Genomic DNA, 112,418 nt, shown 5'->3' on the forward strand with positions numbered 1-112,418 from the left:
GTGCGTCGCCTTGGACAGGACGATGTCGACCTCGCGGTCGTGCGGCAGGTAGTTCAGGGTCGTGACGATCGACCAGCGGTCCATCTGGCCCTGGTTGATCTGCTGGGTGCCGTGATAGAGGCCCGACGTATCGCCGAGGCCCACCGTGTTGGCGGTGGCGAACAGCCGGAAGGCCGGGTGCGGGCGGATCACGCGCTTCTGATCGAGCAGCGTCAGCCGGCCCGAGAGCTCCAGCACGCGCTGGATCACGAACATCACATCCGGGCGGCCGGCATCGTACTCGTCGAACACCAGGGCGACGTTGTTCTGCAGCGCCCAGGGCAGGATGCCGTCCTGAAAGGCGGTGACCTGCTTGCCGTCCTGCAGGACGATCGCGTCCTTGCCGACGAGGTCGATGCGCGAGACGTGGCTGTCGAGGTTGATGCGGATGCACGGCCAGTTCAGCCGGGCCGCCACCTGCTCGATATGGGTCGACTTGCCGGTGCCGTGATAGCCGGTGACCATCACGCGACGGTTGCGCGCGAAGCCGGCGAGGATCGCAAGCGTCGTCTCCCGGTCGAAGATGTAGTCGGGGTCGAGATCGGGGACGTGCTCCTCGGACTCGGCATAGGCCGGGACCTTGAGGTCGAGGTCGATGCCGAAGACCTCGCGGACGGAGACGGTGCGGTCGGGGAGCCGGGCGGGCGTATCGTCAGAGCGCATTCGGAACCTCGTAAGGCGCGGACGCTCCACTCCCAATCAGTGAAGCATCCGCGCGGAAGAACGTCGAGCCGGGCCTCCGCGGCGGGGCGGAGCCATTCTTAGACGGCGGCGCGTTCCCGCGCCACCGACCAGCCTGGACACCATATAGGGCTGCGCGGCGCGGTTTTCCCTATTGGGAGATAGAACCGACGTGCATGCATCGTGCCGGTCAGCAGAGGCCGGCGGCCCGGAGCACATCGTGGGCGCGGATGATGTCGCGCAGTCGCTCCTCGAAGGAGCGGTCGCCGCCATTGGCGTCGGGGTGGAAGCGCTTCACCAGCACCTTGTACTGCGCCTTGATGGCGGCCGTGTCGGCGCCCTCCTCAAGCCCCATCACGTCCAGCGCCCGGCGCACCGTCGCCGAGTGGCGTGGCTTCTCCGGTTCGGGCTGGCGGGCGCGGCGGCGCGTGTCGTTGACGCCCTCGCCGCGCAGGATGCCGAGCGGATCGACATAGGCCCAGTCGCGCGCCGGCTCGTTCGCCGGTTTGGCCTGGCCGCTCTTGTTCACGCCCATCGCCCAGGTCGGGCGATGGCCGATGATCGCGTCCTTCTGGTAGGCCTGCACGGCGGCGTCGTTCATGCCGTCGAAGTAATTGTAGGTCGCGTTGTAGGCGCGCACGTGGTCGATGCAGAAGCGCCAGTACTGGCCCTCCGCCTTTCGGCCCTTCGGCGCCCGATAAAGGCCTGGCTGCGTGCAGCCCGGATTCTCGCAGCCGCCTTCGACCGCGGCCTTCGGCTCGTCGCAGGACGGTTTAATCCGGATGCTGTCGAACAGGCGCGAGTTGAGATCCATGACGGGCCGATTATGAGGGGGCGGACCAGAGACACAAGGGCGTCGGGCCTGATGACGCATGCGCGGGATCGGGCTTGACGGATGAGAGGGACACGACGCGATGGCGGACGGGGCGAATGGGGGCGGCACGCTCCGCGACTGGATGGAGGCGCGGCTGCGCGAGCAGCTGGCGCCGGAGCGGCTCGACGTGATCGACGAGTCGCACCTGCATGCCGGCCACTCCGGGGCACGCCCGGGGGGCGAGACGCATTACCGGCTCGACATTGTCGCCTCCGCCTTCGCGGGCAAGAGCCGCGTCGAGCGGCACCGCTTGGTGAACGCGCTGATGGAGGAGGCGTTCAAGCGCGGCCTCCACGCCCTCGCCCTGCGGGCACGCACACCGGAGGAGGCGGCCTGAACCCTGGGGGCACCGACACCGTTGGGGATTGCCGTTCGGGGATCACGAGAGACGATATGGCGATCCGGGTCCGTGTTCGCATCCCCGCCTGCGCCGGTGACGGCCCCGTTCGGAGGCCGCCATGTCGTTGCGGGTGACGCCGCGCATCGCCATTGCGGACGATGAGATCGAGATGTCGTTCCTGCGCGCCTCCGGGGCGGGCGGCCAGAACGTCAACAAGGTCGAGACGGCGGTGCAGCTCCGCTGGCCGGTCCTTGCCTCGCCGTCCATCGACGACCGGGTGAAGGCGAACCTCGTGCGGCTGGCCGGGCGGCGGATGACCAAGGATGGCGTCCTCGTGCTCACCGGGCAGCGGCATCGGACGCAGGAGCGCAACCGGGCGGAGATCCTGCAACGCCTCGTCGACCTCGTGGCCGAGGCCGCCAAGCCGCCGCCCCCGATCCGCCGCGCGACGAAGCCCACCCGGGGCTCGCAGGAGCGACGCATCGGGGCGAAGAAGAACCGCGCCACGATCAAGCAGGGGCGGGGCAACGTCCGGGATTCGGAGGGCTAACGGAGGTTTCGGCCGTCTTTGATCGGATTGCGGCAGGTATGACGACCGCAAACTGCGCCGTGGTTATCGCCGATCCTCACTCCCTGTCTGACTCACGGATCTGCAGTCCTCCATCCGAGTCTGAACCCTCTGGAAAAGGGCGCTTTCCCCTCCCCGCAAGGAGGAGGAGAGCGCTACGCCATTGACCTGGAGCGCGCTCCAGCACGTACACCGCTCCGGCGCCAACGAATCGTGCCGATGAAGATCAGCGACTTCTCCCGACGCAGCGGCCTCAGCATCGATACCCTTCGCTATTACGAGCGGATCGGCTTGCTGCCGCGCACCGCCCGCGATGGCGGCGGACGGCGCAGCTACGGGGCGGACGACCTCGCCTGGGCGTGCTTCCTCGGCAAGCTCCAGGCCATGGACATGCCGATCCGCGAGCGGCTCGCCTACAGCCGCCTGCGGTCGGAGGGCGACGCCACCCTGGCCGCGCGGCGCGCCATGCTCGAAGCGCACCGGGCGGCCCTCATCGCACGCCAGGAGGAGCTTCGCGGCCTGGTCGCGGCGCTCGACGCGAAGATTGCGCATTACCGCGATCGCGAAACCCAGAGTGGAGACAGCCAATGATGGTCGATCAATGCACCGTGATGGCCGGCGCGGCGGCGCTTCCGCCGGCCGAGGGATCCGCAAGTCCGGATCGCTACCAGCGCGGCCTCGACCAGCTCCGGGCCATCAGCGGTCCGCAGGGTGCCGCGGTGGTCGAGAGCCTGAACGACATCGCCCCCGATCTCGGCCGCTATATCGTCGAGTTCGCCTATGGCGATGTGTTCGCGCGTCCGGGCCTCGACGTGAAGACGCGGGAACTCGCCACGGTCGCGGCCCTGACCGCCATGGGTACGGCCGCCCCGCAGCTGAAAGTCCATATGCAGGCGGCCCTGCGTGTCGGGGCCTCCCGCCAGGAGATCGTCGAGACGGTGATGCAGATGATCCCCTATGCCGGCTTCCCGGCCGCGCTCAACGCCATCAGCACCGCGCGGGATGCCTTCGCAGCCGCGTGAGCCCCAGCAGGGCGAAGGTCGCGGAACGCCAGCGCGCCGCGACCTTCGCCCGGATGCCTCAATGGATCGCGTCGATCACCGCGGCCTTCGGGTTCGCGTCGGGGGCAGGCGACGAGCCCGCCACCAGGGTGCTACCCGGCCTGGCGATGGTCAGCGCGATCGCGATCAGCGCCAGGATGGCCGCCAGGGCCGCCGGAAACAGGAAAGCCGATTCGCCGTAGCGGAGGTCGAGCAGCCCGCCGAGCACGGCGCCGGTGCTGAGCCCGGCCCAGAGCGGCGCCTGGATCCAGAATGACGGCGCGACCGTCCCAAGCAGGAGGTTGGCGCAGCCGGTGCCGAAGCGCACCACCGCGCCGGTGACGTAGGTCAGCGCGATGGAGCGGCCGCCCTCATCCTGAAGCGTCGCGTTCTGGAGCCCCAGGGCCAGCACGATCGGGTAGGCGTGGAGTGGATACGCGAAGGTGCCCCACGGCATCAGCAGCCCGCCGGCCAGCAGCAGCGCCTGGAGGGTGAGCAGCACGGCGAGCCGCCAGCGCCCGACCCAGGCGGCGATCAGCGTCCCCAGGAAGGCGCCGAAGCAGAAGATGCAGATCGTGCTGGCGACCCGGGTGACGTTCTCCCAATCGGCATTGGCCACCGCCACGCCGAAGCGCGTGGTGTTGCCCGACATGAACGACATGAAGAGCTGCGAGAATTCGAGGAAGCCGATGGAATCGGCGCAGCCCGCCAGCATGGCCAGGGCGATGGCGAAGGGGATGCGGGTCCGCGGATCGGCCGGGAAGGACTTGTCGGCTGGCGGTTCGGGCTTGCGTTCCGGCACGCCAAGACCCGTCCGATTGCCATAATCCGCCATGCTGTTCCCCGATACAGCGGCCGCACCCATCGCGACCGACTGACAATGGACGAATAGCGAGACCGTTTCATGCCGCAGTGCGGCGTAACACAACGACGCGGCCCGGCACCGGCATGCCGGCCTCCCGTCGGACTCCGGCCGAATGCAGGGTGAGGATTTCGAGGCCGGCAGCGGTCACAGTCTCCGCGATGTGGCCATCGGCATGGGCGTAGCGCCCATCGGCGCCCAGGATCGCACCGGACCCGTCATGGGACTGCACCGTGAAGGCCGCGAGCCCGCCCGGACGCAGGGCGCGGCCGATCCCCGCCAGGACCGGGCCGAGATCCGCCACGTAGATCAGCACGTCGGCAGCGAGGCACAGGTCGGCGGAGTTTGCCGCTCCTCCCGCCAGGAACGCACCGAGTTCGCCCTCGACGAGGCGGTCGTAGAGCGGGCGGCCCTGCCATGTCTTGGCGCGGGCCAGGGCCAGCATGGCCGGCGAGAGGTCGACGCCCGTCAGGTGATCGACCCGCCCGCGGATCGCCGCGCCCATCAGGCCGGTGCCGCAGCCGAGATCGAGGGCCGTGCCGAAGCGCTCGGGCAGGCGGGGGAGGGCGTCGCGGACCAGGTCCGGGCCAATATAGGCGAGGCCCCCGACCAGATGGCGCTCGAAGCGCGGTGCGTAGCCGTCGAACAGGGCCTTCACGTAGGCGGGGGAGAGGGCCGGAAGGCCATCGCCCGCGCCCAGGCGGACGAGCTGGGCCCGGACGCCCAACGTATCGTCCGGGTCGATGTCCAGGGCGCAGGCATAGGCCCGGGCCGCGGCGTCGCGCAGCGCCGGGTCGCCGCGCGACGCAGAAAGCCCCTCCCGCGCCCGGCCGAGCAGCAGCCAGGCCGGCGCGTAGCGCGGGGCGATCTCCAGAACCTGCTCGGCGAGGTCTGCGGCGGCGTCATAGTCGCCGTCGTCCAGGCAGGCCTCCGCGTAGCGATAGCGGCGGTCGGCGAGGAGGTCGCCGGAACTGTGCTGCGGGGCCATGCGTCTGCCGGTTCGGGGGCGCCACTATATCGGGGCCACCGGCGGACTCCACCGGCAGCACGGACCCGATGCCGATACGCGCCAGCGATCTCCTCACCCTGACCCGCGAGGGTCTCTACTGCCCCCTCGGGCGCTTCCATGTCGATCCGACCTGGCCGGTGGAGCGCGCGCTGATCACCCACGGCCACGCCGACCACGCCCGCTCGGGCCACCGCCACGTGCTGGCGACGCCCGAGACCCTGCGGATCATGGCGGTGCGCTACGGCGCGGACTTTTGCCAACATCGGCAGGAGGCGCGTCTGAGCGAAGAGATCCGCGTCGGCGACGTCACCGTGCGCTTCGCCCCCGCGGGCCATGTCCTCGGATCGGCCCAGATTGCGATCGAGCGGGAGGGCGCCCGGGTGGTGGTCTCGGGCGACTACAAGCGGGCGCCGGACCCGACCTGCCTGCCCTTTGAGGTGGTGCCCTGCGACGTGTTCATCACCGAGGCGACCTTCGGCCTGCCTGTCTTCACGCATCCCGACACAAGAGGCGAGGTGCGCAAGCTCCTCGACTCCGTCAGGCTGTTCCCGGAGCGCGCCCACATCGTCGGCGCCTACGCACTCGGCAAGGCGCAGCGGGTGATGGCGCTGCTGCGCGAGGAGGGCTGGGACCGGCCGATCCATCTGCACGGCGCGATGGAGAAGCTCACCGCCCTCTACAAGGAGGAGGGCATACCGCTGGGCGATACCCCGAAGGTGGTGGCGGCCGATCGGAAGGATCTGCACGGGGCGATCGTGATCTGCCCGCCCTCGTCGATCCAGGATCTGTGGTCGCGAAAATTTCCCGACCCGGTGACCTGCTTTGCCTCCGGCTGGATGCGGGTGCGCGCCCGCGCCCGCCAGAAGGGCGTCGAGCTGCCGATGGTGATCTCGGACCATTCCGACTGGCCGGACCTGTGCCGCACCATCCGCGACACCGGCGCGGGCGAGGTCTGGGTGACGCACGGGCAGGAGGACGCGCTGGTTCACTGGTGCGGGACGCAGGGCATCCGGGCGAAGCCGTTGCATCTCTTGGGGTATGGCGACGACGGCGAGGCTGAGCCTTCGCCCGCGGAGCCCGGTACGGGGACGACGGAGGCGGCCGCGTGAACGAGTTCGCCCACCTCCTCGACCGCCTCGCCTACGAGCCCCGCCGCAACGCCAAGCTGCGGATGCTCCAGGATTATTTCGCCCGCACGCCCGACCCGGAGCGTGGCTACGCGCTCGGCGCCATGACCGGCACGCTGAGTTTTCGCGAAGCCAAGCCGGCGCTGATCCGGGGGCTGGTGGAGGAGCGGATTGATCCGGTCCTGTTCCGGCTGTCGCACAATTACGTGGGCGACCTCGCGGAGACCACGGCGCTGATCTGGCCCACCACGCCCCTCCCTCCCCCCTCTGCGGGGGAGGGTGGCCCCCGAAGGGGGTCGGGAGAGGGGAGCGACGGGGCAGAATACGACTCGGCCTTCACGTCGGGCGAGCCCAAGCCTGCGACGTCGCTCCCCTCTCCCCCCCTGCTGCGCAGGGTACCCTCCCCCGCAGGGGGGGGAGGGGATCCGCCTGCCGGGATCGGCCACAACAACCCACCACCCCACGTCCCGACCCTGGCCGAAGTCGTGGAAACCCTCGCCACCATCCCCAAGCGCGACCTCCCCCAGCACCTCGCCAACTGGCTCGATGCTCTCGATGAAACCGGGCGCTGGGCGTTGCTGAAGCTCGTCACCGGCAATCTCCGCGTCGGCGTCTCAGCGCGGCTTGCCAAGACGGCGGTCGGTGCCCTCGGGGGCCACGATGCGGACGCCGTCGAAGAGGTCTGGCACGGGCTGACGCCCCCCTTCGAGACCCTGTTCGCCTGGGTCGAGGGACGGGCCGAGCGGCCCGAGACCCTGAACCCGGCCCCGTTCCGGCCGCCGATGCTGTCCCACCCGATCGAGGAGGAGGCCGATCTCGACAAGCTGGAGCCGGAGGCGTTCTCGGCCGAGTGGAAATGGGACGGCATCCGCGTCCAGCTCGTCGGCGGCCGCGACCGGGCGGGGGTGCAGGTCGGAAAGATCTATTCCCGCACCGGCGAGGACATCACCGGCGCCTTCCCCGATCTCGCCGAGGCGATCACCTTCACGGGCACGCTGGACGGCGAGTTGCTGATCCTGCGCGAGCGCCGGGTCCAGAGCTTCAACGTGCTCCAGCAGCGCCTCAACCGGAAGGCGGTGACGGGCAAGCTCCTCGAGGAATTCCCCGCCCACGTGCGGGCCTACGACCTTCTGACCCTCGACGGCGACGACCTTCGGGCCGACCCGTTCGTGGAGCGTCGGGAGAAGCTGGAGGCCCTGGTCACGCGCCTCGATCACGCCCGCATCGACATCTCGCCGCTCGTACCCTTCGCCGATTGGGAGGCACTCGCCGCCGCGCGGGCCGATCCGGCCTCAGTGGGGGCGGGCGAGGATGCCGAGGCGATCGAGGGCATCATGCTCAAGCGCCGCAACAGCCCCTACCTGCCGGGCCGCCCGAAGGGGCCGTGGTGGAAGTGGAAGCGCGAGCCGCACATCGTCGATGCCGTGATGATGTACGCCCAGCGCGGCCACGGAAAGCGCTCGTCCTTCTATTCGGACTACACGTTCGGGGTCTGGCGCGAGGCCCCCGAGGGTGGCGACGAACTGGTGCCGGTGGGCAAGGCCTATCACGGCTTCACCGATGCCGAGCTCGCCAAGCTGGACCGCTACGTCCGCAACAACACCACCAAGCGGTTCGGCCCGGTGCGCGAGGTCGCCCATGGGCTTGAGGCGGGGCTCGTACTGGAGATCGCCTTCGAGGGCGTGCAGCGCTCGACCCGGCACAAATCCGGGGTGGCGATGCGTTTTCCTCGGGTCAGCCGCATCCGCTGGGACAAGCCCCCTGCGGAGGCCGACCGGATCGACGTGCTGGAACGCATCCTCGCCCGGGGCGAGCGCGAGGTCGCGCCGGGGTCGACATTGCTGGAGACGGACGCATGAGGCAGGGCAGAGGGCAGGGCAGGATCGGTGCGGTGGAGATGCTGGCCTCCGGCGCGGTGGAGCGCCACGCCAGCGGGCGGCTCACCATCGCGACGGCGGGGCAGGGGTTTACGGATTTCACCGACGCGGTGGCGGCGTTCGTTCGCGACAGCGGCCTCCGGGATGGGCTGGTGACGGTGTTTTGCCGGCACACCTCCGCCTCGCTCACCATCCAGGAGAACGCCGACCCCGACGTTCAGACCGACCTGATGACCGCCCTCGACGGATTCGCGCCGCGCCATGCCGGCTATGTCCACGGAGCTGAGGGGCCGGACGACATGCCGGCCCATATCCGCACGCTGGTGACCGATTCGGCCCTGACTATCCCCCTGGTCGATGGCCGGCTGGCACTCGGCACGTGGCAGGGAATCTACCTGATCGAGCACCGCGACCGGCCGCATCGAAGGGAGATCGTGCTGAGCGCGATCGGAGCGTAAGGCCAGTTCGGCCTCTCCTCGCGCCGTCATCGCGAGCGCAGCGAAGCGACCCAGGGTCGCGCGATCGCGATCGATGAAGCACGGACTGGATTGCTCCGAGCGCGCTCGCACAGACGGCCGCAACACCAGCAACACACCGCCGGTTAACCATAGTGCGCGCCTATGATGTCCCGTCGGACGATTTCCCGCCGCTCCGACATACGGAGACCCCGATGAGCCTCTTCGCCGCGCTCTCGAACTCGATTTCCGGCGCGTCGGCGCAGTCCTTCGCGCTCAACAACATCTCGGGCAACATCGCCAATACGCAGACGGCGGGGTTCAAGACCACCGAGACCCATTTCGCCGACATGCTCGCACAGACCGAGGCCGGGACGCAGCCGGCGGGCGGCGTGGCGAGCAACACGCGCGACACGCTCGGCCTCCAGGGCACGCTGCAATCCACCGGGGTCTCGACCAACCTCGGCATCTCCGGCAACGGCTACTTCATCGTGCGGGAGAATACCGGGACCGACCAGAGCCCCGCCTTCAGCACCACCACAGCCTACACGCGGCGCGGCGACTTCTCGGCCGACGCCAACGGCTACCTCGTCAACGGCGCGGGCTATTATCTCTTCGCCGGTCCCTCGGCGTCGGCGCCGGTCACGGTACCCACGGGGGCCAACACCCTGTCGAGCCTCGCTGTCTCCCCCGCCGGGGCCCTCAGCGGGACCGCCGCGGATGGCAGCACCGTGCCGCTGGGCACGCTGACGCTGGCGCAGTTCGGCACGCAGCCGAACCTGACCGCCTACGAGAGCGGCACCTACGTGGCCAACGGCCAGTCCGAGACGCCGAGCTACGGCCTCAACGGTGCGACCGTGACGGCCGGCTCCGTCGAGCAGTCGAATGCCAGCATCTCGGACCAGTTCTCGAAGATGATCGAGACGCAGCAGGCCTACACGGCCAACACCAAGGTCATGAGCACCGCCGACCAGATGCTGCAGGACGCCATTGCGATGTACGCGTGAGGGCCTGACCTCCTCAGGATCCTGGTTTCCGAGAGGCCGTGCCCTCAAGCGGGTGCTCAGGGCAGAGCCCTGAGACGTTCACCAGGGCGCTGCCCTGGACCCGCGAAAGGTCTCGACCTTTCGAAACCGCGACTTGATTCGTCCGCGCGATGCGGAACACGCGGTACTTGGGTCGACCAAACTCCCAGACGATCACGTCACAGGATCTTCAGCGGATCCTTCTCGGGCGGGGGCGGCGCCACGTCGGTGCGGTTCCACCAGCCGCCGCCGAGGGCGATGAACAAAGCCGCCGTGTCGGCGTATTGCGTCGCCCGGGCGCCCGCCGAGGTGATCAGCGCCGATAGGTAGCCCTGCTGGGCGATCAGCACCTGCGAGGAGGTGACGGCGCCCGCGGTGTACTGCTTGCGGATCAGCCCCAGGCTCTGGTTGGTAGCGCTCACCGCGGCATCGGCAGCCGCCACCGCCTTGGCGTCGGCCTGGAGCGCCCGCAGGGCATCGGCAACGTTCTGGAAGGCGGTGATCACCGTCGCCTTATACTGCGCCTGCGCCTCCGTCAGCGATTCCTCGGCCGCCCGCTGGCGCCGGAACAGCGTGCCGGCGTCGAAGATCGGGGCTGTGGCCTGCCCGATGATCGTGAAGAACGCGGCGCTCGGGCTCGTCACCTGCGCGATCCGCGTGGCGCTGGAGCCGCCCGTCGCCGTGAGGTTGAACTGCGGCAGGCGGTTGGCCAGGGCGACGCCGACATTGGCGCTCGCCTGCTGGACCAGCGCCTCGGCGGCCTTCACGTCCGGCCGCTGCTGCACCAGCCGCGAGGGCAGGCTCACCGGGAGCTTGGTCGGCAGGCGCAGGGCCGAGAGTTCGAAGGTCTCGCTGACCTCGTCCGAGGGCAGCCGTCCGGCCAGCGCTGTCAGCAGGTTGCGCTGCTGGGCCAGCGCCTTCTCCAGCGGCGGCAGGAGTTGCTGGGACAGGGCGAGGGCCGCCTGCTGCTGCACCACGTCGGCGCCCGCGATCTGACCGAGGGAGAGCTGCTTGTTGTAGAGCTGCAGGATCTCGGTCTGTGCCTGGATCACCCGGCGGGTCGCCTCGATTTGCGCCCGGAGCGCCGCCTCCTGGATCGCGGCCGCCACCACGTTGCCGGTGAGGCTGAGATAGGCCGCCTCGAGCTGGAAGCGCTGGTTCTCGGTCGTGGCTTCCAGCGATTCGATCTGGCGGCGGTTCCCGCCGAACACGTCCGGGTTATAGGCGACCACCGCCTGTGGGGTGGAGAGGCTGTAGAGGTACTGGAACTGGTTCTGCAGGGGCGATTGCAGGTCGAGGCCCGGGGCCAGGACGCCCTGCACCTGCGGGTTCGCCGTCAGGGTCGGATAGAGCGTGCCCTTCTGGGCCAGCACGTTCTGCTGGGCCACCCGGAGGGCGGCCTGCGCGGCCTCCAGCGTCGGGTTGTTGGCGAGCGCCTGCTCGACGAGGCGGTTCAGTGCCTTCGAATGGAACAGGGTCCACCATTCGCCCGGGATGTCGGCACCCGAGACGAAGTTCTGGTCGGCGGATCCACCCTGCCGGGTGCGGATCGTGTCGGCGGCCGAGGGATTCTTCAGCGGCTCCTTGGTGTAGCGGCTGACCGGCGGAGCCTCGGGCGGCACGTAGTTCGGGCCGACCGCGCAGGCCGACAGGGACAGGGACGCGGCCAGCACGGCCACCGCCCGTCCGCACCGTTTCGGCGCACGCATCACCATTCCGCCCCCGGAAGCCTCGCTCCGGTAGAGCGACGCGGAGCCCATCCAAGTCAATGCAGCGGTCCCCAGATGGTGCGCGCGGGTGGTTCGTTGTGGCGTACCTGCAACGAGCCGCTGGCCGGCCCGCAGGGCGGTCGTGAAACGGCTCACGCGGCGGCCCGATGCTCGGTCCGCGCCTGCGCGTCCGGGTTCGGCTTGCGCCGGGAGAACAGGGAGATCAGCACCGGCACGACCACGAGGATCAGGTTCGGCGCCAGGATGATGCCACCGACGACCACCAGCGCCAGCGGCTTCTGCACCTGCGAACCGATGCCGGTTGAGACGGCGGCCGGCAGGAGGCCGACACAGGCCGCCACGCAGGTCATCATCACCGGGCGCATGCGCACCACGGCGGCGTGCCAGACCGCCTCCTGCTTCCTCCAGCCCTCGTCGAGGAGCTGGTTGTAGTAGGCCAGCAGGATCACGCCCTCCATGGTCGAGATGCCGAACAGGGCGATGAAGCCGATCGCCGCCGAAATCGAGAACGGCGTGCCGGTCAGCGACAGGGCGAAGATGCCGCCGATCATCGCCATCGGGATCACCGACAGGGTCAGCAGCATGTCGGCCAACGAGGAGAAGTTGATGTAGAGGAGCAGCGCGATCAGCAGCAGCGTCACCGGCACGACGAGGCTCAGCCGGTGTGCCGCCTCCTGCAGGTTGGTGAACTGCCCGACCCATTCCAGCCGGTAGCCCGGCGGCAGGTCCACCGCCTCGGCGACCTTGCGCTGCGCCTCGATCACCGCGCTGCCGAGGTCGCGCCCGCGCACCGAGAACTTCACCGGGATGTAGCGCTCCTGATCCTCGCGATAGATGAACGAGGCGCCCGAGACGAGGTCGACATCGGCGATCTCGGAGAGCGGCACCTGGATCACGCCGCCGTTCGGGTTCTGGGCGCCGACCGCGATGTTGCGGATGCCGGCGAGCGACGAGCGGTACTCCTTGGCCAGCCGCACCCGCATCGGGAAGTGGCGGTCCGAGCCGTACTCGTAGAGGTCGCCGGCGGTCTGGCCGCCGATCGCCGCCTGAATCGTGGTGTTCACGTCGCCGATCGACAGGCCGTAGCGGGCGGCCTTGTGGCGGTCGACGTCGATCCGCACCGTCGGCTGGCCGAGTGATTCGAACACCGACAGGTCGGTGATGCCCTGGACCGTGGCGAGCGCCGCCTTCACGGCGTTGGCGGTCTTGGTGAGCTGCGCGAGGTCGTTGCCGTAGATCTTGACCGAGTTCTCGCCCTTCACGCCCGAGGCCGCCTCCTGGACGTTGTCCTCGATATACTGCGAGAAGTTGAACTCGATGCCGGGAAATTCCGATTCCAGCTGCTTGTTCAGGTTGGCGATCAGCGTTTCCTTGTCGAGCCCCTTGCGCCACTGGTCGATCGGCTTCAGGGGCGCCAGGATCTCGACGTTGAAAAAGCCGGTCGCGTCGGTGCCGTCGTTCGGCCGGCCCTGGTGCGAGAGCACGGTGACGACCTCCGGGACCTCCTGGAAGATCTTGCGCATCCGCTGGACGTAGGCGTTGCCGGCCTCCAGCGAGATCGAGGACGGCATGGTGCCGCGCACGTAGAGGTTGCCCTCCTCAAGGCGCGGCAGGAATTCCAGGCCGAGGTTGCGCGCCGCGAGACCCGAGACGAGCAGCACCGCCAGCATTACACCGATCGCCAGGACCCGGTTGCGCAGGCCGAAGCGCAGGGCCGCCTCGTGGCCGACGCGCAGCACCCGCACGATCAGCGTGTCGCGTTCCTCCAGGTTCTTGGGCAGCATCAGCGCGGAGAGCGCGGGCGAGACCGTGAAGGTCGCGAGCAAGCCGCCGATCAGCGCGTACGCGTAGGTCTTGGCCATCGGCCCGAAGATGTGGCCCTCGACGCCGGTCATCGTGAACAGCGGCAGAAAGCCGACGATGATGATGGTGGCCGAGAAGAAGATCGCCCGGTTCACCTCGCGTCCGGCGATCGCGATGGTGCCGAGCCGCCCAGTCAAGCCGGCCGGTGGGGCCTCGCCCTTCACGTGCTCGGGCTCGGCGATGTGGCGAAAGACGTTCTCGACCATGATGACGGTCGCGTCGACAATCAGGCCGAAATCGATCGCGCCGAGCGACAGCAGGTTCGCCGAATCGCCGCGCACCACGAGGATCAGGATCGCGAAGCCGAGCGCGAAGGGGATCGTCGCTGCCACGATGATCGCGCTGGTGAGCGAGCCGAGGAACAGCCACTGCACCACGAAGACCAGCACCACGCCGAAGACGAGGTTGTGCATCACCGTGTGGGTGGTGGTGTGGATCAGCCCCGAGCGGTCGTAGATCCGCTCGATCTTCACGTCGGGCGGCAGGATCGTGGAGCTGTTGATCTTGTCGATCTCGGCCTCGACCCGCTCCAGGGTCGGCAGGCTCTTGCCGCCGCGGGTCATGAGCACGATGCCCTCGACGATGTCGGGCTGGTCGTCGTGGCCGACGATGCCGAGCCGCGGGGCGTTCGACACGCGCACCTCCGCCACGTCCCGCACCAGCACCGGCGTGCCGTTGACGAGGCTGATCATCGTGTCCTTGATGTCGTCCATGTCGCGGATCAGGCCGATGCCGCGCACCACCGCCGATTGCTGGCCGACGTTGAGCGTCTGGCCGCCGACATTGATCGAGGCGTTGTTGAGCGCCGTGGTCAGCTGCACGAGGGTCAGGCCCTGCGCCTGGAGGCGGTTCAGGTCGACCGCGATCTCGTATTCCTTGGCCTTGCCGCCGAAGGCCGTAACGTCCACGACGCCGGGGATCGCTTTGAACCGGCGCTGCAGCACCCAGTCCTGCAGGGTCTTCATGTCCATCGGCGAATAGCCCGCCGGGCCGACGAGCTTGTAGCGCATGATCTCGCCCACCGGGCTCGTCGGCGAGATCTGCGGCGTGGCGCCGTTCGGCAGGGTCGGGGCCTGCGACAGGCGGTTGAGCACCCGCTGCAGCGCCTCCTCGTACGTGTACTCGTAGTTGAACTGCACCTTCACGTCGGACAGGCCGAACAGCGAGATGGTGCGCACCACCTGGGCGTTCGGGATGCCGGCGAGCGCCACCTCGAGCGGAATCGTGATGTAGCGCTCGATCTCGTCGGCGGATTGCCCCGGATTCTGGGTGATCACGTCGACCAGCGGCGGCACCGGGTCGGGATAGGCCTCGATGTTGAGCTGCGTGTAGGCGCCGTAGCCGATGCCCAGCATCACCACGAACAGCAGCACCACCAGCACGCGCTGGCGCAGCGAGAAGGCGATCAGCGCGTTCATCGGACCGGATCCTCGCTCAGGACGCCTTGTCGCCGCTGGCGGCCCGGTCGATGAACAGGGCGCCGCGGGTCACGACCTGCTCGCCCGCCTTCAACCCATCGACCACCTGGGCGCTGTCGCCGTTGATCAGCCCGAGCTTGATGTCGCGCGCCTCCACGGCCCCGTCGGGCCGCGCCACCCAGACGTGGGTGCGGTCGCCCTCGTACACGATCGCGGCCACCGGGATGCTCGGGCTCGGCTCGCCCTTGCCGGTGATGATCGTGAAGGTGGCGAACATTTCGGGTCGCAGCACCCGGTCCGGGTTGTCGACCTCGCTGCGCACGGCGAGCCGGCGCGTCGCCGGATCGAGGCTGGAGGCCATGTAGTTCACCCGGGCCTTGAACACCCGCGTGCCGAAGCCCGCGACCTTCGCCTCGACCTCCTGGCCGATGCGGATCCGCGGGATCTCGCTCTCGCGCACGTTGGCCACGAGCCAGACCGTGGACAGGTCGCCGATCACGAAGACCGGATCGCTGGAGGCCGAGAGATATTGCCCGATGCCGACCTTGCGCTGGACGATCGTGCCGGCGATCGGCGCCCGGATCTGGGTCTCCGGGCTCAGCGTGCCGTTCTTCTCGTAGGCGGCGATCTCGGAATCGGTCTTGCCGAGCAGCCGCAGGCGGTTCTTCACCGCGTCGAGCGCCGCCTCGGCGGTCTTCAGGTCGCTCTGGGCGGCGATCACGTCGTTCTGGGCCGATTGATAGTCCTTCAGCGCCGTGGCGTGGGCCTGAAACAGCTCCTGCTGGCGCTGGGCGATGGTCTGGTCGAGCTTGAGCAGCGCCTGCTGCTTCTGGAGGTTGTTCAGCGCCGCCTGATAGTCGTTCTGCGCCTGGACCATGTCGGTGGCCTCCAGCGTCAGCAGCACGTCGCCGGCCTTCACGTCGTCGCCCGCCCGGACCAGCACCTTGGTGACGCGGCCCGCATAGGGCGAGACCACCGGCACGTTGTCGTCATCGTTCAGCGCGATGCGCCCCTCGGCGGCCCCCTCCGGCCGGAACACCTGCGTGGCCACCGGCAGGATCTCGAAGGCGGCGCGCTGCTCCTTGGAGGGCCGGAACACCCGCTCCACCGGGCCGGCCTTCACCGCATCGATGCCCGGATCGGGGTTGCTCGAACCGCCGAACAGGCTCGCCACCGAGCCGGTGACGCCCGCGGCGGTCTCGCGGGCGCGATCCGGGAAGGCGAGGGCGAGGGCGCCCAGGGCCGCCAGCAGCGCGATGACGACGAGGGGGCCGGTCCGTCGGCGGCCGCGCGGCGGCGCCAGGGCAGTCTCGTCCTGTTCCAGCGGGTTTCGGGCGTCCATGAGCGTGTTCTTCTGCGTCCGGACGAAGAGACCGGGCTGACTGCGGCGGGTCCGATTCGCGCGGAACGCCGCCGTATCAATGCGATCGCTGGTGCTTTTCTATGGCGGACCGCGCGGGTGTTCCGCGGCGGCGCACAATGCCTAGTGCAAAGCTTGCCCGACGTGCAATCGATTGGCGGCCCCGGTCGCGAAACCGTGTGGCTCCGTCTTCCTTTGCCGGGATTTGTTACAATATGACAACGGTCGCAGGCGCCCCGTCGCGTCCGACCCCTCGAATCATAGCGAAGAACCGGCCATGACCGATACGAGCCCCGCTTCCCTCCAGGCTGGATCGACCGCCGGCAAGATCCCGGTGACCGTGCTCACCGGCTATCTCGGCGCGGGCAAGACCACGCTCCTCAACCGCATCCTCACCGAGAATCACGGCAAGCGCTACGCCGTGATCGTCAACGAGTTCGGCGAGATCGGCATCGACAACGACCTCGTGGTCGGCGCCGACGAGGAAGTGTTCGAGATGAACAACGGCTGCGTCTGCTGCACGGTGCGCGGCGACCTGATCCGGATCATGGACGGGCTGGTGAAGCGCCGGGGCAAGTTCGACGCGATCATCGTCGAGACCACGGGGCTGGCCGACCCGGCCCCGGTGGCCCAGACCTTCTTCGTCGATCAGGATGTCGGCGAGGCCGCCCGGCTCGACGCCGTGGTGACGGTGGCGGACGCCAAGTGGCTCACCGACCGCCTGAAGGACGCCCCCGAGGCGAAGAACCAGATCGCCTTCGCGGACGTGATCCTGCTCAACAAGAGCGACCTCGTGGCGCCCGCCGAGCTCGACCGGGTCGAGGCCGAGATCCGCGCCATCAACCCGCTGGCCAAGCTCCACCGCACGCAGAACTGCGCCGTGCCCCTCGACGCCGTGCTGGAGCGCAACGCCTTCGAACTCGACCGTATCCTCGAGGTGGAGCCCGACTTCCTGGAGGAGGGGCACCACCATCACCACGATTCCGACATCCGCTCGATCTCGGCGAAGATCGAGGGGGAGGTGGACCCGGAAAAATTCATGCCCTGGATCTCGAACCTGACTCAGAGCCAGGGGCCCGACATCCTGCGCTGCAAGGGGATCGTGGCCTTCCCGAACGAGCCGAAGCGCTTCGTCTTCCAGGGCGTCCACATGATCCTCGACGGGGACGTGCAGGGCGATTGGGGCCCGAACGAGCCGCGCGTGTCGCGCGTGGTGTTCATCGGGCGCAATCTCGATGCGGCAGCGATCAAGCAGGGGTTCGAAGACTGCCGGGCGTAAGCGGCTGAGCGGCCTTCGGGCCGTCCGTCTCTGCCCCCGCCCTCCATTGGGACCTGTCTGGTCCGCGCCAGGGGAGGGCGGGGGAGGCGCCCCTCACACCGCGATACTCGCCCCCCGCCGCAGGTGCTCGTCGAGCCGCGGCATGATCTCCACGAAATTGCAGGGTCGGTGACGATAGTCGAGTTGCTGGGCCAGGATCCCGTCCCAGGCGTCCCGGCAGGCGCCCGGCGAGCCCGGCAGCACGAACACGTAGGTTGCCCGCGCCACCCCCGCGGTGGCGCGGGATTGCAGGGTCGAGGTGCCGATCTTGTCGTAAGAGATGCGGTGGAAGACGGCGGAGAAGCCGTCCATGCGCTTCTCGAACAGCGGCTCCAGCGCCTCCGGGGTCACGTCGCGCCCGGTGAAGCCGGTGCCGCCCGTGGTCAGCACCACGTCGACGCCCGGATCGCGCAGCCACGCCTCCACCTGCCCCCGGATCGCCGGGATCTCGTCCGGCACGATGGCCCGGGCTGCGAGCCTATGGCCTGCATCCGTGAGGCGCTGGACCAGGGTGTCGCCGGAGCGGTCGTCCTCCGGCCGGCGGGTGTCCGATACGGTGAGCACCGCGATCGAGAGCGAGATGAAGGCGCGGGGTGCGGGCTGGTCGGCCATAGCGTGAAGTCTCCGGAACACACCTCCGATATGGGCCGGCCGCATCGGGATGTCGCCCCTTGCGGCCGGGCGCAAACTCGGCTGTGCTCCGGCAACCGCGTTGGAGATCCTCATCCATGCTCATGTACGGCAACTGGCGCTCGGCCGCCGCCTTCCGGGTGCGGATCGCCCTCAAGCTGAAGGGCATTCCCTACGAGGAGACGTTCATCGACCTCGATGCGGGGGACCAGCACAAGCCGGATTTCCGGGCGATCAACCCGCAGGGTGCGGTGCCGGCCCTGTTCGACGGCGACGGCCCGCCGCTCACCCAGTCGCTGGCCATCCTCGACTATCTGGAGGAAACGAAGGGCGGCGTGCGCCTCCTGCCGGAGGAGCCCCGGGCCCGGGCGCGGGCGCGCTCCCTGGCGCAGGTGGTCGCCTGTGACACGCACCCCCTTTACGTGCCGCGGGTGCGCAATTTCCTGATGGAGGAGTACGACCTGCCCCGGGAGCGGATGCTCGCGTTCCTGCGCAACGCCTTCGAGACCGGCCTGCGGACGCTCGAGGCGCGACTCAGCCGGGAGCCCGGGACCGGACGCTTCTGTCAGGGCGATGCGGTCAGCCATGCCGATCTGTGCCTCGTCAGCCTGTGGGTTGGCACCGGCATCTTCGGTGTGGAGACCGCCGCCTATCCGACGGTCGCGCGAATCGCCGCGGAATGCCTCGCCCTGCCCGCCGTGGCGGAGGCCCATCCCCTGCGCCAGCCCGGCGCGCCGAGCGCGTGAGTGAATTCCCGGTCGCGCGTGCTCAGGTCACACGTGTGCCAGGCGGGCAGATGTGGCAATCGGACACCCGGGACGTGTAAGCAGGCCGGCGTTTAATCCCGGTGCGGGAGCGGAAAGAGTGTCGATGGCATCCGTCGAGAACGAGTCAGGTCTGCATCGCGTCGTTGTCGTGGGTGGCGGCGCCGCCGGGCTTCAGCTGGTGACGAAGCTCGGCGAGAAGCTCGGGCGGGGCAAGCGCGCCCACGTCACCCTCGTGGACCGCGCGCGCACCCATATCTGGAAGCCCCTGTTGCATGAGGTCGCCGCCGGCAGCCTCGACGTGGGCCACCACGCGGTGGATTACCTGCACCACGCCCACATCCACGGCTTCCGCTACCGAATCGGGCAGATGACCGGGCTCGACCGGGAGGCGCGCACGATCCAGCTCGCCGCGAGCTACGATTCCGAGGGCCGCGAGGTCACGCCGCAGCGCGCGGTCCCCTACGACACGCTGGTGATGGCCGTGGGCTCCACCACCAACGATTTCGGCACGCCGGGCGTGGCCCAGCACGCCATCGCGCTCGATACCCAGGATCAGGCGGTGCGCTTCCACCAGCGCCTCGTGAACGCCTCCCTGCGGGCGCACACGCAGGTCGGCCCAGTGCGGCCGGGCCAGCTCCACGTGACGGTGATCGGTGCCGGCGCCACCGGGACGGAACTCGCCGCCGAGCTGCACCGGACCCTCCGCCACGTGGTCTCGACCGGCCTCGACAAGATCGACCCGGGCAAGGACATCCGCATCACCCTTGTGGAGGCGGCCGACCGTATCCTCCCGGCGGTGCCGCAGCGCCTCTCGGCCGAGGTGATGCAGCTCCTCAACAAGATCGGTGTCGACGTGCGCGTGAGAGCGCGGGTGACCGAGGTGCGGGCCGACGGCGTGCAGCTCGCCGACGGCACCTTCATCCCCTCGGAACTCGTGGTCTGGGCGGCGGGCGTGAAGGCACCGCCCTTCCTGCAGGGCATCGGCGGGCTGGAGACCACGCGGACCAACCAGCTCGTGGTCACCCCGACCCTGCAGACCACCCGCGACCCCGATATTTTCGCGCTGGGCGATTGCGCCTACCTGGTCGAGGTCGGCTCGGACACGCCGGTGCCGCCCCGGGCCCAGGCGGCGCACCAGCAGGCGAGCCACCTCGTCGGCCAGATCCAGGCCAAGATCGCCGGCAAGCCCCTGAAGCCGTTCAAGTACAAGGATTTCGGCTCGCTGGTGTCGCTCGGTGAATACTCGACCGTCGGCAGCCTGATGGGGTTCGTGCGCGGCAAGAACATGCTGATCGCGGGCCTGTTCGCCCGGATGATGTACCGCTCGCTCTACAAGATGCACGAGCGGGCCCTCCACGGCACCCCCAAAACGGCCCTCGATACCCTGGCGCGCGCGCTCACGCGTCGGACCGAGCCGCGGGTGAAGCTGCACTGAGACCATTTCGGTATCCGTGCGTTCCCAGAGATCCGATAGGGAGGATGACCGACGATGATCCTGGTGAGCGTGATGTATACCACCGGCCCGCGCTTCGACATGGGCTATTACCTCAGCCACCACATGCCCCTGGTGCGCGAGCGCTGGTCGGCGCTCGGCCTGCATGACGCCAAGGTGGTCAAGGGCGCCGGCACGCCGGATGGCGGCGCGGCGCCTTTCCAGGTGATGGCGCTCCTGACCTTCGAGTCGGTCGAGGCCTTCCAGAAGGCCGTGGCGGCCCACGGTGAGGAGATCTTCGCCGACATCCCGAACTTCACCGAGGCTCCGGCCCAGGTGCAGATCAACGACTTCGCGGAGAGCCCGTGATCGACATCGTCAAGGCGGTGCAGGAGGCCGATCCGAGCCTCGGCACCTACGTCATCGTGCTGCGGGGTGATTCCCGTGCGCTCGACGGCCCGGAGCGCCTGAACCCGGAGGCGCAGGGCTGGCTCGCCGTGAACACCCCCGGCGGCCGCCTAGCCCGGGTGAAGATCCGGCTCGCCCCCTATCCGGGGGCGGCGCCGGCCGAGCGGGACGTGACCGTCATGGCCTTCGCAGAGGCACGGGAACTAGCCGCCTTCGCGACCGCGTGGACGGGTGATGTGCTGCCGGATGAGCCCGAGGAGTCGGTTTCCGGCTGATCACTGCGGTTTCACCGCTCCTGTGCGCGCAGCAATCCCGTCTGTGCCACACGTCCTGAAGTCGCGCCCCTTGCTCGGGTCGCTCTGCTGGCGAGGGCGCCGATCAAAAGCGGCAGTTCACGCCGCGCGCAGCTGCCGGATCGCCCGCAGGGTCGTCGCCCGCTGCACCTCCAGGCGCCGGATCAGTGGGATCAGGTCGGCGCCCGCATGGGCGGCGGCCTCGACCTCCCGGCACAGGCTCGACAGGCCGACGAAGCCCAGAAGCCCGGCCGCCGCCACCAGGGCATGCGCGTCGTGGGCGATCTGGAGCCGGTCGGTCTCGCTCGGCCGGAACCGCTCGGACAGTTCGTTGGCCAGGAGGTCCAGCAGGGCGCCGACACGGTCGGTCCCGAAGTTCGCCTCCATCTCGGTGAGCACCGCGGCATCGAGGATCGCAGCATCGACCCGGCCGGCGAGACGCGATTCCTCCGGCCGGCTCGGGCGGCGCGCGCCCGGCGCCGTCCAGCGGCTGATCGTGGCGAACAGGTCGGCCCGGCGGAACGGCTTGCCGACGTAATCGTCCATGCCGGCCTCACGCAACTCCTCGACTTGGGTCGGCAGCACGTTGGCGGTCATGGCCACGATCGGGATGTCGCAGGCGGGGCGGGCGAGGGCCCGGATCCGCCGGGTGGCCGTAAGGCCGTCGACCCGGGGCATCTGCACGTCCATCAGCACGAGGTCGTAGGGGTGCCCGGCCGCCACCGCGGCGGCGACCGCCGTGATCGCCTCGGCTCCGTCGCCGGCCACCTCCACCGCATAGCCCTGCGATTCGAGCACCGCGCAGGCCAATTCCTGGTTGAGCGGAACGTCCTCCACCAAGAGGAGGCGCAGCGGCGTCGCGAGGGCCTCCGGCGCCGGAGGCGAGGGCCGGATGCCAGCTCCCGCCGGGACGACGCGGCTCTGGGCGACCTCGGCACCCCGCGGCAGCGTCAGGCGGAACCAGAAGGTCGAACCCGCGCCCTCCCGGCTCTCGACGCCGATCTCGCCGCCCATGAGGGTCACGAGGTGTCGGGAGATGGCGAGCCCAAGGCCGGTCCCGCCGAAGCGCCGGCTGATCGAGCCGTCCACCTGGCTGAAGCGCTTGAATAGGCGGTCCTGCTGGGCGGGCGCGATGCCGATACCCGTATCGGTCACCGCGAAGCGGATGATGTCGCCGGGAGCGCCATCGGGGGCCCGGCCCGCGCCCTCCCGCTGCACGGTCACGGACACGGAGCCTGCCGGCGTGAACTTCACGGCGTTGTTCATCAGGTTGAGGAGCACCTGCCGCAGGCGGCCGGCATCGCCCACTACGGTCTTGGGCAGCTCCGGATCGATTCGGGCCTCGATCGCGAGACCGCTGCGGATCGCGCTGCCGCGCACGATCGAGACCGCGGCATCGACGGTGGAGACCAGCGGGAACGCCACCGGATCGAGGCTCAGCTCGCCGGCCTCGATCTTGGAGAAATCGAGGATGTCGTTGACCACCGTGAGCAGGGCCGCGCCGGAACTCTGGATCAACTCCAGGCGGCGGCGATCCTCGTTCCGGAGGGTGCCCTCATCGAGGAGCAGGTCGGCATAGCCGAGGATGCCGTTGAGCGGTGTGCGGATCTCATGGCTCATGGCGGCCAGGAACTCGCTCTTGGCCTCGCTCGCCCGCTCGGCCTCGGCACGGGCCGCCTCGGCGTCCCGGGTGGCCGCCCGCAGGGCCGCCTCGGCCGCCTTGCGCTCGGTGACGTCGAGATAGAGGCCCACCATGCGCCGCGGCTGCCCCTTGGCCCCGAACACCGTCCGCCCGCGGGCATAGAGCCAGCGCCCGCCCACCCGGAACTCGGCCGCGTAGGGTGTCGAGGTCTCCACCGCCCGCCGGATCTCGTTCCAGACGTCGCCGACATCCTCGGGATGCAGCAGGGCCGTCCACTCGGCGGCCGGCAGGGTGTGCGGCGCACCCGTATCCGGCAGCCCGTGCATGCGCGCGCTCTCGGGGCTCAGGGTAGCGAGCCCGGTGCGCATGTCCCAATCCCAGGTCCCGGCCTCCGCGGCATCGAGGGCGATGCCGAGCAGGCCACGGGCCTCCTCGACGGCCAGCCGCGCGGTGACGATGTCGTCTACGTCGAGGGCGGTGCCGAGCCACTCTGCCACGGCGTGGTCCGTGGGATCGAGGCGAATCGGGATCAGCGACAGCTTGTGCCAGCGGTAGACGCCGTCGTGGCGGCGGATCCGCCACTGCCCGCTGAACCCCTCGCCGGTGGCGAGCGCCCGGTCCCAGGCCGCTTCCATGGCGGCGGCATCATCGGGGTGGTTGCGGGCGAGCCGCTCGGCCCGGTCCGGCCCGATGGGCCCGTAATAGGTTTGGAACTGCGCGTTGACGTAGGTCGCGCGTCCGTCGCCGACCCGCATGGTCCAGACCAGGAGCGGCAGGGCCTCGGCCAGGCCGCGGTAGCGCAGTTCGCTGCGGCGCACCTCGTCCTCGGCCCGGCGCCGCTCGCTCATGTCGATCAGCACGCCGATGAGGCCGACGCTGCCTCCATCCGCGCGGCAGACGCCGCGCACGACGACGTCGCGGATCTCGCCATCGGGCCGCAGCAGCCGGGCCTCGAAGTCGAAGCTTGTCCGGCGCGCGATGGCGTCGGCGACGATCGCCTCCAGCCGGGCCCGGTCGTCGGGATGATAGAGCTGCGCGAAGGCATCGAGGCGCGGCGGAGGCGCCCCGGGATCGCGGCCGGCGATAGTGTAGAGGCTTGCCGACCAGACCGGCTGGCCGTCGGCAAGGTCCACCCGCCAGTTGCCGACGCTGGCGAGCTGCTCGGCCATGGTGAGCTGCTGGTTGGCTGCCTCCTGGGCCCTGGCGCGGGCGTTGATCTCGCGGTGCTGCTCGCGGATCAGGGCTTCGCGGATCGCCGCCTGCTCGATCGCGCGGCCCCGGCGGGCATTGGCCTCGGTCAGCCGCAGATGGGCGAGGACGATCTCGGCGAGATCGCGGAAGGCGGCCTCCTCGCTCTCCGAGAACCCGTCCCGGGGTTCCGGATCGATCAGGCAGAAGGTGCCGACCCGCAAGCCCGGCCGCAGACTGAGGGGCAGGCCCGCATAGAAGCGGAAGCCTCCTTCGGCGGCGACGCCCGGCATGTCGCGGAACCGCGGATCGACCCGGGCATCGGGGACGACCAGCAGGTCGTCACTGCGGATCGTGTGATCGCAGAGGCCGTGCTCGCGCGGGATCGCCCCCGGCACCTCGATGCAGGGTGTCTTCGGCCACAGCTCCGTCGCGTCGATGAAGTTCACGAGGGCGTTGCGCACCCCGAACAGGCGGCGGGCTGTGCGGCAGACGGCGTCGAAATGCGGCTCCGGCGCCGTGCCCAGGATCCCGAGGGCGTTCAGGGCCGCGAGCCGCTCCCCCTCGCTGGCCGTCTGTCTGTTCACGTGACCGCCTCCGGGCGCGGATTGCGCGGCGCTCCGCTCGTCCCGGGGAAGCGATGGCCCGCCGCGGGGGGCGTTTCAAGCGCGCCGGGGCGCGGCCTGCCCGCGCGCAGCCGCACGGCTTCGAGCGCCCAGACCATGCCGAGCATCATGTAGACGTGGCGCCACTTCTCGATATCGATCTGGAAGGCCTGCAGGAAGAACATCAGCAAGGCCGGCCAGACGATCTGCGCGTAGGCCCGGACCGGCGACGGCCGCGCCAGGAGCCGGAACCCGACGAAACTCGTCGTCAGCACCAGGCCGATGAACACGGCCCCTCCGAGCCATCCGCCATTGGCGAAGGAGCCGATATAGGAGTTGTGCGGTTCCAGCCCAAAGACCAGCCGCCAATGCATCGGCCCCATCCCGAACGGGCGCTCGATCAGCATGGCGAAGCCCCGGATCTGGTTGCCGAAGCGGCCGGTCTCGCCCTGATCGTAATCCTGGGTCAGCGCGGCGCGGGTCTCGAACATCTTGTGGACGTGATCGACCGAGAGCAGGCCGATCACCGCGATTGTGCCGAGCACCAGGGTCGCGAGGGTGAGGAGTACGATGCGGCGGCGCAGGCGGACCGAGGTGCTGCCCGCGTAGACCGAGCCGACCATAAGGATCACCGCGACGGCGCTTCCGCCCCAGGAGCCGCGGGAGAACGACAGGAAGATGCCGGCCACGATGATCAGCAGGCCGGCGAGCGAGGCCAGGGGCCGGCGGGCCGTCCCGGTGAGCAGGCCGTGCATCAGGTAGAGGGCGCCGAGCGTCAGGAACGAGCCGAACACGTTCGGGTCCTGGAAGGTGCCGGACGCCCGGTCGTACTTGTAGAACAGGTCCTCGATGCCGAGCCACTGGAGGTACCCAACGATCCCGAGGGCCGCTGAGAACACGCAGCTCGCTGTGTAGGCCTTGAGCGCCAGATCCATCCGGGCCCGGGTGTCGTCCGCGAAGAACATGGCGAAGAAGATGCAGGTGATCGTGAGATAGATCAGCTGGATTGTCCAAGTGACCGGAAACTCCTCGTTGAGATACGGCAGCAGTGCGCTGACGATCGCCGCGAGGTAGAGGAGCAGCAGGGCGAGCAGCGGCACCATCCCCCGGTGCAGGCGCACGCCGAGGCAGAGCCACAGCAGGATCGTGGGGATCGCCACTGCGTCGTAGGGCGACGTGTCCGAGAAGGCGAAGCAGGCGAAGAAGATGAAGGCCGCAAACAGCGCCTTCGCCAACGCCTCGACGGCAACGCGGAGCGGGATACCGGAGGCGTCGCCGGACGGGGCGCCGGCGGCTACGCTGTGGGCCATGATACGCGGGCTCCACGGGCCGGATACGCAGGCCCGCAGCCGCCAGGATGCCAATCAATGGTTGAGAATCGACTTAGCGGTGCGATCACGGGATCGGGCTGGTCTTGGCGGAGGTTTGTGGGGATCGGGTATCTTGCCCGGGTGGAATAACCCGCGTCCCGCCAGCCCTATCGTGAAGGGTGCTACGCCGCGTTGCTCTCCTTACGGCGCAGGACCGAGTGCTTCCGCCCGTAGAAGAAATACACGACCAGCCCGATCGCCATCCAGATCACCAGCCGCAGCCACGTGTCGAGCGGCAGGCCGACCATCAGCAGCAGGCAGGACAGGATGCCGAGGATCGGCACCACCGGAACCGCGGGGGCGCGGAACGGGCGTTTCATGTGGCGGTCGGTCCGGCGCAGGTAGATCACCGCGCCGCAGACCAGGATGAAGGCCGCGAGCGTCCCGATGCTCACCATCTCGCCCAGGATGTTGATCGGCACCAAAGCTGCCACCAGCGCCACCGCGATCCCGATCAGCGCCTGGCTGCGGTAGGGCGTCTGGTAGGTCGGGTGGACGTGGGAGAACGTCTTCGGCAGCAGGCCGTCCTGCGCCATGGTGAAGAAGATCCGGCTCTGGCCGTAGAGCAGCACGAGGATCACCGTGGTCAGCCCGGTCAGCGCGCCGAGCTTGATCAGCAGGGAGAACCAGCCGATGCCGATCACGTCGACACCCTTGGCGATCGGGTCGGGGACGTTCAACTCCTTGTAGGGGACCAGGCCGGTGAGCACCGCCGCCACCAGCACGTACAGGATCGTGCAGACGGCGAGCGAGCCCAGGATGCCGATCGGCATGTCCTTCTGCGGCCGGCGCGCTTCCTGGGCCGCGGTCGAGACCGCGTCGAAGCCGATGAAGGCGAAGAACACTACGCCGGCCCCGCGCAGGATGCCGCTATAGCCGTAATGCCCGAAGGTGCCGTCGTTGTCGGGGATCAGCGGGTGCCAGTTCGCCGTGTTCACGTGCCCCCAGCCGAGCGCGATGAAGGCCACCACCACGGTGAGCTTCACCGCCACCATGATGTTGTTGAAGCGGGCGGATTCCTTCGTGCCACGCATCAGCAGGAGCGTGATCAGCGCCACGATCAGCACGGCCGGCAGGTTGAACAGGGCGGTGCCGCCGCCGTCGATCGGCGTGCCTGGCGCGTGGGCGAACTGCGCGGGAATTACGATCCCGACATCCTTCAGGATGCTGGTGACGTAGCCCGACCAGCCCACCGCCACGGTGGCGGCCCCCATGGCGTATTCGAGGATCAGGTCCCAGCCGATCAGCCACGCGAAGAACTCGCCGAGCGTCGCGTAGGTGTAGGTGTAGCTCGATCCCGCCACCGGGATCAGCGCCGCCATCTCCGAGTAGCACAGGCCGACGAACGCGCAGGCGATGCCGCCGAGCACGAAGGACAGCATGATTCCCGGCCCGGCATATTGCGCTGCGGCCGTGCCGGTCAGCACGAAGATGCCGGCACCGATGATCGCGCCGATGCCCATCGCGGTGATCGACAGGGCACCGAGCGTTTTCGAGAGCTGCTGCTCACCCTCGCCACTTTCGAGGATGGAATCGACGGATTTCCGCCCCATCAGGCCCGACGCATCCATCGCAACATCCTCCCGGGGCAGGTCAGCGTGCCCCCGCGCAGGGTGGGACCGCAAATCCTTTGCCATAGGCTCAGAGTTGTAGAGGCGACGGGACCGACAACAACGTAGCGAATCGCAATATTCTTCGGATCAGGCCCGGTCGATACGGGCGATCAACGGACGGACCTTGAGGCGCGCTGCGAAGGTCGGCCCGCGCCGCAGAGCCTCGCGCCGGACCACGTCGCCCGCCCTGGCCCGGGGGGCGCCGGTCAGGGTCTCGATCCGGCCGACGAGGCGGGCCGGCCAGCCGGCGGCCGGACGGCGCAGGCGGCCGAGGCCGGTCTCCGGCCGGGCGGTGCCGACAAAGCGGTCGAGGGTGCGAATCCAGCCCTCGGCCGGAACATCCCCGGCCTCCAGGCACAGAATCCAATCCCGTCGCGCTACCGCAGCGCCCGCCGTGTAGGGGCTGCCGCCGCCGTGGACCACGAGAGTCGCGCCGGTCGCCTCGGCAACGGCCGCGACCGCTTCGCTCGCGTGGCCCGACACGATCACGGCGTCGCCGATCAGCCCACCGGCGACACCGGAGACGAGCACACCGAGGGTATCGGCTAAGCGATCGATCGCGTCCGGCTGAGCCGGGTCGGCCAGATAGGTCACCGCAGAGAGCATGAGCGCGCGCATAGACGATTTTGCGCTGCCGTAAACCATTCCCGTGTCTCTGAAAGGTACGGACGTCGCTGAGAAACGCGTACACGTGGGATTTGCCCGAAAAACAGGCGCTCTCCAAGAGAATGTTCGCTATATGTTTCACGTGAAACTGAGGGGATTCCTCATGGCGGGCGATGCGGCTGGTTCGCAGGACGGGTCGAGACCAGGGTCTGCACGGCGGTTCGCCGCCAGCACGACGCCCGAGGCGGGGCGCCGCGGGCGTGGGGCGACCGCCAATCCCACCGGCCGTTTCGAGACGGCGCGGCGGGAAACCTTCCACGATCCGGAATGGGCGGACGACGCTCCCGTTCCGCTGCGCACGCAGGTGACGCCGGAGCGGTCGGCGCGGATCATCGCCCGCAACACGTCGCCCGACATCCCGTTCGACCGCTCGATCAACCCGTATCGCGGCTGCGAGCACGGCTGCATCTATTGCTACGCGCGGCCGACCCATGCCTGGCTCGGCCTATCGCCGGGGCTCGACTTCGAATCACGCATCTTCACCAAGCCGGACGCGGCCCAGCTGCTCCTGCGAGAACTCGCGGCGCCGGGCTACAGCCCGGACACGATCGCGCTGGGCACCGCCACCGATCCCTATCAGCCGATTGAGCGCACCCACCGCATCACCCGCGCGGTGCTGGAGGTGCTGCGGGACGCGCGGCACCCCGTCGCCATCACCACGAAATCCGACCTCGTGCTGCGCGATCTCGACATCCTGACCGAGATGGCCGCCGATGACCTTGTCCTCGTCGCGATCTCGCTGCCGACCCTGGATCCGGATCTCGCCCGGAGGCTCGATCCCCGCGCGCCGCGCCCGGACAAGCGCCTCGCCGCGATGGCGCGCCTGAGCGCGGCGGGGGTGCCCGTGATGGTCAACGTCTCGCCGATCATCCCGGGTCTGACCGACCACGAGATCGAGGCAATCCTCGCCCGGGCCCGGGAGCACGGTGCGAGCCGCATCGGTCATGCCCTGCTGCGGCTGCCCGGCGAAGTCGCCGACCTGATGGCCGACTGGTTCGCCGAGCACTATCCGGAGCGGAAGGACCGCGCCTTCGCGCTGCTGCGGCAGGCCCGCGGCGGCCGCGAGAACGACCCCCGGTTCGGCCACCGCTTCCGCGGCGAGGGCGCCTACGCGGCGATGATCAGCCAGCGCATCCGTATCGCCGGGACCCGGCTCGGGTACGGCTTCGGCCGGATGGCGCTGAACCGGGAGGCGTTCCGCCGGCCTGGGGCGCAACTGGCGCTGTTCTGAGGAAGCGCCCTGGTCAAGATCTCAGGGCTCCGCCCTGAGATCCCGCCCAAGGGCTCGCCCTTGGGGAACCCCATCGAACCCGCGGGTGAAGCTGAGGCGATGGTGCGGGCTCCGGCCGAGGCGGGTCAGGCCGGCCCGGTGAACGGCCGTGCCGTAGCCGACGTTGCGCTCCCAGCCGTAGCCCGGGTGGCGCAGGGCGAGGCGCCGCATCAGCGTGTCGCGAAATATCTTGGCGACGATCGAGGCCGCAGCGATCTGCGGAACCAGACGGTCGCCGCCGACCACCGCCCGGCCGGGCAATCCAGGCAGCGCGTCGCGCCCGTCGACCAGGACGGGTGCCGCGATCCCCAGCCGGGCGACCGCGCGCGCCATGGCGTCGAGGGTGGCGGCGCGGATGTTGATGCGGTCGATCAGCCCCCGGGAGCCGGCCGAGACGGCGACGCGGGCCGCCGCGCGGATCAGGGGCGCGAGCCGGTCCCGCTCGGGCTCGGGGAGGCGCTTGCTGTCGTCGAGGGCGGCGAGCAGGTCGGGCGGGATCGCCGCGGGATCGAACCAGACCGCCGCCACCACGACCGGGCCGCACAGAGCCCCGCGCCCGACCTCGTCGCAGCCGATCGCCGGGGGATAGGCGGCGGCACGGGACGGATCGAACGGACGCGCCGACACGCGGGCGGACGTTCTGGCGGCGGACGAGCGGGCAGGCGGCATGGCATGCTCCTGCCATCCCGGCCTCGGGCCGTCACCTGTCAGGCGGCGTCCCGGACACGGCGCTCGCCGCCATGCGCCTCGATGATGTTGCCGAAGAACTGGCGTGCGCTCACATCCCAGCCCCGGCGCAGGGCCTCGCCCCGGCACTCGGCCCGGGACAGGTCGAGGGCGGTGAGCGCCGCGGCCCGCAGGTCATGGTCGAGGACCCCGACCCGCGTGCCTCCGATCACGTCGTTCGGGCCGGGCACCGGGAAGGCCGCCACCGGCAGGCCGCAGGCCATGGCCTCCAGCAGTACGATCCCGAACGTGTCGGTCAGGCTCGGGAACACGAACACGTCGCAGGCCGCGTAGATCGCCGCGAGCGCCGCCCCCGTCCGGGTACCGAGGAACCGCGCCCTCGGCGCCAGCCCCTGAAGCCGCCCCCGGTCCGGTCCGTCGCCGACCACGACCTTGGTGCCGGGCAGGTCGAGCTTCAGGAAGGCAGCGATGTTCTTCTCCACCGCCAGCCGGCCGACATAGAGGAACAGCGGCCGCGGCAGGTCGGCGAGCTCCGCAGGCGGCGGCGTGCCGGGGGCGGCCGGGCGGAACCGCTCGGTATCGACCCCGCGGGTCCAGCGCATCAGGTGGGTGAAGCCGCGGGCCTCCAGCTCGCCCTGGAGGGACGCGGTGCTCACCATCGTGCCGCGGGCAGCCCCGTGGAACCGGCGCAGATAGGCATAGGACCACGCCTCCGGCACCGGCAGGCGGGCGGCGAGGTATTCGGGAAACCGCGTGTGGTAGCTCGTCGTGAAGGGCAGACCGTGCGACAGGCAGTGCCGCCGCGCCGCATACCCGACCGGACCCTCGGTGGCGATGTGGACATGGGTCGGCTGCTCCACCCGCCAGCGTTCCGCAACCCGCGCCCGCGCGGCGTAGGCCAAGCGGATCTCCGGGTATCCCGGCATCGGCAGGGACGGGAAATCCGCCGCCGACAGCAGGGTCGTCTCGAAGCCGTGCTCGGGGGCGCGGCGGACCATCTGCTCCAGGGAGCGCACCACGCCGTTGACCTGCGGGTGCCACGCGTCGCTGGCGATCAGGAGCTTCACGACCGGGACCTCACGCCACCGCGCGCCGGTCCGGGACCGCCTGCGGCACGGTTTCCGCCGCGCGGGCGCGCAGGATGCTCGGGTAGTGCAGAACCTCGATGCGGCCGTCGTAATGCTCCACCATCCCGGTGCAGGATTCCACCCAGTCACCGGTGTTGAGGTAGCGCAGATCGCCGATCGGCCGGTCGGCCGCGTGGTGGATGTGGCCGCAGATCACGCCGTTGGCGCCCTGCCGCCGGGCCTCCTCGGCCAGGATCGTCTCGAACCGGCCGATGAAGCTGACGGCGTTCTTCACCCGCAGCTTCGCCCAGGCCGACAGCGACCAATAGGAAAGGCCGACCCGCCGCCGCACTTTGTTGAGCAACGTGTTGAGGGTCAGCGCCAGCGTGTAGGCGCCGTCGCCGAGATGGGCGAGCCACGGCGAGTGGCGGACCACCATGTCGAACTGGTCGCCGTGGATCACGAGGTAACGCTTCCCGTCGGCCGCCTCGTGGATCGCGGTCTCGGCCACTTCGATGCCGCCAAAATTCATGCCGACATAGTCGCGCAGGAACTCGTCGTGGTTGCCCGGCAGGTAGACGATCTTGGCGCCCTTGCGGACCTTGCGCAGGAGCTTCTGGACGACGTCGTTGTGTTCCTGCGGCCAGTACCAGCCGGAACGCAGCTGCCAGCCGTCCACGATATCCCCGACGAGGTAGATCGTGTCGGCGTCGTAGTCCCGCAGGAACGACAGCAGCAGCCCGGCCTGACAGCCGCGCGTACCGAGATGCAGGTCGGACAGGAACAGCGTCCGGACCCGGACCGGCATCTCCTCAACCTCGGCCACGGCTTCCTCTCCCGGCGGCGAACGGTGCCGGGATCCAGAGCGCGATCCCATCTCAGTTTGATGACGCGATCCCGCGACATCTGCCGCAGGTTGCGTGCGCCGCGGCGAGGTTTCTCAACCGAAGATCGGCTTCGCTGCGGCGCACAAAAAATTTTTTTGGCAAGTTCCGGAAGTTTTTCCGGTTTTCCTTTCGAGCTTCACCGCCTCATAATACCAGGAACTGGCGGCCTATAAGGGTCCGGCCGGGCGTAGACAGGAAGGCGGCGAGGACGGCCCAGGGGCCGTTGGACGGGACGGCCATTCGGAGGCGACCGGCGCGCGGGGGCGCGCCGCGACGCGAGCGGCATGAGGCCGCCTGCCGCTCCGCAGCGCCCCCCACTTCACGGCCCTGGCAGGCGTTTGACGGTGCGCGGAACGCGCCGCGACCGCTGCTGGACCGACTCCCGAAGACATTTTGGACAACCGGCGTGGGCGCGAGCCCGCCCGCAACGGATTATTCGGAGGAAACATCATGGCCGCAACCCGGCGCCCCGGTCGCAACCACCTCTTCATCCCGGGCCCCACCAACATCCCCGATCGCGTCCTGCGCGCCATGCATGTGCCGTCGGAGGATCACCGCTCGCCGAGCTTCCCGGAGCTGGTGAAGCCGCTGCTGCAGGATTCCAAGATGGTGTTCGGCTCGACCGCCGGGACCGTGATCCTGTTCCCGTCCTCGGGCACCGGCATCTGGGAATCGGCCCTGTCCAACACCCTCTGCCGCGGCGACACGGTGCTGACCTCGCGCTACGGCCAGTTCAGCCACCTGTGGGTCGACATGGCCCAACGCCTCGGCCTCGATGTGGTCGTCCAGGAGGAGGAGTGGGGCACCGGCGCCGATCCGCAGAAGATCGAAGAGGCCCTGCGGGCCGACAAGGACCATAAGATCAAGGCCGTGATGGTCGTCCACAACGAGACCGCCACAGGCGTCACCAGCGACATCGGCGCGGTGCGCAAGGCGATCGACGCCGCCGGCCATCCGGCGCTGCTGTTCGTGGACGGCATCTCGTCGATCGGCTCGCTGCCGTTCTACATGGACGACTGGAAGGTCGATTGCGCCATCGCGGGCTCGCAGAAGGGCTTCATGCTGCCGGCCGGCCTCGGCCTGATCTGCATCAGCCAGAAGGCGCTCAAGATCGCCGAGGGCGGCACCGGCCGTAACGACCGGCTCGGCCACGCCTACTTCGCCTGGAAGGATCAGCTCGCCGCCAACGCCACCGGCTACTTCCCCTACACCCCCGTCCTGCCGCTGCTCTACGGCCTGCGCGAATCCCTGGCGATCGTGAAGGAGGAGGGGCTGGAGAACGTCTACCACCGCCATCACGTGCTCGCCGAGGCGACCCGTCAGGCCGTGGCGGCTTGGGGCCTCAAGCCCTGCGCCAAGGAGCCCAAGTGGAACTCCGACACAGTCACGGCGATCGTGGTGCCGGAGGGCGCCGACGCCGCCAAGGTGATCACCCACGCCTACGAGCGCTACAACCTCTCGCTGGGTGCCGGCCTGTCGAAAGTCGCCGGCAAGGTGTTCCGCATCGGCCACCTCGGCGACCTGAACGAGCTGTCGCTACTGGGCGCCATCGCGGGCGCCGAGATGGCCATGATCGATTGCGGCATCAAGGTCACGCCGGGCTCGGGCGTCGCCGCCGCCTCCAGCTATCTGCGCGAGAATCCGCTGCATAAGGCGTGAGCCGCGCACGCGATCGGGGCGGGGCCGGGTTGCCGGGCCCGCCCCGACGCGCAAGAAGAACAAGACTATCGAGGAAACCGCCCGTCGTCCGAGAGGGGTCCTATGACCAAGAAGATCGTGTTCCTGGACCGTGAGTCCCTCGACGCGAAGGTTCGGCCATTCAACTTCCCGCACGAATACGTCGAGCATGACTCGACCTGGACGCCGGAAGAGATCGTCTCCCGCCTCCAGGGGGCGGAGATCGCGCTGATCAACAAGGTCCCGATGCGGGCCGAGACGCTGAAGCAGCTCCCTGACCTGAAGCTGATCGCGGTCGCCGCCACCGGCACCGACGTGGTCGACAAGGCCCAGGCCAAGGCGCAGGGCATCACGGTCGTCAACATCCGCAATTACGCGTTCAACACGGTGCCCGAGCACGTGGTCGGGCTGATGTTCGCCCTGCGACGGGCGATCGTGCCCTACGCCAACTCGGTCAAGCGCGGCGATTGGGCGAAGTCCAAGCAGTTCTGCTACTTCGATTATCCGATCTACGACATCGCCGGCTCGACGCTCGGCATCGTCGGCTACGGGGCGCTCGGCAAGTCGATCGCCAAGCGGGCCGAGGCGCTCGGCATGAAGGTCCTCGCCTACGACGTGTTCCCGCAGGAGGGGCTCGTCGATTTCGAGACGATCCTCGCGCAGTCGGATGTCATCACGCTGCACGTGCCGCTGACCCCCGACACCAAGGGGATGATCGGCGCCGCCGAACTCAAGAAGATGAAGAGAAGCGCCATCCTCATCAACACCGCCCGGGGCGGGCTGGTGGACGAGGCGGCTCTGCTCGACGCCCTCAGGGACGGCACCATCGCGGGCGCGGGTTTCGACGTGGTGGCGCAGGAGCCGCCCAAGGATGGCAACATCCTGTGCGAGGCCGACCTGCCGAACCTGATCGTCACCCCGCACGTGGCCTGGGCGAGCAAGGAGGCGATGCAGATCCTGGCCGATCAGCTCGTCGACAACGTCGAGGCCTTCGTCGCGGGCAAGCCGCAGAACGTGGTGGAGTAGCGCTGCGTTCTCCCTCCCCCTTTGCGGGGGAGGGTGGCCCCTGCGTGAGCAGGGGTCGGGAGAGGGGAACCCGGGTCCGGAGAAAGCGGGGCCTTCACGAGAGGCCGCGCAAAATTCTGCACCGTCGCTCCCCTCTCCCGACCCCCTTCGGGGGCCACCCTCCCCCGCAGAGGGGGGAGGGGGATGCGCGGATCCCGGCCCTGACTCCGATCACGATTGAAAAAAAACACCCTGACGGCGCCTCACGGGCGCGACTCAAAGGTCCCAAAAGAAATGACGAAGAAACTGCTGTTCCTGTTCGACACCGATGCCGTGCCGAACGTGTTCGACACGGTCGTCGGCTACGACGGCGGCGCGGACCACATCACCGGCTATGGCGGCGTGAATCCCGACAACGTCGGCGCGCTGGTGGACGGCACGATCTACACCCGCGGCGGCTCCGAGAAGAAGTCGACGGCGATCTTCGTCGGCGGCGGCAGCATGGCGGCGGGCGAAGAGCTGTTCACCGCCGTCAAGAAGCGGTTCTTCGGCCCGTTCCGGGTCTCGGTGATGCTCGATTCCAACGGCTCCAACACCACGGCCGCCGCGGGCGTCGCGCTGGTGGCCAAGGCCGCCGGCTCGCTCCAGGGCAAGAAGGCCGTCGTGCTGGCCGGCACCGGTCCGGTCGGCATGCGCTCGGCCGCGCTGCTCGCCGGCGAGGGCGCCGAGGTGACGATCGCGGGCCGCGCGCTGGACAAGACCCAGGCTGCCGCGGACCAGATCAACCAGCGTTTCAAGGTCAACGTGAAGGCCGCCGCCACCCCCGACGAGGCCTCCCGCGTCGCCCTGGTGAAGGGCACGAACCTCGTGTTCTCCGCCGGCGCCATCGGCGTCGAGCTGCTGCCGGAGGCCGCCTGGGCGCAGGAATCGTCCATTGAGTTCGTGGCCGACTACAACGCCCAGCCCCCGACCGGCATCGGCGGCATCGACGTGATGGACAAGGGCAAGGAGCGCAACGGCAAGCAGGCCTTCGGGGCGCTGGGCATCGGCGGCCTGAAGCTCAAGCTGCACCGGGCCTGCGTCGGCCAGCTCTTCGAGAGCACCGATAAGGTGCTCGACGCCGAGGAAATCTACGCGCTCGCCAAGTCGATGGCCTGAGCGGGGAGGGGCCCATGTCGGACACGCAGCAGGCGCCTGAGAACGCCTCCATCCAGACTTTCCTGACGGAGCTCGCCAGCGCCGCCCCGACCCCCGGGGGCGGCGGCGCGGCGGCGATCTCCGGCGCCATGGGCGCGGCCCTGGTGTCGATGGTCTGTAACCTCACCATCGGCAAGAAGAAGTACGTCGAGGTCGAGGCCGAGCTGAAGGAGGTTCTGGCCAAGTCCGAGGGGCTGCGGGTGGTGCTCACCGGCATGATCGGCGAAGACGTTCAGGCCTTCGACGCCGTGATGGGCGCCTACGGCCTGCCCAAGGCCACCGACGACGAGAAGGCGGCGCGAGCAGACAAGATCCAGGCGGCGCTCAAGACCGCCTGCGATGTGCCGCTCGCCTGCTGCCGGGCCTGCCGCGCGGTGATCGACCTCGCGGCGATCACGGCCGACAAGGGCAATCTCAACGTCGTGTCGGATGCCGGCGTGGCGGTGCTCTCGGCCTATGCCGGCCTGCGCAGCGCGGCGCTCAACGTCTACGTGAACGCCAAGGGTCTTGAGGACCGGGAGTTTGCCGACGAGCGGTTGAAGGAGCTGGAAGAGTTGCTTGGCGAGGCCGGCGCGCTGACCGAGAAGGTCTACGAGATCGTGAAGGCCAAGGTGAACTGACCATCCACGCCGCTCTCCCTCCATGCAGAGAGGGAGAGCGGCTGCTTGGAAGCGCTTAACTTAACAGCGTGTCCGGTTTTACCAATCGACACTGTCGTCTTTGCGAGCGCAGCGAAACAATCCAGGGTGGCGCCACGATCGCAGAGGTCTCGCTGTTCTGAGTCACTTCGCTACGCTCGTGATGACGAAGAGGCGCCTCGAACGTAGCGTTCAAACGAGAATCGTATCGGATCGACAGTCGAGGCCGGGTGCATCACGCCCCGGCCTCGTTGTTTTTGTGTATGTTGCGTCGCAAAAACGAATACGATCCGTGTTGCGACTGCGAAAAAGACCCCCTGAACCGGTGGATCAAAAAATTTGACGGGCGTATTCTTTCGACTCAACTAAACTGAAGCGCATCACCAGCGGCAACGAACCGCGGAGGAGGCGCCGAATGGACGTCCACGAGTATCAGGCCAAGGAGCTGCTCGCGAGCTTCGGCGTGGCCGTCCCGAAAGGCGCCATCGCGTTCAGCCCGGACCAGGCGGTCTACGCCGCCACCGAGCTCGGCGGCTCGTTCTGGGCCGTCAAGGCGCAGATCCACGCGGGCGCCCGCGGCAAGGCCGGCGGCATCAAGCTGTGCCGGACCTACAACGAGGTTCGCGACGCCGCGAAGGATCTCCTGGGCAAGCGCCTCGTCACGCACCAGACCGGCCCCGAGGGCAAGCCGGTCCAGCGGGTCTACGTGGAGACCGCCGACCCGTTCGAGCGCGAACTTTATCTCGGCTACGTGCTGGACCGGAAGGCCGAGCGCGTCCGCGTCATCGCCAGCCAGCGCGGCGGCATGGATATCGAGGAGATCGCGGCCAACGAGCCCGATTCCCTCATCCAGGTCGTGGTCGAGCCGGCGGTGGGCCTGCAGCAGTTCCAGGCGCGGGAGATCGCGTTCCAGCTCGGGCTGAACATCAAGCAGGTCTCGGCCGCGGTGAAGACGATCATGAACGCCTACCGGGCGTTCCGCGACTGCGACGGCACCATGCTGGAGATCAACCCGCTCGTCGTCACCAAGGACGACCGGGTGCTGGCGCTCGACGCCAAGATGTCGTTCGATGACAACGCCCTGTTCCGCCGGCCGGGCATCGCCGACATGCACGATCCCTCGCAGGGCGATCCGCGCGAGGCCCAGGCCGCCGAGCACAACCTCAGCTATATCGGCCTCGAAGGCGAGATCGGCTGCATCGTCAACGGCGCGGGTCTGGCCATGGCCACCATGGACATGATCAAGCACGCGGGCGGCGAGCCGGCGAACTTTTTGGATGTCGGCGGTGGTGCGTCCCCTGAACGGGTGGCGACGGCCTTCCGGCTGGTCCTCTCGGACCGCAACGTCAAGGCGATCCTGGTCAACATCTTCGCCGGCATCAACCGCTGCGACTGGGTCGCCGAAGGCGTCATTCAGGCCGCCCGCGAGGTGAAGATCGACGTGCCGCTCGTCGTGCGCTTGGCCGGAACGAATGTCGAAGCGGGCAAAAAAATCCTGGCCGAGAGCGGCCTCGACCTGATCACCGCCGACACCCTGTCGGAGGCGGCCCGCAAGGCGGTCGACGCCTGCGCGTCGGCCAAGACCCAGCACTGAAAGGGGAGACCGCGCCATGAGCATCCTCATCGACGAGACCACCCCGATCATTGTTCAGGGCATCACGGGCGACAAGGGCACCTTCCACGCCAAGGAGATGCTGGATTACGGCACGAACGTCGTCGGCGGTGTCACCCCGGGCAAGGGCGGGCGCACGCATCTTGGCCTGCCGGTGTTCAACACCGTCAAGGAGGCGGTGGCGGCGACCGGGGCCACGACCTCGATCACCTTCGTGGCGCCGCCCTTCGCGGCAGACGCCATCATGGAGGCGGCCGATGCCGGGCTGCGGCTTGTCTGCTCGATCACCGACGGCATCCCGGCCCAGGACATGATGCGGGTGAAGCGCTACCTGATGCGCTACCCGCGGGATCGCCGCACCATGGTGGTCGGCCCGAACTGCGCGGGCATCATCTCGCCCGGCAAAGCGATGCTCGGCATCATGCCCGGCCACATCTACCTCCCGGGCAATGTCGGGGTGATCTCCCGCTCGGGCACGCTCGGCTACGAGGCCGCCGCGCAGCTTAAGGAGCTGGGGCTGGGGATCTCGACCTCGGTGGGCATCGGCGGCGACCCGATCAACGGCTCGTCCTTCCTCGACCACCTCGCCCTGTTCGAGACGGACCCGGATACCGACGCGGTGCTGATGATCGGCGAGATCGGCGGCCCGCAGGAGGCGGAGGCCTCGTCCTGGATCCGCGAGAACATGTCGAAGCCGGTGATCGGCTTCGTGGCCGGGCTGACCGCGCCGAAGGGTCGGCGCATGGGCCATGCCGGTGCGATCATCTCGGCGGCTGGCGACAGCGCCGCCGAGAAGGCGGAGATCATGCGCTCGTACGGGCTCACCGTGGCGCCAGATCCGGGCAGCTTCGGCCAGACCGTGGCCGACGTGCTCGCCCGAGCGGCGTAGATCCTTCCCTCCCCCTTGTGGGGAGGGACCGAGGGTGGGGGTGGTTCAGGACGGGGCGTTTCGGTGCCTCCTGCACCACCCCCACCCCCCACCCCCTCCCCGCAAGGGGGAGGGGAGCAGACCGCGCGCCACGAGGTGGCCCCATGACCCGCACCCTTCACGCAACCCCCGGTCTCGTCGACGCCACGGCCTTCGCGCCGCCGGTGATCGTCGGCACGTCGTCGGAGCAGGCGCTGGACATCCTGTTCCAGGCGCTGCTCGACGTCGCCCGCCGGCATGACCCGGACCTTGAAGCCGTGCTGCACGGCACGGCCGACATCTCGCGCTTCTCGCCGCAGATGCTGGCCCGGGCGCTCCAGGTGCAGGGCATCTGGTTCCAGCTGATCTCGATCGCCGAGCAGAACGCCGCGATGCGCCGCCGCCGCCACGTGGAGCGTACGGAAGGCCGCGCCGCGCTCAGCGGCTCATTCGCGAAAGTCTTCGCCGACGCGCGCAAGCAGGGCGTGCCGCCTGAAAAAATCCAGGCGCTGCTCACCGACCTGCGCATCCGCCCGACGCTCACCGCCCACCCCACCGAGGGCAAGCGCGTCACGGTGCTGGAAAAGTTCCGCCGCATCTACCTCGTCCTGCGCGAGCTGGAGATGCCGCGCTGGACCGATCGCGAGCGCAACGGGCTCATGAACGAGCTGCGCGACCAGATCGAGCTGGTCTGGATGACCGGCGAGCTGCACTTGGAGAAGGCGACCGTCGAGCGGGAGGTGGCCTGGGGGCTACACTTCTTCGACGAGACCCTGTTCGAGATGCTGCCCGAAACCCTGGAGGCGCTGCACGAGGCGCTGGCCGAGACCTATCCGGGTACGGAATTCCGGGTGCCGCCGTTCTTCCAGTTCGGCTCGTGGATTGGCGGCGACCGGGACGGCAATCCCTACGTCACCGCCGCCGTCACCCGACAGACCCTGCACCGCAACGCGCTCGCCTCGCTCACCCGCTACCGCGACCGCGTGCGCGAGCTGGGTCGGACTCTGTCGCTGACCGAGCGCTCGCTGCCACTGCCCGAAGAGTTCCGCGCGGAACTGGAGCGGCACCTCGCCGAGAGCGGCCAGGGGCGCGCCATCACCCGACGCAACCCGGGCGAGCCGTATCGCCAGTATCTCTCCTGCGTCTCCCGCAAGATCGAGGCGACGATCGCCCGCAATGAGGGCGAGCACCCGTCCGGTCCCGATTATGCCAGCGCGGACGGGCTGATCGAGGACCTGCGCACCCTGGAGCGCGGCCTGACCGAGGCCAAGTGCGGGGCGCTGGCCCGGGACCTCGTCCGCCCGGTCCGCCGGATGGTCGAGATCTTCCGGTTCTCGACGGTCCGGCTCGACCTGCGCGAGAACACCACCCGGACCACCGACACGCTCCACGCTCTCTGGCGCCAGCGCAACGGCGAGGGCGTGCCACCGGAACTCGGCTCGGCGGCGTGGCGGCAATGGCTCGATACGGAACTCGCCCGCCCGCGCGATCCCGAGCGGTCCTTCGAGGACCTGCCCGACGCGGCGCGCGAGACGCTCGCCACCTTCGCCCTCGTGGCCGAGATGCGCGAGGCTCTGGATCGGGAGGCGTTCGGCGCCTTCGTGCTGTCGATGACCCGCTCGGTCGAGGACGTCCTCGGCGCCTACCTGCTCGCCAAGGAGGCGGGCGTGTTCCTCGACGCGGCTGGGACCGAGATCTGCCCGCTGCCGATCGTGCCCCTGTTCGAGACGATCGACGACCTGCGCGCCGCCCCGGCGATCATGCGGGCGCTGCTCGGGACGCCGGTGGTGCGCCGCTCCACCCGCTGGCAGGGCGGGGTGCAGGAGGTGATGATCGGCTATTCCGACTCCAACAAGGACGGCGGCTTCGTCGCCGCCAACTGGGAGCTGTACAAGGCGCAGAGCAAGCTGACCCGGCTCGGCCAGGAACTCGGAATCGGCATCGCCTTCTTCCACGGGCGCGGCGGCTCGGTGAGCCGCGGCGGCGTGCCGACCCATCGGGGCATCATGGCCCAGCCGCCGGGCTCGATCCGCGGCCGGTTCCGCACCACCGAGCAGGGCGAGGTCGTCTCGTTCAAATACGCCAACCGCGGCACCGCCGCCTATCAGATGGAGCTGCTCGCCGCCTCCGTGTTCGAGCACGCGCTGGCGGGCGACGGCGAACGGGCGGGCCCCGGTCACGACGACGCCCTGGAGGCGCTCGCCGGTGCGTCCCGAGCCGCCTACGTGCAGCTGCTCCAGACCGACGGGCTCGTGGACTATTTCCAAGCGGCGAGCCCCCTCGACGAGATCGCGCTGCTGAATATCGGCTCGCGCCCGGCGCGCCGGTTCGGCGCCCGCTCGCTCTCGGACCTGCGGGCGATCCCTTGGGTGTTCGCATGGTCGCAGAACCGTCACGTGATCACCGGCTGGTACGGCGTCGGCTCCGGGCTCGCGAGCTTCATCGACGTGCGCGGCCGCGAGGGCGAGGCGACGTTGAAGCGCCTGTTCAACGAGTCGCGCATCCTCCGCCTCGTCCTCGACGAGGTCGAGAAGACGCTGATGATGGTCGATCTCGACATCGCCCGCGCCTATGCGGGCCTCGTTCCGGATGCCGGCATCCGCGATCGCATCTTCTCGATGATCGAGGCCGAGTACGCGCTGACCCGGGAGATGGTGATGCGGGTGAGCGGCGGCGGGGAACTCGCCGAGCGCTTCCCGCTGTTCCGCGACCGGCTCAAAGGTCGGCTGCCGACGATCAATCAGGTGAGCCGCGAGCAGGTGGAACTGCTCGCCCGCTACCGGGCCGAGACCGACGAGGACCGGCGCGAGGCGGTGAAGTCGGCGCTGCTGCTGTCGATCAACTGTATTGCGGTCGGCTTCGGAGCGACGGGGTGAGGCGGCGCGGGATCTGCACGCACGATTCCCTCCCCCCTTTGCGGGGGAGGGTGGCCCGCGAAGCGGGTCGGGACGAAGTCCCGCAAGGGGGAGCGACGGTGCAGGATGTGGCTTTAGCCCTCACGTATGCTCCCCCTTTTTCTGAGGCCGGGTTCCCCTCTCCCGACCCCTGCTGACGCAGGGGCCACCCTCCCCCGCAAAGGGGGGAGGGAGAGCCGCGCGCCCTCAACAACAAGTCTTGCTCTGTCGCCACGCGGTGCGAGCGCCATTTTCACCGCCGAGCGGATACCCCGCCACGGCATCAGAACCATCACCAGGAGAGAGAAACACCCATGAGCTTCACCCTGATCCAGCAGGCCAAGGCCCGCCTGCACCGCTCCGAGCTGGCCGTTCCGGGCTCGAACCCGACCTTCATGGAGAAGGCCACATCCTCGGCCGCCGACGTGATCTTCCTCGATCTGGAAGACGCCGTGGCCCCCGACGACAAGGAGAAAGCCCGCACCAACATCATCCAGGCGCTGAACGACCTGGATTGGGGCAACAAGACCATGATGATCCGCATCAACGGTCTCGACACCCACTACATGTACCGCGACGTAGTCGACATCGTCGAAGCCTGTCCGCGGCTCGACATGATCCTGATCCCCAAGGTCGGCGTGCCGCAGGACGTCTACGCCATCGATGTGCTGGTCACCCAGATCGAGCAGGCCAAGAAGCGTGAGAAGAAGCTCGGCTTCGAGGTGCTGATCGAGACCGCGCTGGGCATGGCCAATGTCGAGGCGATCGCCCAATCCTCGAAGCGCCTGGAGGCGATGTCGTTCGGCGTGGCCGATTACGCGGCCTCGACCCGCGCCCGCTCCACCGTGATCGGCGGCGTGAACCCGGACTTTTCGGTGCTCACCGACAAGGACGAGGGCGGCAACCGCCAGACCCACTGGCAGGATCCGTGGCTGTTCGCCCAGAACCGCATGCTGATCGCCTGCCGCGCCTATGGCCTCCGCCCGATCGATGGCCCGTTCGGCGACTTCTCGGATCCGGACGGCTACACCTCGGCGGCCCGGCGCTGCGCGGCGCTCGGCTTCGAGGGCAAGTGGGCGATCCACCCGAGCCAGATCGATCTGGCCAACGAGGTCTTCACGCCGTCCGAGGCCGAGGTCACCAAGGCCCGCCGCATCCTGGAGGCCATGGAAGAGGCCGCCAAGGCCGGACGCGGCGCCGTCTCGCTCGACGGTCGCCTGATCGACATTGCCTCGATCCGCATGGCCGAGGCGCTGATCGAGAAGGCGGATGCGATGAAGGGCTGAGCGGATCTCCGCTCACGCCGCTCAACCAGCGCGCCGCTGTCATTGACGGTGGCGCGTCTTTGCTTCGCTCACGCTTGCAAAGACGGCGAGGCCGCCGCTGATCTCAGAACGGCCGGTCATCCGGCAGACGCGCCGCCGCCATCTCTCCCGGCGTCGGATCGCGCAGGATTTCGATTCCCTCACGCCAGTCCGCCCCGATCAGCCCGAGCCGGGCGAAGGCGTCGAGCCAGCCGTCCATCGGCCAGAGGCCGTGCCGCGCCTGGAACCGCGACGCATTGGCAACGATATCGCGAAAATGCTGGAGCGGCGGATCGTAGCCCGGGTGATGCTGGTGATAGGCCCGCGGGCCGCCGAGGAACAGGATCGGCACGCCGGCCTTCTCAGCCCGGAACGCCAGATCCGTATCTTCCGCGCCGTAGCCGGAGAACGACTCGTCGAAGCCGCCGAGCCGGTCGTAGGTCTCGGCGCGCACCGCGAAGGCCAGCGACCAGAACAGGCCGGCTTGCGGCGCGGCGGTTACCACCCCGGCGGGTGGGAAGGCACGCACCGGGTGCGGATGCCCGAGGCCATCGAGGTCGGCCTCCTGCCAGCCATCCGCGACGGCGCCGGCCGGCAGGTAGCCGATCTCGCAGCAGATCAGCCCGTCATGCTCGGCGACGGCCTGTTCCAGGCCGGCAACGAGTCCCGCGGAGGGGATGCAATCCACGTCGAGGAAGATCAACGTGTCGGTCCGGGCCGCCCGGCGGCCGGCATTGCGCGCGGCCGCGAGCGGCAGGCCATCATGGGGGAACGGCACGCGCACCGCGGGGAAGGGCAGGTCCGGAAGAGGCGCCGGGTCGTTCCCGATCTCCACCACGACGCAGGCGGCGGGTGGCGCCCCGCGAGCGAGACCTTCCAGCAGGCGCGCGAGGTGCGCGTCCCGGCCCTTGTTGAGCGTGATGACTGTCGTGCTCACGCCGTGGCCCCGGCACGCAGCACATCGATGCGATACGCGGCCGTCCGCGCCTGGTGCAGGAGGCCGGCGAAGGGCCGGGCCTGTGCGATGAAGCCTTCGGCGGCCCCGTCGCCGGATTGCGGATAGTCGGTCACGCCGAGCCAGTGCACCAGGACGATGTCGCCGCCGGGCTCTATCGCGGCCGCGGCGCGCTGAGCCAGGGCGGCGAGATCCGCCGGCGCCAGGAAGTAGAGGAACTCGGACAGCACAATCAGGTCGAATCGGCCCGCCGGCCAATCGATCGGCAGGGCGCCTTGCTGGATCTCGACGTTGGGCTTGTCGATGCAGCGGGTACGGGCCGCCTCCACCGCGCCGGGAACGAGGTCGGTGGCGAGCAGTCGGTCGCAACGTGCGGCGAGGGCGTGCGTGAACACCCCGATCGAACACGCGGGCTCGAAGGCGAACCGATAGCGCGCCCGCGGCAGGGCGGCGAGCGTCGCCGCGTATTTGTCGCGCTCGTAGGCCGAACTGGTGAAGCGCCAGGGATCGGGATCGCTGGCATAGATGCCTGCGAAATAGTCACCCGACAGGGTCTGCGTCCGCCGATTCATGCCAGGACCGCGACGAAGCGCTCGTAGGGGCCGCAGAGGCGTTCGATCATGGCGGGCTCCAGCCGAAACCCTTGCGGATCGTCCGAGATCAGGTCGGTCGTCTGGGATTCATGCGCTGCCACGGCGCGGACCTTGGTCGCGCGATACGCGGAGACATCGAGGCGCAGACCCGTCGGCGCGGGGCCGACCTCGGTCTCAGGCGGCAGGGTCCAGCCCCAGACTGGGTATTCGTAGACCCGCACCGCCGGCATATGCGACCGGGCGAGGGTGACGATGGCGGCCGAGGCCTTGTGATCGCAATGGGGGTCGTGGCGCCAGGTCACGAACACCGCGCCCGCTCCGCAGGCGGCCGCCGCCTGCGCGACGGCGCGCGCGGCATCCTCGGCAACCGGTCCTGCGCTCGGCACATGGGCATCCGGCAGGCGTAGGAAGGTGACGTCCTCCGCCGCCAGGCCGAGGATGGACACCGCCCGCATCGTCTCGACCTCGCGCAGGGTGCGGAGCTTCTCGGGGGGATAGAGGCGGGAATGCGTGTGCGAGCCGCAGCCGTCGCTCACGACGATCAGGTGGACACGCCGACCGGCCGCCCGCGCCGCCGCGATCAATCCGCCGCAGCCGAGGCTCTCGTCATCGGGATGGGGGGCGACGACCACGAGACCGCCGGCACCGACCAGCGCATCGAGGCTGCCCAGGGGAAGGGCGTCGGCCGCCGCCAGGAAAGCATCGGCGCGCATCAGCGGGTCGCCTTCCGGGCGGAGGCGGTCTGCGCGGTCTTCCGGGGTGGGAGGTCGAGAGGGTCGGTCACGGATCGCTCCAAGCGGCGTGCAGGGCGTACCCCCGGCTATCGCTCCGAGCATCTGAACGCGCCCTGAGTGGCACCGCTCAGGCGGTGCCTTCGGACCTCCCGTCGGCTACCGATCGTTCTCGGTGGTCAAGGCGCCCAGCCGCGTCCCCTCGTCGACGCCCGACGCTTCTGTCAAATGGACGCCCTGATTCGGTGCCGCGGTGAAGACCGCCCCGGCCGCGCAGAGCGCGCTGCGCAGGGCCTCGATCTGCCCGCTCGGCGGATCGCCATAACCGCCCTCGAAATCGCGCACGAGCCGTTCGTCGAGCCCGACCTTCGCGGCGAGGTCCGCCTCGGACCAGCCGAGCAGCCCGCGGGCCGCCCGCGACTGCGCCGGGCTCATCGCCGGCGCCCTCGCGCCGCTCTGCGCACCCTCGTCCGATCCTGCCAAGGCCACTCTCCCGAACCACGATGATCAACAACGATGGCCGCCGCGGTTCGTTTCCGCGCAGACGCAGATCGACCGCGACCATAATTGTGCTGAAATCCTGTCGCATCGGCCGGAAGCGATGGATTCGGAACGGCCCGCAGCGATGCCCGGTGCGGTTCGCCGGATTCGGGATGACCTGAGCGCAGAGCGCGCGAGATGGGGACGGAACGATGAGAGGGGTGCTGATCGCAACCTTGGCCTGCACGGTTCTGGCCGCGGGCCTGACCGCAGCGACACAGGCGCAGGCCCAGATGGGGGCGCCCACGGGCTTCGGTAAGGGCAACCGCCGTCCCGGCGGCGAGGACGAGAAGAAGCCCCAGTACGTGCCGGGGGCCAAGGCCAGCGAGAAGATCTTCCCGCTCGATTCGACCTGGACGGCCGTGAGCCTGAACGGCAAGCCGTTTTCGGGCGGCGACCGGCCGAGCTTCATCATCGACAAGCAGTATCGCGCCCGCGGCTACGGCGGCTGCAACACCTTCGCGGCTACCGCCTTCCCGCTCAAGGAGCAGCACATCGCGGTCGGTCCGCTCGCGCTGACCAAGAAGAGCTGCGACAAGGGCCTCGCGGCCTCCGAGCAGGCCTTCTTCATCGCCCTGCGCACCTCGGCCGTGTGGGATCTGGTCGGATCGCAGCTGGTGCTGAAGAGCCCGAATGGCGAGCTGAAGTTCGACCGCGCCCTTTAAAGCGGCGTTCACCACGCCACACGATGGCGGGAATCGATTCAGACTGTCTTGGGGACCTTCGGGCCCCACTCCTCCGGTATCGAGGAGTGGACGGATGCCAGTGGGGATCGGTATCGGGCGCGGGGCGGATCTGCGCCCCGGTGTGGCGCGGAGCCTGCGCTTTTCAGGACCCGACGGGTTCCACGCCGGTGCCCTGTGGCTGGCCGCCACCATCCCCGTGATGGCGACGCTGCTCCTCCTCGTCCGGCTCGCATCCTGACGAGGTTGGCCGCAGCGTCCTGGGCTGGTCAGGGGGCCCCGGCCACCTTCCGACGCCTGTCCGGCCGTTCGGTGTGGGCCGGCTCGGCCGGGTCCTTCAAGGCTTTTACGGGTGGGAACAAAGCCGCAAGGCCCGCCGCAACGCCGTAGAGAACCGGGTCGGAATTCAGTCCCGCCCGGGGTGGATTGAGATCACTCGTCCGCATCGTCCCTCTGCGGGCATCGCGCGCATTCGCGTGCATCCGTCCGCGCCCTCATGTCTGCCAGTCAACACTTCGCGACGGGTCAATGCCGCGCTCCGCGATTCGTTGCCGCGGGCACTTGCCTTTTCAGTAGGTCGACACTGGCCTTCAGCCGCGCCGCCTAAGCACGACGGTCGGCGGCGCCTCGACGCGGGGGCAGGTGGCTGGGGTCACGCTCATGATCGCCGCGCTTGGGCAGCGTGCCCGACATCCTTGAGTTGCCTCGATCTGATCGCGGCCGCAGGCATCGGCGAAGCAGAAAGACCCGAGATCCTCGCAGGTCGCCCGGAAGCCGCCGAGCGGCGCGACCTCGCGCAGATCCGCCGCCCACGCGGCGCCTTGGACCAGCAAGGCCCCCAGAAGGCCAATCGATGCCAGCAGCCGCACCATGTTGGTCTCCGATCCAAGTCTCGGGGGCGTGCAGGGGCGGCCTCAGCCGGCAGCTTCCAGGCCCCGACCGTCCTTGCTTTGAGGCGCCCGCAAGGACGGAGGGATGTCCATTACGGCGTGTGTTGCGCGGATCAACGGCCCGTCGATCCGCGCCGACCCGACCTCAGGTCTTGGTTTTGCCGCGCTCGATGGCTTCTTCGATCAGCCGGTGCGCCTCTTCTTTGTCACCCCAGCGGACGAACTTGACCCACTTGCCGGGCTCCAGGTCCTTGTAGTGTTCAAAGAAGTGCTGGATCTGCTGGATCGTGATCTCGGGCAGGTCGGTGTAGTTCTCGACCCGGTCGTAGCGCTTGGTCAGGTGGCGCGAGGGAACCGCGATGATCTTCTCATCCTCGCCGCCCTCGTCCTGCATCACCATCACGCCCACGGGGCGCGCGCTGATGATCGCGCCCGGTAGGACGGCGCGGGTGTTGGCCACCAGCACGTCGCAGGGATCGCCGTCGCCCGACAGGGTGTGGGGAATGAAGCCGTAATTCCCCGGGTAGAACATTGGCGTGTACAGAAACCGGTCGACGACCAGCGCGCCGGATTCCTTGTCCATCTCGTACTTGATCGGCTCGCCGCCGAGCGGGACCTCGATGATCACGTTGACGTCGTGCGGCGGCTTCTTGCCGAGCGAGATGGATTCGATTCTCATGGCGTTCCGCTTCCAGGGTGCCCAAGGCGTCGGAGACCTCTTAGAGACGCCGCCCGAACTTGCAAATCCGGTCCCGCAACGAGCGCTGGAAAACGTCAGCCGAACAGGAAGCCGACTTTGGGCAGGGGAACGCCCGCGACCCGGTCGAGCACCCGCGGACCCGGCTTGCCGCCGAGGCCCTCGTAGAAGGCGCCGGCCCGGTCATTATCCTCAAGGCTCCACACGCCGAGCTGTGTCAGGCCATGATCGATGAGGTCGTTGCGGACAGCCCGGAACAGGCGGCGGCCGAGGCCGAGGCCCTGGTATTCGGGCAGGAGATACAGCTCGTCGACCTCGGCTTCGGTGCCGAGCGCCCGGCTGCGCGTCCGCCCGTAGGCCGCGTAGCCGACGATCCTGTCGGCCGTCTCCACCACGGCGATCGGGCGTCCCCGGCGCAGGGCCCCCCGCCACCAGGCCCGGTCGCGGCTCGCGATCAGGCGCTCCAGGGCGACGCCGGGGATGATGCCACGATAGGCCTCGCGCCACGACGCATCGAACACCTTGGACAAGCCGCCGAGATCGGCCTCGCGGGCCCGGCGGATGCTCGTGGTGCGCGTGCTCATGGGCTTCGGGCCTCCCCTCGTCCGACCGGCGGATAACCCGCGCGGTCCGCCCAGGTTCGATGCCGATCCGGGCAGAGTGAAGGCAAGATCGACGCCGGAATCCCGGGGCGTGCCGGTGCGGTGGTGAATTGCCGGCTCGGTGGGCGGCTGTTAGAGCCCGTGCTCCGTTCCCACGGCAGCCCCGGCCTTGTTCAACCGCTTCCTCAAGCCCGAGACGCGCTACGCGCGCCGCATGGCCCGGATCGCCCGCTTCGAGCGGCCGATCGCCGGTCCGGGCGACAGGCTGCGGGCCTGGGCCAACATGCTGCTGATGGATCACGGCGTGTTCCGGCTCGCCTATCTCAACCGCCACCGGGTCGGCACGGGAGCGCTCTGGCGCTCCGCCCAGCCCGGCCCGCACCAGCTCGCCCGCTTCCGGGCCGAGGGCGTGCGGACGATCATCTCTTTGCGGGGCGGGCGCGAGCACGGCTCCTGGCCGCTGCAGCGGGAGGCCTGCGAGCGCCATGGGCTGAAGCTCGTTGAGTTCGTGCTGCGCTCCCGGGAGGCGCCGGACCGGGCGACGATCCTCGCCGCCAAGGCGTTCTTCGCCGGCATCGAGTACCCGGCCGTGATGCACTGCAAGTCGGGCGCCGACCGGGCCGGCCTCGCCTCGGCGCTCTACCTGATCCTGCACGAGGGCCGCTCCGTCGCCGAGGCCGCACGCCAGCTCTCGGCCCGCTACGGCCATCTCCGCTTCGCCAAGACCGGCATCCTCGACGCCTTCTTCGCGCGCTACCGGATCGAGGGGGAGGCGAAGGGGATCGACTTCCTGACCTGGGTCGAGACCATCTACGATCCGGAGGCGCTCAAGCGGGATTTCCGGCCGGGCTTCTGGTCGGATCTGGCGGTGGATCGGGTGCTGCGGCGCGAATAGCCGGGCGCCTACTCCGCCGCTGGCCGCGCCGCCTCGCGGAACGGGTGGGCCGGGTAGGTGCCGATCACCCGCAATTCGCGCGAGAAGAAGCCGAGCTCGTCGAGCGCCCGGGCGAGGCCCGGATCCTCGGGGTGACCGTCCACCTCGGCGTAGAACTGCGTCGCGGTGAACTCGCCGTCCATCATGTAGCTCTCGAGCTTCGACATGTTGACGCCGTTCGTCGCGAAGCCGCCGAGCGCCTTGTAGAGCGCCGCCGGAATGTTGCGGACGCGGAACACGAAGCTCGTCACACAAGGCCCCGTCCCGGGGGCGACCGGCTCGGCCTCGGGGGAGAACACCACGAAGCGCGTGGTGTTGTGCGCCTCATCCTCGACATCGCGCGCCAGGATGTCGAGGCCGTAGACTTCGGCAGCCAAAGCCGGCGCCAGGGCCGCCCGGCTCGGATCGCCGAGGTCCTTGATCTCGCGGGCCGCCCCCGCGGTGTCGCCCGCAACCACGGCCTTGAGGCCCAAGCGACGGATGATCCGACGGCACTGGCCGAGCGCATGGACGTGGCTGTGGACGCTCTTCAGCGCCTCGAGTTGCGTGCCCGGCAGCACCATCAATTGAAAATGGATCGGCAGGAAGTGCTCGGCCACGATGTGCAGCGGCGAGGTCGGGATCAGATGGTGGATGTCGGCGACGCGGCCCGCGATCGAGTTCTCGATCGGGATCATCGCCCGCTGGGCCCGGCCCTCCGTCACTGCCGCGAAGGCGTCCTCGAAGCTGGGGCAGGGGAGCGGCGTCCAGTCGGGATAGGCCTGCGCGCAGATGATGTGCGAGTTGGCCCCGGGTTCTCCCTGATAGGCGATGGTGCGGTCTGTCATGGCTCGGGAATTCATGAGGTCAGTTCAGGCGACGGCCCTGGAGCAGGGCGCGGGCGCGTTCCAGGTCGGCTTGGGTGTCGACGCCGAGCGGCAGGTCGTCGACGATCACGGCGTCGATGCGCATGCCGGCCTCCAGCGCCCGGAGCTGCTCCAGCTTCTCGCGCTGTTCCAGATCGCCCGGTGGCAGGGCGACGAAGCGGCCGAGGGCCGTGCGGCGGTAGGCGTAGAGGCCGATATGGTGCCAGAGCGGCCCGTCGCCCCAGGGGGCGCGGGCGCGGGTGAAGTAGAGGGCGCGCAGCCGGCCGGGGCCGACCGTATGGCCCACGAGCTTCACGACATTCGGATTGTCGGCCTCGTGCGGGTCGGTGATCGGGGCGCAGAGCGTCACGATATCGACCGTGCGGTCGGCGAGCGGCACCACGGAAGCGCCGATGATCGCGGGATCGATGGTCGGCAGGTCTCCCTGCACGTTGACGACCACGTCGTGGCGCCCTTCCGGATCGACGATCTCCAGCGCCTCGGCGAGCCGGTCGGAGCCGGAGGGGTGATCGGCCCGGGTCATCACCGCGACGCCGCCCACGGCCTCCACGACCCGGACGATCTCCGCGGTGTCGGTTGCCACCACCACGGGGCCGATCCCGGCCTCGACGGCCCGGCGCCAGACATGGACGATCATGGCCTCGCCGGCGATATCGGCCAGCGGCTTGTTGGGCAGGCGGGTCGCCGCGAGGCGTGCCGGGATCAGGACCAGGGGATCGGACATCGCGTTCGGACCCGACGATTCGCAAATGGGGCCCAGGCCGAACGGCCGAGCCCGCGGGCGGGCCGGCTGCTTAACAGGCCGGCCTCCGGTTGTCGTCCCCTTCGGCCCGGACACCGCATCGGCGAAAAGATGCCGGCCGGTGACAAGCTTGACGATTCATCGGCACAATTCTGCGCCCCAGCGCCGCGGAGGGCCTCGCCGGCATTGTCAGGGACCGTCCGAAACCGCTAAGGCAACCTCGAAATCTTCCAATGTCCGGCGTCCGAGCTCGCTCGCCCGTGATCAGGCGCGCGACGGGTCCGGGCGAGACGCGAGAAGAGCATGAACTCGTTCGAGGTGAACAAGGTCCTGGGCGCAGTCCTCGGCGCTCTTCTGTTCGCGGCCGGATCGGGTTTCGTCGCCGAATTGATCTATCATCCGAAGCCGGCGGGCAAAGCCGGCTACGACCTGCCCGAGCCGCAGCCGGAAGCGGCCGCCGCAGCGCCGGAGGCCAAGGTCGAGCCGATCGCGGTCCGGCTGGCGAGCGCCAATGTCGAGAAGGGCGAGGCCGGCACCAAGGCCTGCCATGCCTGCCACAACTTCGAGAAGGGCGGGCCGAACAAGGTCGGGCCGGATCTCTACGGGGTGGTGGAGCGGCCGAAGGGCTCGCATCCGGGCTTCGACTACTCGGCCGCCATGAAGGAGAAGGGCGGCACCTGGACCTACGCGGATCTCGACGAGTTCCTGACGAACCCGAAGGGCTACGTGAAGGGTACCAAGATGGCGTTCGCCGGCATCGCCTCGCCCCAGGAGCGTGCCAACGTCATCGCCTATCTGCGCACGAACGCCGAGAACCCGAAGCCGCTGCCCGCTGTCGAGAAGTCCGAGGCGCCGCCCGCGGCCACTCCGGCGGCGGCGAAGCCCGAGGACAAGCCGGCCGCCAAGCCGGCTGAGCAGCCTGCCGACAAGCCGACCGCCGCGCAGCCCGCCGCCTCCAAGCCGTCGGAGGGCAAGGACAGCCCGGCCAAGCCCGCCGATACCAGCACGGCCAAGCCGGTCGAGGAGAAGTCCCCGGGCAGCCCGCGCGCGCCGAGCGAGTCCAGCGACCGCAACGCCCCGGCACCGCCCGCCGACGCCCATGACGGCGACCAGCAGGGTCAGCCGTCGAGCGCGATCCCCGCCGAGCCGACCGCGCCGACGGCGCCGGCCGCCAAGGAGCCGCCGGCCCAGGCGAATCCCGAGGCGGTGGACCGGGCGAAGGATCTCAACGTCGGTGTTCCGACCAAGGACCCGAACGCCGCGCTGCCGACACCCGCGCCGCTTCCGAAGCAGCAATAACGGCCAGCCGGGCGCGACCGCGTCCCGGCTTCCGCCTGTCAGCCGCGTTCCGCCGGCATGGCTCCGGGCCCGGCCCTTGCTGGAGGGCGACCGCGCCCCGGCACCCTGCCGGATTGAGAACCGCACAGGATCCCGTGGCTGACCGAAGTCCTGAACTGGAGGAGCGCCGGGCGCCTCTCCCGCTGCTCGTCGCCGTGACCATGACCGGGACGGTGGCGCTGCACATCTTCGTGCCGGCCCTGGCCGCCGTGGCCGCCGATCTCGGCACCAACGCGGCCGGCGCGCAGCTCACCATCACGGTCTACCTGATCGGCCTGGCGGGCGGGCAACTCCTCTACGGGCCGCTCTCGGACCGGTACGGACGGCGGCCGATCCTGATCGGCGGGCTCGGCCTCTACCTCGCCGGGTTGCTGCTCGCGATCCCGGCGCCCAATATCGGCGTGCTGCTGGTGGCCCGGGTGCTCCAGTCGCTCGGCGCCTGCGGCTCGCTGGTGATCGGGCGGGCCATGGTGCGGGACGTCTCGACCCGCGAGGACGCCGCCCGCAAGCTCGCCATCCTCACCACCGCAATGACCCTTACCCCGGCGCTGGCTCCGGCGATCGGCGGCGTGGTCAACGAGGCCTTCGGCTGGCGGGCGGTGTTCGTCGTGCTGGCCGGCCTGGTGGCGGTGCTCGGCGCGTTGGTGGTGTTCACCCTGCCGGAGACAAACCGGCACAAGGTGGCGCTGCCCGGCTTCGTCGCGGTGCTCGCGGGCTATTTCCGGCTCGTGCGGATCCCGGTTTTCCGCGCCTATCTCGTGGCGGGGGCCTGCGGCGGCACCAGCCTCTACGCCTTCCTGGCGGTGGCGCCGTTCCTGCTGGTCGATCGGCTCGGGCGCTCCTCGCAGGAGGTCGGGTTCGATTGCCTGATCGTGGTGTTCGGGATGGTCGGCGGGGCGGTGCTGGCGAGCCGGCTCGCCGCGCGGGTGCCGATCCGAAAGGCGGCGCGGAGCGGCAACCTCCTCTGCATCGCGGCGGCGCTGACGCTGCTGGTGGTGGACCGGACCGGGATGCTGAGCGTCGTCAGCCTGATCGCGCCGCTCTTCGCCTACGCGGTCGGCGTCGGCCTGCTCAGCCCCAACGCGGTGGCCGGGCTGATGAACGTCGATCCGCACGCGGCGGGTTCGGCTTCCAGCCTCTACGGCTTCACGCAGATGACCTTCGGGGCAATCTTCACGGCCGCTGCCTCCGCCTGGCCGGCGACCTCGGCGACGCCGGTGGCGCTGGCGCTGCTCGCGGCCGGGCTGATCGCCGCCCTGGCGCTGCGGCGGGCGTGAGGCTCGGTCGGGCGCGCCATGGCGGGCGGCCGGGGGCGGAACGGTCTTGGCGGGTTCGGCATTGAGAGGCCCCCAACAGGAGGAGAAACGCCATGCAGCGCTTGCCCATCATCGTCCTGGCCACGCTGGCCCTCGGTGGAACCGCCCTCGCGGCCGAGCAGGGCGCCGCGTCCCGGACGCCCGGTCACGAGATGCAGGACCACGGAAGCCGGGCAGGCAGCCCCGGTGCATCCGGCTACGCCCCCGGCCATGAGATGAAGTCCGGCACCTCGGATTCGACCGGCTCGACCTCGCGGATGGGTGGCTCGGGAGCCGGGACCTCCGGCACCACCAGCACCAGCGGTTCCGGCACTCGGCGCTGATCGTCTACGATCCGCCCCGCCCGATCGGTCGATCGGGCAGGGCGGCCTTCTAACCCGACGTGGCTTCTGCCCCGGCGCGCACGGCCTCGACCGGGCCGGAGACGCGGTCGGAAAAGCCCCCTTCCAGGTCTAGCCACAACAGCCGCACCGGATCGACCGGCCCCGGCAGGGTCAGCCGTCCAGGCGGAACCGGGCTGAACCCGAAGCGGCGGTAATAGGGCGCGTCGCCCACAAGGATCACCAGCCCATCGCCCGCCTGTCGCGCCGCCTCGATCACCGCGCGGGTCAGGGTGCCGCCGATGCCGCGGCCCTCGAAGCTCGGATCGACCGCGAGGGGGCCCAGCATCACGAACGGCGTCGCGCCGGTGCGGACCGGCCCCATCCGCACCGAGCCCACCAGGAAGCTTCCGACCCAGGCGGTGACGCCGAGATCCATCCGCTCGGCCGCGCCTTCGCGCAGGCGGTAGGCGGTGCGGGCAAAGCGGCCGGGACCGAAGGCCCGGGCCTGGAGGCGCGCGATGGCGGGGGCATCCTCCGGCCGCTCCGGCCGGATGACGAGGGACAATGCGGTCACGATACGCCCTTGGGGTGGCTGGTCGCCGCGTAGCAGCGCCGGGTCTGCCCGGCAAACGGCCGTCTTATTCCGCCGCCGCCAGCGTCGGGCGTCCGCCGGATTGCGTCAGCTTCAGGAAGCCGATCGCCGACAGCCAGATTACCGCACCGCAGGCGGACGCCGCGCCGAGGACTAGCCCGAAACCGCCGCGGTCGTGGAGGAGCGCGATCGCCGGCACCACGAAGCCGCTCGCCGTGAAGCCCACGAAGTAACGCACGCTGTAGGCCCGGGCCCGATAGGCCGGGGGCACGTAGCGGGCGATCATCGCGTCGTTGATCACCACCTGCCCGTAGATCGCCGTCATGGCGATCACCAGCCCCACGAGCAGCGGAAGGCCCGTGCTGACGGCGGCGATCCCGAGGCCCAGCGGTTGCAGCACCGAGAGCGCCACGAACAAAGTCGGCAGGCTGTAGCGGTCGATCAGGCGGCCCATGGCGAGCTGCATCAGCGCGCCGAACAGGAACACCACCGTGGCGATCGAGCCGGTGAGCGCCAGCGGCAGGGCGTGGCCGACGCCCTCGTCGATCACCTTGGGCAGGCTGATCGTGGTCAGGTTGAAGGTGAGGCCGCCCGCGAAGATCGCCAGGGCGAACATCGCCATCAGCGCCCAGGGTCGCGTGACGGGGATCACCGCTGCGCCGCCCGCCTTCTTGCCGCCGCCCTCGCCGTCGCCCGGCACCAGCGCCACGAAGGCCACCCCGCAGGCGAGGCAGATCAGGCCCGGCACCACGAAGGCCGCGCGCCAACTGATCGCGGCAGCGAGCAGCGCTGTGACGCCGGAGGCCGAGGCCGCGCCGAAATTCCCCCAGACGCCGTTGATGCCGAGGTCGCGGCCGAGCCGCCGGGCGTGGGTCACCAGCATGGCCGAGCCGACCGGGTGATAGATCGCCGAGGCGAGGCCGAGGACGCACAGCCAGAGGGCGAAGGCGAGGGGCGTCGAAGCGGTGGCGACGCCGAGGCATGAGAGCCCATAGCCGAAAAAGAACACCGCCAGCATGGTGCGGCGCCCGAACCGGTCGGCCAGCGAGCCCATCGGCAGGGAGCACAGGCCGAACGCCACGAAGGCGCCGGTGGCGAGCCCGATCAGCTCGCCGTAGCCGAGCCCGGTCTGGGCGGCGATGGCGATGACCGCGGTCGGGTAGATCAGCAGCACGAAGTGATCGAGCGCGTGCGCGACGTTGACGAAGCGCAGGGTGCGGCGGGACAGCGAATCGGAATCCATCGCGGCGTATCCTCCGGGATCGGACCCTGATAGCCTGACCCGATGGAGGTGTCGGGCCGGATATGCATGCGAACGGGCCAAACGCGTCGTCGCCACGATCGACCGCCGCGGCCGACTACCAAACCATACCGCGTCCCATCGCGGTGGTTCGCAAGCCGTGGGCGGCGGGGAGCACCACCGGCCTGCACCATCACATCCGCGCGCAACTGCTTTACGCCACCGCGGGGCTGATGTCGGCCTCGGCCGAGGATGGCGCCTGGGTCGTGCCAGAGGGCCACGCGCTCTGGATCCCGGCCTGCCTCCCGCACGCCACCGCCACCCACGGCCCGGTCGCCCTGTGCACCGCCTATCTCGATCAGGGCGCCGTCGCGACGTTCCCGGAGACCTGCCGGGTCATCGCGGTGTCGCCGCTGCTGTCGGCTGCGCTGGTCGCCCTGGCCGAGGAGCCGGTGCTCTACGCGGAGGACAGCCGTGGCGGCCACCTCGCCGCCCTGGTGCTCGACGAGATCGCCCGCGCCCCCGCGACGCCCCTCACACTGCCGCTGCCGCGCGATCCGCGCCTGCGCCGGGTCTGCCTGGGGATCATCGAGGATCCGGCCTTGGAGGACGATCTCGACGCCTGGGCCGACCGGGCCGGGGCGAGCCGGCGGACGCTGACCCGGGGATTCCGCGCCGAGACCGGCCTGAGCTTCGGCGACTGGCGGGCCCGGGCCCGGGTGATCCGCGCGCTGGCGCTCACGGCCGAAGGGCGTCCGCCCCGGGCCGTGGCGGCGGCGGTGGGGTATCGGAGTGCGCAGGCGCTGCGCCTGACGGTGGCGCGGGTTCTCGGGCCGGCCGGAGCGCGACAGACGCTCGTGTGATCCTCGCCGCATGACGCGGGCGTTCTACCTCTGGTTTGCAATCCTCCGGAGAACCCCGGGCATGCTCTACGAACTCACCACGCTGTCCTGCCCTCTGCTCGCGCTGGCACAGATCTGCGAGCGAGCGCGGTCCTGGGCCGCCGAGGCGGAGGGTGGGACACTGCTCGGCTGCTGGCGGACGGATATCGGCACGCTCGGACAAGTGATCGTCCTGCGCGGCTTCGATACGCCCGAGGCGATGACGGCCGAACGGCGGCGCGCCCTGATGAGCGCCGCACCGTTCCACGGAGGGGACCTGCTGACGGCCATGATCATGGACAGCTACGCGCCGTTCCCCTTCCTGCCGCCGCTCCGGACCGGGGCCCGGGGCGGCGTTTACGAGATCCGTACTTACCAGCTCCGCCCCGGCGGGCTCGCACCGACGCTGTCAGCCTGGGAGGCGGCGATCGGGCCGGCCAAGGCCTACACCGACCATCTCGTGACCAACCTCTACGCCCTCGATGGGCCGCCGCGGATCACGCACATCTGGGCCTTCGCCAGCCTGGAGGAGCGGGCGCGGCTCCGTGCAGACGCCTACGCCGCCGGGATCTGGCCGCCGAAGGGCGGGCCGGATCAGATCCTCTCGGCGACCTCGACCATTGGGCTGCCGGCTCCCGGCTCGCCCCTGTCGTGACGCAGCCTCAGGTCGCCCGCGCCGAGAAGTCGATCCGCGGGTCGATCCAGACGTAGATCAGGTCCGAGAGCAGGTTCACCGCGAGCCCGAGCAGGGAGAAGATGTAGAGGGTCGCGAACACCACCGGATAGTCCCGGCCCACGATCGCCCGGAACGACAGTTCCCCGAGTCCGTCGAGCGAAAAGATCGTCTCGATCAAGAGCGAGCCGGTGAAGAAGGCCGAGATGAAGGCCCCCGGGAAACCCGCGATCACGATCAGCATGGCGTTGCGGAACACGTGGCCGTAGAGCACGCGGCGTTCCGATAGCCCCTTCATCCGCGCGGTGAGCACATATTGCTTGCGGATCTCGTCGAGGAACGAGTTCTTGGTCAGCAGGGTCGAGGTCGCGAAGGCGCCGATCACCAGGGCGGTCAGCGGCAGCACCATGTGCCATGCGTAATCGGTCACCTTGTGCCAGGTCGAAAACCCCTCCCAGCCCTCGCTGGTGAGGCCGCGCAGCGGAAACCACTGGTAGAACGAGCCGCCCGCGAACAGGATGATCAGCATCAGCCCGAACATGAAGCCCGGGATCGCGTAGCCGATGATTACCACGAAGGAGGTCCAGCGGTCGAAGCGCTCGCCGTCCTTCACGGCCTTGCGGATGCCGAGCGGGATCGAGATCGCGTAGGACAGGAGCGTCATCCACAGACCCAGCGAGATCGAGACCGGCAGGCGCTCCTTGATGAGCTGGATTACCGTTACATCGCGGAAATAGCTGCGGCCGAAATCGAACCGGACATAGTCCCAGAGCATCTTGGCGAAGCGCTCGGGCGCCGGCTTGTCGAAGCCGAACTGCTTTTCCAGCTTGGCAATGAATTCAGGGCTCAACCCCTGCGCGCCGCGATAGCGCGAACTCGCCTCGCCGCCACCGCCGGAGGGGCGTGCGCCGCCGCCGAGGTCGCCGCCACCGCCGGTCACGCGCGACATCGCGCCGTCGCGCTGGCCCTGGAGCTGGGACAGCACCCGCTCCACCGGGCCGCCGGGGGCGAATTGCACGATCGTGAAGGTGATCAGCATGATCCCGAAGAGGGTTGGGATCATCAGGCCGATGCGGCGCAGGATGTAGGCGATCATCGCGTTACTCCCGCCCGATCCGCTTCGCCTTCTCGGCGTCGTACCACCACGTGGCCGGCGCGCCGAGGTCGTATTTCGGTGGGTTCTCCGGGCGGCCGTAGACGTCCCACAGGGCGAGGCGGTGGGTCGAACCATACCACATCGGCACCCAGTAGCGCCCGGCGCGCAGCACCCGGTCGAGGGCCCGGCACGCGGTGGTCAGGTCTGCCCGGGATTTCGCGTCCGCGATGGCGGTCAGGAGCGCGTCGATGGCGGGATCCGCGATCCCCGACAGGTTGTTCGAGCCCGCCGTCCTGGCCGCCCGGGAGCCGTAGGTCTCGCGCAGCTCCGCGCCGGGCGTCAGGCCGCTGCTATAACGCTGGATCGCGAGATCGAAGTCGAAATCCTTGAGCCGCGTCTGGTATTGCGCGGGATCGACCACGCGCAGGCTCGCCTTGATGCCGAGCAGCCCGAGGTTGCGGATGAACGGCTGTGTCACTGCGTCGAAGACCGGGTCGTTGTCCAGGAATTCGATCGTCAACGGACGCCCGCCGGGCAGCATGAGGCTGCCGCCCTGGCGGGTGCAGCCGGCCTCGCGCAGCAGCGCGTCGGCCCGCTTGAGGAGCGCCCGGTCCTGGCCGGACCCGTCCGAGACCGGCGGCGTCCAGGCCTCGCCGAACACCTCCGGCGGCAGATCCTTCAGCGGCTCCAGCAGGGCCAGCTCCTCGGCCGACGGCTTTCCCGTCGCCTTGAGGTCCGAATTCTCGAAGAACGAGGCCGTGCGGGTGTAGGCGCCGTACATCAGGTTCCGGTTCGACCATTCGAAGTCGAAGCAGAGCCCGATCGCCTCGCGCACCCGGGGATCGCGGAAGGCCTCGCGGCGGGTGTTGATCCACCAGCCCTGCGTGCCGCTCGGCCGCGCGTCCGGAACGGTCTCTCGGGTGACGCGGCCTTCCTTGAGCGCCGGGAAGTCGTAGCCGGTGGCCCAGACCCGGGCGGTGAATTCCTCCCGGAACGTGAACGCCCCGCTCTTGAACGCCTCGAACGCCACGGTCCGATCGCGGAAATACTCGTAGCGGATCGCGTCAAAATTGTTCTGGCCGATCGTCACGGGCAGGTCGGCCGCCCAGTAATCCGGAACCCGCTCCAGCCCGATCGAGCGGCCGACATCGACCGTGCCGACCCGGTAGGGACCGGAGCCGAGCGGCGGCTCCAGGGTCGAGGCCTCGAAGTCGCGGGCGCCGTAATAGGCGGCGGAAAAGATCGGCAGTTGCGTCACGAACAGCGGCAGGTCCCGGGCGCGGCCGGGCGCGAAGGTCACGACGAGCCGCTCGTCGTCTTCGGCCCGGGCATCCGTCATCGCGCGGATCACCTCGGAGATCTCCGGGTGGCCCTTGTCGCGCAGGAGCTTGAGGCTGAAGGCGGCGTCCCGCGCGGTCAGCCGCGAGCCGTCATGGAACCGGGCCTGCGGCCGCAGCAGGAACGTGTAGGTCAGCCCGTCCGGGCTCACCGTGACGGCGCGCGCCACCAGCCCGTAGACCGCGTCCGGCTCGTCGAGGGCGCGGACCATCAGGCTGTCGAAGGTCAGAGTCATCCCGGCCGCGCCTTCGCCGCGCAGCACGTAGATGTTGAGCGTGTTGAAGGTGTTGAACGCCTGGTTGCCGGTCGTGTCGGACAGCGTCGCCGAGAATCGCCCGCCGCGCGGCGCCATCGGGTTCACGTAGTCGAAATGCGCGAAGGTCGGCGGATACTTCAGCTCGCCGAAGCTGGAGAGGCCGTGGCGCTCCCCATCCTCTGCCCAGCCTGGCCGGGCCGCCGCGAGGGCGGCACCGCCGAGGACGATCCCGCGTCGGGTCGGCCGCCAGGGGGCGCCCGTCAACGGGGCGCCCCGGTCTTGGCCGCGAGCGCCTTGTCGTACCACCACGTCGTCGGGAAGCCGGAGCTGGCATAGAGCGGCAGGATCGCCGGGTGGTTGAAGCGGTTCCAGCGCAGCGTCCGCTGCTGGTTGGAGGACCATTGCGGCACGACGTAATCGTGGGCGAGCAACACCCGGTCGAGCGCCCGGGTCGCGGCGATCACGGTCGGCCGGTCCTTCGCGAAGATCACCTTCTCGATCAGCGCGTCGATGCCGGGATCCTTGATGCCGATCAGGTTGCGCGAGCCGGGACTGTCGGCCGCCTTCGAGCCCCAGTACTCGCGCTGCTCGTTGCCGGGTGAGAGCGACTCGCCCCAGTTCGTCGTGGTGATGTCGAAATCGAAGTTGCGGATCCGGTTCTGGTACTGCGCGGGGTCGATCACCCGCAGGGTCGCGTCGATCCCGATCAGCTTCAGCGACGCCGAGAACGGCAGGATCACCCGCTCGAAGGTGTTCTGGAATTCCAGGAACTCGACGGTCAGCGGCTCGCCGGTGGCCTTGTTGACCATCTTGCCGCCGCGCAGCTCGTAGCCCGCCTCGCGCAGCAGGCCGACCGCTTCGCGCAGGTTCTTGCGCACCGCCTCGGGGCTGTCGTTCACCGGGTTGGTGTAGGGCGTTGTGAAGACCGAAGCCGGGATCTTGTCCTTCACGCTCTCGAGGATCGCCTTCTCGTCGCCTTCCGGCAGGCCCGAGGAGGCCAGTTCCGAGCCGAAGAAGTAGGAGTTGATCCGGTTGTAGAGCCCGTAGAACAGGGCCTTGTTCATCTCCTCGTAGTTCATCGCGAGGTTGAAGGCCCGGCGCACGCGCGGATCCTTGAACTTGTCCTTGCGGGTATTGAACGCGAAGGCCTGCATGAGGCCCATGCCGCGGTCGGGGAAGGCCTCCTTGATCAGGCGCCCTTCCTTCACGGCCGGGAAGTCGTCGTAGGCGGTCGCCCAGTTCCGGGCGATGTTCTCGGCGCGGAAATCGTAGAGGTCGCCCTTCAGCGCCTCGACCAGCACGGTGCCGTCGCGAAAATATTCGTAGCGCTCGGTGTCGAAGTTGTAATGCCCGGCATTGGCCGGAAGGTCCTTGCCCCAGTAGTCGGGCGCGCGCTCGTAGGTGGCGCTGCGGCCGGGATCGAACTTCGCCAGCCGGTAGGGGCCGGAGCCGAGCGGCGGCTCGAGCGTCGTCTCCGTGGGATTGCGCGGCTTGCCGTTGGAATCCTTGGCCATCCACCAGTGCTTGGGCAGGATGCGCAACTGTCCGATCACCTGCGGCAGTTCGCGGTTGCCTGTCTCCGAGAAGGTGAAGGTCACCTCGTGCGGCCCGGTCGCCTCGGCTTTGGCGACCGTATGGTAGTAGGCGGCGTAGAACGGGCTGTTGGCCTTCAGGATGTCGAAGGACCAGACCACGTCTTCGGGGGTGATCGGCTTGCCGTCGTGCCAGCGGGCGTTCTCGCGCAGCCGGTAGGAGACCGAGCCGAGATCGGGGGCGACCCGCACCGCCTCGGCGATCAGGCCGTAGGAGGTGAACGGCTCGTCGGAGGATTGGGTCATCAGCGGATCGTAGATCTGCTGGATGCCGTTCTCGAGATCGCCCTTGAGGCCGGACACGATGATGTTGAAGTTGTCGAACCCGCCCTGGGCGCCGAGGCGCACCATCCCGCCCTTGGGTGCGGCCGGGTCGGCATAGTCGAAATGCTTGAAGTCGGGGCCGTATTTCGGCTGGCCCATCAGCGTGAGCGCATGGACCCACTGGCCGGTGGCGGCGGGCATCGTCGGCGGATCGGACGGCATCGCGGCCGGTTCCTGCGCCTGGGCCGGGGCGAGATGCAGCCCGACGAGGAGGAGTGTCGCGGCGAGGAGGCGTCCGGTCACGGTCTGCGCTGTCACGGGCAGGCTGTCTCCGTAGTAGGGATCCGCGCGGGGCACGGATGATCACCGAGGCTCATAGGCTGGGGAAGCCACGCCCGTCGAGCGCGCTTGCGCACGGGCCGCCTTGCAGGACAAGGCGCGGGTTTTCCCTCCCCCCTCTGCGGGGGAGGGTGGCCCCCGAAGGGGGTCGGGAGAGGGGAGCGACGGTGCAGAATCGGGCACTGCCCGTCATGACGGTCGCGCCTTTTCCTGAACCCGGGTTCCCCCCTTGCGGGACTTCGTCCCGACCCGACCCCTGCTGACGCAGGGGCCACCCTCCCCCGCAGAGGGGGGAGGGGAGCACGCGCATAAAATGTTTCACGCGGCCCGGCCCCGCCGGCCCTCCACCAGCCACATCGCCAGCAAGGCAGCGGCCAGGGCCGCAAGCGCCGCGAGGCCCAGCGCCAGCGGATAGACCTCGACCCCGCGGATATTGGCGCTGTCGCTCGGCCGGAAGCCGATCCAGTCCGCGCCCGAGAGCCGCCCACCGCGCACCACCGCCAGCCGCGGCACGTCGATGGCGCCCCCCGACCCGGTGACCCGGCGGATCGAGCCGCCCGACCCATCCGCCACCGCCTTCAGCCGCTCGGTGTCGCTGAACACGTCGGCGAGCTCGCGCGGATTGGCCGGGCCGACACTCACGAAGGCCACCAAGTTGCCGGAGCGCAGCGTGTGCAGCCCGAGGCTCTCGGCGTCGAAGGTGGCGGTGAAGAGGCCCGGCTCCTGGGGCTTCAGCGTCAGCGTCGTTACCTTGCCGGTCGGCCCGGTGACGGTGACCGGTTCGGCCTGATCCGCCATGGTCTGGCGCTCCACCCGGATCTCCCGGCCGCGGCCGGTGGTCTGGGCGCGCAGGGCCTCCTCTTCGAGGGCCGGCTCCTTCATCAGCCAGTGGCCGAGGCGGCGCAGCAGGTCGAGATAGGGGCCGCCTTCTTGGTAGCCCCGCGCCCAGAGCCAGGCTTGGTCCGACAGGAGCAGGGCGACGCGGCCCTTGTCCTCGCGGGACAGGGCGAGCAACGGCAACCCCTCGGCTCCCGACAGGATCGGCTGGATCCCGGGCCGGGTCCGGGCCTCGACGATACGCAGCCAGTCGCCCCAGGCGGGCGGGTTCGCGTCGGAGCCCGGCAGGGCGCGGGTCACCGGGTGGCGCTGGCCGACCTGGGTCGGCGTCGCCTTATAGGGTTTTTCCACCACCCGCCCGTCCGGGTCGCCGGGCAGGATGCCGGCGAGCCGAGTGCGGGCCAAGCTCGCCGGGCCGGCGAATTCGGGGCCGGCGGCGATCAGCAGGGCGCCGCCCTCGCGGACGTAGCGGGCGATATTGTCAAAATAGGCCTGCGGCAGCACGCTCTGGTTGGCGTAGCGGTCGAAGATGATCAGGTCGAAGTCCTTGATCTTCTGGACGAACAGCTCGCGCGTCGGGAAGGCGATCAGGGAGAGTTCCGAGATCGGCGTGCCGTCCTGCTTCTCGGGCGGGCGCAGGATGGTGAAGTGGACGAGATCGACGTTGGCGTCAGACTTCAGCAGGTTGCGCCATGTGCGCTCGCCCTGGTGGGGCTCGCCGGAGACCAGCAGCACGCGCAGCTTCTCGCGGATGCCCTCGATCGGCAGCACGGCCCGGTTGTTGACGTTGGTCAGCTCGCCCGGCAGCCCCTCGACCTCGATCTCGACCACATTCGGGCCGCCATGCTCGATCCGCAGGTTGAGCGCGAACGGCTTGTCGGTGGCGACGTCCCTACGGCCGATCTCCTCGCCGTCGCGGCGCACGGTGACGACCGCGTGGCCGGTGCCGCCCCGCTCCATCACCTCGGCCCGGATCGTCAGGTCCTTGCCGACGATGCCGAAGCGGGGGGCTTCCAGCAGCTTGATCTGCCGGTCGCGCTCGTCGGGATGGCCGGTGACGAGGACGTGAAGCGGCGCCTTGATGCCGAGCTGGGCCATCGCGGACGGAATGTCGTGAACCACGCCGTCGGTGAGCATCACGATCCCGGCGAGCCGCTCCGGCGGCACGTCGGCCAGCGCCTGGCCCAACGCGGTGAACAGCTTGGTGCCATCGTCGCCGTCCTTGGCGTCGGGCACGTCGATGAAGCGGGTCTCGATGTTGGCCAGGGCCCCGAAGCGGCGCTGCAGCTCGGCGCGGACGGCGTCGGTCATCTGCGGCCGGTCGCCGAGCTGCTGCGAGCCCGAGCGGTCGACCACGATGGCCGCAATGTCCTTCACGGGCTCGCGGTCCTCGTGGACCAGGGCCGGGTTGGTCAGCGCAGCCAGCACCAGGGCGAGGACGAGGACGCGCAGCCACGCGGTCCGGCCCCGGGCCAGCACCGCGAACACCGCCAGCACGGCGACGATCACGCCCAGAACGGCGATGGCCGGCCAGGGGAGGAGGGGGGTGAAGCTGAGGCTCAGCATGGGGCAGAGCGCTCCAGATCCGTGATGCGGCGTCTCCCTCCCCCCTCTGCGGGGGAGGGTGGCCCCTGCGTTAGCAGGGGTCGGGAGAGGGGAGCGACGTTTTCAGAGAGGGCGCGGCCGGCATGGAGGACTCTGTCCTGTCCTGCACCGTCGCTCCCCTCTCCCCCCCTGCTGCGCAGGGTACCCTCCCCCGCAGAGGGGGGAGGGGGAGCGGCGTTGCGCAGGTCGTCACGAAAAACAATCACTGCCCCAGCCGCTCCAGCAGCGCGGGCACGTGCACCTGATCCGCCTTGTAGTTGCCGGTGAGCGTGTACATCACGATGTTGACGCCCCCGCGGAACGCCATCTCGCGCTGGCGCTGGTCGCCGCCCACCACGGGATAGAGCGGCTCGCCGCCCCGGCCCACCGCCCAGGCAGCGGCGAGGTCGTTGCCGGTGATGATGATCGGGCTGACCCCGTCGCCAGCCCGGGCCGGGCGGCGTTCGGCGCCCTCGGCGGCTGGCGGCAGGGCCTCGACCCAGGTCTGGCCGGTGGCGTAGCGGCCCGGAAAACTGTCCACGAGGTAGAACGCCTTGGTGAGCACGTGGTCGAGCGGTACCGGCTCCAGCTCCGGCACTTCGAGTGTCGCCAGCATGGTGCGCAGATACGCGGCCTCCGGGGTCGGCGGGCCGCCCGGCCGGGCGGTCAGCGCGTCGCGGGTGTCGAACAGTACGGTTCCGCCGTTGCGCATGAACGCGTCGATCTTGCGGATCGCGGTCTCGGAGGGCTGCGGCCGGTTCGGCGCGATCGGCCAATAGATCAGCGGGTAGAAGGCCAGCTCGTCCTTGGCGGGGTCGATGCCGGCGGGCTCGCCCGGCTCGAGGGCCGTGCGGGAGGCGAGCATCTGGGTCAGGCCGGTCAGGCCGGTGCGGCTCGCCTCGTCGACGGCGGCGTCCCCCGTGATCACGTAGGCGAGCCGCGTGACCAGAGCGGATTCGAAACCGTTCGGCCGATTGACCGGCGGCTGTGCCTCCTCGGCGCGGACGGGCAAGGCCGGCAGGGACGCCAGCAGGCCGAGACCCACGAGCGCCAGCACCGCCGGCCGGCCACGCAGGCGAGCCACGAGGCCGCCGCGGCGCAGGAAGCCGCCGAGCCACAGGCCCGCTAAGGTGTCGAGGGCCAGCAGCAGCAGCGCCAGGGTGAACAGGCTCGGGCGCAGGTCGACGGTCTCGGCCCCGGCGAGCGAGCCGAATCGGGCGCCATCGAGGGCCGCGAGGTCGAGGGACTTCAGCCGATCGTCGGGCTTGAGGGCGTTCACGCTGATGCCTCCGTCCGGCGGGCCGTAGAAGCCCGGCGGGTGCTCCAGGGTCGCCCGGTCGGCGTAATCGGCCGACACCGCCGTGGCCGAGGCCGGGGGTGAGCCGAGCGCCCCGAACCCGTCCAGCGTCACCCGCGGGGCGAGCACCGGGGCTGCCGCCCGTGGGGTTTCGCCCTGGACCGGGGCCGAGGCGCCGGCCAGTGCCACGACGCGTCGGAGCATGTCGATGAACAATCCGGAGAGCGGCAGGTTCGACCACGTCGTGTCGGCGGTGACGTGGAACAGCACGATCGTGCCCAGGCCGCGCTTCTGGGCGGTGACGATCGGCGTGCCGTCCTGAAGGGAGGCCCAGGTCCGGTTCGGCAGGTCGCCGTCCGGCTCGGCCAGGATCTGGCGGCGCACGCCGATATCGGCCGGCGGCTTCAGGCCGGCAAAGGGGCTCTCGGGCGGGAAGGGCGCCAGCGTCTTCGGGCTGTCCCAGGAGAGCGTGCCGCCCAGCGTCCGGCCGCCCCGGCGCAGCCGCACCGGGACCAGCGAATCGTTGCCGGCGGCGAGCCGCGGGCCGGCGAAGCGCAGCAGCATCCCGCCATCCTTCACGAAACTCTCGATCCGGGCGGTGGTCTTCTCATCGAGCGCGCCGACATCGGCCAGCACGAGGACCGAGACCTGATTGTCGAGGAGCTGGTTGATCGATTCCGCGATCCCCTTGGCGCCGCGGGGCTCCTGCACGTCCGCGAAGGGCTGCAGCGCCCGGGACAGGTAGTAGGTCGGCGCCAGCAGGGGCTGGGCCTGATCGAGGGTGCCGCCGAAGACGAGGCCGACCCGGCGCCGCTTGCCGCGCTCGTCCTGCAGCACCACGGCCCCGGCCGAGCGCTCGCCCGCGATCTCCAGGCGGCTGATGCTGTTGCGCAGCTCCACCGGCAGCTCGAAGGTGGCCTCCGCCTCCGTGGCATCGGCCGCAAAGGTGAAGTCGCGCTCGGCGAGCGGCAGGCCCTTCTGGTCGAGCGCCCGGATCACGCCGGAATCGCGCCCATTGGGGACCGCCCGCAGGGCGTGGGTGACGAGCTTGCCGGCATTCTCGGTGGCGGTGAGCGCCAGGGCCGGCGGCCGGTCGGCGCGCAGCACGGTCAGCGCCGCGCCCTTGTCGCCGGCGAGATCGGCGAGCCCCTTGGCAAAGCGCGTGTCCTCCGCCCCGGCGACGCCGTCGCTGATCCAGACGAGGCCGGCGCCGCGATTCTTGTCGAGGAAGGTCTCGATCGCAGCGAGATGTGCGTCGCGGGCGGGCAGGATCGGGCGGGGGGCGAGGGCGCGCAGGCGCTCCAGGGCGGCGGCGGGCGTCTTCGCCTCAAGGGCCGCCGGGGCATCGGCGAGGCCGATCACCGCGACCGGACGCCCGTCGCGGGCGGCGCCCTCCACGGCGTCGGTGGCGACGCGCAGGCGGTCGCGCCAGTCGTGGGCGGCGGGGAAGCCGTTGTCGAGGAGCACGAGGAGCGCGCTGCGGCCGCCCCCAGCCCCGACACCCCCGGCGTTCCAGACGGGACCCGCCACCGCCAGGATCAGGGCGGCGGCGATCAGCAGCCGGAGGATCAGCAGCCAGGGCGGCGTGCGCGCCGGGGTCTGCCGCTGCGGGATCAGGTCGGCGACGAGCTTGAGCGGCGGGAAGTTGATCCGGCGCGGGCGCGGTGGGGTCACCCGCAGCAGGAACCACAGGGCCGGCAGGCCGATCAGGGCGGCGAGCGCCAGCGGGGCGGCGAAGGTCAGACCCAGCATGGCGGCCTCACTCCGTGCCGCGGGCGGCGATCAGCGTGGCGAGCCGCAGGGCCGCCTCGCTCGCCGGCCGGTCCGTGCGGTGGATCGTCAGCGTCCAGCCCTGGCCGCGGGTGATGGCGGCGAGCGCGGCCCGGTGCTCGGCGATCCGGACGCGGTAGCGCGTGCCCCAGGCGTCGGAATCGCCGATATCGAGGCTCAGGCTGCCCTCCAGATCGTGCAGAACGGCCTGACCGGTGAACGGAAACGTCTCCTCGATCGGATCCACCACCATCAGCAGGTGGCCGCGGCTGCCGCGGCCGGCGAGGCTCTGCACAGTGGCCGCGATCCGATCGGGTGCGGTGAGGAAATCGCCGATCAGCACCACCTCGTCGAACCGGGCGGGGCTCGCCTGCGGCGGCAGGTCCTGGCTCAGCCCGGCCGTGTCGGCGACCAGCGCATGCGCCAGCCGCTCGACGATCCCGCGCGAGGCGCTCGCCCGGGTCAGCCCGAGGAGACCGACCCGCTCGCCGCCCTCCACGAAGGCGTCGGCCAGGGCCAGACCGAGGATCAGCGCGCGCTCGACCTTCGGCGCGGAGGCGAGGTCCGAGGAAAAGCCCATAGAGGCCGAGCGGTCCATCCAGAGCCAGATGTTGTGGGCGGCCTCCCATTCGCGCTCGCGGACGTAGAGCCGGTCGTCCCGGGCCGAGCGGCGCCAATCGACCCGCGCTGCGGCCTCGCCGGTCACGAAGGGGCGGAATTGCCAGAAACTCTCGCCCGGCCCGGCCCGGCGGCGGCCGTGGAGGCCGTGGGCCAGCAGACTGGACACGCGCCGCGCTTCCAGCACGAGGCGAGGCATCTTGTCGGAGAGGGCGGTCGCGCCCTCGCTCTCGCGCCGGCCGGGGGTGCGCCTGCCCGTATCGAGGGCGTGTGTCCCGACCAAAGTCAGATCTTCTCCGCGAGCTTGGCGATCAGGCCCTCGATGGTCTCGCCGTCGGCGCGAGCGGCGTAGCTCAGCGCCATCCGGTGCTTGAGCACCGGCTCGGCCAGCGCCTTCACGTCGGCCACCGAGGGGGCGACCCGACCCTCGATCAGCGCCCGGGCGCGTGCCGCGAGGGTGAGCGCCTGGCTGGCGCGGGGACCGGGCCCCCAGAGAAGCTTGTCCTTCACGATCGCGTCGCCGCTGTCGGGCCGGGCGGCGCGCACGAGGTCGAGGATCGCCTCGACCACGGCCTCGCCCACCGGCAGCCGGCGCACGAGGCGCTGGGCGGTGAGCAGCTGCTCGGTGGACATCACCGCGCGCGGTCGCACCTCATCGACGCCGGTGGTCTCGATCAGGATCCGGCGCTCGGCGGCGCGGTCGGGGTAGCCGACATCGATCTCCAGCAGGAAGCGGTCGAGCTGTGCCTCGGGCAGCGGGTAGGTGCCCTCCTGCTCGATCGGGTTCTGGGTGGCGAGCACGTGGAACGGCCGCGGCAGGTCGTGGCGGGCACCCGCCACCGAGACGTGGCCCTCCTGCATGGCCTGAAGCAGGGCGGACTGCGTGCGCGGGCTCGCGCGGTTGATCTCGTCGGCCATCAGGAGCTGCGTGAAGACCGGCCCCTGCACGAACCGGAAGGCCCGGCGGCGCTCGGCATCCTCCTCCAGGATCTCGGTCCCAAGGATATCGGAGGGCATCAGGTCCGGGGTGAACTGCACGCGTCGCGCGTCGAGGCCGAGCACGGTGCCGAGCGTCTCGACCAGCTTGGTCTTGGCGAGGCCCGGCAGGCCGACCAGCAGGCCGTGGCCGCCGGCCAGGATGGTCACGAGTGCGAGATCGACCACCTTTTCCTGGCCGAAGATCACCCCGTGGATCGCCTCCCGCGCCGCGCCGACATCGGCGAGACAGCTCTCCGCCGTCGCCACGATGCCGTCGTCGAGGGTGGTGGCCGGGCTGATCCCCTGCGTCATGCCGCTATCCATCTCCTGCTTGCGCCTCCGGAAAGGCCCGCCGGTCAATCCCGTCAGTGTGGGGCTGATGATACCGGGCTGGCAAGGTCGGGATCGCCGCACGCCGTCGGGCGGCGGGTTCGGGCGGGGGCCCAGGTCGTGTGGCCGGGGGCGTTACGATCGTCTGGAGGACGCTTCCCGCGTCGGGGCACGGGGAACGGTCGTGCCGCTTGCCGCTTCTCCCGCAGGAGGTACGGGCAGGATGCAGGAACTCGTCGCGAAGATCGAGCAGGCGTTGCTGATGGCGGCCGGCATGGCGTGGCAGACCGGCTGGACTCTGGTGCTCGGCTTCGCGATCTCGGCACTCCTGCAATCCGTGGTCTCCACCGACGCGATGAAGCGCGCCCTCGGGCGCGATGGACCGAAGGAGGTCGCGCTGGCCTCGCTCGCCGGCATGGCGTCCTCGTCCTGCTCCTACGCGTCCGCGGCGATCATGCGCACGCTGTTCAAGAAGGGCGCGGCCCTGATCCCATCGCTGGCCTTCCTGTTCGCCTCGACCAACCTCGTGCTCGAACTCGGCATCGTCCTGTATCTGCTGATGGGCTGGCCGTTCATGGTGGGCGAGTGGGTCGGCGGCGTCGTGCTCATCATCGTCATGGCCGTCCTCGTACGGCTGACCTACCCGGCGCGGATCGCCGAGGGGGCGCGCCGGCACGAGGAGGAAGCGGGCGGCCACCAGCACATGAGCATGACCGTGGCGGGCGAGACCCTCGGTGCGCGCCTGAGGAACCCGCAGACCCGCATCCGCGTGGCCCAGAACTTCACCATGGAATGGTCGATGCTCTGGAAGGACCTCGCGATCGGCTTCCTGGTCGGCGGCTTCCTGTCGGCCTTCGTGCCCGACGCCGTGTGGAAGTCCCTGTTCCTGACGGATGCCTCGCCCTGGCTCAAGGTGCCCGCCAACGCGCTGCTCGGGCCGCTGATCGCCGTGGCGACCTTCGTCTGCTCCATCGGCAATGTGCCGCTGGCCGCCGTGCTCTGGGCCGGCGGCGCGAGCTTCGGGGGCGTGCTCGCCTTCCTCTATGCCGACCTCATCGTGCTGCCACTCCTCGACACCTACCGGCGCTATTTCGGCTGGCGCATGGCCGCCTACATCGCGGCCGTGTTCTACGCGACGATGGTGGTGGCCGCCCTCGTCATGGATCTCGCCTTCACCGGGCTCGGCCTCGTGCCGGACCATGGGATCGATATGCGCGCACAGATCACGCGATTCGGCCTGAACTATACGTTCTGGCTCAACCTCGTGTTCGGTGCACTCGGCGCCTATCTCTGGTGGGTCAGCCGCCGGCATCCCATGGGGCATCACGATCAGGGCGGCCATGCCCGACATGGGGAGGGCGCGCACCGGCACGCCCACCAGGAAGGCTGAGCCCAGGCCCGCTCCGGTCGATCGGTCAGATCTTACCCTCGAGACCCATCGTGTAGTATTTGTGGACGATCTTGTCCTGGTTCTCGAGGAGCCAGTCGATCGACGGCTCGTTGGTCATCGCCTTGCGGATCGCTTCGGTCATGCCCTTGCGCTGGATCTCGAACAGCGCCTTGTGGTCGACCGTCTCGGCCTGGATCACGCCCGGGCTCAGCCAGACCGAGCAGATGATGCCGAGGTCGTTGGCCTTCTCCTTCGGGATATACCCGGCGCGCACCGCGTCCAGCACGCCGTTGGCGATGGCGAACTGCACCGTGCCCATCAGGATCGACGTGTACTTGCTCTCGGTCACGCTGACCTTGGAGACGCAGAGCGTCACCGGGCGGACCATGATGTCGGTGTTGAGCAGCGCGAAGACGCGGCTGTGGCCGACGACCTGATCGCCCGTCAGCGTCGCGAGCGCCGTGCCGACCGGCCCGTCGAGTTCGCCGATGATGACCTCGGGCTCGGAGGCGGTGTTCGGGGGGCCGCCCGCCACGAGGGCTTCGCCAGCGCGGAGGATGATGCGTTCACTCATGGGGGTAGGCTCCATCGTTTGCGGCAGGCGCGGCTGGCCGGCATCCGTCGCGGTGGACGGGGCAGCTCGTGGGTTCGCAACAGGCGCCTGCAGCCGGTCCGGATGCGGATCGACCGCCCCGGCGCTCATGCCGTCGATGCCTGCCGTCAGTGCGCCTCGTACACGATTGCGATCGCCGCAGGATAGGCGAGGGACCGAACGTCCAGGATCGATCCGAGGGCTACGGGTGTGGCGGCACGCGGTCCGGCGGCCGGATCTCGATCTGGATGCAGGTTTCGTCACGGGCGAAGGTCTTGGCGTCGGCGACCCGGACCTTTAGGAAGGCGCCCAAGCCGGGGCGGTCCCGCCCACGATTGCCGGACCGGCTGAACCCCCCTGATGTCTCTCGCGGATCGCGGCGTGGGCAGCCTTGCGGGCTTCCCGCGTATCCGGACCTGACCATGCGCCTTCGAGATGTGTTCGCCGCCGGATCGTCGGAGAAAGCCGGCCTCGCCGGGGCGGCGCAGTCCCTCGCGCGCCCCTTGGCCCGGCGCCTGAAGCGCCGCCGCGGTGAGCCCCGGCAGGCGGATGTCGTCCAGGCCGTGAAGGCATCGGGCTTGTTCGATCCGGCATGGTATGCCCGGCGCTACCCCGACGTGGTCGGCGAGGGGATCGATCCCGCGGTGCATTACGCGGTCCATGGCGGCCGGGAGGGGCGCTGGCCGCACCCGCTGTTCCACGGCGACCTCTACCTCGATTCCGTGCCGGGGCTGCGGGCCGAGGGTATCAACCCGGTGCTCCACTACCGCGACCGCGGCGCCGAGGCCGGGATTCGCCCCAATCCCCTGTTCGATCCCGACTGGTATGCCGAACGCTATCTCGGCGGCGCGACGCAGCGCGGCCGGGCGTTCCTGCACTTCCTGGCCAATCCGGACACCGACCCGTCGCCGCTGTTCGACACGGCCTGGTACCTGTCCCGCTACCCGGATGCCCGGGCGGCCGGCGGCAACGCGCTGGCCCATTATTACGAGACCGGCCGGAAGCAGGGCTACCTGCGCAATCCGGAGGAATTCGCCGGCCTGTCGCGCCACGTGGACCTGATCCGCAACGCCGGGATCTTCGACGCGGAGTTCTACCGCTCGCGCTGTCCCGAGGCCGAAACCAGCGGGCTCGACGCCCTGGAACACTACGTGATGGCGGGCGGCTATCGCCGCTACGCACCCCATCCGCTGTTCGATCCCGATTGGTACGCCGCGCAATCCCCCGCCGTGCGGGCCGACGCCCTCAACCCCCTGGTCCATTATCTGGAGCACGGCGCCGCCGAAGGTCTCGATCCGGGCCCGTGGTTCGACACGCGCTGGTATGCCGAGACCTACCTCGCCGAGGACGGGGACCAGCAGAACCCGCTGGTGCATTTCCTGGCCGATGGCGGGCGCAGCACCAGCCCGTCGCCGCGCTTCGACGCCCCCTGGTATCTGGCCCGCTATCCGAGGGTCGCGGCCCTCGGGCTGAACCCGCTCGTCGATTACGTGCTGACCGGCCTGGAGGCGGGGCGGCTCACCCGCCGCGTCCCCGGCGCGGCGGTGCCGGAGGCGTCCGATGCCCGCCTCTCCTGCCTGAAGCGGGAGCCGCGCCGGCATGGCCGCACGGCCCTGTTCATCACCCATTGCCCGGAGGGGCGGATCCGCGGCCATGTCGAGCCCTACCTGACGGCCTTCGCGGAGAACGGCGTCGACATCGTCCTGATCATCGCCGCCGACCAGCTCAAGAACGCGGTACCGCAGGCGATCCTGGATCTGTGCGCCTCGGTCTACCTGCGGGAGAACACGGGGTTCGACTTCGCCGCCTGGGCGCATGTCCTGCTGGAGGATGTCGATCTCCTCGACGCGGAGACCCTGTACCTCGCCAACGACAGCCTCGTCGGCCCCCTCGACCGGACCGATTTCTCGGCGCTGCTCACCAAGATCGACGCGTTCCCGGAGGCGGTGATCGGGCTCGCCGACAACTTCTACTACAGTCACCACCTCCAGAGCTTCTTCCTGGCCCTGAAGCGGCGCTGCCTGTCGTCCTATGCGTTCAACCACTTTCTTCTGTCGGTGGCGAACTGGCCCGACAAGAACGCGGTGATCACCGAATACGAGCTGACCTTCTCGCAGCGGATGCGGGCCGCGGGACTTGGGATGCGCAGCCTGTTCTCGGCGCAGAACAAGCACATGTCGCTGGTCAACGACCCGCGCAACAACCGCACCCTGTTCGACTGGGAGAACATGCTGGCCCAAGGCTTCCCGTTCGTGAAGCGCTCGCTGCTCGGCGAGCATGCGGCGATCGGCGGTGCGGCGGTGCGGGAGGCGATCGCGAAGAGCGGCTTCGACCTCGACCGGCTCGACGTGACCTACACCTATCCGGGCGCCAGGATCTGGGCGGACCTGCGCAAGCCCCAGGCGCCGGAGCGGCCGCTGCGCGTATCGTTCATCTCGCCGATGAACTACGCCAACGGCCTCGGCGTCGCCGCCCGCAGCTACGCCCGTGCGCTCCACCGGACGCCGTTCACACTGAACATCCACCCGATGGAGCGGCCCTTCCACGTCCACGCCCGGGTGGCGCCCGCGTGGCAGGCCCGCACCTTCTCGGGCGCTGCGGATGTCGCCCTGGTGCATTTCAATGGCGACAGCTGGCATTCGCTCATGAGCGACGCGCAGCAGGCGATCGCCGCGCAGGCGCGGCTGAAGATCGGGCTGTTCGTGTGGGAGACCTCCCATGTGCCCGGCGGCTGGCTGCCCACCGTCGATGGGCTCGACGCCATCTGGGCACCCACCGAGTTCTGCGCGGCGATCTTCCGGCAGATCACCGATATCCCGGTCGATGTCGTGCCCTACGTGGTCGAGAACGAGGCCGGCGAGCCGGCGAGCGCCGCCGCCAAGGCGAACCTGCGCAAGGCCTTCGCGATCGACCCCGCCAAGCGGGTGATCCTCTACGCCTTCGACGGGTCGAGCTACCTCGCCCGCAAGAACCCGCACGCGCTGATCCGGGCGTTCCGGGCGGCGGGTCTGGGGAAGGCCGGCTGGCAGCTCGTGCTCAAGACCAAGCACGTCTTCGATCTGCCCGAGGAGGGCAAGAAGCTCTTCAACCTCGTCGGCGCGTCCGGCGACGTGGTGGTGATCGACCAGCCCCTCTCCCAGAACGAGCTTGGCGCGCTGTTCGATCTCTGCGCGGTCTACGCCTCGTCGCATTCCTCGGAAGGCTTCGGACTGACGATCGCGGAGGCGATGGAGATGGGCAAGGTCGTGGTCGCCACCGATTACGGCGGCTGCCGCGATTTCCTCGACGCCACCTGCGGCTTCCCCGTGAAGGCCGATGTCACGGCCCTCGACCAAACCTACGGACCGTACCTGCGCGGCGCCGAATGGGGCCAGGTAGACGAGGCCGATCTCGCCCGCGCGCTGACCGACGCGGCCCGGGCGGTGACCGGCGGGGACGCGGCGCGGATCGGTGCCGCCGCGCGGGCGCGGATCCGCGAGCGCCTGTCCATCGGCGCGGTGGCCTCCGCCATGGAGGCGAGCCTTTCCCGCCTCCTCGCCGCCGACCGTTCCTGACGCCCCGGAGACGCGACCCGTGTTGAAGAAGAAGCCGGTCCCGGCCCCGTCGGCCTCCTGGGGGGCGCTCGCGTGGCCGGACGCGATCGTGCCGCTACCCCTCGACGCGCAGTTCCGCCCCGTGGATGAGCGCCGGCTGGACCAGATCGCCGCCGGGCAGCTGCCGTCCTGCCGGGCCGTGTTCGTGGCACCGGCGGCCTCGGAGCTGCGCCCCGACCTCGTTCGGCAGCTCACGCGCGCCATGGCCGAGCGACCGGATATCGGCCTCTTCTACGGCGACGATGCCGTGGTGGACGGTGCCGGACAGGTCCGCAGCGTCCACTGCAAGCCGGCCTTCAACCTGGGCCTGCTGATGGCCGATGATTACATCGGCTTCCCGCTCCTGATCCGCGCCGCGACCTTCGCGGGCCTCAAGCCGGATTTCCGTCAGCGCTACGCCAGCGCCGCGTGGTTCCGGTTCCTGCTCGGGGCGATCTCCGCCGGCATCGGCATCGACCGGATCCCCGAGACCCTGATCGCCTCGCCGCTGGAGCGTCCGAAGGCGACTCGAACCGCCCGTGCCCATACCCTCGACCGCTGGTTCGAGACGAATGGCGCACCCCTGCGCACGGCCCCGGGCCTGACGCCGGACACGCTGGAGATCCGCCGCACCCTCGACGCGCGACCGCCGGTGACCCTCGTCGTCCCGACGAATCAGAGCCGGCCCAAGGACGACCAAGGCCGCGCCGTGGACGGTGCCAAGCCCCACGTGATCAACCTGCTCGACAGCCTCGGCCGCAGCACCTACCCGGCCGACCGGATCCGGGTGCTGATCGGCGACGACGTAGCCGACGACGCGATCTATCGCGGCCGCACCGATCGCTTCGCCGTGACCCGCCGGCTGACGACCCGGGCGCCGGGGGAAAAATTCAACTACGCGGCCAAGATGAACACGCTCTGGCGGGCCGCCGAGACCGACCTCGTCATTCTCATGAACGACGACCTCGTGGTGCGCCGGCCCGGCTGGATCGAGGCATTGCTGACCTTCGCGCCGGACCGGGGCGTCGGCGGCGTCGGCGGTCGGCTGCTGTTCCCCACGGGCAAGATTCAGCATGCCGGCATGACCGGCGGCATCTTCGACGTGTTCGCCCATCCCTGGTACAACCGGGACGCGGACGAGCGGACCTATGGCGACTGGGCGCTGACGCAGCGCGACTGCTCGGCGGTGACCGGCGCGCTCTTCGCCACCCGCAAGGCGGTGCTGGAGGCGGTGAACGGCTTTGACGAGGATTTCGCCCTCGACTTCAACGACGTCGACCTGTGCCTGAAGCTGCGCCAGCTCGGCTATCGCATCGTCTACACGCCGTTTGCCGAGTTGATCCACCACGAGAGCGCCTCGCGCCAGACCAGCTTCGCCCCAGGCCCGCAGACCGCACGCTTCCTCCGCCGCTGGCGCGACGTGCTGGCGGAGGACCCCGCCTACAGCCCGCAATTGCGCACCGACACCGACGTGGTCGCTCCCCGGGCCGACGCGACGCGCTGGATCACGGAGCGGCGGGGGGAGGGGTAGGCGGATCCCGGCTCCGGGTTGCGGATGCTCTCTCGAGCGTAGGTCTTCCTCCCCCCTCTGCAGGCTGGCGGATTCACACGTCTCTTCCCGATGCTTCATTCTTCCAGAAACGAGCGCATTTCCGTCCCCATTGTGGGGAGAGGCCAGGGGTGGTGCAGATGGCACCGCTCCGCTCGATCCTGAGCCACCCCCACCTCCAACTTCTCCCCACAGGTTTGAGCGATCCTGGGCAGGCCCGGGATCGCCAGGGGAGGAGCGCGCGTCGGCGAAGATGTGCGAATGCGGGGCACGATCCAATTAATCAAAACCCGCAAATAAGCTGGTGTTTCTCGTAGAAATCCTGGACCGGCAATTCTCGCGGCCGGCAAAGTAGCCGACTGTGCCGCCTCCCTTCGAGCGGGCGCCGTCCGCCACGTGCCGGAGCTGACCGTGAAGAGGCTTCCCGCCGCCGCTGCCCTGCTTCTCATGGCCGCCGGCGCCTACGCGGAGATCCGGCTGCACGAGGGCGGGCGCCCCATCACCGGCACGGCGATCCGGCCCGGGGCCGCCGCCTTCAGCCCCGCGCCGATCCCGGCGGATTGGGTCGTCTCGGGCAACCCCGTCACCGAGGTCGCGGAGGTCTCCGAGACCCATGACGGGAGTGCGAGCGTCTATCTCTGGCGCACCACGGCGAGCACGTTCCGCTGGACGCACCACAGCGACGAGATCATCACGATCCTCGACGGCGACGTCTTCATCACCGAGGCGGATGGCAAACGGCACCACCTGACCCCGGGCGATGTCGCGCATTTCCCGGTCGGGTCGATCCAGCTCTGGGAGGTGCCGAAGACGCTCCTGAAGTCGGCGATCCTCAAGCACCGGGAGCCTGCGCTGGTCGAGGCCTCTCTGCGCTGGATGCGCCGGGCCCGCGCGTTCGTCGCCGGCTGAGAGCCGAGGCGTCTCCGTCGCCGGCTGAGAGCCGAGGCGTCTCCGTCGCCGGTGTGAACCCGATCGGCTGGGGCGTGCGTTGGCGGCTTCCGAGCCATGCCTGTCACTTAGCAGTCAGGGGCATCAATCTCGTAAACGGACGCTCCTCGTTGCACGCTGACGCCAGCGGCCATCTCTGGAGCGCCGCCAAGACCGCAGTCGGATACAACTAGGCATGGTGTTCGCCGACAGGGGGATACAGCGTTTCCCTCAGCAAGCGACGGCTTGCGATAGCGCACGGTGGCGGTAGTCCCGCGGACTGAGCCCATAGCGCTCCTTGAAGCGGCGGGAGAAATGAGACTGGCTGGCGAAGCCGCAGCTATACGCGAGGCTGCCGAGCTGCACGTGGAGGTATCCGGGATCGGCTAAGCGTTGAGCTGCTGCTGCCAGCCGGCGCTCCCAGATCCAATCCGAGATGTGCCGGCCGCGCTCCTGGAACAGCTCCTGGAGCCGCCGCAGGGACACGCCGACCACGCAGGCGAGCTGCGGTGGATCGAGGGTCTGGTCGTGAAGGTTCGCCTCGACGTAGGCTTTGGCGCGCTGGACGACGAGAGAGCCGTGCACGGGCCGGGGCACCTCCCGGGCGATGCGCTCCGCAAGGCTGGCGACGATGAGATCAATCCCCACCCCAACCATGCGCTCGGCGACTTCCGGCGACATCCGATCCCCCTGAGCCAACATGTCCATCAAGAACGAGCGGGCCAGGGTGGCTACCGGTTGGTGGCCCTCGACGGTTAGGCTGGCGAAGAGCCGGGCCGGGCCTAGCACGCTCTCTATCCGCGCCCGTGGGATCGCGATGGACAGAACTTCGCTGTACCCATCGTGCTCAACCGTCCACGGCGTGTTCGTATCGCGGATCGCGAAATCGCCGGCTCCGTCCGTGCTCGAGCGGTCGTTCTGCTCCGCTTTCAAGGAGCCGGTCAGCACCAAGCTCATGAGAAGATGGTCAGGCTTGTGATTTTCGTGTCGAATCGTTCTGGCGGTCGTCGATGATCTGAGATTTTTCAGTGCGAATTTAGTGAACTCTATTCCACCAATGCCTGCGCCATCGATGGTGGCGTCAAAGTGAGCATCGACGAGGGATACTTGTTCTATTGGTACGGCACGATCCTCACAGACTTCACGCCAGCGCCGAAATCGGTCTTTGGGTGGCACCCCGTCGGTTGTGAAGATGGTCTTCATTGCGGCTGCGATATGTCCACGCGAGCCCGGTTTTGCAATATAAATTATCAATTGTATTAATATGTACATTGAGCTGGCGACTAGGAATACTAGCCGCCGAAATATAATGTGAAGTCAAGCAATTTAGATATGCATCGCGGGCTTCGAGCAAATAGCTGCATCATGTCGGGTATCCGATCGTATTCCCCACGATCGCTCGCCATGCCTGTCAGGATCGCCACAAAGGCTGCAAACCCGTCGAAAATCGTGGGGGCTATTTGAAGGTCGGCAAAACGTATCTCGCCGACATAGGACTAGGATGCTGCGGTGTCCGGTTTGCCGCATCGGGCACCCGAAAGCTCATCGGCCTCTTCCGGCCAATCGGCGAGCGTCCGCGTTCTTCATGCACGCTCCCGAAACCGGGACGGCAGAAATCCACCCGATTCGGACCATCACTACGGCCACGCTGATTGCACACAGACTCCTACAGCGCCTCCCCGCGCATCAGCCGGGGCCGCGTTCCGCGCGCGGCTGCCGCCTCGCCGATGAAGAAGCGCTTGAGCCCCGGCAGCCGGTCCACGATCCCGAGGCCGAGGTCCCGGGCGAGCCGCAGCGGCAGGGCGTCGTTCGAGAACAGGCGGTTCAGCCCGTCGGTGGTCGCCGCCATGGCGAAGCTGTCGAAGCGTCGGGCGCGCTCGTAATCGCGCAGGACCTCGGGGCCGCCCGGGTCGAGGCCGAGGCGCAGCGCGCCGGTCATCGCCTCGGCGAGGGCCGCAGCATCCGCGAGGCCGAGGTTCAGCCCCTGGCCGGCGATCGGATGGATCAGGTGGGCCGCGTCGCCCAACAGGGCGAGTCGGTCCGCATGGAAGCGCCGGGCGAGGCCGACCGCCAGGGGATGCCGGCTCGGCCCGTGCTCCAGCGCCAGCACCCCGAGGTCCAGGGTGAAGCGGCGCTCGATCTCGCCCAGCACTTCGTCGGGCGCCCCGGAGAGCAGGGCCTCGGCCGCGTCGGCGCGCTCGGTCCAGACGATCGAGGAGCGGTGGCCCAGGGCGCCGCCGTCCCGCAGCGGCAGGATCGCGAAGGGGCCGGAGGGCAGGAAATGCTCGAAGGCCCGTCCCTCGTGCGGTCGGGCATGGCCGATGGTCGCCACGATGCCGACCTGCGGGTAGGACCACCCGACCCAGCCGATCCGCGCGGCTTCCCGCAGGCGCGAGCGCGCCCCGTCGGCGGCCACCAGCAGGTCGCCGCGCAGGCGTTCGCCCGTAGTCAGCTGTGCCTGAATCGCCGGGCCTTCCGGCGTGGCGCGGACAACGCCGGCCGTGACGAAGGCCACTCCGGCATCCCGGCAGGCCGCCGCCAGCACCGCGGCGAGGGCCTCGGCCTCGATCATGTGGGCGAAGGGCGCGCCGTCGATCCGGTCGTCGTCCGCCTCCTGGCCGAAGGTGAGAAACACGGGGCGCACCGGGTCGGCGAGGCGGCTGTCGCTGATGACCATCGCGGTGATGGGCTCGGCCGCGTCCGTCAGCCGATCCCAGATTCCGAGCCGGTCCAGCATCCGCCGGCCCCCCGCCGCCAGCGCGTAGGCCCGACCGCGATGGCGGGCCGAATCGGCGCCGGACGGATCGACCACCGTGACGGCGAGCGCCGGTCCGTGAGCCTGCTTGAGGGCGAGCGCCAGGGCGAGGCTGGGCAGGCCGCCGCCGGCGATCAGGAGGGCGCGGCTGCCGGGGCGGGGCGTCTCGGCCGTCATCGGGGCGGATCTCCGGTTGTGACTCCCGTGTGGGAGGCGTTGGCTTGGTTCGTCCGATAGGCCTATGTCGCACGCGGTCAACGAACGGAAACCCCGCGCGCCATGACGGACGCCAATACCGACGCGATGAGCGATGCCGTCGCCGAACTGATCGCCATCCTCGACCTCGAACGGCTGGAGGTCGACCTGTTCCGCGGGCAGAACCCAAAGACCGGCTGGCGACGGGTCTTTGGCGGGCAGGTTGTCGCACAAGCGCTGGTCGCCGCCACCCGGACCGTGCCGGATGATCGCCCGGCCCACTCCCTGCACGCCTATTTCATGCTGCCGGGCGATCCCCGCACGCCGATCGTGTACGAGGTCGAGCGCATTCGGGATGGGCGCAGCTTCACCACCCGCCGGGTCAAAGCGGTCCAGCATGGGCGGGCGATCTTCGCGACCACGGTCTCGTATCAGGTGGTGGAGGAGGGGCTCGTCCACCAGCCCGCGATGCCGAGTGTCGCGGGTCCGGAAGGGCTCCTGGACGGCAAGGCCCTGGCGTCGGCCGGCGGCAGCGGCATGCCGGAGGCGATCGCCGCCTATTTCGGCCGTGAGCGGCCGATCGCCCTGCGGCCCGTCGATCTGAACCGCTACATCGCCGCGGGGACGAGCGGCCGCCCGCCCGAGCCCGTCTTCAATGTCTGGCTGCGCGCAGCCGCCACCCTGCCGGACGACCCCGCCCTGCACCGGGCGGTTCTGGCCTATGCCTCCGACATGACACTGCTCGACGTCTCGCTGATCCCGCACGGGCGCTCGGTGTTCGATCCCACCATCCAGGCCGCCAGCCTGGATCACGCCCTCTGGTTTCATCGGCCCGCGAAAATCGACGACTGGTTGCTCTACGCGCAGGACAGTCCAGCGGCGGGTGGCGCCCGAGGTTTCGCCCGCGGACAGATCTTCGACCGGGCTGGAAACCTCGTCGCCTCTGTCGCTCAGGAAGGCCTCATCCGGCCAACGCGGGATTAAAGCGCGCTTTCCAACGTGTGTTGCCGCTGTGCAACGGCCTCAAGTGCGCCTTATTGGGCAAAATGCTTGATATTGATGCACCTTTGCGCCGGCATGTGCACGCGCCCTGGTCGTTCGCGGCTAAATCCTGTGCAGATCCCTGCTCGGCAAAAAGGTTCCCGGTTAAGCTTGTCTGGCATAGTCCTTGAATAGCGGCCTTCGACCGCGGGCCATTCCGAGCCAGCGGGCGACCTGATTTCGGGGCGCCTGCGGATCGTGTGACGGCAACGGTTCCCAGGGACTTCGAAGGGGGCGTCGCCCATGAAAATCGTGATGGCCATCATCAAGCCGTTCAAGCTGGAGGAGGTGCGTGACGCGCTCACCGGCATCGGCGTCCACGGCCTGACGGTGACGGAGGTGAAGGGCTATGGCCGGCAGAAGGGCCACACCGAGATCTACCGCGGCGCGGAATACGCGGTGAGCTTCCTGCCGAAGCTGAAGATCGAGGTCGCCGTCGCTACCGATCTGACGTCGAGCGTCATCGACGCTATCGCGGGTGCCGCGCGCACCGGCCAGATCGGCGACGGCAAGATCTTCGTGATGCCGCTTGAGAAGGCGGTGCGCATCCGGACCGGCGAGACCGACGCCGACGCCCTCTGATCCGCGGCCCGGCGCGTCCGGGCCCGCAGAGTCCAGACTTTCTGAAACGATACGGATTTAAGACCGGGAGCCACGTGCCCATGAAACTTCGTCACGCCCTCATGCTCGGCTTGGGAGGGGCGGCCATCGCCGCCCTCCTGATCGAGCCGTCCCTCGCGCAGACGCCGACGCCGGAAGCCGCATCGCCGCCGCCGTCCCCAGTTCCGAACAAGGGCGATACCGCCTGGATGATGATCTCGGCCTGCCTCGTCCTGATGATGGCGGTGCCGGGCCTTGCCCTGTTCTACGGCGGCCTCGTGCGCACCAAGAACATGCTCTCGGTGCTGACCCAGGTCTTCGCGATCGTGTCGATCGTCGGCCTGCTCTGGGTGTTCTACGGCTACAGCCTGGCCTTTACCAGTGGCGGCGGCATTAACGACTTCGTGGGCGGCTTCTCGAAGGCCTTTCTCAAGGGCATCGACGCCAACTCCACCGTTGCGACCTTCTCTAACGGCGTCGTGATTCCCGAATACGCTTATCTGTGCTTCCAGATGACGTTCGCGATGATCACCCCGGCGCTGATCGTCGGCGCCTTCGCCGAGCGGATGAAGTTCTCCGCCCTGGTGGTGTTCACGATCCTCTGGGTCACGCTCATCTACTTCCCGATGGCCCATATGGTCTGGTACTGGGCCGGCCCGGATGCCGTCGCCGGCGCCGCCAAGGCTCTGGCTGCCGCCACCGACGACGCCTCGAAGGCCACCGCCCAGGCGGCGTTGGACGCGGTCAACAAGGATGCCGGCTTCCTGTTCCAGAAGGGCGCCCTCGACTTCGCCGGCGGCACCGTGGTGCACATCAACGCCGGAATCGCGGGCTTCGTCGGCTGCCTGATCATGGGCAAGCGCATCGGCTACGGCCGTGACCTGCTCGCCCCGCACTCGCTGACCATGACGATGATCGGCGCCTCGCTGCTGTGGGTCGGCTGGTTCGGCTTCAACGCCGGCTCGAACCTCGAGTCCAACGGCACGGCCGCGCTCGCCATGCTCAACACCTTCGTGGCGACCTGCGGCGCCGCGGTGGCGTGGCTGTTCGCCGAGTGGGCGCTCAAGGGCAAGCCGTCGCTGCTCGGCATGCTCTCGGGTGCGATCGCCGGCCTCGTGGCCGTCACCCCGGCCTCGGGCTTCGCTGGCCCGATGGGCTCGATCGTGCTCGGCCTCGTCGCCGGCGTGGTCTGCTTCATCATGTGCTCCACGGTGAAGAATGCGCTGGGCTACGACGACTCGCTGGACGTGTTCGGCGTGCACTGCGTCGGCGGCATCCTGGGCGCCCTGGCGACCGGTATCCTGGTCGACCCGAACCTCGGCGGCGTCGGCATCCCCGACTACACCTCCAAGCCGGGCGAACTGGCGGTCGGTGCCTACGACATGATGAGCCAGCTCATCATCCAGGCCGAAGCGGTCGGCCTGACCCTGCTGTGGTCGGGCATCGGCTCGGCGATCCTCTACAAGCTCGTCGACCTGACGATCGGCCTGCGGGTGACGCAGGAGGAGGAGCGCGAGGGCCTCGATATCGCCGATCACGGCGAGCGCGCCTACAACTACTGAAGCATGTGGCGCGGCCCTGCGGGGCCGCGTCTCCGGTATCAGAACCCCCGGCTCCGAAAGAGCCGGGGTTTTTTCATGTGGCGAGGGCGATCTCGACGGCGGCCTCGGCATGAATGGCCGTCGTGTCGTAGAGGAGCACGGCGCTGTCCTCCGGCCTGACAAGCAGCATGATCTCGGTGCAACCGAGGATGATCGCTTCGGCGCCGCGCGTCACGAGCTTGGCGATGATGTCCTGGTACGCGGCGCGGGAGGCGGGCTCAATCCTGCCCTGGACCAGCTCGTCGTAGATCACGCGATGGACGCAGGCGCGGTCCACCGCATCCGGCGTCAGAACCTCCAGACCGTAACGCTCTGCAAGCCGCCCCCGGTAGAAGTCCTGCTCCATGGTGAAGGCTGTTCCCAGCAGGCCGACGGAGCGCAGCCCGGCCGCCCTGATGCGTTCGGCCGTCGGGTCAGCGATGTGCAGGAGCGGCACGTCAAGGGCGCTCTGGATGGTGTCCGCCATGCGGTGCATCGTGTTGCTGCAGATAAGCACGATCTCAGCGCCGCCGCGCCGGAGGCGATGGGCCGCTTCGATCATGAGGCCGGTTGCATCGTCCCAGCGACCCGCATGCTGCAGGGCTTCGATCTCGGCGAAATCGAACGACCACATCAGGCATCGCGCCGAGTGCAGGGGACCGAGCCGCGTTCGAACGCGTTCGTTGATGAGGCGGTAATATTCCGCGGAGCTTTCCCAGCTGAGCCCGCCGATGAGACCGATGATCTTATGAGCCATTGCCTGCTCCGGTCATCGCCTGCCGGTGCCGAACATGCGCGTTTCAGAATTCAGGCAAGGCTTGATGCTTCAGCTTCCATGGTCGGGAAGCGAAGGGGCCAGATCAAGGCATAGATCGACGTCTGAAAGATCTTCCCGACGACCCTGGATCATTTCGGATCGCGTCTGCCTGAGCGGCGCAAGCGAGGCTGCCTCAGTCGCAAGGCCAGGAACGTCGCTGCCCGAGACGTACCAAACGGCCGCGTCGGGATCCCAGGCATAGCCGACGACGGTGTGGCGTGTCATGGCGAGCCCCCTGAAGCCCAATCGGCATCGTGCGAACCGGAGGATCGGCAGGATCCTCCGAGAACGCATCCGCGCTTTGCGGGCCTCCGCCCCTCACGCCGCCCGCGTCAGCGCCGCCTTCTCCTCCGCGAAGGCCCAGTCGAGCCAGGGGATCAGGGCTTCCAGATCGGCGGTCTCCACCGTGGCGCCGCACCAGATGCGCAGGCCCGCCGGGGCGTCGCGGTAGGCGCCGATGTCGAGGGCGACACCCTCCCGGTCCAGGCGCTCGACGATCCCCGCCGCGAAGGCCGAGACCGCCGCATCGCCCCGGGCGAGCACGTCCGAGTCGGCCAGCACGAGGCAGACGCCGGTATTCGAGTAGGTCGCCGGATCGACCGCCAGCGGCGCGATCCAGGGGGTGCGCGCCACCCAGTCGTAGATCGCCTTGGCGTTGGCGTCCGCCCGGGCGTGCAGCGCCGGCAGGCCGCCGATCCGCTCGGCCCAGGCCAGCGTGTCGAGGTAATCCTCTACCGCCAGCATCGAGGGCGTGTTGATCGTGTCGCCCTTGAAGATGCCCTCGATCAGCTTCCCGTCCTTTGTCAGGCGGAACACCTTCGGCAGCGGCCAGGACGGCGTGTGGCTCTCGAGCCTTGCCACCGCGCGGGGCGAGAGGATCAGCATGCCGTGCGCCGCCTCGCCGCCCATCACCTTCTGCCAGGAGAAGGTCACGACATCGAGCTTGTCCCAGGGCAGGGCTTGCGCGAAGGCCGCCGAGGTGGCGTCGCAGATCGTCAGTCCCTCGCGGTCTGCCGCGATCCAGTCGCCGTCCGGCACCTTCACGCCGGCCGCGGTGCCGTTCCAAGTGAAGACCACGTCGTTGTGCTGCGTGTCGATCGCGGCGAGATCGGGCAGGACGCCGTAGGGCGTCTGGTGGATGCGCGGGGCGATCTTGAGCTGCTTCAACGCGTCCGTGACCCACTCCTTGCCGAACGCCTCCCAGGCGGCGACCTCGACGGGCTTCGGCCCCAGCATCGTCCACATCGCCATCTCGACGGCGCCGGTATCAGAAGCCGGAACGATGCCGATCCGGTAATCGGCGGGCACCTGCAGGACAGAGCGCGTCAGGTCGATCGCCCGAGCGAGCTTGGCTTTGCCAAGGGGCGACCGATGCGACCGGCCGAGCGCGGCATCGGCCAGGGCGGCGGGGGTCCAGCCCGGGCGCTTGGCGCAGGGGCCGGAGGAGAAATGGGGCACGCGGGGGCGCTGCGTGGGGCGGCTGGTCATCGCGAATCCATCCTGCAGAGGGGCGCTCCTCGGCGGGGAGGAGATCCCGGACTCGCGCATGCGCCCAAACCGGCCGCCTGGCAAGCGCTTGCCAGTGTTGCAATCTTCGAGGGGTGGCCCCAGTCGGGACAGGCTCTCCGGGAGCAGGGAACAGTCGATTAAGTCCGGGCCGTTAGCCTCAACGCTGTGCCGCGTAGCGTTTGAGGTACATCGATGTCTATGCACAGCGCCGCGATAGTGGCGGTCTGGTCCGCTCTGCTTGTGGTTATTGGGGGCTTAACGGCCCATGTCGCCCTCCCGAGCCGCCTGCGCAGGCCCGAGCGGCAACCGCTCCGGCTCGATCCGCACGATTACGACCGGGACGGCCCGGTGATCGATCTGGAGGCGGCCTGAGAGGCGCCGCCCGCGCCGGGGAGGTCCGGTCGCCGCTCGGTGGTGATGCGTTCGGCCTGTTCTCGCCGCCAGCGGGCGATAGCCGCATGGTTGCCGCCAGACAGCACCTCGGGGATCCCGTGGCCCTCCCAATCGCGCGGCCGCGTGTAGTGGGGATATTCGAGGAGGCCGCCCTCGAAGCTCTCCTCGACGCCCGATTGCACCTTGCCCATCACGCCGGGCAGGAGCCGCACGCAGGCGTCGAGGACCACCAGGGCAGCGATCTCGCCCCCCGAGAGCACGTAATCGCCGATCGAGACCTCCTCCAGGCCGCGCCCGGCGATCACCCGCTCGTCCACACCCTCGAACCGGCCGCAGACGATCAGCGCGCCCGGTCCCGCGGCGAGGTCCCGCACGCGCGCCTGCGTCAGCGGCCGGCCGCGGGGGGACATCAGCAGCCGCGGACGCGGGTCACCGGTCGGGCTTGCGGCGTCGATGGCGGCGGCCAACACGTCGCAGCGTAGGACCATCCCGGCGCCGCCCCCGGCCGGGGTGTCGTCCACGGAGCGGTGCCGGCCGAGCCCGTGCTCGCGGATGTTGCGGGCCTCCAAGGTCCAGGCGCCCCGGGCGAGCGCGTCGCCTGAAAGCGAGACGCCGAGGGGCCCAGGGAACATCTCCGGGTAGAGGGTGAGGATCGTGGCCCGCCAGGGCGTGTCCGCGCGCGTCATGCCGCTTGATCGCGCGCGGGGTGCGGCACGGTCAACGCCGTCGGCACCGATCCGGCCTGCGATCTGTTACCGGCCATGATCCGGATCCTGGCCTGCCTCTCCGTTTGCCTCGCTGGCCCGGCTTTCGCCGCCGGCCCAATGGCACCTCCGGGCGCCCCCGCGGACGCTTTCCCCAGGCCCGACCGGCCGGTGGCCGAGATCGTCGCGCCGCGCTGGTCCTCCGAGGCCGAGCGCGACCGGGCGGGCGAGTTCGCCGAGGTCGCGAAGGGAATGGCCATCGCGCCCGGCGAGACGGTGGCGGATATCGGCGCCGGCAGCGGCTACTATGTGGTCCGGCTCAGCCCCCTGGTCGGGCCGGGCGGTCGTGTGCTCGCCGAGGACGTGACCCCGGACTATCTCGCCGCCCTGGAAAAGCGGGTGGCCGAACTCGGCAACGTCACCGTGGTGCGGGGCGAACCGCACGATCCGCGCCTGCCTCCGGCCTCTGTGGACGCGGCGATCCTGGTGCACATGTATCACGAGATCACCCAGCCCTTCGGCCTGCTCCACAACCTCGCCGCGGCGATGCGGCCGGGCGGGCGCGTGGGCATCGTCGATGCCGACGACATCCCCTCCCGGCATGGCACCCCACCGGCGCTCCTGCGCTGCGAACTCAAGGAAGCGGGCTACCGGGAGACCGGGTTCCATCCGCTGAAGGGCGGCGCCTACCTCGCGATCTTCGTGGCGCCCGCGCCCGACCAGCGGCCGAGGCCGGAGGCGATTCGACCCTGCCGGGACGGGGCGACGCGGCGGTAGCGACCTGTCGGGGAATCGCTGACCCGGAACGCGCAGCGTTCACGGCCTACCTTCACGCTTTCTCAGCCCAAGGTTGTCAGCATCGCGGTCCCGTCGCCCACGATGCAGGCCGCCGCATGCTCCTCGGACTCTGGCTCGACCAACCGCTCTGGGCGATCTTCGCGGCGCTGGCCCTACTGTTCGGCCTCCTCAGCGCGGTCCTGTACGGGCTATCGCATCTGCGCCGGACGCGTCCAATGATGCGCCGCCTGGGCGCCGGTATGGTGCCCACCTACTTCACGGCACTGGCGACGCTGCTGGCCCTGCTCACGGGCTTCGTGGCCAACGATGCCTGGGAGCGCCAGCGCTCGGCCTCCCGCGCCCTCCAGGCCGAGCGCGCCGATGCCCTGGCGCTCTATGATCTCAGCCTCGCCTCGGCCTCCGACATGCGCAACATCCGGGCGGCGCTCGTCGCCTATCTCGATGCGGTGATCGAGCGGGAATGGCCGCGGATGAGCGAGGGCGGCTACGCCCCGGAGGCCGGGGCTGGGCTGCGGCGGGTCTTGGAGACGGTGTCCGATCCGAAGATCACCGCGGAGGCGGGGGCGCCGACCCACGCCGCACTTCTCAATGCCGCTATGGCGCTGCGGGGCGACCGCGGCGACCGGCTGGCGCTGAGCCAGACCGCCAGCGACGGTACCAAGTGGCTGACCCTGCTGATCCTGGCTGCTCTGACCCTGGTGGCCCTGGGCCTCGTCCACACGGAGCACCCGGCCGCCCAGGCGACGGTTCTGACGACCTTCTCGTTGGCGATGGTGACGACCCTCGGGCTGATCGCCCTGCACGAGCGCCCCTTCGACGGGCCGCTGGCGATGAGCGCGGAGCCGCTGGTGATCGCCCGGGCCGCGGTGGCGGGGCCGGCGCCATGAGCGTCTTTTTGGTTCGGCCGATGCTCCAAACCATTCCCTCATCCTGAGGTGCCGGAGCGTAGCGGAGGCCTCGAAGGAGGGATCCAGTTATCGCGCGGCCGGCTGGAGGGCTCTTTCGAGGCCCGCTCACGGGGGCACCTCAGGATAAGGGGGATGGTTCGGATTCGCGGAGTGGAGGACGAAGCCGCGTTATCGTCCATCCCGGGACGTTCAACCCGGATCGTCGGCCGGCTTCTCACCCGGCGGGGCGAACAGATCCTCCGGGGGGACCACCGTGACCCGGCGCTGCGCCACGTCGAGCACCGGCACGAAAGCCTTGGTGAAGGGCAGGAGCGCCGTCGCGCCGCCGTTCGGCGGGCGCAGTTCCAGAAGATCGCCGCCGCCGTAATTCGGCACGGCCACGATCGTCCCGATCACGGTGCCGGCCTCGTCGAAGGCCGTGGCGCCGATCAGGTCGGCCGCATAGACCTCGTCCTCGTCCTCGGGGGCGGCCAGGCGGTCGCGGGTGATGTAGAGCGCGACGCGGTTCAGCGCCTCCGCGGCTGTACGGCCAGCCACGCCCTTCACCCGGGCGATCAGCATGTCGGGGGAGGTGCCGGGCGCGGGGCGTATCTCGGCGAGCGTCAGGCTGCGGCCGTCCGCAGTCAGCAGGGCGCCGTAGGTGGCGATCGCCCGCGGGTCGGCCGTGTAGGATTTGAGGCGAACTTCGCCGTTGAGCCCGTGGGCCCGCCCGAACTCGCCCATCAGGACGAGGTTCGGGTCGGCGGGCTGCGGCGCCGGCTTGGGGGCCGGCGCCTTGGGCGTGGTCGCGGCGTCGGGCGCGATCGCGCCGACGGCCGCGTTCATGCGGCCACGGCGACCGCCGTCGCGGGGGGAGGGACCTGCGGGGCGGCGCGCCATGATGCGCGCGCCTTAAGCGGCGGCGTCCTCGGCGGGGGCGGCGGCCTTCTCGGCGCGCTTGGCAGCCCGCTCCTTGGCCTTCTCGCCTGGCTCGGCCTTCTGCGGGTTGTTGCGGGTCGGGCGCTTGGCAAGGCCGGCCTGGTCGAGGAAGCGCAGGACGCGGTCGGTCGGCTGCGCGCCCTTGGCGAGCCAGCTCTGGATCTTCTCGTTGTCCAGCACGATGCGGGTCGGATCGTCCTTGGCCTTCATCGGGTCGTAGGCGCCGACCTTGTCGATGAAGCGCCCGTCGCGCGGAGCGCGGGCGTCGGCGACGACGATGCGGTAATAGGGGCGCTTCTTGGCGCCGCCGCGGGTGAGACGGATCTTGAGGGCCATGGTCTGACTACTTTCGCTGTTGCTCGATCTGGGACTCGTGGTCCGCCTTGATCGACTGGTGGTGCCGGATGACTTCCTTGACCACGAAGGCCAGAAACTTCTCGGCGAAATCGGGGTCGAGCTTGGCATCGACCGCGAGTTTGCGGAGCCGGGCGACCTGGCGGGCCTCCCGGTCCGGATCGGAAGGGGGGATCCCCTTTCGGGCCTTGAGCTCGCCGACCCGCTGCGTGCAGCGGAAGCGCTCGGCGAGGAGGTGGATCAGCGCCGCATCGAAGTTGTCGATGCTGTCGCGCAGGCGCGCGAGTTCGGGATCGACGGCCTGCGCCGCGAGCACGGTCATTTCTTCTTCCCCGGCATGAACCCGCCAAGGCCGGGCAGCTTCGGGCCGCCGAGGCCGGGAAGCCCCGGCATCTTGGGCATGCCACCTCCGCCGCCCAGGCCCGGCGGCATCGGCGGCAGCTTGCCGCCGAACTGCTTCTCGAGCTGCGCGATCTGCTCCGGCGTCGGCTCCGGCATGCCGGGGGGAAGGCCGGGCATGCCGCCACCCATCCCGCCGCCGCCGAGGCCGAACATCGAACCCAGCGCCTGCCCGATCCCGCGTTTCCCGGAGCCCATCGCCTTCATCATGTCGGCCATGGTCCGGTGCATCTTCAGGAGCTTGTTGATCTCCGAGACATCCACACCCGCGCCGGCCGCGATGCGCTTCTTGCGGGAGTTCTTGAGGAGGTCCGGGTTCTTCCGCTCCTGCGGGGTCATCGACGAGATGATGGCGCGCTGGCGCTTGAACATCTTCTCGTCGAGGTTGGCGCCCTCGACCTGCTTCTTGATCGCGCCCATGCCGGGCAGCATGCCCATCAGGCCGCCGATCCCGCCCATCTTCTCCATCTGGCCGAGCTGCATCGACAAGTCTTCGAGGTCGAACTTGCCCTTGCGCATCTTCTCCGCGGTGCGGAGCGCCTGCTCGTGGTCGATGGTCTCGGCGGCCTTCTCGACCAGCGAGACGATGTCGCCCATGCCGAGGATGCGGTTGGCGACGCGGGCCGGATGGAACTCCTCCAGCGCATCGACCTTCTCGCCGGTGCCGACGAGCTTGATCGGCTTGCCGGTGACGGCGCGCATGGAGAGCGCCGCGCCGCCGCGGGAATCGCCGTCCATCCGGGTCAGCACGATGCCGGTGACGCCGAGCCGCTGATCGAAGGCGCGGGCGGTGTTGACCGCGTCCTGGCCGGTGAGTGCGTCGGCGACCAGCAGCACCTCGTGGGGCTGGGTCGCAGCCTTCACCTCGGCGGCCTCGGCCATCAGGGCCTCGTCCACCGTGGTGCGGCCGGCGGTGTCGAGCATCACGACGTCGAAGCCGCCGAGCCGGGCGGCATCCATCGCGCGCTTGGCGATCTGCACCGCCGACTGGCCGGCGATGATCGGCAGGCTCTCCACGCCGACCTGCTTGGCCAGCACCGCGAGCTGCTCCATGGCGGCCGGGCGGCGGGTGTCGAGGGAGGCGAGCAGCACCTTGCGCTTCTCGCGGTCGGAGAGGCGCCGGGCGATCTTGGCGGTGGTGGTGGTCTTACCCGAGCCCTGCAGGCCGACCATCAGGATCGGCACCGGGGCGGGGGCGTTGAGATCGATCGTCTCGGCATCGGTGCCGAGCATCGCCACGAGCTCGTCGTTGACGATCTTCACGACCATCTGGCCGGGCGTCACCGACTTGAGCACGACGGCGCCGACCGCCTTCTCCTTCACCTTGTCGGTGAAGCCGCGCACGACCTCGAGGGCGACGTCAGCCTCCAGCAGGGCGCGGCGCACCTCGCGCATGGCGGCGGTGACGTCGGCTTCGGTCAGGGCGCCCCGGCGGGTGAGCCCCGAGAGGATGCCGGAGAGGCGGTCGGACAGGCCTTCGAACATGCTTCTGACGCCCCGCGCTTACTGTTCGAGCCCGGCGCGCTCGACGCGGCGCGCCTGGAGGGCAGCCTCGAAGCTGCGCAGGGCCTTGGCGAACTTGTCCCGGCACTCCGGATTGCAGAAGCCCACCACGGCGCCGTTGTAGAGGGTGAGCGAATCCGCCGAGATCGGCTTGCCCGACCACGGGCAGGTCTCGTTGATCGCGTCCTCGATCTTCAACGCTTGCTGATCTGGCGTCATGCGGGTGCCTCGGCCGGCGGGGCCCGTCGTGGCGTCTCGGCCAACGCCCATCGCGCCCGAGGGCGCAGACGCGCTGTCGGGCGTTGACCTCCGGTCTCACGGGACCGGTCGGCTTGGCATCGGTCGATCTGCTTCGGATCGGGAGCGCGGGGCGTAGCCGCGCTGGGGCGGAAAGTCAATTTCCGGATCACAGGAGCCGTTGCGGCGGCCTCATCCTTTACCGATCGTTAAGCATGTTGGCTTGTCATGGCGGCGATTTCGTTCAGGACGCCGCCCATGTCGGAACCCGCCCGCTCCCTGCCGCCCGAGTCAAGCGGCCGCCCCGCGCCCGGGCCGCTCCGGGACTGGCTCTCGGCGATGAAGACGCACAGCCCGGCCGAGGCACCCCGTCGCGACCCGAAGGCCGGTCATGGTGCCGCCGAGACCGCGTGGGCGCCGCGCGTGGTGGCGCCCGCCGGCCCGTCGCCGGCGGCCGAGCCCGAGGATGCCGACATCTCGGAGCTGATGGCCGAGAACCTGATGCTCAAGGCGAAGCTCCGCCTGGAGGCCGAGCGTCAGGATGAATTGCAGGCGATCCTCGCCGAGGAGATCCGCACCCTGCGCGCGCATATCCAGGACGAGATCGGCTCCCTCGACGAGCTGCGGGCGGAGCAGGCGGAGATCCGCGCCGAGCGCGAGCGCTTCAAGACCGAGCGCGAGCGGGCGGCGGCCGAGCGCTCCGCCCTGGTGGGCGAGCGCGATGCCCTGCGCGAGGAGCGCGACCTATGGCGCGCCCGGACCGAGGCTTTGGCCCAGCCGCTGTTCCAGATGCAGAAGCGCTGACCCTCAAAAAGCCGAAGGGCCACCCGTTGGGGTGGCCCTTCCATTGCCGAACCGTGTCGTCCGGCGGAACTGTCCCGAAATCGGGTCTCTGACGCGTCTTAGAGCGACGCGCCGGAGGCGACGGTCCAGGTCCGATGAGCCGAGACACACGGCTGATGACAATGAGACACTGGATCACCTCCTTTCGTTGGTTGCGGATGACGCGAAGGTAGGCGGTGCGAACCGGCTTGTGAAGCCCCGCGCCTGCGCCCGTTTGTCCTCCCCAAACCTGCGCGTTACCGGCCGGCGCTTTCGCGCTTCGGCCACCGGGCGTATGACGGGGCATCCCGTCCGAAGCCCGAGCCGCCTTGAACGCGCCCTTCACCAATCCGCCGCGCCCCGCCGACGAGGACGCCCTCGATCCCGACGCGATGCGCCAGCCGCTCGGGAATGCGTGGTACTGCGTCGGTCAGTCCCGGAGCCTCGGCAAGGCTGGCAGCAAGACGGGCCTGCGCGCCGTGGAGCTGAACGGCGAGCAGATCGTGCTCGGCCGTGCCCCGGACGGAACCCCCTTCGCCCTGCGCGACCGGTGTCCTCACCGCGGCATGGCCCTGTCCAAGGGCCGGTTCGACGGCGACACCCTGATGTGCCCGTTCCACGGCTGGCGCTTCGGCACGGACGGACGCTGCCGCGACGTGCCGACCCTCTCGGAGCACGATGCCGCCGATTTCTCGCGCATCCAGGTCCAGCGCTTCCCCATCCGCGAGAACGCCGGCTTCCTCTGGGTCAATCCCCATCTCGGCCCAGCCGGCGGCGAGGTCGCGGCCCTGCCGGAGCTCGATTTCACGCCGGCCGGTTCCCTGGTGGTGGAACTCGTGGTCGAGGCCTCCTTCGATCTCACGACCTTGAGTCTCGTGGATCCCGGCCACGTCGCTTTCGTCCACGATTCATGGTGGTTCCGGCCCTCGAAGCAGCTCCGCGAGAAGGTGAAGACCTTCCAGCCGGTGCCGCACGGCTTCGTCATGACGAGCCACGCCACCACGACGAGTTCTCCGGTCTACCGGCTGCTCGGCGGCGTGCCGGAGGTCGAGATCGAGTTCCGCCTGCCGGGTGTCCGCCTGGAGCGGATTCACGCGGGCGAAAAACGGGTGGCGAACTACACCTTTGCAACCCCGCTCACGCCGGACCGGACGCTGCTCACCAACGCCCTCTACTGGAGCATGCCGGCGCTGAACCTGCTCAAGCCCGTCGCGCGCCCGCTGATGCGGCAGTTCCTCACGCAGGACCAGCAGGTGTTGCAGCATGCGCAGGACGGCCTCGACCGCAAGCCAACCATGGTGCTGTTCGGCCAGGGCGACCTGCCCTCGCAATGGTACTTCCGCCTGAAGCGCGAGGCGCTGGAAGCAGCCCGCGACGGGCGTCCGTTCACGAACCCGCTGGAGCGTCGGGAGCTGCGCTGGCGGTCTTAAGCGCGGCGCGTGGTCCAGCATGCGTTTGGGCGACGGGATTATTTGGATCGGACGATGCGGGGTCAGCTCTTCCGAGGTTTTTGACGCCTGCCTTACCCGTCAGCCTCCACCGTCATCGCGAGCGCAGCGAAGCGACCCAGGGCAGCGCGACGTCGGCGGGCGTGGCGCCGACTGGATCGCTTCGCTTCCGCTCGCAAAGACGGCGAGCGGATGAAATATCCGCCAAACCCTTGATGACCAAGTGAAAAATCTCATCCTGGCGTGGGTTGGGAACACCTTGAAACGGCTGGCTGGGGGGCAATGTATTTGATCGACTGCGGCGCGGGCTTCCCCCTACCGAGCGGGCTCCACTGGTCATGCATATCGGCCCACAATTATCGCCGATCGGAGGATAAACCGCGGCGCCCCCCCTCTCCCGCAGAGGGGAAGGGAGAGGCGCGAACCGGATCATGCAGCCCCGACGGGGCGCGGCGCAGGCCATGAGCCAGGAAACTGATCGATCCCCAAATTTAAGATCCTATTAACCATACATAGAGCAATCATCGCGGAGCAGGACCTCTCTTCGAGACCATTCGTGCCGATGCCTCGCTTCTTTATCGATCTTCACGACGGCTCGCAGCCGATCCGCGACGAGGTCGGCTTCGATCTTCCGGACCTTCCGGCCGCCCGCGCCAAGGTCACCCGGATCATGTCGGCGATCGCCCGCGACATGCTGCCGGATGTCGAGCGCCAGGACTACGTGGCCTGCGTGCGCGACGGCGTCGGCAAAATCGTCTACCGGGCGCGGCTCTCATTGGCCGCCGAGGCGGTGGACTGAGGCTCGCCGCCGCAAGGCTTGGGAGCTTGACCCGCGCGCACGACCCGCCATCTCGGAGCGTATGAAACGGCGCAGCCTGCTCACGGTCGCAAGTGCGGCCACGGTGATGACGCTCGGCGGCGTCGGCTATGCCGCCCACCGGCGCGGCCGGAACCCCTATTATCGCGGCCCGGTCTCCGACCATTTCGACGGCCTGCGCTTCTTCCTGCCGGATCAGGCGACCGACAAGTCGCTGTCCGACGTGCTGCGCTGGCAGGCCAAGCGCGCGCGGGAAGCCTGGCCCAAGAGCGCTCCGAGCCCGTTCCCGTCGGATCACCCGCCCGAGCGCGTCGGGGGGCTGCGGGTCGTGCTGATCGGGCACGCGAGCTACCTCGTGCAGGTTGCCGGCCGCAACATCCTGATCGACCCCGTCTTCGCCAAGCGCGCCAGCCCGGTGCGCTTCGCCGGGCCGAAGCGCGTCAACCCGCCGGGCATCGCCTTCGCCGACCTGCCGCCGATCGATGCGGTGCTGATCACCCACAACCACTACGACCATCTCGACGGGCCGGCCGTCGCGCGGATCTGGCAGGCACATCAGCCGCTGATCGTGGCGCCGCTCGGCAACGACGCGATCCTGCGCGGCTACGACGATACGATGCATGTCGAGACCCGCGACTGGGGTGAGTCGGTCGATCTCGGCGACGGACTTCAAGTCCACCTGACGCCGGCCAATCACTGGTCGGCCCGGGGCGTCCAGGACCGGAGGATGGCCCTGTGGTGCGCCTTCGTGATCACCTCGCCCCGGGGCGTCCACTACCATGTCGGCGATACGGGCTTCGGCGACGGGGCGCTGTTCCGGGACATCCGGGCCCGGTTCGGGCCGCCCCGGCTGGCGACCCTGCCGATCGGCGCCTATGAGCCGCGCTGGTTCATGCGCGCGCAGCATGTCGATCCCGCCGAGGCGGTGGAGGGCTTCCGGCTCCTGGGCGCCGAGCAGGCGCTCGGCCACCATTGGGGCACGTTCCAGCTCACCGACGAGGGGATCGAACGCCCGGCCGAAGCGCTGAACGCGGCGCTTGGGGCTGCCGGCATCCCGCTCGAACGGTTCCTGGCCCTCCGCCCCGGTCAGGTCTGGCAGGTCTGACCGCAGCCCTCCGCGATCGGATTGGGCATGATGCGTGCATGATACAATATGCAGCATGGGGTCGCGGCTGAGAGAAGGCTGCTGCGCGCCTGGAGAGCGGGTGCCGCCTCGTGCGGCACATCCGCTACCAGCCGAGAGACACGATGGATCTGATCAAGCCGACACGCCGCTCGCTCATGATCGGGGGCGCGGCACTGGCCACGCTCGGAGCGCCGGGCCGGACCAGCGCGCAGGGCGGAGGCCCCGGCAGCCTGACCTACGGCATCTCGATGACCGACCTGCCGCTCACCACCGGTCAGCCGGACCGCGGCGCGGGCGGCTATCAGTTCACCGGCCTCACTCTCTACGATCCGCTGGTGGCCTGGGAACTCGATATTGCCGACCGTCCCGGCAAGATGATCCCCGGGCTCGCCACGTCCTGGGAGGCCGACGCCGCCGATCCGAAGGTCTGGACCTTCCACCTGCGCGAGGGCGTGACGTTCCACGACGGCTCGGCCTTCGACGCCGACGCGGTGATCTGGAACTTCGACAAGGTGCTCAACAAGGAGGCGCCGCACTTCGACCAGCGGCAGGCCGCCCAGGTCCGCCCGCGCCTGCCCGGCGTCGCGAGCTACAAGAAGCTCGACGCCAAGACCGTCCAGGTGACCACCAAGACACCCGACAGCCTGTTCCCCTACCAGATGCTCTGGTTCCTGATCTCCTCGCCCGCCCAATACGAGAAGGTCGGCCGCGACTGGGCGAAGTTCGCCTTCGAGCCCTCGGGCACCGGGCCGTTCCGGATGGGCCAGCTGGTGCCGCGGGTGCGCCTCGAACTCCTGCCGAATGTCGGCTACTGGAACCCCAAGCGCGTGCCCAAGCTCGGCAAGCTGACGCTCACCTGCGTGCCTGAGGATCTCGCCCGGGTGAACGCGCTGCTCTCCGGCAACGTCGACCTGATCGAGGCGCCCGCGCCCGATGCCGTGCCGCGCCTGAAGGCGGCCGGCATGCGGGTCGTCGGCAATGAGACGCCGCATGTCTGGAACTACCACCTCTCGATGCTGGAGGGCTCGCCCTGGCGGGACCTGCGCCTGCGCAAGGCCGCCAATCTCGCCATCGACCGGGCGGGCGTGGTTGAGCTGATGGGCGGGCTCGCGCAGCCGGCCGTGGGCCAGGTTCAGCAGTCGAGTCCGTGGTTCGGCAAGCCGAGCTTCCAGATCAAAACCGACGTCGATGCGGCCCGCAAGCTCGTGGAGGAGGCTGGCTTCTCGGTCAAGAATCCGGTCAAGGCCACGGTGCTGATCCCGACCGGGGGCACCGGGCAGATGCTCTCGCTGCCCATCAACGAGTATGTGCAGCAGAGCTGGGCTGAGATCGGCATCCAGGTCGAATTCAAGACCGTGGAGCTTGAGGTGGCCTACACGGCCTGGCGGCAGGGTGCGGCCGATCCGAGCCTCAAGGGCATCAGCGCCGGCAACATCGCCTACGTCACCTCGGATCCGTTCTACGCGATCCTGCGCTTCTACGATTCCAGGCAGATCGCCCCGAATGGCGTGAACTGGAGCCACTATCGCAATCCCGAGGTCGATGCCCTCTGCGACAAGGTGAAGGCGAGTCTCGACACGGATGAGCAGAACAGGCTCCTCGCGCGTATCCACGAGATCGTCGTCGATGACGCGGTACAGGTTTGGGTGGTGCACGATACCAACCCGCACGCACTATCGCCGCGGGTGAAGAGCTATGTGCAGGCCCAGCACTGGTTCCAGGATCTGGCGACGTTGGCCTAACCGGAAGGATACCTGGGCGATCTGGCCGGAATCGACCAAACCTGGGAACGATCCTCACGAAAACGTGTTGAACGGCGAACGCACGAAGGAGTGTCCCATGAAGACCCTGCTTGCCGGCGCCGTTCTGGCCGCCTCCCTCGCGAGCGTCGTTCCTGCAGCGGCGCAGCGCATCGATATCGGGCCGAATGGCCCGAGCGTGGACCTTCGCTCCCGAGCCCAGCGCGAGCGTGACTTCCGGCGGGAGGAGTACCGCCGCGACTGGGCCTATGAGGAAGACCGCCTGTATCGGCGCCAGCGCTACGATGACGACCGCCCGGTGGTCCGCCGCGGTTACGGCTACTGATACGGTTCGCTCAAGACGATCAAAAGACTGTCGAGAACAGGAGGGGCCGGCATCCGCCGGCCCCTTTCCTATGGACGATGCTGTGAATGACGCCCGGAGGACAAGAGCCCCGCGATTTCGCACTTGCAGCAAGCCGAATCGCAAACTAGGAAGATCGGGCAGAAAGTTTCGGGAGAATTTGGCAATGACCCTTCGTATTTTCAGTGGCTTCGTCGCTGCGGCCCTCGCGGTATCCAGCCTGTCCGTCCCCGCTGCGCTGGCGAAGCCGGTCAGTGGTGCAAGCGCGGTCAAGATGATCGACACGGACAATGACGGCACGGTGGACATGAAGGAAGTCGAGGCGGTGGCCTCCACGACCTTCGACCGTCTCGAGAAGGATTCCGACGGCACGCTCGACGCCCGTGAGCTGAAGGGCCGCCTGAGCGCCGCCGGTGTGAAGCAGGCCGATCCGGACAGCGACGGTACCCTCGACAAGAAGGAGTACCTCGCCGCTGTCGCCGAGCGCTTCAAGATGGCCGATCCGGACGGCGACGGCACGCTGGATGCCAAGGAGCTCAACTCCAAGGCCGGCAAGGCGCTGCTCGCCCTCATTAAGTAAGTCCGCCGGGGCTTTGCTGCCCCAGGTTCGAATGGCCCAAGTTCGAATGGCCCAGGTTCGAGGCCCCCGTGGATCTGTCCACGGGGGCTTTTCCGTTTCGGGGACCGCCAGCCCGCTCGGGACCATCCGGACCCGAGCGTCAGGCCCGGCCCAGCGGGACCAGGGTCCAACCACGCTCGTGGAGGTAGTACAACACCGTCTTGGTCACGGTCTCGGTCGATGCGATGGAGCCGGCGATGAGGACGCTCCCCGTGAACAGGTACGACAGCAGCAGCGTGTCGAGGCTGCCGACGATGCGCCAGCTCACCGCCTTGGCGATCGAGCGCAGGCGCGTCTCAGCCGGTCGTCCGGCGGGATCGTGTCGGACTGGTTGGTCCTGCATCGGCGAAGTCTTGGCCGTCATGTCGTTCCCCCGCGTGTTCGCCCGGTAGAAAACGCGCGACGGCGCCGCCCGTCTGGCCCGCATCGGGTCGAAGTTTCTGGCCCCCCGGGATGACAAGGACGCGAGCGTGCGGTGGCGATCGCCGGATCGTGTCGCGGCGTTCAACCTGGGTAAATGCGACCGTTCCTGAATTGCCCGAGAAGTGCCACCCATGCGGCAGGAGGGGACAAGCGATGCACGAACCTTCGATTGGGCAGCCGGCGGTTTGCCCGCCCGATTTCTGGGACACGGTCGCCGGCACGGTGACCGCCCGTGTCGAACCGGTGATCGGACGGGGCGAGAAGCAGCGCAGCCCGGTGATCGACTATCTGCGCGACCTGGAGGCCCTGGCCCGGCGCCAATGCTGCAGCCGCGACACGGTTCAGATCATCGCCTCGGGGCGGCGGCTCCTCGGCGATCGCAGCGAGATCGGCCCCTCGGATGGTCCCTTCGCGCGGACTTGAGGGCCGGGGCGGGACGGGTTACCGGCGTGCCGTGCGGACCCGTTCCGTCCGCGAGCGAAACCAATAGAGCGCGCCCGCGACCATCCAGGCCGCGCAGGTCGGCGCCACCCATTGCTGCAGGTTCGGCCAGGACCAGCCATACAGGAACTCCGCGCCGAGATGCGCCTGGACGGCATCCCAACCCGCATGCTTGATGTCGTGTTCGCGTTGCCCGGCCTCCCGGCCGTAATAGTAGGTGGAGACCAGGAGCGCGGCGGTCCCTTCCGGCCGCGGGGTCCGCAGCAGGATCAGGACGGCCGCCATGCCGATGGTCTCTAGGACGGCCGTCATGGCATGACTGGTCGCGGGGTTCGCGACCATGAAGGCGACGAGCGTACCAAACATGGGCCGCGCTTACACTCGAGCGGCCGGCGCGTCACGACGACGATGAGGGCGGCAATGGCGGATGCGTACGATCTCGGTCGCTTCGTCGAGGCGCAGGACGGCGTCTACGAGCACGCCCTGGCGGAATTGCAGGCCGGGGCAAAGCGCAGCCACTGGATGTGGTTCGTCTTCCCGCAAATTGCCGGCCTCGGCTCCAGCCCGATGGCGCAACGCTACGCGATCGGCTCCCTGAACGAGGCGCGGGCCTATCTCGCGCATCCCGTGCTCGGCGAGCGCCTGCGGGCCTGCACGACAGCGGTGAACCGGGTGTCGGGCCGCTCGGCGCACGCGATCTTCGGCTCCCCCGACGACATGAAGTTCCGGTCGAGCTTGACGCTGTTCAGCGCCGCCGCCCCCGACGAGCCGCTCTTCGCCGAGGCGCTGGCAAAGTATTTCAACGGCGAGCCGGACGCGAAGACCCTCGCCAAGCTCGGGAACGGCTGAGCCGTCAGCGGCCCCAGAGACCCACGCGCTCGGCGCGCGCCTGCTCCTCGGCGCCGAGCAGGTCCGGCGGCGCGTCCTCGGTGGCGCGGGCGCCGCCGGCTGCCAGGATCAGCCCGGCGAGATCGTCGCCCTCGATCTGGCAGCGCGCGGTGCCGCCGTCGGAGAGGCCGGTGCAGACCACCTCCCGCCGCCGCAGGTAGTTCGCGAGCTGGCGGGCGAGATGGCCGCGCTCGCCCTCGACGCCGAGCAGATGCACGATCCGTCCGCGCAGATTGAGGGTCCCGGTGTCGATCACCTCCGGGACGCCGCGCACCTCGCCGGCTGCGGCCGGGATCGCGGCGGGCGCCGCCGCCCGGGCCGGCTCCGCCCGCTCGGCCGTGGGGCGCGGCTTACCCTTGGCCAGCTTCTCGGCCGCCCGCTGGACGAAATCGTGGAAGATGCCGGCGGGCATCTCGCCGCCGAACATCCGGTTCATGGGGCTGTCGTCGTCGTTCCCGACCCAGATTCCGACGACGAGATCCGGCGTCATGCCGACGAACCACGCATCGCGAAAATCCTGGCTCGTGCCGGTCTTGCCCCCGATGATCTGGCCCGGCACCCGCGCGGCCCGCCCGGTCCCGGATTCGACCACGGCCTGGAGCGAGTCGAGCATCATGGTGCGCGGGGCCTCAGCGAGGCCCGCCGTGGGGGCGGGGTCGGTCTGGACGTAGAGCGGCTGCAGCGCCGAACCGCGGATCGCCTGGATGCCGTAGGCCTGGAGCGGCGTGCGGCCGGACAGGACCGAGCCATAGGCCCGGGTCATCTCCAGGAGGCTCACGGCACCGGAGCCGAGCACGAGGCTCGGCACATTCGGCAGGTCGGACTGGATGCCGAGCTTGCGTGCGGTGGCGATCACCGCCGGGATGCCGACCTCCTGACCGAGCTGGGCCGCCACCGTGTTGATCGAGAGCGCGAAGGCGGTCCTAAGCAGCACCGATCCACGGTAGCGCCCGTCGTCGTTCTCGGGCTCCCAGTCGCCGATCTTCACGGGCCGGTCGACCATGATGGAGTCGGGCGTGTAGCCCTGCTCGTAGGCGGTCAGATAGACCAGCAGCTTGAACAGGGAGCCCGGCTGGCGCTTGGCCTGGACGGCGCGGTTGAACTGGCTGTCCTCGTAGTCCCGGCCGCCCACCATGGCGAGGATCGCACCCTCCTTCGACAGCACCACCATGGCAGCCTGGCCGACCTTCCGGCGGCGCCCGTCCTTGTCGAGGCGCCGGGCCACGACGCCCTCGGCGAGGTTCTGGAGGTCGAGGTTCAGGGTCGAGCGGACGGTGAGGTCGCCGTCCTTGCCGGCCAGCCGCTTCACGTCGCCCGCGATCATGTCGAGGAAGTAGTTGGTGCCGGGCGGGGCCTCGGGGGGCGTCTTCAGGGTCACGCTCTGCCGGCGGGCTGCGTCGGCCTCGGCTTGCGTGATCGCGCCGGTCTCCACCATGGCCTGGAGCACCACGTCGGCCCGCTCCTTGGCGCCGCCGAGGTTGCGCGTGGGTGCGAGCGTCGAGGGTGCACGCACCAGCCCGGCCAGCATCGCGGATTCCGGAAGGTTCAGCGCCTTGGCGGGCTTGCCGAAATAGCGCCGCGCCGCCGCATCCGCCCCGTAGGCTCCGGCGCCGAAATAGGCGGTGTCGAGATAGCCGAGCAGGATCTCGTCTTTGCTCATCGTCGACTCGAGCCGCAGCGCCAGGATCGCCTCCTGGACCTTGCGCCAGAGCGTCTTCTCCTGGTTGAGGGACGTCAGGCGGGCATATTGCTGGGTGATCGTCGATCCACCCTCGCGCACGCCGCCGCCCAGGGCGTTGCGGTACGCGGCCCGGACGAGCCCGCGCAGGTCGATGCCCCGGTGGCTGTAGAAGCGCCGGTCCTCGATCGCCACGATCGCCTGGGCGAGGTGGGGCGGCAGGTCGGCCGCGGTGAGCTTCTGGCCGCGGAAGCTGCCGCGGGTGGCGAAGACCCGCCCGTCATCGGCTTCCACGGTAATCGCCCGCTGGTTGCTCTCGACCACCGCCCCGCCCAAGGGTGGCAGGGTGAGGAGGGCGGCGAGCAGGTAGAGGCCGAGCGCCAGGACTGGGAGCAGGATCGCGGCTCCGGCGGCGAGCAGGATCGGCCGGCGGCGAAAGCGCGCGGCGAACGGCGATGCGGAGCGGGCATGCGGCACCGCACCCGGATCCAGTGAGGCGGGGGGCGATCCGGCGCGGCGCCGACGATCGAACAAGCCCCGCGTTTGCGTTGCCGCGGCGCGTCCCGCGCCGGCGACCACCAGGGCGCCTGCAACGATCAGGGACCACAGGCTGCGGAACAGGTCACGGGCAGCACGCCGCGCCTCCCGGGCCGCCGAGCGCGGATCCGGGGTGCGGGGATCCTGGCCGGCATTCGGAGCGGACGGCGTCGGCCCGTCGGCCGGGGCGCTCTCCGGCGCATCGGGCGTCATTGCATAGGGGTCCCGGGGCCGGTCATTCCGGCCGCGGGCCTGTTCTAAGCCTCATCCGAACCCGTGTCCTGCCCCTGTCGCACCGTCGCCCGGTGTTTGAGTGCCGGCCCGGCTCACCGCCCGGCCGGAGGCAACGGCTGTCCGGCGGCGCCGTGCCGGCTCCGGAGCTGGAACGCCAGGATCAGCAGAAGCACGCCGAAGGCGAGGCTGTAGCCGCCGATCCACCATGTCAGCACCAGGGCCGAGACACCCGGATTGATGATCAGCGCGATCCCGAACAGGATCGAGACGACACCGCCGAGGATCAGCCACCAGCGCCCGTAATGCAGATGCAGGCGGAACGCCGCCGCGATCATCAGGCCCCCGGTCACCAGGGCCCAGGCCGCCAGCAAGAGCACGAACGCCCAGACGGCAGCGCCGGGCACCAGCACGGCGGCGACTGCCACGACGATGTCAACGATGCCCTCGAGGAGCAGAAAGCCCCAGCGCTCGTGGTGCTGCGCGGCCCGGATCGCGCCGAGGATCGCGAAAATGCCGTCGGTCAACGTGTAGGCGGCAAAGAACAGGACGAGCGAGAGGACGAAGGCCTGCGGCGCGACGAAGGCGATGACGCCGAACAGGATGGCGATGACGCCGCGCAGGGCAACGAGCCACCAGTTGCGGGCGAGTGCCGCGCTCATGGCGTCGAGGCGGGCGACACCGACGAGGGGGATGCCGCTGGGCGAGCTTCCTGCCGGCCCGCGGCGCGGTGCAGAACTGCTGGTCATGGCCAGACTCCGAGAACTTGATGCCGTGAACGGCAGAGGTTTCGGGCCCAGAACGCCGCACTGCGGCAACCGTTCCTGTGGGCTGAGATCACGACATGGAACCTTGCGCCCGCGGCCGGCTTTTGCACGGCGAGGCGGGCGATGTGCAGTGCCCGGTCGCCGCGAGGCGATCGGCCCATCGGGCGACGACTTCCCATGTTTGACGATCAGCGGCAGGCCTCCGACGCTGGCGCGCGCGCGCGGCCGGTCGATGGCCGGGCCGACGCCGGCGATCACGACGTCCCGGCTCGTGACGTCCTGGACCTCGGTCGGACCGACCGGGACCGCGAGACCGCACGGAAACCCGGCTCCGACGACGCGGATCAGCCGGCCAAGGGTGACGGCGACGCGGCGCAGGACGAGCCCGGAGACGACGAGGAAGGCGACCAGCGCCGTCCCAACGTCCTGCGGCGCCACCCCTGGGCCTTCCTGCTCGGCGGCCTCGCCGTGGTCGCCCTTTGCGTCGGGATCTTCTTCTACTGGCTGCTTTATATGCACCCGTACGAGAATACCGACGACGCCTTCGTCGATGCCCGCAGCATCGCGGTCCAACCGAAGGTGGGCGGCTATCTCGTGGACGTGCCGGTGACCGATAACCAGCACGTCGAAGCCGGCCAGATCCTGTTCCAGATCTACCAGCGCGACTACGCGATCGCCCTCGATCAGGCGAAGGCGCAGGTGGAGGCCGATCAGGCCGCGATCAAGAACATCGATGCCCAGATCCAGGCCCAGAACGCCAATATCGACGTGTCGAAGGCGCAGGTCGCCACTGCCCAGGCGGCGCTGAAGTTCGCCCAGGAGGACGCGGCCCGCTACAAGGACCTCGCTGATCGTGGATCGGGCTCGATCCAGCAATCGCAGTCGGCGACCTCGACGCTCCAGCAGCGCCAGGCTTCGCTTCAGAGTGCCAATGCCAGCGTGGTGGCGGCGCAGAAGCAGATCGGCTCTCTGGAAGCCCAGAAGGCCTCGACCCAGGCGCAACTCGCCCGCGACCAGGCTCAGGTCGAGCAGGCGGAACTCAATCTCGGCTACACGACGGTCCGGTCCGTCCAGTCGGGCCGCGTGGTGCGGCTCACCGGCGGCATCGGCCAACTCGCCCAGGCGGGTCAGAGCCTGGCGATGTTCGTGCCCGACGACATCTGGGTCACCGCGAACTTCAAGGAGACGCAGATCAACGACATGCGCCCGGGCCAGCCGGTCGATCTCGCGATCGATGCCTATCCGGGCCGCAAGATCCACGGCACCGTGGCGTCGGTCCAGCCGGGCTCCGGCACCGCCTTCAGCCTGCTGCCGGCGCAGAACGCCACCGGCAATTACGTGAAGGTGACGCAGCGCATCCCGGTGAAGATCGTCGTCAAGGATTGGCCGACGGATGTCGCGATCGGCCCGGGCATGTCGATCGTCCCGACCGTCACGGTACGGTGAGCGCCGTGGCCGGCGGGGCATCGTCTGACAAGGCGCCGGGCGGGCACAATCCCTGGCTGATCGCGGGCGTCGTGGCGCTCGCGACCTTCATGGAGGTGCTCGACACCACGATCGCCAACGTGGCGCTCCGCTACATCTCGGGTGGCCTCGCGGTCGGGCCCGACGAAGCGGCCTGGGTGGTGACGAGCTACCTCGTGGCCAACGCGATCACGCTCACGGCCTCGAGCTTCCTGGCTAAACGCTACGGCCGCAAGGCCTTCTTCATGTGGTCGGTGGGGCTGTTCACGATCTCGTCGATCCTGTGCGGCTTCGCCTGGAGCCTGGAATCGCTCCTGTTCTTCCGCGTCCTCCAGGGCCTCGGCGGCGGCGGCATGGCGCCGCTGGCGCAGTCGATCCTGGCGGATTCTTTTCCGCCCGAGAAGCGCGGGCAAGCCTTCGCGCTCTACGGCGTCGCCATCGTGGTTGCGCCGGTGATCGGCCCGACCCTCGGCGGTTGGCTGTCCGACAACGCCTCCTGGCACTGGTGCTTCCTGATCAACGGGCCGGTGGGCGTGATCGCCCTCGGATTGATGTATTGGCTGATCGAGGACAGCGACGCGGCCAAGAAGGAGCGCCGCGCCCTGGTGCGCAAGGGGATCCGCTTCGACATCGTGGGCTTCCTGCTGGTCGCCGTTTTCCTCGGCTCGCTGGAGGTGATTTTGGACGAGGGCCAGCGGAAGGACTGGTTCGGCACCTCGACGCTGATGAACGTTTCCGGCGTGCTGATGGTGATCTCGTTCATCGCCATGATCCCGTGGCTCCTGAACACGAAGAATCCGGCGGTCGACCTTCGCCTCATCGGCAACCGCCAGTTCGGATCCTGCTTCGTGGTGATGATGTTCACCGGCGCGATCCTGATCTCGACCACGCAGTTCATCCCGCAGATCACGCAGGAATATTACGGCTACACCGCCACCCTGTCGGGCCTCGTGCTCGGCCCCGGCGGCATCGTCACGGTGGTGATGATGTTCCTCACCGGGCGCGTCTCCGCCTACATTCAGCCGAAATGGCTGATCGCCACCGGGATGACCATCGTGGCGCTGGGCATGTACGACCTGACGCGGCTCGACGGCACCACGACCTTCGCGTTCTTCGCGTGGTCGCGCGTCTATATCGGCATCGGCCTGCCGATGGTGTTCCTGTCGATCACCTCGGCCTCCTACGAGGGGATCCGCAAGGACCAGACCGATCAGGCCTCGGCGCTGATCAACGTGGCCCGCAATGTCGGCGGCTCGATGGGTGTCTCGCTCGCCCAGAACATCCTGGCCTATCGGAGCCAGTTCCATCAGAGCCGGCTGGTGGAGAGCATCAACCCGGCCGAGCCCGCCTATCAGGAGACGATGCGCCAAGCGACGCAGTACTTCTCCGAGCACGGCTATGCCGGTGTCGAGGCGCAGAACCAGGCGACCGCCTGGATCGGCAGCGTTCTGAGCACGCAGGTCGCCTACTGGGCCTATATCGACGTCTTCTGGGTGCTCGGGCTGGTGGCCGTCTGCGCGGTGCCGATCGCGCTGAGCCTGAAGAGCGTGAAGCTCGGCGGTGGCGCGCCGGCCGGGGGGCATTGAGGCGCCGACGGCTTCCGCTTCTGTCCCTCTCCCGCAGAGGGGGGAGGAGGGAGAAGCGGAACGGTCGTCACACACCGTCCGGCGGCAGCGCTTCGGTCACCTCGATGCGGCGGTTGCTCACAGCCGGAGCCACCTCGTCGGTGCTGGCGACATCCGTCTGGGCCTGCGCCTTGTCGAGCGCCTCAGCCACAGCGGCGACCCCCTGGTAGCGGGTGAGCCGCCGGTCGATCATGTCGTCGAGCCGGTCGTGCAGTTCCGCCACCGTCAGGCTGCGGCGCTTGCCGCCGGCCTTCTCGGTAAACAGGCTGCGGTTGGCCCGGGCCGCGCTCCGGAACTCGTGTCCCGCCACCTCGTCGGGCTTCTCGGAGGAGAGCGACAGGAAGCGGCCGGCGCTTGCCGTGCCCAGGAAATGCGCGAGGTAGAGCTCGGTCTTGGTCAGGGCACGCCCGACGCGGGCCTCGATCCGCTCGCGATCGCGCTTGATCAGCTCGGCCGCCATCAGGGCCGCCACGCGCGGGTCGTTGCGCAAGCCGAGCACCCGTGCCCGCATGGTGCCGGCGACCGTGATCCCAGCGCCCCGGCCCTTCACGGCAGCGGCTTCCTCGGACAGCCCGTAGCGCGCGCCGTAATCGCGGATCATCTCCAGCCAGGTCCGGGTGACGAACTGGAACAGACCCTGCGCCGAGGAGGTCGCGGCCTTGGCGTCCGTGTCGAAGCTCGATTCCTTGTCAGCCAGCGCCATCATGTAGACGGGATCGACGCCGGCCTCGTCGGAGGCCTTCACGATCGTGTCCACCACCTTGCGCGGCACGGTGCGCTCTCCGAACCGCACGGCGTCCTCGCCCTGCGCCTGCGTCACCCGCGGCAGGGCGGCGAGGTCGTCTTGGATCAGGGTCGTCGTCGCCGGCTCCTGCTCCGGCACGGGCAGGCCGTTCCACGCAGATGTCGGATCAGCGGATGCGTCCTGCTGCGTCTCGCGCCGTGTCTCCTCCGGGAGATCCTGATCGAGCGTCGAGCGGAGGGCCATATCCTGAGCCGAGGGCTCCGGCGTCGCCGTCTCCTGTGCCCGGGTTCCGGACGCGAGGGCCTGGGCGGCGCGTGGGCTCGTATCGACCCGGTCATGGGCCTGGGCCGGCGGGGCGAAATAGGCGGGCGCGATGGCGGCTTGCGGCAAGCCGAACCCGGCGGCGAGGCCCAGGACCAGCGTCCCGGAGACCTGGCGAAGCCGATCACGGCCAGACCGGCGCCCCATCTTGCGGCCGGCCCGCGGCAGCCACGCCACGGCTTCATCCTCGAAACGGCTCGCGCTGGGCACGAGTCGGCTCACGTCGTCGGCGCAGCGCGCCGGCTCCGGGAAAACCCCCATCCTCAATCCTCTTCAGATCGGTCCTTGCGTCGGCCCGGCGTCTGTCGGCCGGGCTCTTTTGAGCGGCGGCCGTATCGGCGCCGGCCGTGACCAGAATGGGACGACCCCGTGATCCAAGCGTGGCACGGTCAACGAAGGGTTAACCGTGCGCCTTAGCTGCGCTTTAAGGATGCGGATCGCCGCAATTCAGAGCGGGGCCGTTACACGCGAAGCCGGCGCCAAGCTCTTGTTTTGATGAGTTCCCTCGCAACGGACAGGGCGTCGTCTTGCAAGGAATGTGTATCTGCGAGGGGCAAAGTTGTCGCATTCGGGTTGGAACGCCGCAGCGATGAGCCAGTTAGGTACGGCCCCGGGGGGGCGAACTTTCCGTCCCAGGACGGACCCTTCAAGACGCCACCCGCGTCCGCACAAGGACATCTATTTCCAATGAGCATGCAGTCCGGTCGCCGCGTCGGTGTCGCGTTCGTTGGCATGGGTGGCGCTGTCGCCACCACTGCCATCGCCGGCATCGAGATGATCAAATCCGGCTCGAACCGGCTCGACGGGCTGCCGCTCGCCGGCCTCTCCGTGGCGGGCATGGCCGATTACAAGGACCTTGTCTTCGGAGGCTGGGACCTGAACGGCGACGACCTCGCCACCGCCGCCAGCGGCCACGGCGTCCTCTCGAAGGACGATATCGAGGACGGCGCCGAGGCCCTCAAGGGCATCACGCCCTGGCCGGCGGTCGGCAGCGCGAAGTTCTGCAAGAACATCGACGGCCAGAACCGCATCGTCGCCAAGGACCACCGCGAGGCGGTCTCGGTCATCGCCAACGATCTGCGGCGCTTCCAGAAGGAGAGCAACCTCGACGACGTGGTTGTCGTGAACCTCGCCTCGACCGAGCGCTGGCCCGACCTCAACGACCCGACCCTGAACTCCACGGCCGCCTTCGAGAAGGGCCTGGATTCGAGCGACGAGGCGATCTCGCCCGCGATGCTCTACGCCTACGCGGCGATCAAGAGCGGCATCCCCTACGCCAACTTCACCCCGAGCGTGGCGGCCGACGTACCGGCGCTCCTCGACCTCGCCAAGGAGCTGAACGTCCCGGTGGCCGGCAAGGACGGCAAGACCGGCCAGACCATGATGAAGACAGTGCTGGCCCCCGCCTTCAAGGCGCGTGCGCTCCACGTCGATGGCTGGTTCTCGACCAACATCCTCGGCAACCGCGACGGCCTCGCCCTGAATGATCCGAACTCGCTCCAGTCGAAGCTCAACACCAAGGGTACGGTGCTCGACTCGATCCTCGGCTACCCGGTCGAGGACCACCTCGTGCACATCCACTATTACCGCCCGCGCGGTGACGACAAGGAAGCCTGGGACAACATCGACGTCACCGGCTTCATGGGTCAGCGGATGCAGGTGAAGGTGAACTTCCTCTGCAAGGACTCGATCCTGGCGGCCCCGCTCGTCATCGAGATCGCCCGCGTGCTCGACCTCGCTCACACCCGCGGCGACGGCGGCGTCCAGGAGCAGCTCTCGACCTTCTTCAAGGCGCCGATGGTCAAGAACGGCCGAGGGCCGGAGCATGCCTTCGGCAAGCAGGAGCAGATGCTGCGGGATTGGCTCGGCGTGCACTGAACGAAGGTTGAGGTCTCAGCACTGCGCGAACTCTCCTCCCCCTTGCGGGGAGGAGTTGAAGGTGGGGGTGGTTCAGGACCAGGCGGAGCGGTGCCGTCTGCACGACCCCCACCCCTGACCCCTCCCCACAAGGGGGAGGGGATCCGCGTGTTCACGCCCGAAGGTCGGCGGTTCGAGATGTGGTCACCGTCCGAACTGCGACTGGTTGCCTGAAAGAAACGATGTCCAGCGAGACCCATCCGTCCCAACCCGGAGCCGCCGCGCCCGAAGCGTTGCGCGACCTTCTGGTCGAGATGAACGACCTCAAGCGCGTCCGCTCTGCGGGCCGCACGGGCTCGATCGCCGAGAGGCTGTTCGCGCAGGGGTGGGGGCTCCTGACTGGCGGCGCCGCGCCTGATGATGTCGCCCTCGATATCACCGCCACGACGCTCGCGGCGACGCGCCTGTGCGATCTCGATGCCGCCTTCCTGACCGCGGCCGGCCTCTCGGAGGAGGCGGCTTCCGCGGTACTGGTCGCGGGTTTCGACGCTGTGACCGACGCGCTCGACCCCGCGCTCCGCGATCGCCTGCGGGCGCGCCTCTCCCCGCGTCCCGCAGCCCAACCCGGTGCCCTGCCAGGCTTCGTCACCGCTCTGGCGCAGCAGCCGCGGGCTGGCGTGACCTGTCCCGGCCGTGCCCGCATTCTGCTCGAGCCGCCGGAGAACCACGCCGAGCATTGCCTGATCGTGGCGGTCTACGGCGTGTGCCTCAGCCCGTTCTACCGGGCCGATCCTGGCACGGTTTTCCTAGCCGCCATGGCCCACCACTTTCACAACGCCGCCATGCCGGATGCCGGCTTCACCGGTGAGATGCTGCTCGGCGACCATCTCGGCCCGATCATGGCCACCACCACGGCCTGGGCGCTCGCCGAACTCGCCGAACCCCTGCGGGGCCAGGTCGAGCGCGCCCGCGCGGTGCTGCCGGACGACGCCACCGGCGAGGGCCGCGCCTTCCACGCGGCGGACTGCATCGACCGTGTGCTCCAGATCGCCCAGCACCTACGTGGCGCCTCGACCACGATGGGGATGGTGCTTGACGAGTGGGAGCTGGTCCATGCCGGGCCGGTGAAGGGTTTTCACGATCGCGTCCTCGCCGACATGCGCATCCCTTGAGCGCACGTCCCTTGATCGCCGGACCCCGCGGCCCATCTGCCCGGGCGGTCGCGAGAGCCATGATCCCGTTCGAACTCCAAGCGCCGGACACCGGCAATCCGCTGAAGGCCGACGGCCCGCACGCCCTGCGGGACGCCGAGACCGGTGCACGCTGGCCCGTCATCGACGGGATCCCGTATCTGCGGGTCAACCGTGAGGCACTGGTCGAGCGGGTTCTGGCCCATCTCGACGCGGGCGAGCCCGATGAGGCGCTGGCCGCCCTGCTGGTCGATCAGGACGATTGGTGGAACGGTCCGCCCGCCGACCCGGCCGGGATCATCCAGCTCGTCAAGGACCGGCGCACCGCCACCCTG

Annotated in this window: 103 protein-coding genes (2 of these 103 running past the window's edge); 53 read left to right on the plus strand and 50 right to left on the minus strand. The window is 69.3% G+C overall.

The window, feature by feature from the left end:
• Both cobS and BLQ49_RS19375 read right to left on the minus strand, forming a co-directional pair.
• Positions 1-702 carry the 5' portion of a cobaltochelatase subunit CobS gene (gene cobS, locus BLQ49_RS19370; protein ID WP_091718633.1) on the minus strand. It extends 282 nt beyond the left edge of the window, so 702 of the gene's 984 nt are visible here — the first part of the coding sequence; it begins with the start codon at positions 700-702; its stop codon lies off the left edge, out of view.
• Between the two features lie 208 nt (positions 703-910).
• Positions 911-1,534: a J domain-containing protein gene (locus tag BLQ49_RS19375; protein WP_091718635.1), complete on the minus strand. Its 624-nt coding sequence runs from the start codon at positions 1,532-1,534 to the stop codon at positions 911-913.
• Between the two features lie 100 nt (positions 1,535-1,634).
• Here BLQ49_RS19375 and BLQ49_RS19380 point away from each other — a divergent pair, with 100 nt between their 5' ends.
• The 4 genes from BLQ49_RS19380 (at position 1,635) to BLQ49_RS19395 (ending at position 3,524) form a co-directional block, all read left to right on the plus strand.
• Complete coding sequence (locus tag BLQ49_RS19380; protein WP_091718637.1) at positions 1,635-1,931, plus strand: BolA family protein; 297 nt, start codon at positions 1,635-1,637, stop codon at positions 1,929-1,931.
• 121 nt (positions 1,932-2,052) lie between these two features.
• Entirely contained in the window at positions 2,053-2,484 is a 432-nt protein-coding gene (gene arfB / locus BLQ49_RS19385; RefSeq protein ID WP_091718639.1) for an alternative ribosome rescue aminoacyl-tRNA hydrolase ArfB, read from the plus strand.
• Between the two features lie 237 nt (positions 2,485-2,721).
• Complete coding sequence (locus BLQ49_RS19390; protein ID WP_091718641.1) at positions 2,722-3,093, plus strand: MerR family transcriptional regulator; 372 nt, start codon at positions 2,722-2,724, stop codon at positions 3,091-3,093.
• Positions 3,090-3,524, plus strand: coding sequence for a carboxymuconolactone decarboxylase family protein (locus tag BLQ49_RS19395; RefSeq protein WP_244507685.1), 435 nt, complete (start codon positions 3,090-3,092; stop codon positions 3,522-3,524). The genes BLQ49_RS19390 and BLQ49_RS19395 overlap by 4 nt, the downstream gene beginning before the upstream one ends.
• Positions 3,525-3,582: 58 nt before the next feature.
• Here BLQ49_RS19395 and BLQ49_RS19400 read toward each other — a convergent pair whose 3' ends face one another.
• Together BLQ49_RS19400 and BLQ49_RS19405 are read right to left on the minus strand one after the other, a co-directional pair.
• Positions 3,583-4,377, minus strand: a complete 795-nt coding sequence (locus BLQ49_RS19400) for a YoaK family protein (protein WP_091718643.1) — start codon at positions 4,375-4,377, stop codon at positions 3,583-3,585.
• 67 nt (positions 4,378-4,444) lie between these two features.
• Entirely contained in the window at positions 4,445-5,392 is a 948-nt protein-coding gene (locus tag BLQ49_RS19405) for a class I SAM-dependent DNA methyltransferase (protein ID WP_091718645.1), read from the minus strand.
• Between the two features lie 68 nt (positions 5,393-5,460).
• Between BLQ49_RS19405 and BLQ49_RS19410 the strand changes: the two genes are divergently transcribed.
• The 4 genes from BLQ49_RS19410 to BLQ49_RS19425 all read left to right on the plus strand — a co-directional run bounded on the left by BLQ49_RS19410 (position 5,461) and on the right by BLQ49_RS19425 (position 9,879).
• Positions 5,461-6,522, plus strand: a complete 1,062-nt coding sequence (locus BLQ49_RS19410; RefSeq protein WP_091718647.1) for a ligase-associated DNA damage response exonuclease — start codon at positions 5,461-5,463, stop codon at positions 6,520-6,522.
• Complete coding sequence (locus tag BLQ49_RS19415; RefSeq protein ID WP_091718649.1) at positions 6,519-8,399, plus strand: cisplatin damage response ATP-dependent DNA ligase; 1,881 nt, start codon at positions 6,519-6,521, stop codon at positions 8,397-8,399. Before BLQ49_RS19410 ends, BLQ49_RS19415 begins: the two co-directional genes overlap by 4 nt.
• Positions 8,396-8,875: a secondary thiamine-phosphate synthase enzyme YjbQ gene (locus BLQ49_RS19420; protein WP_091718651.1), complete on the plus strand. Its 480-nt coding sequence runs from the start codon at positions 8,396-8,398 to the stop codon at positions 8,873-8,875. The genes BLQ49_RS19415 and BLQ49_RS19420 overlap by 4 nt, the downstream gene beginning before the upstream one ends.
• 212 nt (positions 8,876-9,087) lie before the next feature.
• Complete coding sequence (locus BLQ49_RS19425) at positions 9,088-9,879, plus strand: flagellar hook basal-body protein (RefSeq protein WP_091718653.1); 792 nt, start codon at positions 9,088-9,090, stop codon at positions 9,877-9,879.
• 197 nt (positions 9,880-10,076) lie between these two features.
• On the opposite strand, the gene BLQ49_RS19430 is transcribed toward BLQ49_RS19425, so the two are convergent.
• The 3 genes from BLQ49_RS19430 to BLQ49_RS19440 all read right to left on the minus strand — a co-directional run bounded on the left by BLQ49_RS19430 (position 10,077) and on the right by BLQ49_RS19440 (position 16,250).
• Complete coding sequence (locus tag BLQ49_RS19430) at positions 10,077-11,606, minus strand: efflux transporter outer membrane subunit (protein WP_244507686.1); 1,530 nt, start codon at positions 11,604-11,606, stop codon at positions 10,077-10,079.
• A 152-nt stretch (positions 11,607-11,758) separates the two neighbouring features.
• Positions 11,759-14,908 carry an efflux RND transporter permease subunit gene (locus BLQ49_RS19435; RefSeq protein ID WP_091718657.1) on the minus strand — a complete coding sequence of 1,050 codons (3,150 nt, stop codon included), beginning with the start codon at positions 14,906-14,908 and terminating at the stop codon, positions 11,759-11,761.
• A gap of 16 nt (positions 14,909-14,924) precedes the next feature.
• Entirely contained in the window at positions 14,925-16,250 is a 1,326-nt protein-coding gene (locus BLQ49_RS19440) for an efflux RND transporter periplasmic adaptor subunit (protein WP_091718660.1), read from the minus strand.
• Between the two features lie 295 nt (positions 16,251-16,545).
• Here BLQ49_RS19440 and BLQ49_RS19445 point away from each other — a divergent pair, with 295 nt between their 5' ends.
• Positions 16,546-17,547 (plus strand): CobW family GTP-binding protein, encoded by a 1,002-nt coding sequence (locus tag BLQ49_RS19445; protein WP_091718662.1) that lies wholly within the window; start codon positions 16,546-16,548, stop codon positions 17,545-17,547.
• Between the two features lie 93 nt (positions 17,548-17,640).
• On the opposite strand, the gene moaB is transcribed toward BLQ49_RS19445, so the two are convergent.
• Complete coding sequence (gene moaB / locus BLQ49_RS19450) at positions 17,641-18,198, minus strand: molybdenum cofactor biosynthesis protein B (protein ID WP_091718664.1); 558 nt, start codon at positions 18,196-18,198, stop codon at positions 17,641-17,643.
• Positions 18,199-18,314: 116 nt separating this feature from the next.
• On the opposite strand from moaB, the gene maiA reads away from it, so the two are divergent.
• The 4 genes from maiA (at position 18,315) to BLQ49_RS19470 (ending at position 21,098) form a co-directional block, all read left to right on the plus strand.
• Positions 18,315-18,962, plus strand: a complete 648-nt coding sequence (gene maiA, locus BLQ49_RS19455) for a maleylacetoacetate isomerase (RefSeq protein WP_091718666.1) — start codon at positions 18,315-18,317, stop codon at positions 18,960-18,962.
• 124 nt (positions 18,963-19,086) lie between these two features.
• Positions 19,087-20,418, plus strand: a complete 1,332-nt coding sequence (locus tag BLQ49_RS19460) for an NAD(P)/FAD-dependent oxidoreductase (RefSeq protein ID WP_091718668.1) — start codon at positions 19,087-19,089, stop codon at positions 20,416-20,418.
• Positions 20,419-20,472: 54 nt separating this feature from the next.
• Entirely contained in the window at positions 20,473-20,784 is a 312-nt protein-coding gene (locus BLQ49_RS19465; RefSeq protein ID WP_091718670.1) for an EthD family reductase, read from the plus strand.
• Positions 20,781-21,098, plus strand: coding sequence for a hypothetical protein (locus BLQ49_RS19470; RefSeq protein ID WP_091718672.1), 318 nt, complete (start codon positions 20,781-20,783; stop codon positions 21,096-21,098). Before BLQ49_RS19465 ends, BLQ49_RS19470 begins: the two co-directional genes overlap by 4 nt.
• A gap of 117 nt (positions 21,099-21,215) precedes the next feature.
• Here the strand turns inward: BLQ49_RS19470 and BLQ49_RS19475 are convergent, their stop codons facing one another.
• The 4 genes from BLQ49_RS19475 to BLQ49_RS19490 all read right to left on the minus strand — a co-directional run bounded on the left by BLQ49_RS19475 (position 21,216) and on the right by BLQ49_RS19490 (position 28,152).
• Positions 21,216-24,533 (minus strand): GAF domain-containing hybrid sensor histidine kinase/response regulator, encoded by a 3,318-nt coding sequence (locus BLQ49_RS19475; protein ID WP_091718674.1) that lies wholly within the window; start codon positions 24,531-24,533, stop codon positions 21,216-21,218.
• Entirely contained in the window at positions 24,530-25,861 is a 1,332-nt protein-coding gene (locus tag BLQ49_RS19480) for an O-antigen ligase family protein (protein ID WP_244507687.1), read from the minus strand. The genes BLQ49_RS19475 and BLQ49_RS19480 overlap by 4 nt, the downstream gene beginning before the upstream one ends.
• A 182-nt stretch (positions 25,862-26,043) precedes the next feature.
• Positions 26,044-27,492 carry an amino acid permease gene (locus BLQ49_RS19485; RefSeq protein WP_091718676.1) on the minus strand — a complete coding sequence of 483 codons (1,449 nt, stop codon included), beginning with the start codon at positions 27,490-27,492 and terminating at the stop codon, positions 26,044-26,046.
• 129 nt (positions 27,493-27,621) lie between these two features.
• Entirely contained in the window at positions 27,622-28,152 is a 531-nt protein-coding gene (locus tag BLQ49_RS19490; protein ID WP_091718678.1) for a hypothetical protein, read from the minus strand.
• Positions 28,153-28,303: 151 nt separating this feature from the next.
• Between BLQ49_RS19490 and BLQ49_RS19495 the strand changes: the two genes are divergently transcribed.
• Entirely contained in the window at positions 28,304-29,431 is a 1,128-nt protein-coding gene (locus tag BLQ49_RS19495) for a PA0069 family radical SAM protein (RefSeq protein WP_091718680.1), read from the plus strand.
• 21 nt (positions 29,432-29,452) lie between these two features.
• On the opposite strand, the gene BLQ49_RS19500 is transcribed toward BLQ49_RS19495, so the two are convergent.
• From BLQ49_RS19500 to BLQ49_RS19510, 3 genes are read right to left on the minus strand one after another with little or no spacing between them, the layout of a single operon-like run.
• A complete protein-coding gene (locus BLQ49_RS19500; RefSeq protein ID WP_091718682.1) occupies positions 29,453-30,139 on the minus strand; it encodes a ribonuclease HII in 687 nt (228 codons plus the stop codon).
• A gap of 38 nt (positions 30,140-30,177) precedes the next feature.
• Positions 30,178-31,224, minus strand: coding sequence for a glycosyltransferase family 4 protein (locus BLQ49_RS19505; protein WP_091718684.1), 1,047 nt, complete (start codon positions 31,222-31,224; stop codon positions 30,178-30,180).
• 10 nt (positions 31,225-31,234) lie between these two features.
• A complete protein-coding gene (locus BLQ49_RS19510) occupies positions 31,235-32,050 on the minus strand; it encodes a UDP-2,3-diacylglucosamine diphosphatase (RefSeq protein WP_091718686.1) in 816 nt (271 codons plus the stop codon).
• Positions 32,051-32,561: 511 nt separating this feature from the next.
• Here BLQ49_RS19510 and BLQ49_RS19515 point away from each other — a divergent pair.
• The 8 genes from BLQ49_RS19515 (at position 32,562) to BLQ49_RS19550 (ending at position 43,327) form a co-directional block, all read left to right on the plus strand.
• Complete coding sequence (locus BLQ49_RS19515; protein WP_091718688.1) at positions 32,562-33,770, plus strand: aminotransferase class V-fold PLP-dependent enzyme; 1,209 nt, start codon at positions 32,562-32,564, stop codon at positions 33,768-33,770.
• A gap of 102 nt (positions 33,771-33,872) precedes the next feature.
• Positions 33,873-34,814 carry a D-2-hydroxyacid dehydrogenase gene (locus tag BLQ49_RS19520; protein WP_091718690.1) on the plus strand — a complete coding sequence of 314 codons (942 nt, stop codon included), beginning with the start codon at positions 33,873-33,875 and terminating at the stop codon, positions 34,812-34,814.
• Positions 34,815-35,087: 273 nt separating this feature from the next.
• Positions 35,088-35,951: an NADP-dependent methylenetetrahydromethanopterin/methylenetetrahydrofolate dehydrogenase gene (locus tag BLQ49_RS19525; RefSeq protein WP_091718692.1), complete on the plus strand. Its 864-nt coding sequence runs from the start codon at positions 35,088-35,090 to the stop codon at positions 35,949-35,951.
• A gap of 14 nt (positions 35,952-35,965) precedes the next feature.
• Complete coding sequence (fchA, locus tag BLQ49_RS19530) at positions 35,966-36,610, plus strand: methenyltetrahydrofolate cyclohydrolase (protein ID WP_091718694.1); 645 nt, start codon at positions 35,966-35,968, stop codon at positions 36,608-36,610.
• Positions 36,611-37,043: 433 nt separating this feature from the next.
• Positions 37,044-38,222 (plus strand): malate--CoA ligase subunit beta, encoded by a 1,179-nt coding sequence (locus BLQ49_RS19535; RefSeq protein ID WP_091718697.1) that lies wholly within the window; start codon positions 37,044-37,046, stop codon positions 38,220-38,222.
• Between the two features lie 16 nt (positions 38,223-38,238).
• The gene (gene sucD, locus BLQ49_RS19540) at positions 38,239-39,129 is read left to right on the plus strand and encodes a succinate--CoA ligase subunit alpha (RefSeq protein WP_091718699.1); all 891 of its coding nucleotides are present in this window, start codon (positions 38,239-38,241) and stop codon (positions 39,127-39,129) included.
• A gap of 143 nt (positions 39,130-39,272) precedes the next feature.
• Positions 39,273-42,023: a phosphoenolpyruvate carboxylase gene (locus BLQ49_RS19545; protein WP_091718701.1), complete on the plus strand. Its 2,751-nt coding sequence runs from the start codon at positions 39,273-39,275 to the stop codon at positions 42,021-42,023.
• A 332-nt stretch (positions 42,024-42,355) separates the two neighbouring features.
• Positions 42,356-43,327, plus strand: coding sequence for an HpcH/HpaI aldolase/citrate lyase family protein (locus tag BLQ49_RS19550; RefSeq protein WP_091718703.1), 972 nt, complete (start codon positions 42,356-42,358; stop codon positions 43,325-43,327).
• 103 nt (positions 43,328-43,430) lie between these two features.
• Here BLQ49_RS19550 and BLQ49_RS19555 read toward each other — a convergent pair whose 3' ends face one another.
• From BLQ49_RS19555 to BLQ49_RS19570, 4 genes are all read right to left on the minus strand, one after another.
• Positions 43,431-44,282 carry a glycosyltransferase family 2 protein gene (locus BLQ49_RS19555; RefSeq protein WP_091718705.1) on the minus strand — a complete coding sequence of 284 codons (852 nt, stop codon included), beginning with the start codon at positions 44,280-44,282 and terminating at the stop codon, positions 43,431-43,433.
• Positions 44,279-44,872: an SAM-dependent methyltransferase gene (locus tag BLQ49_RS19560; RefSeq protein WP_091718707.1), complete on the minus strand. Its 594-nt coding sequence runs from the start codon at positions 44,870-44,872 to the stop codon at positions 44,279-44,281. Before BLQ49_RS19560 ends, BLQ49_RS19555 begins: the two co-directional genes overlap by 4 nt.
• Positions 44,869-45,606 carry a PIG-L deacetylase family protein gene (locus BLQ49_RS19565; protein ID WP_091718709.1) on the minus strand — a complete coding sequence of 246 codons (738 nt, stop codon included), beginning with the start codon at positions 45,604-45,606 and terminating at the stop codon, positions 44,869-44,871. The genes BLQ49_RS19560 and BLQ49_RS19565 overlap by 4 nt, the downstream gene beginning before the upstream one ends.
• Before the next feature lie 177 nt (positions 45,607-45,783).
• Positions 45,784-46,107, minus strand: a complete 324-nt coding sequence (locus tag BLQ49_RS19570; protein ID WP_244507688.1) for a helix-turn-helix domain-containing protein — start codon at positions 46,105-46,107, stop codon at positions 45,784-45,786.
• Between the two features lie 209 nt (positions 46,108-46,316).
• Between BLQ49_RS19570 and BLQ49_RS19575 the strand changes: the two genes are divergently transcribed.
• Complete coding sequence (locus tag BLQ49_RS19575; RefSeq protein ID WP_091718713.1) at positions 46,317-46,829, plus strand: META domain-containing protein; 513 nt, start codon at positions 46,317-46,319, stop codon at positions 46,827-46,829.
• A gap of 94 nt (positions 46,830-46,923) precedes the next feature.
• Positions 46,924-47,088, plus strand: coding sequence for a hypothetical protein (locus BLQ49_RS29795; RefSeq protein WP_167627740.1), 165 nt, complete (start codon positions 46,924-46,926; stop codon positions 47,086-47,088).
• 349 nt (positions 47,089-47,437) lie between these two features.
• Here BLQ49_RS29795 and BLQ49_RS19585 read toward each other — a convergent pair whose 3' ends face one another.
• The 3 genes from BLQ49_RS19585 to BLQ49_RS19595 all read right to left on the minus strand — a co-directional run bounded on the left by BLQ49_RS19585 (position 47,438) and on the right by BLQ49_RS19595 (position 49,018).
• Complete coding sequence (locus BLQ49_RS19585; protein WP_091718717.1) at positions 47,438-47,719, minus strand: hypothetical protein; 282 nt, start codon at positions 47,717-47,719, stop codon at positions 47,438-47,440.
• A 163-nt stretch (positions 47,720-47,882) separates the two neighbouring features.
• The gene (gene ppa, locus BLQ49_RS19590; RefSeq protein WP_091718719.1) at positions 47,883-48,416 is read right to left on the minus strand and encodes an inorganic diphosphatase; all 534 of its coding nucleotides are present in this window, start codon (positions 48,414-48,416) and stop codon (positions 47,883-47,885) included.
• A gap of 95 nt (positions 48,417-48,511) precedes the next feature.
• The gene (locus tag BLQ49_RS19595; protein WP_091718721.1) at positions 48,512-49,018 is read right to left on the minus strand and encodes a GNAT family N-acetyltransferase; all 507 of its coding nucleotides are present in this window, start codon (positions 49,016-49,018) and stop codon (positions 48,512-48,514) included.
• A gap of 187 nt (positions 49,019-49,205) precedes the next feature.
• Between BLQ49_RS19595 and BLQ49_RS19600 the strand changes: the two genes are divergently transcribed.
• Complete coding sequence (locus tag BLQ49_RS19600; RefSeq protein ID WP_091718723.1) at positions 49,206-49,931, plus strand: tyrosine-protein phosphatase; 726 nt, start codon at positions 49,206-49,208, stop codon at positions 49,929-49,931.
• An 8-nt stretch (positions 49,932-49,939) separates the two neighbouring features.
• Here the strand turns inward: BLQ49_RS19600 and BLQ49_RS19605 are convergent, their stop codons facing one another.
• Both BLQ49_RS19605 and BLQ49_RS19610 read right to left on the minus strand, forming a co-directional pair.
• Entirely contained in the window at positions 49,940-50,797 is an 858-nt protein-coding gene (locus tag BLQ49_RS19605) for a prephenate dehydratase (RefSeq protein ID WP_091718725.1), read from the minus strand.
• A 19-nt stretch (positions 50,798-50,816) separates the two neighbouring features.
• The gene (locus BLQ49_RS19610) at positions 50,817-51,560 is read right to left on the minus strand and encodes a 3-deoxy-manno-octulosonate cytidylyltransferase (protein WP_091718727.1); all 744 of its coding nucleotides are present in this window, start codon (positions 51,558-51,560) and stop codon (positions 50,817-50,819) included.
• A gap of 321 nt (positions 51,561-51,881) precedes the next feature.
• Here BLQ49_RS19610 and BLQ49_RS19615 point away from each other — a divergent pair, with 321 nt between their 5' ends.
• The 3 genes from BLQ49_RS19615 to BLQ49_RS19625 all read left to right on the plus strand — a co-directional run bounded on the left by BLQ49_RS19615 (position 51,882) and on the right by BLQ49_RS19625 (position 54,555).
• Positions 51,882-52,877 carry a c-type cytochrome gene (locus BLQ49_RS19615; protein ID WP_091718729.1) on the plus strand — a complete coding sequence of 332 codons (996 nt, stop codon included), beginning with the start codon at positions 51,882-51,884 and terminating at the stop codon, positions 52,875-52,877.
• A gap of 134 nt (positions 52,878-53,011) precedes the next feature.
• A complete protein-coding gene (locus BLQ49_RS19620; RefSeq protein ID WP_280140991.1) occupies positions 53,012-54,193 on the plus strand; it encodes a multidrug effflux MFS transporter in 1,182 nt (393 codons plus the stop codon).
• Positions 54,194-54,285: 92 nt separating this feature from the next.
• Positions 54,286-54,555: a hypothetical protein gene (locus BLQ49_RS19625; RefSeq protein WP_091718731.1), complete on the plus strand. Its 270-nt coding sequence runs from the start codon at positions 54,286-54,288 to the stop codon at positions 54,553-54,555.
• 49 nt (positions 54,556-54,604) lie between these two features.
• On the opposite strand, the gene BLQ49_RS19630 is transcribed toward BLQ49_RS19625, so the two are convergent.
• Both BLQ49_RS19630 and BLQ49_RS19635 read right to left on the minus strand, forming a co-directional pair.
• Entirely contained in the window at positions 54,605-55,129 is a 525-nt protein-coding gene (locus BLQ49_RS19630) for a GNAT family N-acetyltransferase (protein ID WP_091718733.1), read from the minus strand.
• Positions 55,130-55,193: 64 nt separating this feature from the next.
• Entirely contained in the window at positions 55,194-56,390 is a 1,197-nt protein-coding gene (locus tag BLQ49_RS19635) for an MFS transporter (protein WP_091718736.1), read from the minus strand.
• Between the two features lie 62 nt (positions 56,391-56,452).
• Between BLQ49_RS19635 and BLQ49_RS19640 the strand changes: the two genes are divergently transcribed.
• Together BLQ49_RS19640 and BLQ49_RS19645 are read left to right on the plus strand one after the other, a co-directional pair.
• Positions 56,453-57,250 carry an AraC family transcriptional regulator gene (locus tag BLQ49_RS19640; protein WP_091718738.1) on the plus strand — a complete coding sequence of 266 codons (798 nt, stop codon included), beginning with the start codon at positions 56,453-56,455 and terminating at the stop codon, positions 57,248-57,250.
• 61 nt (positions 57,251-57,311) lie between these two features.
• Entirely contained in the window at positions 57,312-57,923 is a 612-nt protein-coding gene (locus BLQ49_RS19645) for an NIPSNAP family protein (RefSeq protein WP_091718740.1), read from the plus strand.
• A gap of 7 nt (positions 57,924-57,930) precedes the next feature.
• On the opposite strand, the gene BLQ49_RS19650 is transcribed toward BLQ49_RS19645, so the two are convergent.
• The 7 genes from BLQ49_RS19650 to BLQ49_RS19685 form a co-directional block, all read right to left on the minus strand.
• Positions 57,931-59,037 (minus strand): microcin C ABC transporter permease YejB, encoded by a 1,107-nt coding sequence (locus tag BLQ49_RS19650; protein WP_091718742.1) that lies wholly within the window; start codon positions 59,035-59,037, stop codon positions 57,931-57,933.
• A 4-nt stretch (positions 59,038-59,041) separates the two neighbouring features.
• Positions 59,042-60,895 (minus strand): extracellular solute-binding protein, encoded by a 1,854-nt coding sequence (locus BLQ49_RS19655; protein WP_091718744.1) that lies wholly within the window; start codon positions 60,893-60,895, stop codon positions 59,042-59,044.
• A complete protein-coding gene (locus BLQ49_RS19660; protein ID WP_091718917.1) occupies positions 60,892-62,805 on the minus strand; it encodes an extracellular solute-binding protein in 1,914 nt (637 codons plus the stop codon). Before BLQ49_RS19660 ends, BLQ49_RS19655 begins: the two co-directional genes overlap by 4 nt.
• Before the next feature lie 339 nt (positions 62,806-63,144).
• On the minus strand, positions 63,145-65,229 hold the full coding sequence (locus BLQ49_RS19665) for a glutamine amidotransferase (RefSeq protein ID WP_091718746.1): 2,085 nt from the start codon (positions 65,227-65,229) through the stop codon (positions 63,145-63,147).
• 241 nt (positions 65,230-65,470) lie between these two features.
• On the minus strand, positions 65,471-68,296 hold the full coding sequence (locus tag BLQ49_RS19675; protein ID WP_091718748.1) for a DUF4159 domain-containing protein: 2,826 nt from the start codon (positions 68,294-68,296) through the stop codon (positions 65,471-65,473).
• 7 nt (positions 68,297-68,303) lie between these two features.
• Complete coding sequence (locus BLQ49_RS19680; protein WP_091718750.1) at positions 68,304-69,215, minus strand: DUF58 domain-containing protein; 912 nt, start codon at positions 69,213-69,215, stop codon at positions 68,304-68,306.
• Between the two features lie 2 nt (positions 69,216-69,217).
• Positions 69,218-70,222: an AAA family ATPase gene (locus BLQ49_RS19685; protein ID WP_091718752.1), complete on the minus strand. Its 1,005-nt coding sequence runs from the start codon at positions 70,220-70,222 to the stop codon at positions 69,218-69,220.
• A 241-nt stretch (positions 70,223-70,463) separates the two neighbouring features.
• Here BLQ49_RS19685 and BLQ49_RS19690 point away from each other — a divergent pair, with 241 nt between their 5' ends.
• Entirely contained in the window at positions 70,464-71,630 is a 1,167-nt protein-coding gene (locus tag BLQ49_RS19690) for a permease (RefSeq protein ID WP_167627741.1), read from the plus strand.
• A 25-nt stretch (positions 71,631-71,655) separates the two neighbouring features.
• Here the strand turns inward: BLQ49_RS19690 and BLQ49_RS19695 are convergent, their stop codons facing one another.
• A complete protein-coding gene (locus tag BLQ49_RS19695; protein WP_091718756.1) occupies positions 71,656-72,204 on the minus strand; it encodes a formaldehyde-activating enzyme in 549 nt (182 codons plus the stop codon).
• A 440-nt stretch (positions 72,205-72,644) separates the two neighbouring features.
• Between BLQ49_RS19695 and BLQ49_RS19700 the strand changes: the two genes are divergently transcribed.
• The 3 genes from BLQ49_RS19700 to BLQ49_RS19710 all read left to right on the plus strand — a co-directional run bounded on the left by BLQ49_RS19700 (position 72,645) and on the right by BLQ49_RS19710 (position 78,252).
• The gene (locus BLQ49_RS19700; RefSeq protein ID WP_091718758.1) at positions 72,645-75,776 is read left to right on the plus strand and encodes a rhamnan synthesis F family protein; all 3,132 of its coding nucleotides are present in this window, start codon (positions 72,645-72,647) and stop codon (positions 75,774-75,776) included.
• Positions 75,777-75,795: 19 nt separating this feature from the next.
• The gene (locus BLQ49_RS19705; protein WP_091718760.1) at positions 75,796-77,325 is read left to right on the plus strand and encodes a glycosyltransferase family 2 protein; all 1,530 of its coding nucleotides are present in this window, start codon (positions 75,796-75,798) and stop codon (positions 77,323-77,325) included.
• 429 nt (positions 77,326-77,754) lie between these two features.
• The gene (locus tag BLQ49_RS19710; RefSeq protein ID WP_091718919.1) at positions 77,755-78,252 is read left to right on the plus strand and encodes a cupin domain-containing protein; all 498 of its coding nucleotides are present in this window, start codon (positions 77,755-77,757) and stop codon (positions 78,250-78,252) included.
• A 249-nt stretch (positions 78,253-78,501) separates the two neighbouring features.
• On the opposite strand, the gene BLQ49_RS19715 is transcribed toward BLQ49_RS19710, so the two are convergent.
• Together BLQ49_RS19715 and BLQ49_RS19720 are read right to left on the minus strand one after the other, a co-directional pair.
• A complete protein-coding gene (locus BLQ49_RS19715; RefSeq protein WP_091718762.1) occupies positions 78,502-79,473 on the minus strand; it encodes a helix-turn-helix domain-containing protein in 972 nt (323 codons plus the stop codon).
• Between the two features lie 463 nt (positions 79,474-79,936).
• Positions 79,937-81,202: an FAD-dependent monooxygenase gene (locus tag BLQ49_RS19720; protein WP_091718764.1), complete on the minus strand. Its 1,266-nt coding sequence runs from the start codon at positions 81,200-81,202 to the stop codon at positions 79,937-79,939.
• A gap of 102 nt (positions 81,203-81,304) precedes the next feature.
• Here BLQ49_RS19720 and tesB point away from each other — a divergent pair, with 102 nt between their 5' ends.
• The 3 genes from tesB to BLQ49_RS19735 all read left to right on the plus strand — a co-directional run bounded on the left by tesB (position 81,305) and on the right by BLQ49_RS19735 (position 84,423).
• Positions 81,305-82,204 carry an acyl-CoA thioesterase II gene (gene tesB / locus BLQ49_RS19725; protein ID WP_091718766.1) on the plus strand — a complete coding sequence of 300 codons (900 nt, stop codon included), beginning with the start codon at positions 81,305-81,307 and terminating at the stop codon, positions 82,202-82,204.
• Between the two features lie 300 nt (positions 82,205-82,504).
• Positions 82,505-82,843 (plus strand): P-II family nitrogen regulator, encoded by a 339-nt coding sequence (locus tag BLQ49_RS19730; RefSeq protein WP_091718767.1) that lies wholly within the window; start codon positions 82,505-82,507, stop codon positions 82,841-82,843.
• An 80-nt stretch (positions 82,844-82,923) separates the two neighbouring features.
• Complete coding sequence (locus tag BLQ49_RS19735; protein ID WP_091718769.1) at positions 82,924-84,423, plus strand: ammonium transporter; 1,500 nt, start codon at positions 82,924-82,926, stop codon at positions 84,421-84,423.
• Between the two features lie 73 nt (positions 84,424-84,496).
• Here the strand turns inward: BLQ49_RS19735 and BLQ49_RS19740 are convergent, their stop codons facing one another.
• The 4 genes from BLQ49_RS19740 to trmD all read right to left on the minus strand — a co-directional run bounded on the left by BLQ49_RS19740 (position 84,497) and on the right by trmD (position 87,846).
• A complete protein-coding gene (locus BLQ49_RS19740; RefSeq protein ID WP_091718771.1) occupies positions 84,497-85,198 on the minus strand; it encodes an aspartate/glutamate racemase family protein in 702 nt (233 codons plus the stop codon).
• Positions 85,199-85,267: 69 nt separating this feature from the next.
• A complete protein-coding gene (locus BLQ49_RS30900) occupies positions 85,268-85,552 on the minus strand; it encodes a DUF1902 domain-containing protein (RefSeq protein WP_091718774.1) in 285 nt (94 codons plus the stop codon).
• A 24-nt stretch (positions 85,553-85,576) separates the two neighbouring features.
• Complete coding sequence (locus tag BLQ49_RS19750) at positions 85,577-86,746, minus strand: phosphoserine transaminase (RefSeq protein WP_091718775.1); 1,170 nt, start codon at positions 86,744-86,746, stop codon at positions 85,577-85,579.
• A 350-nt stretch (positions 86,747-87,096) separates the two neighbouring features.
• On the minus strand, positions 87,097-87,846 hold the full coding sequence (trmD, locus tag BLQ49_RS19760) for a tRNA (guanosine(37)-N1)-methyltransferase TrmD (RefSeq protein ID WP_091718779.1): 750 nt from the start codon (positions 87,844-87,846) through the stop codon (positions 87,097-87,099).
• 75 nt (positions 87,847-87,921) lie between these two features.
• Between trmD and BLQ49_RS19765 the strand changes: the two genes are divergently transcribed.
• Positions 87,922-88,641 carry a class I SAM-dependent methyltransferase gene (locus BLQ49_RS19765; RefSeq protein WP_091718781.1) on the plus strand — a complete coding sequence of 240 codons (720 nt, stop codon included), beginning with the start codon at positions 87,922-87,924 and terminating at the stop codon, positions 88,639-88,641.
• Positions 88,642-88,757: 116 nt separating this feature from the next.
• Positions 88,758-89,549 (plus strand): bestrophin-like domain, encoded by a 792-nt coding sequence (locus BLQ49_RS19770; protein ID WP_091718783.1) that lies wholly within the window; start codon positions 88,758-88,760, stop codon positions 89,547-89,549.
• A 210-nt stretch (positions 89,550-89,759) separates the two neighbouring features.
• Here the strand turns inward: BLQ49_RS19770 and rimM are convergent, their stop codons facing one another.
• The 5 genes from rimM to BLQ49_RS19795 are packed head-to-tail and all read right to left on the minus strand — an operon-like array spanning position 89,760 to position 92,963.
• Positions 89,760-90,449, minus strand: coding sequence for a ribosome maturation factor RimM (gene rimM / locus BLQ49_RS19775; protein ID WP_091718785.1), 690 nt, complete (start codon positions 90,447-90,449; stop codon positions 89,760-89,762).
• 12 nt (positions 90,450-90,461) lie between these two features.
• Positions 90,462-90,824 carry a 30S ribosomal protein S16 gene (gene rpsP, locus BLQ49_RS19780; RefSeq protein ID WP_091718787.1) on the minus strand — a complete coding sequence of 121 codons (363 nt, stop codon included), beginning with the start codon at positions 90,822-90,824 and terminating at the stop codon, positions 90,462-90,464.
• A 7-nt stretch (positions 90,825-90,831) separates the two neighbouring features.
• Positions 90,832-91,164, minus strand: a complete 333-nt coding sequence (locus BLQ49_RS19785; protein WP_091718789.1) for a chorismate mutase — start codon at positions 91,162-91,164, stop codon at positions 90,832-90,834.
• Positions 91,161-92,726: a signal recognition particle protein gene (ffh, locus tag BLQ49_RS19790; protein ID WP_091718791.1), complete on the minus strand. Its 1,566-nt coding sequence runs from the start codon at positions 92,724-92,726 to the stop codon at positions 91,161-91,163. Before ffh ends, BLQ49_RS19785 begins: the two co-directional genes overlap by 4 nt.
• A gap of 18 nt (positions 92,727-92,744) precedes the next feature.
• On the minus strand, positions 92,745-92,963 hold the full coding sequence (locus BLQ49_RS19795) for a glutathione S-transferase (protein ID WP_091718794.1): 219 nt from the start codon (positions 92,961-92,963) through the stop codon (positions 92,745-92,747).
• Positions 92,964-93,239: 276 nt separating this feature from the next.
• On the opposite strand from BLQ49_RS19795, the gene BLQ49_RS19800 reads away from it, so the two are divergent.
• From BLQ49_RS19800 to lanM, 7 genes are all read left to right on the plus strand, one after another.
• The gene (locus tag BLQ49_RS19800) at positions 93,240-93,785 is read left to right on the plus strand and encodes an ATPase (RefSeq protein WP_091718921.1); all 546 of its coding nucleotides are present in this window, start codon (positions 93,240-93,242) and stop codon (positions 93,783-93,785) included.
• Positions 93,786-94,195: 410 nt separating this feature from the next.
• Positions 94,196-95,233 (plus strand): aromatic ring-hydroxylating oxygenase subunit alpha, encoded by a 1,038-nt coding sequence (locus BLQ49_RS19805; RefSeq protein ID WP_091718923.1) that lies wholly within the window; start codon positions 94,196-94,198, stop codon positions 95,231-95,233.
• Positions 95,234-95,813: 580 nt separating this feature from the next.
• Positions 95,814-96,050: a DUF6894 family protein gene (locus BLQ49_RS19810; protein ID WP_091718796.1), complete on the plus strand. Its 237-nt coding sequence runs from the start codon at positions 95,814-95,816 to the stop codon at positions 96,048-96,050.
• Between the two features lie 61 nt (positions 96,051-96,111).
• The gene (locus BLQ49_RS19815) at positions 96,112-97,173 is read left to right on the plus strand and encodes an MBL fold metallo-hydrolase (protein ID WP_091718798.1); all 1,062 of its coding nucleotides are present in this window, start codon (positions 96,112-96,114) and stop codon (positions 97,171-97,173) included.
• Positions 97,174-97,316: 143 nt separating this feature from the next.
• Entirely contained in the window at positions 97,317-98,936 is a 1,620-nt protein-coding gene (locus BLQ49_RS19820; RefSeq protein ID WP_091718800.1) for an ABC transporter substrate-binding protein, read from the plus strand.
• 97 nt (positions 98,937-99,033) lie between these two features.
• On the plus strand, positions 99,034-99,279 hold the full coding sequence (locus BLQ49_RS19825) for a hypothetical protein (protein ID WP_091718802.1): 246 nt from the start codon (positions 99,034-99,036) through the stop codon (positions 99,277-99,279).
• Positions 99,280-99,463: 184 nt separating this feature from the next.
• Positions 99,464-99,877, plus strand: a complete 414-nt coding sequence (gene lanM / locus BLQ49_RS19830; RefSeq protein WP_091718805.1) for a lanmodulin LanM — start codon at positions 99,464-99,466, stop codon at positions 99,875-99,877.
• A 139-nt stretch (positions 99,878-100,016) separates the two neighbouring features.
• On the opposite strand, the gene BLQ49_RS19835 is transcribed toward lanM, so the two are convergent.
• Positions 100,017-100,280 carry a DUF2061 domain-containing protein gene (locus BLQ49_RS19835; protein WP_244507689.1) on the minus strand — a complete coding sequence of 88 codons (264 nt, stop codon included), beginning with the start codon at positions 100,278-100,280 and terminating at the stop codon, positions 100,017-100,019.
• 212 nt (positions 100,281-100,492) lie between these two features.
• Between BLQ49_RS19835 and BLQ49_RS19840 the strand changes: the two genes are divergently transcribed.
• Entirely contained in the window at positions 100,493-100,762 is a 270-nt protein-coding gene (locus tag BLQ49_RS19840; protein WP_091718808.1) for a hypothetical protein, read from the plus strand.
• An 18-nt stretch (positions 100,763-100,780) separates the two neighbouring features.
• Here the strand turns inward: BLQ49_RS19840 and BLQ49_RS19845 are convergent, their stop codons facing one another.
• Positions 100,781-101,146 (minus strand): hypothetical protein, encoded by a 366-nt coding sequence (locus tag BLQ49_RS19845; protein ID WP_091718811.1) that lies wholly within the window; start codon positions 101,144-101,146, stop codon positions 100,781-100,783.
• 54 nt (positions 101,147-101,200) lie between these two features.
• Between BLQ49_RS19845 and BLQ49_RS19850 the strand changes: the two genes are divergently transcribed.
• The gene (locus BLQ49_RS19850; RefSeq protein WP_091718813.1) at positions 101,201-101,629 is read left to right on the plus strand and encodes a DUF1810 domain-containing protein; all 429 of its coding nucleotides are present in this window, start codon (positions 101,201-101,203) and stop codon (positions 101,627-101,629) included.
• Between the two features lie 4 nt (positions 101,630-101,633).
• Here the strand turns inward: BLQ49_RS19850 and BLQ49_RS19855 are convergent, their stop codons facing one another.
• Together BLQ49_RS19855 and BLQ49_RS19860 are read right to left on the minus strand one after the other, a co-directional pair.
• On the minus strand, positions 101,634-104,096 hold the full coding sequence (locus BLQ49_RS19855; RefSeq protein ID WP_091718816.1) for a PBP1A family penicillin-binding protein: 2,463 nt from the start codon (positions 104,094-104,096) through the stop codon (positions 101,634-101,636).
• 113 nt (positions 104,097-104,209) lie between these two features.
• Positions 104,210-104,863, minus strand: coding sequence for an HdeD family acid-resistance protein (locus BLQ49_RS19860; protein ID WP_091718818.1), 654 nt, complete (start codon positions 104,861-104,863; stop codon positions 104,210-104,212).
• Positions 104,864-105,058: 195 nt separating this feature from the next.
• On the opposite strand from BLQ49_RS19860, the gene BLQ49_RS19865 reads away from it, so the two are divergent.
• Positions 105,059-106,327 (plus strand): HlyD family secretion protein, encoded by a 1,269-nt coding sequence (locus BLQ49_RS19865; protein WP_091718819.1) that lies wholly within the window; start codon positions 105,059-105,061, stop codon positions 106,325-106,327.
• Entirely contained in the window at positions 106,324-107,931 is a 1,608-nt protein-coding gene (locus tag BLQ49_RS19870; protein ID WP_091718821.1) for a DHA2 family efflux MFS transporter permease subunit, read from the plus strand. Before BLQ49_RS19865 ends, BLQ49_RS19870 begins: the two co-directional genes overlap by 4 nt.
• A gap of 67 nt (positions 107,932-107,998) precedes the next feature.
• Here BLQ49_RS19870 and BLQ49_RS19875 read toward each other — a convergent pair whose 3' ends face one another.
• Entirely contained in the window at positions 107,999-109,297 is a 1,299-nt protein-coding gene (locus BLQ49_RS19875; protein ID WP_091718823.1) for a transglycosylase SLT domain-containing protein, read from the minus strand.
• A 426-nt stretch (positions 109,298-109,723) separates the two neighbouring features.
• Between BLQ49_RS19875 and BLQ49_RS19880 the strand changes: the two genes are divergently transcribed.
• The 3 genes from BLQ49_RS19880 to BLQ49_RS19890 form a co-directional block, all read left to right on the plus strand.
• Complete coding sequence (locus BLQ49_RS19880; RefSeq protein WP_091718825.1) at positions 109,724-110,914, plus strand: inositol-3-phosphate synthase; 1,191 nt, start codon at positions 109,724-109,726, stop codon at positions 110,912-110,914.
• 221 nt (positions 110,915-111,135) lie between these two features.
• Positions 111,136-112,065, plus strand: coding sequence for an HD domain-containing protein (locus tag BLQ49_RS19885; RefSeq protein WP_091718827.1), 930 nt, complete (start codon positions 111,136-111,138; stop codon positions 112,063-112,065).
• Between the two features lie 59 nt (positions 112,066-112,124).
• Positions 112,125-112,418, plus strand: partial view of a class I SAM-dependent methyltransferase gene (locus BLQ49_RS19890; protein WP_091718829.1) — the 5' end (the start) only. 888 nt of this gene lie beyond the right edge of the window; 294 of the gene's 1,182 nt are visible here — the first part of the coding sequence; its start codon is at positions 112,125-112,127; its stop codon lies beyond the right edge, outside the window.

The sequence above is a fragment of the Methylobacterium phyllostachyos genome, from assembly GCF_900103445.1.
Taxonomy (GTDB): Bacteria; Pseudomonadota; Alphaproteobacteria; order Rhizobiales; family Beijerinckiaceae; genus Methylobacterium; species Methylobacterium phyllostachyos.

Excerpts from the sequence above, each read along its gene's own strand:
- lanM (WP_091718805.1), top strand. The coding sequence starts at position 99,464 with ATGACCCTTCGTATTTTCAGTGGCTTCGTCGCTGCGGCCCTCGCGGTA.
- BLQ49_RS19380 (WP_091718637.1), top strand. The coding sequence starts at position 1,635 with ATGGCGGACGGGGCGAATGGGGGCGGCACGCTCCGCGACTGGATGGAG.
- BLQ49_RS19840 (WP_091718808.1), top strand. The coding sequence starts at position 100,493 with ATGCACGAACCTTCGATTGGGCAGCCGGCGGTTTGCCCGCCCGATTTC.
- BLQ49_RS19815 (WP_091718798.1), top strand. The coding sequence starts at position 96,112 with ATGAAACGGCGCAGCCTGCTCACGGTCGCAAGTGCGGCCACGGTGATG.
- BLQ49_RS19885 (WP_091718827.1), top strand. The coding sequence starts at position 111,136 with ATGTCCAGCGAGACCCATCCGTCCCAACCCGGAGCCGCCGCGCCCGAA.
- BLQ49_RS19500 (WP_091718682.1), bottom strand. The coding sequence starts at position 30,139 with ATGCCGCCTGCCCGCTCGTCCGCCGCCAGAACGTCCGCCCGCGTGTCG.
- BLQ49_RS19515 (WP_091718688.1), top strand. The coding sequence starts at position 32,562 with ATGGCCGCAACCCGGCGCCCCGGTCGCAACCACCTCTTCATCCCGGGC.
- BLQ49_RS19565 (WP_091718709.1), bottom strand. The coding sequence starts at position 45,606 with ATGCGCGCCGATGCTTTCCTGGCGGCGGCCGACGCCCTTCCCCTGGGC.
- BLQ49_RS19850 (WP_091718813.1), top strand. The coding sequence starts at position 101,201 with ATGGCGGATGCGTACGATCTCGGTCGCTTCGTCGAGGCGCAGGACGGC.
- BLQ49_RS19825 (WP_091718802.1), top strand. The coding sequence starts at position 99,034 with ATGAAGACCCTGCTTGCCGGCGCCGTTCTGGCCGCCTCCCTCGCGAGC.
- ffh (WP_091718791.1), bottom strand. The coding sequence starts at position 92,726 with ATGTTCGAAGGCCTGTCCGACCGCCTCTCCGGCATCCTCTCGGGGCTC.
- BLQ49_RS19715 (WP_091718762.1), bottom strand. The coding sequence starts at position 79,473 with ATGAAGACCATCTTCACAACCGACGGGGTGCCACCCAAAGACCGATTT.
- BLQ49_RS19430 (WP_244507686.1), bottom strand. The coding sequence starts at position 11,606 with ATGCGTGCGCCGAAACGGTGCGGACGGGCGGTGGCCGTGCTGGCCGCG.
- BLQ49_RS19480 (WP_244507687.1), bottom strand. The coding sequence starts at position 25,861 with ATGGCCCACAGCGTAGCCGCCGGCGCCCCGTCCGGCGACGCCTCCGGT.
- BLQ49_RS19560 (WP_091718707.1), bottom strand. The coding sequence starts at position 44,872 with ATGAATCGGCGGACGCAGACCCTGTCGGGTGACTATTTCGCAGGCATC.
- BLQ49_RS19740 (WP_091718771.1), bottom strand. The coding sequence starts at position 85,198 with ATGGCTCATAAGATCATCGGTCTCATCGGCGGGCTCAGCTGGGAAAGC.
- BLQ49_RS19700 (WP_091718758.1), top strand. The coding sequence starts at position 72,645 with ATGCGCCTTCGAGATGTGTTCGCCGCCGGATCGTCGGAGAAAGCCGGC.
- BLQ49_RS19675 (WP_091718748.1), bottom strand. The coding sequence starts at position 68,296 with ATGCTGGGTCTGACCTTCGCCGCCCCGCTGGCGCTCGCCGCCCTGATC.
- maiA (WP_091718666.1), top strand. The coding sequence starts at position 18,315 with ATGCTCATGTACGGCAACTGGCGCTCGGCCGCCGCCTTCCGGGTGCGG.
- BLQ49_RS19765 (WP_091718781.1), top strand. The coding sequence starts at position 87,922 with ATGATCCGGATCCTGGCCTGCCTCTCCGTTTGCCTCGCTGGCCCGGCT.
- BLQ49_RS19440 (WP_091718660.1), bottom strand. The coding sequence starts at position 16,250 with ATGGACGCCCGAAACCCGCTGGAACAGGACGAGACTGCCCTGGCGCCG.
- BLQ49_RS19645 (WP_091718740.1), top strand. The coding sequence starts at position 57,312 with ATGCTCTACGAACTCACCACGCTGTCCTGCCCTCTGCTCGCGCTGGCA.
- BLQ49_RS30900 (WP_091718774.1), bottom strand. The coding sequence starts at position 85,552 with ATGCGTTCTCGGAGGATCCTGCCGATCCTCCGGTTCGCACGATGCCGA.
- BLQ49_RS19595 (WP_091718721.1), bottom strand. The coding sequence starts at position 49,018 with ATGAGCACGCGCACCACGAGCATCCGCCGGGCCCGCGAGGCCGATCTC.
- ppa (WP_091718719.1), bottom strand. The coding sequence starts at position 48,416 with ATGAGAATCGAATCCATCTCGCTCGGCAAGAAGCCGCCGCACGACGTC.
- BLQ49_RS19615 (WP_091718729.1), top strand. The coding sequence starts at position 51,882 with ATGAACTCGTTCGAGGTGAACAAGGTCCTGGGCGCAGTCCTCGGCGCT.
- rpsP (WP_091718787.1), bottom strand. The coding sequence starts at position 90,824 with ATGGCCCTCAAGATCCGTCTCACCCGCGGCGGCGCCAAGAAGCGCCCC.
- BLQ49_RS19720 (WP_091718764.1), bottom strand. The coding sequence starts at position 81,202 with ATGACGGCCGAGACGCCCCGCCCCGGCAGCCGCGCCCTCCTGATCGCC.
- rimM (WP_091718785.1), bottom strand. The coding sequence starts at position 90,449 with ATGGCGCGCCGCCCCGCAGGTCCCTCCCCCCGCGACGGCGGTCGCCGT.
- BLQ49_RS19640 (WP_091718738.1), top strand. The coding sequence starts at position 56,453 with ATGCATGCGAACGGGCCAAACGCGTCGTCGCCACGATCGACCGCCGCG.
- BLQ49_RS19585 (WP_091718717.1), bottom strand. The coding sequence starts at position 47,719 with ATGGTGCGGCTGCTGGCATCGATTGGCCTTCTGGGGGCCTTGCTGGTC.
- BLQ49_RS19495 (WP_091718680.1), top strand. The coding sequence starts at position 28,304 with ATGGCGGGCGATGCGGCTGGTTCGCAGGACGGGTCGAGACCAGGGTCT.
- BLQ49_RS19610 (WP_091718727.1), bottom strand. The coding sequence starts at position 51,560 with ATGTCCGATCCCCTGGTCCTGATCCCGGCACGCCTCGCGGCGACCCGC.
- BLQ49_RS19750 (WP_091718775.1), bottom strand. The coding sequence starts at position 86,746 with ATGACCAGCCGCCCCACGCAGCGCCCCCGCGTGCCCCATTTCTCCTCC.
- BLQ49_RS19545 (WP_091718701.1), top strand. The coding sequence starts at position 39,273 with ATGACCCGCACCCTTCACGCAACCCCCGGTCTCGTCGACGCCACGGCC.
- BLQ49_RS19490 (WP_091718678.1), bottom strand. The coding sequence starts at position 28,152 with ATGCGCGCGCTCATGCTCTCTGCGGTGACCTATCTGGCCGACCCGGCT.
- BLQ49_RS19410 (WP_091718647.1), top strand. The coding sequence starts at position 5,461 with ATGCCGATACGCGCCAGCGATCTCCTCACCCTGACCCGCGAGGGTCTC.
- BLQ49_RS19695 (WP_091718756.1), bottom strand. The coding sequence starts at position 72,204 with ATGAGTGAACGCATCATCCTCCGCGCTGGCGAAGCCCTCGTGGCGGGC.
- BLQ49_RS19535 (WP_091718697.1), top strand. The coding sequence starts at position 37,044 with ATGGACGTCCACGAGTATCAGGCCAAGGAGCTGCTCGCGAGCTTCGGC.
- BLQ49_RS19445 (WP_091718662.1), top strand. The coding sequence starts at position 16,546 with ATGACCGATACGAGCCCCGCTTCCCTCCAGGCTGGATCGACCGCCGGC.
- BLQ49_RS19880 (WP_091718825.1), top strand. The coding sequence starts at position 109,724 with ATGAGCATGCAGTCCGGTCGCCGCGTCGGTGTCGCGTTCGTTGGCATG.
- BLQ49_RS19400 (WP_091718643.1), bottom strand. The coding sequence starts at position 4,377 with ATGGCGGATTATGGCAATCGGACGGGTCTTGGCGTGCCGGAACGCAAG.
- arfB (WP_091718639.1), top strand. The coding sequence starts at position 2,053 with ATGTCGTTGCGGGTGACGCCGCGCATCGCCATTGCGGACGATGAGATC.
- BLQ49_RS19420 (WP_091718651.1), top strand. The coding sequence starts at position 8,396 with ATGAGGCAGGGCAGAGGGCAGGGCAGGATCGGTGCGGTGGAGATGCTG.
- BLQ49_RS19650 (WP_091718742.1), bottom strand. The coding sequence starts at position 59,037 with ATGATCGCCTACATCCTGCGCCGCATCGGCCTGATGATCCCAACCCTC.
- BLQ49_RS19425 (WP_091718653.1), top strand. The coding sequence starts at position 9,088 with ATGAGCCTCTTCGCCGCGCTCTCGAACTCGATTTCCGGCGCGTCGGCG.
- BLQ49_RS19465 (WP_091718670.1), top strand. The coding sequence starts at position 20,473 with ATGATCCTGGTGAGCGTGATGTATACCACCGGCCCGCGCTTCGACATG.
- BLQ49_RS19805 (WP_091718923.1), top strand. The coding sequence starts at position 94,196 with ATGCGCCAGCCGCTCGGGAATGCGTGGTACTGCGTCGGTCAGTCCCGG.
- BLQ49_RS19435 (WP_091718657.1), bottom strand. The coding sequence starts at position 14,908 with ATGAACGCGCTGATCGCCTTCTCGCTGCGCCAGCGCGTGCTGGTGGTG.
- fchA (WP_091718694.1), top strand. The coding sequence starts at position 35,966 with ATGTCGGACACGCAGCAGGCGCCTGAGAACGCCTCCATCCAGACTTTC.
- BLQ49_RS19525 (WP_091718692.1), top strand. The coding sequence starts at position 35,088 with ATGACGAAGAAACTGCTGTTCCTGTTCGACACCGATGCCGTGCCGAAC.
- moaB (WP_091718664.1), bottom strand. The coding sequence starts at position 18,198 with ATGGCCGACCAGCCCGCACCCCGCGCCTTCATCTCGCTCTCGATCGCG.
- BLQ49_RS19730 (WP_091718767.1), top strand. The coding sequence starts at position 82,505 with ATGAAAATCGTGATGGCCATCATCAAGCCGTTCAAGCTGGAGGAGGTG.
- BLQ49_RS19520 (WP_091718690.1), top strand. The coding sequence starts at position 33,873 with ATGACCAAGAAGATCGTGTTCCTGGACCGTGAGTCCCTCGACGCGAAG.
- BLQ49_RS19550 (WP_091718703.1), top strand. The coding sequence starts at position 42,356 with ATGAGCTTCACCCTGATCCAGCAGGCCAAGGCCCGCCTGCACCGCTCC.
- tesB (WP_091718766.1), top strand. The coding sequence starts at position 81,305 with ATGACGGACGCCAATACCGACGCGATGAGCGATGCCGTCGCCGAACTG.
- BLQ49_RS19835 (WP_244507689.1), bottom strand. The coding sequence starts at position 100,280 with ATGACGGCCAAGACTTCGCCGATGCAGGACCAACCAGTCCGACACGAT.
- BLQ49_RS19855 (WP_091718816.1), bottom strand. The coding sequence starts at position 104,096 with ATGACGCCCGATGCGCCGGAGAGCGCCCCGGCCGACGGGCCGACGCCG.
- BLQ49_RS19625 (WP_091718731.1), top strand. The coding sequence starts at position 54,286 with ATGCAGCGCTTGCCCATCATCGTCCTGGCCACGCTGGCCCTCGGTGGA.
- sucD (WP_091718699.1), top strand. The coding sequence starts at position 38,239 with ATGAGCATCCTCATCGACGAGACCACCCCGATCATTGTTCAGGGCATC.
- BLQ49_RS19685 (WP_091718752.1), bottom strand. The coding sequence starts at position 70,222 with ATGACGCAGGGGATCAGCCCGGCCACCACCCTCGACGACGGCATCGTG.
- BLQ49_RS19575 (WP_091718713.1), top strand. The coding sequence starts at position 46,317 with ATGAGAGGGGTGCTGATCGCAACCTTGGCCTGCACGGTTCTGGCCGCG.
- BLQ49_RS29795 (WP_167627740.1), top strand. The coding sequence starts at position 46,924 with ATGCCAGTGGGGATCGGTATCGGGCGCGGGGCGGATCTGCGCCCCGGT.
- BLQ49_RS19735 (WP_091718769.1), top strand. The coding sequence starts at position 82,924 with ATGAAACTTCGTCACGCCCTCATGCTCGGCTTGGGAGGGGCGGCCATC.
- BLQ49_RS19785 (WP_091718789.1), bottom strand. The coding sequence starts at position 91,164 with ATGACCGTGCTCGCGGCGCAGGCCGTCGATCCCGAACTCGCGCGCCTG.
- BLQ49_RS19605 (WP_091718725.1), bottom strand. The coding sequence starts at position 50,797 with ATGACAGACCGCACCATCGCCTATCAGGGAGAACCCGGGGCCAACTCG.
- BLQ49_RS19690 (WP_167627741.1), top strand. The coding sequence starts at position 70,464 with ATGCAGGAACTCGTCGCGAAGATCGAGCAGGCGTTGCTGATGGCGGCC.
- BLQ49_RS19845 (WP_091718811.1), bottom strand. The coding sequence starts at position 101,146 with ATGTTTGGTACGCTCGTCGCCTTCATGGTCGCGAACCCCGCGACCAGT.
- trmD (WP_091718779.1), bottom strand. The coding sequence starts at position 87,846 with ATGACGCGCGCGGACACGCCCTGGCGGGCCACGATCCTCACCCTCTAC.
- BLQ49_RS19800 (WP_091718921.1), top strand. The coding sequence starts at position 93,240 with ATGTCGGAACCCGCCCGCTCCCTGCCGCCCGAGTCAAGCGGCCGCCCC.
- BLQ49_RS19665 (WP_091718746.1), bottom strand. The coding sequence starts at position 65,229 with ATGCTGAGCCTCAGCTTCACCCCCCTCCTCCCCTGGCCGGCCATCGCC.
- BLQ49_RS19770 (WP_091718783.1), top strand. The coding sequence starts at position 88,758 with ATGCTCCTCGGACTCTGGCTCGACCAACCGCTCTGGGCGATCTTCGCG.
- BLQ49_RS19810 (WP_091718796.1), top strand. The coding sequence starts at position 95,814 with ATGCCTCGCTTCTTTATCGATCTTCACGACGGCTCGCAGCCGATCCGC.
- BLQ49_RS19405 (WP_091718645.1), bottom strand. The coding sequence starts at position 5,392 with ATGGCCCCGCAGCACAGTTCCGGCGACCTCCTCGCCGACCGCCGCTAT.
- BLQ49_RS19460 (WP_091718668.1), top strand. The coding sequence starts at position 19,087 with ATGGCATCCGTCGAGAACGAGTCAGGTCTGCATCGCGTCGTTGTCGTG.
- BLQ49_RS19375 (WP_091718635.1), bottom strand. The coding sequence starts at position 1,534 with ATGGATCTCAACTCGCGCCTGTTCGACAGCATCCGGATTAAACCGTCC.
- BLQ49_RS19860 (WP_091718818.1), bottom strand. The coding sequence starts at position 104,863 with ATGACCAGCAGTTCTGCACCGCGCCGCGGGCCGGCAGGAAGCTCGCCC.
- BLQ49_RS19795 (WP_091718794.1), bottom strand. The coding sequence starts at position 92,963 with ATGACGCCAGATCAGCAAGCGTTGAAGATCGAGGACGCGATCAACGAG.
- BLQ49_RS19875 (WP_091718823.1), bottom strand. The coding sequence starts at position 109,297 with ATGGGGGTTTTCCCGGAGCCGGCGCGCTGCGCCGACGACGTGAGCCGA.
- BLQ49_RS19820 (WP_091718800.1), top strand. The coding sequence starts at position 97,317 with ATGGATCTGATCAAGCCGACACGCCGCTCGCTCATGATCGGGGGCGCG.
- BLQ49_RS19865 (WP_091718819.1), top strand. The coding sequence starts at position 105,059 with ATGTTTGACGATCAGCGGCAGGCCTCCGACGCTGGCGCGCGCGCGCGG.
- BLQ49_RS19635 (WP_091718736.1), bottom strand. The coding sequence starts at position 56,390 with ATGGATTCCGATTCGCTGTCCCGCCGCACCCTGCGCTTCGTCAACGTC.
- BLQ49_RS19390 (WP_091718641.1), top strand. The coding sequence starts at position 2,722 with ATGAAGATCAGCGACTTCTCCCGACGCAGCGGCCTCAGCATCGATACC.
- BLQ49_RS19485 (WP_091718676.1), bottom strand. The coding sequence starts at position 27,492 with ATGGATGCGTCGGGCCTGATGGGGCGGAAATCCGTCGATTCCATCCTC.
- BLQ49_RS19395 (WP_244507685.1), top strand. The coding sequence starts at position 3,090 with ATGATGGTCGATCAATGCACCGTGATGGCCGGCGCGGCGGCGCTTCCG.